The organism is Pseudomonas turukhanskensis, from assembly GCF_027922365.1.
Taxonomy (GTDB): Bacteria; Pseudomonadota; Gammaproteobacteria; order Pseudomonadales; family Pseudomonadaceae; genus Aquipseudomonas; species Aquipseudomonas turukhanskensis.
Genome location: NZ_BSFN01000009.1, coordinates 1 through 113,664 on the forward strand (window position 1 = coordinate 1; position 113,664 = coordinate 113,664).

The window sequence follows — 113,664 nt, forward strand, 5'->3', positions numbered from 1 at the left end:
CTCACAAGCACCCACACGAATTGCTTGATTCAGTTGTTAAAGAACAGTTGGTTAAGTCTTTCGTCTCAACCGAGGCGCGCATTCTACAGCAGCCTCTTATTCCGTCAAGCGATTTCGAAAATTTCTTTTCAAACTCAACCGCTTGCGCTTCAGATCAACTTCAGTCTCTCGTCAGCGGGAGGCGAATTCTACAGCGTTTAAAACCGCTGTCAACACCCTCTTTACACCGCTTTCGATCAACTCAACCGATCGACCAACAAGACCAAAAATCAACCTTGTCAGCCCGGCGCATTCTACGCAGATCGCTCTGCTTTGCAACCCCTAATTTTCAGCTAACCCATTGATTAACTTGAAGTTTTCGGAGCCTTCCGCGCCGGAAGTGGTGCGCATTATAAGCACCCATGAAATACCGTCAAGGCTTTATTGAAATGATCACGCATTGAGGCACGAGCGCTCCAAAAAACGGCCGTAACAGCCAGGCCACGCTCCAAAGATGGGTGACCTATTTGGCAGACCCTCCTCTCTTCTATCTATAAGCTACCGCTGCGATATCAGCACTGATACAAAACGCAAAACTACGCACCATATAAAGGAAGGAACATGCAAGGATTCAATAGCAAAGCAATAGGGGCCGCCGGCGCCGTACTCGTACTGCTCGGCATATTTTTCAGTTCGTGGTACACGGTAGATGAAACAGAGCGCGGTGTACTTTTACGCAATGGAGCGCTAGTTGGCATCGTCGAACCAGGGCTATCATTCAAAACACCATTCATTGAGACGGTGAAATTTATCTCCGTCCAAAGCCAGGCCACCTCCTACAGAGAGCTGCAGGCATACAGCAAGGACCAACAAACCGCGACACTTCAGGTATCGGTGTCCTGGCACGTAGTTCCTGGCGAAGTTTCGAAGGTCTATACCCAGTACCAGGATCTCGAAGGCTTGGTCAGTCGCCTGATCAGTCGCCAGGTCCCCACCCAAGTTGAAAATGTCTTCGGACAATACAATGCTGTCACCGCCGTGCAGCAACGCGGGAAATTCGTGGCCGACGTCGCGCGAGCCATCAAAGAGTCCATCAATGGGCCTGTAGTAATCGACGGAGTGCAAGTCGAAAACATCGACTTCAGTGATGATTACGAACGCTCGATCGCCTTGCGCATGAAAGCCGAAGTCGAAGTGAAAACTCGCGAACAGATGCTGGCGACCGAGCAAGTTCAAGCGCAGATTCGAGTCACGCAGGCTCAAGCAGAAGCCGACTCGAAACTTGCAGAAGCAAAAGCCGATGCCGAAGCCACGCGCTTGCGAGGCGAAGCAGAAGCCGACGCGATCAAGGCACGCGCCCAGGCACTGGCAAGCAATCAGAATCTGGTTGAGCTGACAAAAGCCGAACGTTGGGACGGTACGCTTCCGACCACCATGTTGCCGAACAGCGCCCTACCCTTCATTGACGCGGCCAAGAAAAGCGAATGAAGCACTAAAACGCTCGACACAAACAAAAAAGACCAACGTCATAAACGTTGGCCTTTTTTGTTGAGGAATATGGTCGGGACGGAGTGATTCGAACACTCGACCCCTAGCACCCCATGCTAGTGCGCTACCGGACTGCGCTACGCCCCGACTGTACATCTAATCCGCTTCCAAACAACCCGAAAGCGGATCGGACTATACATTAAGCTTTTGAAAAGTGGAAGTTTTTCGAAAGCGACTTGTTACTTGCGCAATACCAACAAAACCTCTTCCAGCTCAGCAATCGTTTGCCGAATGAGCTGCTTGTATTGCGTGGTGTCATCTTTAGCTTCATCACCGGAGAGACGCTGACGCGCACCACCGATAGTGAAGCCTTGCTCGTAGAGAAGAGCTCGGATCTGCCGAATCATCAGCACATCCTGGCGCTGGTAGTACCGCCGGTTACCGCGCCGCTTTATCGGGTTGAGCTGAGTAAACTCCTGCTCCCAATAACGCAATACATGCGGCTTCACCGCACACAGCTCGCTCACTTCACCGATGGTGAAGTACCGCTTACCGGGTATGGGCGGTAACTCGTCGTTATGACTTGGTTCCAGCATAAGCCTCAACTCTGGCTTTTAATTTTTGCCCTGGGCGGAAGGTCACCACGCGTCTAGCCGTGATAGGAATTTCTTCCCCTGTCTTGGGATTCCGACCAGGACGCTGACGCTTGTCGCGCAAATCAAAATTGCCGAAACCGGACAACTTCACCTGCTCGTTAAGCTCCAGCGCCTGACGGATTTCCTCAAAGAACAGCTCCACCAATTCCTTGGCTTCCCGTTTATTCAGGCCTAGCTCTTCGTACAGACGTTCGGCCATTTCAGCTTTCGTCAGAGCCCCCATACGCTACTTCCTTAACGTGGCGTTGAACCTTTCTTCAAGCGAGGCAAGGATATTCTGCGTTGTAGTGCTCACCTCTTCGTCATTAAGAGTGCGCGATGGATGTTGCCAGGTCAAGCCAACGGCCAAGCTTTTTCTATGCGGATCAATACCTTTACCGTGATACACATCAAATAGCTTGAGGTCCGTCAGATACTCGCCTGCCGCTTCGCGAATAGCTCCTAACACCGAATCAGCGGCAACTGCCTGATCCACGAGCAAAGCCAGGTCACGACGCACTTCCGGGAAGCGCGAAAGCTCGTGAAACTTCGGCAGACGACCTTGAGCAACTTCAGACAGCACCAACTCGAAAAGGAAGAGCGGCTGATCAATCCCCAGTTTTCTCGCCAACTCCGGATGGATTGCACCCACGTAACCAACCAACTGACCGTTACGCTCAATCCGAGCGGTCTGACCAGGATGCAGCGCAGGATGCTCACCCGGCACGAAGCTGAACGCTTGCTGGTCGCCGGAGAAACCCAACAGTGCTTCAACGTCCGCTTTGATATCAAAGAAGTCGACGGATTCACGAGCATGGGCCCAGCCCTCAGCCATGCGCGACCCACAGATCACACCCGCCAGCATCGCCTCTTGCTTCAAGCCCTCAAGCTGGCCAACAAAACGCAGACCACTTTCAAACAGTCGCACACGCGTTTGCTGACGGTTCAAGTTGTGCTGAACTGCTTTTACCAAGCCGGGCCACAGCGAGGAACGCATGGCCGCCATATCCGAAGAAATTGGGTTGGCCAACATAAGCGGCTCGACGCCGGGAGTGAACAGGGCAAACAGGTCAGGATCGATGAAGCTGTAAGTGATGGCTTCCTGGTAACCACGAGCCACCAGAAGACGGCGTAAAGCCGGCAATTCGGCACGAGCTTCTGCCTTCGCTTGAGGCGCGAGGCGCGCTTGCGGATAACGAACCGGCAACCGGTTGTATCCGTAAAGACGACCTAGCTCTTCGATCAGGTCGACTTCAAGACTGATGTCAAAGCGATGACTTGGCACCACCACCTGCCATTGACCCGAAGCGGCAGCGCTCACCTGCAAGCCGAGAGCGGTAAGCAAGCGCTCAATCTCGCTCGGCTCCATTTCCATGCCGAGCATTTGATTGATGCGATCGGCGCGCAAAGTGACAGTAGGTGTCGTTGGTAACTCAGCGGTACTGGCAACTTCGATAATCGGACCAGCCTCACCACCAACTATTTCCAGCAACAGACCTGTTGCGCGTTCCATGGCTTCACGAGCCAGATTCCAATCCACACCGCGCTCGAAACGGTGGGAAGCATCGGTATGAAGACCATAAGAGCGCGCTTTACCGGCGACGGCGATGGTGTCGAAAAATGCGCTTTCCAGAAACAGGTCCCGCGTACCAGCGGCAACGCCGCTGTGCTCGCCCCCCATCACCCCGGCGATGGCTAAAGCGCGCTGATGGTCTGCGATGACCAAGGTGTCCGCGCGCAGCGATACTTCCTGGCCATCCAGCAGAACAAGCTTCTCGCCCTCTTCCGCCATACGCACACGGATACCACCGTTGATCTCATTGAGATCAAACGCATGCATCGGTTGACCGAGCTCCAGCATCACGTAGTTCGTGATATCCACTGCGGCGTCAATGCTACGCACGTCTGAACGGCGCAGACGCTCGACCATCCAGAGAGGAGTCGGCTTACTCAGGTCGACATTACGAATCACCCGGCCCAGGTAACGAGGACAGGCCTTCGAAGCAGGCACTTCGACCGAAATAACCTGATCATGTACCGCAGGGACCACCGCCACAGAAGGACGGCTGACCGGCGCCGCGTACAAAGCACCAACTTCACGAGCCAGCCCCGCCAGAGACAAGCAATCACCGCGGTTAGGTGTGAGATCCACTTCGATGCTTGCATCGTCCAGGCCCAGATAGACCCGCAGATCCTGACCTACCGGCGCATCGCCAGCCAACTCCATCAAACCACTGCTCTCGTCACTGATCTGCAGCTCGGACGCCGAGCACAGCATGCCATTGGACTCGACGCCGCGAAGCTTGGCTTTCTTGATTTTGAAATCGTCCGACAGCTCGGCACCAATCATGGCGAACGGCACTTTCAGGCCAGGACGCACGTTTGGCGCACCACATACGACCTGAAACGTTTCCGCGCCATTGCTGACCTGGCACACGCGCAGCTTGTCAGCATCAGGATGCTGCTCGGTACTCAAGACCTCGCCAACCACGACGCCGCTGAACACGCCGGCGACCAACGCAACACTGTCGACCTCAAGACCGGCCATGGACAAACGAGCTACCAATTCATCACGGGAAACCTGCGGGTTTACCCAACTACGCAGCCACTGTTCGCTGAATTTCATTCTGTTCTTCTCCTGGAAAACGTTAACGGGGCGAGCGACCTAGCGAAATTGCGCAAGGAATCGCAGGTCGTTGTCGAAGAACAGACGCAAGTCGTTAACGCCGTAACGCAACATAGCCAGACGCTCCACCCCCATACCGAAGGCAAAGCCCTGATACTTCTCCGGATCGATGCCAGACATTTTCAGAACGCTCGGATGCACCATGCCGCAGCCCATAACCTCTAGCCAGCCGGTTTGCTTGCAAACGCGGCAGCCTTTCCCACTGCACATCACACATTGCATATCGACTTCAGCCGACGGCTCGGTGAATGGGAAGAAAGAAGGACGGAAACGCACTCCCAAATCTTTCTCGAAGAACACACGCAAGAACTCTTCGATAGTGCCTTTCAGGTCGGCAAAGCTGATGTCCTGATCAATCAGCAGGCCTTCGACCTGATGGAACATCGGCGAGTGTGTGATATCCGAGTCACAACGGTAGACCCGGCCCGGGCAGACGATACGAATCGGCGGCTGGTGGGATTCCATGGTGCGGACCTGTACCGGCGAGGTATGGGTGCGCAGCAACATGTTGGCATTAAAGTAGAAGGTGTCATGCATTGCCCGAGCCGGGTGATGGCCAGGAATGTTGAGCGCTTCGAAGTTGTGGTAGTCGTCTTCAACTTCCGGACCTTCGGCGATACCGAAGCCGATGTGGGTGAAGAACTGTTCAATTCGTTCCAACGTGCGGGTAACCGGGTGCAGGCCGCCGGAAGATTGGCCGCGGCCTGGCAGCGTGACATCGATGAATTCGGCAGCGAGCTTAGCGCTCAAAGCTGCTTGTTCAAGCAATTCCTTACGACTATTGAGCGAGTCTTGCACACGGTCCTTGGCGGCGTTGATCAGCGCACCGACCTTTGGGCGATCTTCGGCAGACATGTTGCCCAGGCTCTTCATTACCTGAGTCAGCTCGCCTTTCTTGCCAAGATACAGAACCCGGATTTGCTCCAGGGTATTGACGTCTTCTGCGCGCTGAACGGCCTCTAGTGCTTGAGAGACCAGCGCATCCAGGTTTTCCATTTACAGACTCCAGATACGAAATAGGGGAAGAGCTCGAAGGCTCTTCCCCTATTGGTGACGTTTAGCACCGGGCAAGCCCGGTGATTGTCGGGGACTTAAGCCAGAACGGCTTTCGCTTTCTCGACAATCGCAGCAAACGCCGCTTTTTCGTTCACTGCCAGATCAGCCAGAACCTTACGGTCGATCTCGATCGATGCCTTTTTCAAGCCAGCGATGAAACGGCTGTAGGACAAACCGTTGATGCGGGCGCCAGCATTGATACGGGCGATCCACAGAGCACGGAATTGACGTTTTTTCTGACGACGGTCGCGGTAGGCGTATTGGCCTGCCTTGATTACCGCTTGTTTGGCAACGCGGAACACGCGCGAGCGTGCACCATAGTAGCCTTTAGCGAGTTTCAGAATTTTTTTGTGACGACGGCGAGCAACAACGCCACGCTTAACACGAGCCATGAGTAACTTCCTCTAATTCTTGACCGAAATTAACGAACGCGCAGCATGCGCGCGACCTTTGCCACGTCAGACGGATGCACCATGGTGCTGCCGCGCAGATGACGCTTACGCTTGGTCGACATTTTGGTCAGGATGTGGCTCTTGAAAGCGTGCTTGTGCTTGAAACCAGTAGCGGTTTTCAAGAAACGTTTAGCTGCACCGCTTTTGGTTTTCATTTTTGGCATGTTCGGATACTCCGCATTCAGTTGATAAACATAACCGCAAGGCCTGCCGTGCCCTGGTGGTTATTTCTTCTTTTTGGGGGCGATGACCATGATAAGTTGGCGTCCTTCCATCTTCGGGTGCTGTTCAACGGTGCCGTATTCAGCAAGGTCACCTTCAACCCGCTTCAACAACTCCATGCCCAGCTCCTGATGCGCCATCTCACGGCCGCGGAATCGCAAGGAAACCTTGGCCCTGTCCCCATCACTAAGGAAACGTACCAGGTTGCGTAGTTTTACCTGGTAATCCCCTTCTTCCGTCCCTGGACGAAACTTGATTTCTTTAACCTGAACCTGTTTCTGGTTCTTTTTCGCTGCAGCAATCTGCTTCTTCTTTTCGAAGATAGACTTGCCGTAATCCATTACGCGGCAGACCGGTGGAACCGCATCAGCGGAAATTTCTACCAGGTCCAGCTTGGATTCTTCAGCGATTCTAAGCGCTTCATCAATCGAGACGATGCCAATTTGCTCGCCGTCAGCGCCAATTAACCGAACCTCGCGTGCCGAGATATTCTCGTTGATCGGGGCTTTCGGTGCAGCTCGTTTATCTTGTCTCATTTCACGCTTAATAATAATTACTCCGAATCTTGGCGACCACGCCGGGAAACCGCTTGCGTGAGAAACTCTGCGAATTCGGCGACTGGCATGGAGCCAAGGTCAGCACCTTCTCGCGTACGCACAGCGACAGTTTGCGTTTCAACTTCCCGATCCCCGATAACCAGGAGATACGGAACCTTGAGCAAAGTATGCTCGCGGATTTTAAAGCCGATTTTTTCGTTTCTCAAGTCAGACTTGGCACGGAACCCGCTTTGATTGAGGCTTTTTTCAACTTCAAGCGCAAAATCAGCCTGTTTATCGGTGATATTCAAAATCACCGCTTGGGTTGGCGACAACCAAGCTGGGAATGCACCTTCGTAATGCTCGATCAGCATGCCGATAAAGCGTTCGAACGACCCGAGGATCGCGCGATGCAGCATTACGGGGTGTTTACGACTGTTATCTTCGCTGACGAATTCCGCCCCCAGACGAACTGGCAGGTTGAAATCGAGCTGCAGAGTACCACACTGCCATACGCGCCCCAGGCAATCCTTCAGCGAGAATTCGATCTTAGGACCGTAAAATGCGCCTTCGCCCGGCTGCAGATCGTACGGTAGGCCAGCACTATCCAGCGCAGATGCCAGAGCCGCCTCGGCGCGATCCCACAATTCATCGGAGCCCACACGTTTTTCCGGACGAGTCGACAGCTTGAGCTGAATATCGGTAAAGCCGAAGTCTGCGTACACATCCAGCGTCAACTTGATAAACGCCGCCGACTCTGCCTGCATTTGCTCTTCGGTGCAGAAAATGTGGGCATCGTCCTGAGTGAACGCGCGGACCCGCATGATGCCGTGCAGCGCACCCGACGGCTCGTTACGGTGGCAAGCCCCGAACTCGGCCAGACGCATCGGCAGCTCGCGGTAGCTTTTCAGGCCCTGATTGAACACCTGCACGTGGCATGGGCAGTTCATAGGCTTGATCGCGTAATCGCGGCTTTCCGACTCAGTGGTAAACATGTTTTCGGCGTAGTTAGCCCAGTGCCCGGATTTTTCCCATAGGCTACGATCGACCACTTGCGGCGTCTTGATTTCGAGATAGCCGTTTTCACGCTGAACCTGGCGCATGTACTGCTCAAGCACCTGATACAGAGTCCAACCGTTGGGATGCCAGAACACCATGCCAGGCGCTTCTTCCTGGGTGTGGAACAGATTCAGACGCTTACCGATTTTACGGTGATCGCGCTTCTCGGCCTCCTCGATGCGCTGCACATAGGCGGCCAATTGCTTTTTATCTGCCCAGGCGGTGCCGTAGACGCGCTGCAATTGCTCGTTCTTGGCATCGCCACGCCAGTAGGCACCGGACAACTTGGTGAGCTTGAAGGCTTTGAGGAAGCGAGTATTCGGCACGTGCGGACCGCGGCACATGTCGAGGTATTCCTGGTGATAGTAGAGGCCCATTTCCTGGGTATCAGGCATGTCCTCAACCAGACGCAGTTTGTACTCCTCGCCACGAGCGGAAAATTCAGCGATGACTTCGGCACGCGGAGTCATCTTCTTGACCACGTCGTACTCGGTCTCGATCAGTTGGTGCATACGCGCTTCAATCGCCGACAGGTCGTCCAGCGTGAAGGGGCGCTCGTAGGCGATGTCGTAATAGAAGCCTTCTTCGATGACCGGACCGATCACCATCCGCGCAGTCGGATACAGCTGTTTGACCGCATGCCCCACCAAGTGCGCGCAAGAGTGACGGATAATCTCCAGCCCCTCTTGATCCTTAGGCGTAATGATCTGCAAGGTGGCGTCGCTGCTGATGAGATCGCAGGCATCTACTAGGGTACCGTTGACCTTGCCGGCCACAGTGGCCTTGGCCAGACCGGCGCCAATGGATTGAGCCACCTCGGCTACGGAAACCGGATGATCGAACGAACGCTGACTGCCGTCGGGAAGAGTAATAACAGGCATGGCGCTTCCTCTCCTAGTGGTGACCCCTACCAAAGGTCACATGGGTTGGGATGAGCCAGTACGCGATCCGGCGGTGTACCCGCCTCACAGTGGCAGGAGCCCAAAGGCCAACCTGAACCGAACCGCAGTCACTGGGGATTTTTTTGGACCATGGATGCTTTCAGAAAGCCGTAGCCCTGACAAGCGCCCAATAAAAAAGGGCCACCGAAGTGACCCTTTAAATTTGGTAGGCACGATTGGACTCGAACCAACGACCCCCACCATGTCAAGGTGGTGCTCTAACCAACTGAGCTACGTGCCTGCAATGGAGGCGCATTCTACGGAGGCAGTTAAAAGAGTCAACTCTTTTCTCGCTAACTACCTGAATAAACGTATTTTTTACTGTTCAATGCGGCGTTTTATATTTTGCACGGAGGCTAGCCGGGCATTTTTAACTCAGGTAGCATCGGCCAATTCGTAAAAAATATAAAACAGAGGTTGCAAGATGGCACACACTCCTTATCCGCAGTCTTACTACGCCGCGTCGGCTAATGCCGTTCCCGCCAGACCCGAATTGGTCGGCGACGTAGAAACCGATGTCTGTGTTGTGGGTGCTGGTTACACCGGCCTTTCCACCGCTCTCTTCCTGCTGGAAAACGGCTTCAAGGTCACCATCGTCGAAGCAGCCAAGGTCGGCTTCGGCGCATCCGGCCGTAACGGCGGCCAGATCGTAAATAGCTATAGCCGCGATATCGACGTCATCGAGCGCACCGTTGGCCCGAAGCAAGCACAGCTGCTTGGCCAAATGGCATTTGAGGGCGGTCGCATCATTCGCGAGCGCATCGCCACCTACAATATTCAGTGCGACCTGAAGGATGGCGGCGTATTCGCCGCCATCACCAAAAAGCAGATGGGCCACCTGGAGTCGCAAAAGAAGCTCTGGGAGCGCTATGGCCATACCCAACTTGAGTTGATGGACAGCAAGCGCATCCGCGAAGTGGTCAACACCGAGAACTACATCGGCGGCATGCTCGACATGAGTGGCGGCCATATTCATCCATTGAACCTTGCACTGGGCGAAGCCGCAGCTGTCGAGTCCATGGGTGGCATTATCTACGAACAAACTCCCGCTACTCGCATCGAGCGCGGCGCCAATCCTGTAGTACACACGCCGCAAGGCCGGGTGAAAGCCAAGTTTGTGGTCGTCGCGGGCAATGCTTATCTGGGCAATCTGATTCCAGAGCTGGCGGCCAAGTCGATGCCATGCGGCACTCAGGTGATCACTACCGAACCGCTGAGCGATGAAGTCGCCGCCAGCCTGCTGCCACAAGACTACTGCGTGGAAGACTGCAACTATCTGCTCGACTACTACCGCCTCAGTGGCGACAAGCGCCTGATTTTCGGCGGCGGCGTTGTATACGGCGCCCGGGACCCGGCCAACATCGAAGCCATTATTCGTCCAAAGCTGGTGAAAACCTTCCCGCAGCTGAAAAACGTGAAGATCGACTACGCGTGGACCGGTAACTTCCTTCTGACCCTGTCTCGCCTCCCTCAGGTTGGCCGGCTTGGCGACAACATCTACTACTCGCAAGGGTGCAGCGGCCACGGCGTTACCTACACCCACTTGGCGGGTAAGATTCTGGCCGAATCCCTGCGTGGCCAAGCTGAACGTTTCGATGCATTTGCTGGCTTGCCGCACTACCCGTTCCCTGGCGGCCACCTGATGCGCGTGCCCTTCACCGCCATGGGCGCCTGGTATTACAGCCTGCGCGACAAGCTAGGCTTCTAACGCCCAACGCAAACATGAAAACGGCGCCTCCAGGGCGCCGTTTTTATTTGCAGCTAATAATGTGTGCCGCGCTCAAGCGCTTCTCTAGCATTGCTGGCAGCCAGTGTCTGGCCAGCCTGCTCGAGCTGCGCAACAGCGCTTAACCAGCGTTGCCGATCAACGTTCGACGGCAGTTGCGCTGGCGCCTGAATCAGAACGGCCCAATTGCCTAGCGCGTCCCACGCCGACTGGAAATCCTTGAAGGTCATAATCAGACGGCGATTCATCCCCGATCGCAGCAGCAAACGCTGCTTCACCCGGTCGTAACCCACGACGACTGCGTAGTGGGGCGACGATACAAGGCTGCCATCATCCAGCCGGACCAACACGGGGTAACCCGCCGAGACCTGCTCTAACACATCCGCCAATCGCGAAGGTAGCGGATAAACCAGCAGACCATGTTCGTTAACCAGACGAGTGAGGTTCTTCTCGATCAGCGCCTCCTGACCTGGCAGACGCATTTTTTTGGCAACCAGGCCCGGCGTAGTCACCACATCCTGCTGGGACAACATCACCGCCACCGCCCCCGGCGCCCCCTCGAAGGCTGTCTCTGCAAAAAACGGCACGCCGTTCAACTCGACACGCTCCGGCAAGGCGCGCACTTCGGGCGCGACTACAACCTGCGAAGAACAACCAGCTACGAGCAGCAACATACCGCCAGCCAGCAGTAACGATCGAATTCTCGACACCTGCAAATGCTCCCGATTAATTCAAGACAGGCCCGAATCATACATGGGCGACTTCAGACAAAACTTTATTCCAGGCAAAGAAAAGCCCGACCTAAGCCGGGCTTTTCTGAAACACCGCGCTAATTACTTAGCTTGGGCTTCTACTTCAGCTTCTACGCGACGGTTTACAGCGCGGCCAGCTTCGGTAGCGTTATCCGCAACCGGCTTGGACTCGCCGTAGCCAACAGCGTTAACACGCTCGCCACCTACACCGTACTGGTTAACCAGAACTTCACGAACGGCGTTAGCACGACGCTCGGACAGTTTTTGGTTGTAAGCGTCAGTACCAACGGAGTCGGTGTGACCTTCAACAGTGGTGGAAGTCGCTGGGTACTGCTTCATGAAGTCAGCCAGGTTTTTGATATCGCCATAGCTTTCTTCTTTGACTTTCGATTTGTCGAAGTCGAATTTCACGTCCAGTTCAACGCGAACTACTTCAGCAACAGCTGGGCAGCCGTCAGCGTCAACAGTTACGTTGGCAGCGGTGCCTGGGCACTTGTCGACGTTATCGCAAACGCCGTCGTTGTCGCTGTCGGAGCAAACTTCTGGAGCAGCAGCTGCAGCTACAGGCTCAGCAGCTTTTTTGCCGCCGCCGAAGTTAACGCCGATACCAACGCTTGGCGCCCACTCGGTGTCGCCTTGGTCGATGTTGTATTGGGCTTCAACACCAGCACGGGCGTAGAAGTTTTCGGTGAAGTAAACCTTGGCACCGCCGCCAACGTTGGCGAAAGTGGAGCCGTTACGGCCGCCGCTGCCGTTCTGACCAATGCTCTGGTCCGAGAAACCGGCGGAAACGTACGGACGAACTACGTCGCCTGGAGCGTTGAAGTGGTACAGCGCGTCCAGAGCGGTGTTCGAGCCTTTGATGTTACGGCCGTCATCGCTACGAGCGTTGTGGACTTCGTCGTAACCCAGACGCAGTTCAACGTCGTCGGTCAGGAAGTAGCCAACCGAACCGCCGAACAGGTTGCCGTTGTTTTTGAAATCACGAGCGCTGTCGAACATTTCTTTCTTGGCGAAGCCTTCGACTTCTACTGCACCTTGGCCTTGGGCCAACGCCTGAAGAGAGGAAGCAGCGATCAGCGAGCCGATAACAACGCCTAAGGTGTTTTTAAATTTCATCCGTAAATCCCTATCTTGGTGGTCAGTAAGTTGTCTGACAAACGCAAGACAACTCAAGCGGTGATTCTATCAGGAATCACCTGGTCGGTTAGAGGTATTTCACCCAACTAAGTTTCGGCAACTCCCGAAAATTTTTCCCGCAAACGATCAAGCGCCCGTTTATATCGCATCTTGGTTGCACTCAGCCCCATGTGCATGATGTCGGCGATCTCCTGAAACTCCAGTTCTGCGACAAATCGCAGCACCAGAATCTCCCGATCAATCGGGTTCACATGCACCAGCCACCGATCAAGACCGCCAGGTTCCTGGGCTACAGGGGTCTTTTCTTCGGAAGCCTCCTCCAAAGGATCCAAACTAAGCGCATCCAACAGACGTCTTTTCCGACGTTCTTTGCGGTATTGGGTAATGCATTCGTTGTAGGTAATGCTGTAAAGCCAAGTCTTGAACTTTGACTTGCCTTCGAAATTCTTCAAGCCATATAAAACTTTTAACATTACTTCTTGACAGACGTCGTCGGCGTCTCGGTCGTTTCCAAGATAACGCGCACATACGTTAAACAAGGTTCGCTGGTAACGCCGCATTAGCTCCTCATATGCCCGCGTTATGTGGAACAACTCCACATGCGCACGCGCCACCAGCTCTTCATCCGAGAGCTCGCGGGGGTCATAACGGGAAGATAACGATTGAGCTTTATTCAAAACGAGTCGGGCCGGCAGTCTGGTGAATAGCCGCCAAAACCCTGAACCTCAGGCAGTCCAAGATGGCGGCATACATTAGCAGGGATTGGCGTGTTAGCGGCTGCTCACCCGTTGCTCGAGAATCTCGCGGTTGGACAGCGAAACCAGCTCGCCCTCATCGGTCAGCAGGGTCGTTTTCACGGTGCCGATTTCTTCGATCTGCCCTTCGACGTCGCCCACTTTCAGTTGCTGCCCAACTTCATACAGCTCGCGCACATAGATTCCGGCAAGAATCTGGGCGGCAATGTCGCGACTGCCAAGGCCCAGCGCCAACGCTACCGCCAGGCCAACGGAGATCAGCACAATGGCAATCACGTTGTTGAGCAGGTCGGTTTTGACTTCCAGTTGGCCGATGGCAACCGAGATACTGAGAATGATCACCAGGCCCTGTGCGATGCGGCCCAAGCCGTTGGCGTAATCCAGACCAACGCCGTCGGCTGCGCTGCGCACCAGGCCGCTGACCAGTTGGGCCAGCAGCACGCCAATCACCAGCACCATGGCGGCACCGAATACTTTCGGCAGGTACAGTGCCAGCACATCAAGGGTGGCAGAAACGCGCTGCAGGCCCAGCGATTCGGCCGCTGATACCAGAAATACCAGCAGCACAAACCAATAGACGATCTTGCCAATCAGCGCCGAGACCGGCACCTGAATACCCGCACGGGCGATCAATTTGGTCAGGCCCGTGCCCGCCATCAGACGATCCAGGCCAACCTTGCCGAGCAACTTCGACAACAGGGTATCGAGCAGCTTGGCTACGACAAAACCCAGCAGAACCAGAATCAGCGCCACAAACAGGTTAGGGATGAACACTGCAACCTTGGTCCACAGCGCAGCCATTGCCTCTTTCAGGCTTTGGGTCCAGAGATCGAGTTCCATGTTCAGTCAGCCTTATTGGTCGTACGAGCGGAAGAGGTGCGGCGAGATACCGGCGTTACGTGGTCGGAGCCGTTATTGATGGCGATCATCAGCGCTTCGACGCAGCGCCCCATCAAGCCGAAGAGATCGCCGGCGCCCACCTGCCGGTTGGCGGTTTTCAGTACGCGGCCCAGGGTGGCGTCATCGTCGTGGCTGGTGGCCGACGACTTGAGCAAGTCTCGCAGGGATTGTTCGAATGGATCGTGCATGCGCACCTCAGGATTTCTCAGGGCTAGACGCGGCGTATTTTTGCCAAGTCACATCAAACCCAACGCAATCGACGAAAAAGCCACCATTGTCCCAGCGCGACGCCTGCCATAAGCAGACACGCCACCATGAACCCGTAGGGGCTTTCAGAGCCCGGAATACCGCCGACATTGATGCCCAGCAGCCCGGTCAGAAAGCTCATCGGCAGAAAAATACCGGTAACGATGCCGAAGCGATACATGGTGCGGTTCATTCGCTCGCTCATGCGCCGGCTTTCGGTTTCCAGCACCAGCCCGACCCGCTCGCGAATCAGCTCAAGCTCTTCCAGGTAACGGGTCAGGCGGTTATTCAGCTCATTCCAGTAGTCGGCATCGTCATCGGCAAACCACGAGAGCTTACTTCGTGTGAGCAGCCCGAAAATATCGCGCTGTGGCGCCAGAAACCGCCGCAAGCCGGCAGCGCGACGGCGGATATGCAGCATCTGCCCATGCTCGGGCGTAAAGCGCTCATCGGCATCGGCCTGCTCTTCCTGTGCATCGACCAGATCAGACAAGTCGCTCACCAATGCATCCACCTTGCCGGTCATATGCTGAGCCAGATACAGCATCAGTTCAGACGCAGTTTTCGGCCCCTTCCCTGCTTCCAGCTCGGCGATCAGGTCTTCGGTGGCGTGAAGCGGCCGCAGGCGCAGCGAAATCACCCGCTGGGCAGCGGCAAAGATACGCACCGACACCATGTCTTCCGGCTCGGCGCCCGGATTAAGGTTCACGCCACGAAGAAACAACAGCAGCTCTTCATTGGGCAGCGGCAACAAACGCGGGCGGGTGTTCTCTTCCAGCAGCAGGTCGCAGCTGAATTCGTTCAAGCCGCTGCCATCACGCAGCCAGGCATGGGTTTGCGGATGACCACGGTCCCAGTGAAGCCACAGGCTTTCCTGCGGTTGCAGCGCACACTCATCGATTTGCTGACGGGTAACCGAGCGCGCACCGCCCTCGCCGTCCAACACATAGGCGTGGACCAGGCCCCACTGCGCGTTGTCTTCTTCGTGCATTCCCTATCCCTTAACAAAAAACCCGGCTTTCACCGGGTTTCGAGCCTTAAGCCGGCATCTTCAAGGCTTGCGGCGAAATGATGATGCCGTTGTTGTCGGCATACACGAACTCGCCCGGGCGGAAGGTTACGCCACCGAAGGTCACCGCTACGTTAAGGTCGCCGATACCGCGCTTTTCGGTTTTCATCGGGTGGCTGGCCAGGGCCTGTACGCCCAACTCGGTTTGCGCAATAACGTCCACGTCACGGATGCAACCGTAGATCACCAACCCTTCCCAGCCATTTTTGGCGGCTTTCTCGGCCAGCATGTCGCCAAGCACCGCACGGCGTAGCGAGCCGCCCGCGTCCACCACCAGCACCTTGCCTTTGCCGGGCAGGTCAACCTGCTCTTTGACCAGCGAGTTGTCCTCGAAGCATTTGATGGTGACGATCTCACCGCCAAACGAATCGCGGCCGCCAAAGTTGCTGAACATTGGTTCGACTACCTGCACCAGTTCAGGGTAGGCGTCGCACAAATCGGGAGTGACGTATTGCATGGCAAAACTCCTTGAAAGGTTATGAAAACCGCTCGATCAACGTTCAATACGGCGACATCTTAGCCGTGTCACTGTGCTGATGAAACGTCCGGCACGGTCTGCGCTGCCGGTTCCAACGCCGCCGGCAGGCTCAGGTGGCGCAACCAGTGCTCGGTCAGCGGCCAGACTTCCTCTTGCGCGGGCTTGCTGACCAGCATCTCGACATGGCCGAAGTCGTCGCTAAACCCCTGCTTCTTGCCCAGGCAAAGAAAGCGCCGGCGCTCGGAGCCGAACTGCTCCAGCAATTTGCGGCAGCCCCAGGCGGGGTCCTGAAGGTCGCCATCGGCGCCCACGGCGAGAACGGGTACGTTCACCTCGGCCAGCCCTTTCCACCAATCGTTTTTCTTGCCTTCGCCGAAACGACCGAACAGGCCATGCCAGCGCAGGCTCTCGCGGATCAAACCAATCGGTTCGTCTTCGGGGCCGCGCTTGAGGCGTGAGCCGGAAATCACCGAAACGCCCTTGAGCAACAGGCGTGCGCCCCACTCCACCGGCGGCACTTTCAGCGGCCAGTACACGCGGCTGATCTGACTGCCGAACAACGCCACCGAGGCCACATCGTCTTCGCGCAGGTAATGCCCGCCGAGCGCGCCGGCCAGGGTAATGCCGCCGAGCGAATGGCCAATCCAGTGCGGCGCCTGGCCGGTCTGCTCGCGCACAAAAGCGGCGATGGCCGGCAAGTCATAGCGGGCGTAATCAGCCACTGTGTTGTTGCGGTAGTCGAGGTTACGCGGCGACAAGCCGTGACCGCGCATTTCGGCGATCCACACGTCAAAACCGGCGCGCGCCAGGTACGGCCCCAGGCCGATGCATTTGGGCGAGTACCAGAAGCGCCGATTGGAAAAACTGCCGGGGATAAGGATCACCGGCACGCCGCGGTCTTCACCATGGTTGGCCATGCCCAGACGGGTCAGAGCCAGTTCCACGCTGAAATCGGGACTATTGGAGGGTTTGAGGCGATAGACGTCCTCGCTGAGGTCGCCGCGAAACTCGGCACTCATCAAGGCTACGGGAAACAGTTCACTGCTACTTTGCATGCGGATCGACTGACAGAAAAAACTTGCAGAAAAAAGGGCGGGAATCGACCCGCCCTTCTTTGGTGTTTTTGTCGGGCTTAACGAAGTAAGCCCAACGGACCTCAGGCTTGTTGGCCTTCAGCCAGGAACAGCCAGGTTTCCAGTACGGAGTCCGGGTTCAACGAGACGCTTTCGATGCCCTGTTCCATTAGCCACTTGGCCAGGTCCGGGTGGTCCGAAGGACCCTGACCGCAGATGCCGATGTACTTGCCAGCCTTGTTACAGGCCTGAATGGCATTGGACAACAGCTTCTTGACCGCCGGATTACGTTCATCGAACAGGTGCGCGATGATGCCGGAGTCGCGGTCCAGGCCCAAGGTCAGCTGAGTCAGGTCGTTGGAGCCGATGGAGAACCCGTCAAAGTACTCGAGGAACTCGTCCGCGAGAATGGCGTTGGAAGGCAGCTCGCACATCATGATGATGCGCAGGCCGTCTTTGCCACGGGACAGGCCGTTGGCCGCCAGCAGGTCGATAACCTGGCTCGCTTCGCCCAGGGTGCGCACGAACGGCACCATGATTTCGACGTTGGTCAGGCCCATCTCGTTGCGCACTTTCTTTAGTGCACGGCATTCCAGTTCGAAGCAATCACGGAACGACTCGCTGATGTAACGCGAGGCACCGCGGAAGCCCAGCATCGGGTTCTCTTCCTCCGGCTCGTACAGCTTGCCGCCGATAAGGTTGGCGTATTCGTTGGACTTGAAGTCCGACAGACGCACGATGACTTTCTTCGGCCAGAACGCGGCGGCCAGGGTGCTGATGCCCTCGACCAGCTTCTCGACATAAAAGCCGACCGGATCGTCGTAACCGGCGATGCGCTTGTCGACGCTGTCTTTGATCTCGGCCGGCAGCCCGGCGTAGTTCAGCAGCGCCTTGGGGTGCACGCCGATCATGCGGTTGATGATGAACTCCAGACGCGCCAGGCCGACACCGGCGTTGGGCAACTGGGCGAAGTCGAACGCGCGGTCGGGGTTGCCGACGTTCATCATGATCTTGAACGGCAGCTCGGGCATGGCATCAACGGAGTTGGTGCGTACATCAAAGCCCAGCTCGCCTTCGAAGATGAAACCGGTATCGCCTTCGGCACAGGAAACAGTCACGCCCTGGCCGTCGACCAGCACCTGAGTGGCGTCGCCGCAACCGACGACTGCCGGAATACCCAGTTCACGAGCGATGATCGCCGCGTGGCAAGTACGACCGCCGCGGTTGGTGACGATGGCGCTGGCGCGCTTCATTACCGGTTCCCAGTCCGGGTCGGTCATGTCGGATACCAACACATCGCCTGGCTGAACCTTGTCCATCTCGGACACGTCGTTGATCACGCGCACTTTACCGGCGCCGATCTTCTGGCCAATGGCACGACCTTCCACCAGCACCGTGCCGGTTTCCTTCAGCAAGTAGCGTTCCATGACGTTGGCGCTGACGCGGCTCTTAACGGTTTCCGGACGCGCCTGCACGATGTACAGCTGGCCGTCGTCACCGTCTTTGGCCCACTCGATGTCCATCGGGCGGCCGTAGTGTTTTTCAATGATCAGCGCTTGCTTGGCGAGTTCGGTCACTTCGGCATCGCTGAGGCAGAAACGGGCGCGGTCGGCACGGTCGACGTCGACGGTTTTCACCGACTTGCCGGCCTTGGCTTCGTCGCCGTAGATCATCTTGATGGCTTTGCTGCCCAGGTTACGACGCAGGATCGCCGGGCGGCCTTCTTCCAGGGTTTTCTTGTGAACGTAGAACTCGTCCGGGTTAACCGCGCCTTGCACCACGGTTTCGCCCAGGCCGTAAGCGCCGGTGATAAACACCACGTCACGGAAGCCCGATTCGGTATCCAGGGTGAACAACACGCCAGCGGTACCGGTTTCCGAACGCACCATGCGCTGCACACCGGCCGACAGGGCCACCAGCTTGTGGTCGAAACCCTGGTGCACGCGGTAGGAAATCGCGCGGTCGTTGAACAGCGAGGCGAATACTTCCTTGGCCGCACGAATAACGTTTTCCACGCCGCGGATGTTCAGGAAGGTTTCCTGCTGGCCAGCGAAGGAGGCGTCTGGAAGGTCTTCAGCGGTCGCCGAGGAACGGACGGCAACGGCCATGTTCTCGTTGCCATTGGCCATGGCGGCGAAGGCGGTGCGGATTTCGGTGTTGAGGCGCTCGGGGAACTCGGCTTCCATGATCCATTGACGGATCTGGGCACCGGTCTTGGCCAATGCGTTGACGTCATCGACATCCAGCGCGTCGAGCGCGGCGTGGATTTGCGCGTTGAGGCCGCTCAGTTCAAGAAAGTCACGGTAGGCTTGAGCGGTGGTAGCAAAACCACCGGGGACCGAGACGCCAGCGCCTGCGAGGTTACTGATCATTTCGCCGAGGGATGCGTTCTTGCCCCCTACGTGCTCCACATCATGGACGCCGAGCTTATCGAGGGAAACTACGTATTCAGCCAAGGTGATCTCTCCACTAACGGTGTTGGACTAGCTCAGACCCTATTTACTCTCACACGGTGCTGCTCAAGTGTGACGGTGGCCTGGCCCTGGAAAATAAGTAACAATGCCAACCGGCATGGCTTCGATCAAAAGGGGGCCTATGATAGCCAAGAATCATCCTTAGCTTAAGGCCCTCGGTGCAAATGAAACGAACCGCTTTCTTCATCTCCGACGGCACCGGCATCACGGCCGAAACGCTTGGCCAAAGCCTGCTGGCGCAGTTCGAGAACATCACATTCCACAAGCTCACGCGCCCCTACATCGACACCGTGGAAAAAGCGCGGGCGATGGTACAGCAAATCAACAATGCGGCTGAGAAAGACGGTGTGCGGCCGATCATTTTCGACACCATCGTCAACCAGGATATCCGTGACATTCTGGCCAAGTCCGATGGCTTCATGATCGACATCTTCTCGACCTTTCTTGCCCCGCTGGAACAGGAGCTGACCTCGCACTCTTCCTATTCCGTCGGCAAGTCCCATTCCATCAGTCACAACTCCAACTACATGGAGCGTATCGAGGCCGTTAACTTTGCCCTCGATAACGACGATGGCGCCCGCACGCATTACTACGACAAGGCCGATCTGATTCTGGTCGGCGTGTCGCGCTGCGGTAAAACCCCCACTTGCCTCTATATGGCACTGCAATATGGCATTCGTGCGGCCAACTATCCGTTGACCGAAGAAGACATGGAGCGCCTGCAACTACCCAATGCGCTCAAGCAGTACAAAGACAAACTCTTCGGCCTCACCATCGACCCCGACCGTTTGACCGCCATTCGCAACGAACGCAAGCCCAACAGCCGCTACGCCAGTTTTGCCCAGTGCGAGTTCGAAGTGCGTGAAGTCGAACAACTGCTGCGTCGGGAAAACATTCCGTACATCAACTCCACCCATTTCTCGGTGGAAGAAATCTCCGCCAAGATCCTCGTGGAAAAAGGCGTTGAGCGGCGCCTGAAATAACCCCGCCCCGTTAAAGGTACGCCTTCATGACCCTGATGGACTGCTTGTTGTTCGCGCCAATCGCCGTGTTTATCGCCCTGACGCCAGGGCCTAACAACTTTTGCGCGCTGAGCAACGGCATCCGTCATGGTGTCGGCACTGCGGTTGCCGCCACCGTGGGTCGGGCTGTTTCCTATGCCATCTTCCTGACCATTTCCGCCGTCGGCCTGGGGGCTATGTTGCTGGCCTCCGAAACCGCGTTTACCACCCTCAAGTGGATCGGCGCCGCCTACCTGCTCTATCTCGGCATCCGCACCTGGCGCAGCCGGGAATTCAGTGGCCTGGATCTGGCTGAAAGCAGCGTAGCAGACAGCGCGCCAGCGAACAGGAGTGTGACCAAACTGATGCTGCAAGAGTTCCTTGTAGGTATCAGCAATCCGAAAGCCATTTTGCTGTTTGCGGCCATCTTCCCGCAGTTCATCAAACCCGAGTTGCCCACCACCGAACAATTTGTGTACCTAGGCGGCACGTACCTGTTGGCAGAGTTCTTTGCCTCCATGGTGTACGGCCTGTTCGGCCGGCAGATTCGCCGGCTGATCAAGACCCCTACCGGCGCCCAGCGCCTGAACAAAACCACCGGTGCGTTTTTTATGGGCGCCAGTGGGGTGTTGCTGAGCACGACCCACCATTAACGTTTTAACCATTCGCCAGCAAGCTGGCTCCTACGTAGGAGCCAGCTTGCTGGCGAAGAACGTTGCACAATCTACCCGCTTTAAAAACTATCCCCAGGCACCCGCACCCAGCCTTCCATAAGAATGCGCGCACTGCGGCTCATAATCGCTTTCTTCACCACCCACTCGCCCTCCACCTGCACCGCCTCGGCGCCAACGCGCAGGGTGCCGGACGGGTGTCCGAACCGCACTGCCGTGCGCTCGCCGCCACCGGCAGCCAGGTTGACCAGCGTACCGGGAATCGCCGCTGCCGTACCAATGGCCACCGCTGCCGTGCCCATCATCGCGTGGTGCAACTTGCCCATCGACAGCGCGCGCACCAGCAAATCGACATCGCCTGCCTGCACAGTCTTGCCGCTGGACGCTGTGTAGTCTTGCGCCTTGGTCACAAACGCGACCTTCGGCGTGTGCTGACGGGTCAGCGCCTCTTCAGGCGATTTGATCAAGCCCATGCGCAACGCGCCGGCCACCCGAATCGCCTCGAAACGCGCCAAGGCTTTGGCATCGCTATTGATGTCTTCGCGAAGTTCAGTGCCTTTGTAGCCAATCTCCTCGGCATTGACGAACACAGTGGGAATACCCGCGGTAATCATCGTGGCCTTGAAGGTGCCCACGCCGGGTACTTCGAGGTCGTCGACAAGGTTGCCGGTAGGGAACATCGAGCCGCCCTCCTCGCCGTCATCCGAGGGGTCGAGAAACTCCAGCACGATCTCCGCTGCCGGGAAGGTCACCCCGTCCAACTCGAAATCGCCGGTTTCCTGCACCTGGCCATTGAAGACCGGCACGTGAGCGATGATGGTTTTCTGGATATTGGCTTGCCAGATACGCACCACGCACACGCCGTTCTCGGGAATCCGTGCCGGGTCGACCAACCCAGCGTGCAACGCAAAGGCACCCGCACCAGTAGACAGGTTGCCGCAGTTGCCGCTCCAGTCGACAAAGGCTTTGTCGATGGAGACCTGGCCATATAGATAGTCGACGTCGTGGTCGGGCTGGGTGCTTTTACTCAGGATCACGCATTTGCTGGTACTGGACGTCGCGCCGCCCATGCCATCGATTTGCGCCGAGTACGGATCCGGGCTGCCAATTACCCGCATAAACAGACGGTCACGGGCTGCGCCCGGCACCTGGCAGCTGTCGGGCAGGTCTTGCAGGCGGAAAAACACGCCTTTACTGGTACCGCCACGCAGGTAGGTGGCGGGGATTTTGATTTGCGGTGCGTTAGCCATAACGAGGTCCCGAAAAAATTCGCCGTTCCGTAGAGTGTGCTATGCGCACCGTAGCGATCACTGGGAGATCGCTTGGTGCGCGCAGCACACCCCTACGAGATCAAAAACGGTTCACACCGCCACTGTCGCTTCCAGGAAGTCCTTGGCAAAGCGCTGCAGCACACCGCCCGCCTCATACACCGACACTTCCTCGGCCGTGTCCAACCGGCACGTCATCGGCACTTCCAGGCGTTCACCGTTTTTACGGGTAATCACCAGCGTCAAGGTGGCACGCGGGGTGCGCTCGCCAATCACGTCGTACACCTCGGTGCCGTCCAGGCCCAGGGTCAAGCGGTTGGTGCCGGGTTTGAACTCCAACGGCAACACGCCCATGCCCACCAGGTTGGTACGGTGAATACGCTCGAAGCCTTCGGCGGCAATCGCTTCCACGCCGGCCAAACGAACGCCTTTGGCAGCCCAGTCGCGGGACGACCCCTGACCGTAGTCGGCGCCTGCCACGATAATCAGCGGCTGCTTGCGCTCCATATAGGTTTCGATGGCTTCCCACATGCGCGTCACCTTGCCTTCGGGCTCCAGGCGCGTGAGCGAACCTTTCTTCACCTGGCCATCGATCACGGCCATTTCGTTCACCAACTGCGGGTTGGCGAAGGTGGCGCGCTGCGCCGTCAGATGGTCACCCCTATGAGTGGCGTAGGAGTTGAAGTCCTCTTCCGGCAGGCCCATTTTCGCCAGGTACTCACCGGCGGCGCTGTCCAACAGAATGGCGTTGGAGGGCGACAGGTGATCGGTGGTGATGTTGTCCGGCAGCACCGCCAGCGGGCGCATGCCCGTCAGGGTGCGTTCACCGGCCAGTGCGCCTTCCCAGTATGGCGGGCGGCGAATATAGGTGGACTGCGGGCGCCAGTCGTACAGCGGGCTTTCCGCCTCGGCGAAAGTGCCCAGGTCAAACATCGGAATGTAGATCTGCTTGAACTGCTCGGGCTTTACCGACGAAGCCACTAAGGCGTCGATCTCTTCATCGCTTGGCCACAGGTCTTTGAGGGTGATGGGGTTGCCCGCCGGGTCATGGCCCAGCACGTCCTGCTCGATATCGAAGCGCACGGTGCCGGCGATGGCATAGGCGACCACCAGCGGCGGCGAGGCCAGAAAGGCCTGCTTGGCGTACGGGTGGATACGGCCGTCGAAGTTGCGGTTGCCCGACAATACGGCGGTGGCATACAGGTCGCGGTCGATGATTTCTTGCTGAATCACCGGGTCCAGCGCGCCGGACATGCCGTTACAGGTGGTGCACGCATACGCCACGATGCCAAAACCCAGCTGCTCCAGCTCGGTCAGCAGGCCGGCCTCTTCCAGATACAATTTGGCGACCTTCGAGCCCGGCGCAAAAGAGGTTTTCACCCAGGGTTTGCGCACCAGGCCCAACGCGTTGGCCTTCTTCGCCACCAAACCGGCAGCCACAACGTTGCGCGGGTTGGAGGTGTTGGTGCAGCTGGTGATGGCCGCGATGATCACCGCGCCATCGGGCAGCAGGCCATCGGCCTCTTCCACTTTACTCGCTGCCAGCATCGCTTCACCGGCAATCCCGCGCTCCTGCAACGCCGAGGTCGGCAAACGTTTGTGCGGGTTGCTCGGGCCGGCCATGTTGCGCACGACGGTGGACAAATCAAAGGTCAGCACCCGCTCGTATTCGGCCGTCACCAACGCATCGGCCCACAGGCCGGTGAGTTTGGCGTACTGCTCCACCAACGCCACTTGCTCGGGCTCGCGGCCAGTGAGCTTGAGGTAGTCGATAGTTTGCTGATCGATATAAAACATCGAGGCGGTGGCGCCGTATTCGGGGCACATGTTGGAGATGGTCGCGCGGTCGCCGATGGACAGGCTATCCGCACCCTCGCCGAAGAATTCGACGTAGGCACCCACCACCCGCTCCTTGCGCAGAAACTCGGTGATGGCCAACACGATATCGGTGGCAGTGATGCCGGGCTGACGCTTGCCGGTCAGTTGCACGCCGACGATATCCGGCAGACGCATCATCGAGGCGCGGCCGAGCATCACGGTTTCCGCTTCCAGACCGCCGACGCCGATGGCGATCACGCCCAGGGCATCCACGTGCGGGGTATGGCTGTCGGTGCCGACGCACGTATCGGGATAAGCCACGCCATCGCGCGCCTGGATCACCGGGCTCATTTTCTCCAGGTTGATCTGGTGCATGATGCCGTTGCCGGCCGGAATCACGTCGACGTTCTTGAACGCGGTCTTGGTCCACTCGATAAAGTGGAAACGGTCTTCGTTGCGACGGTCTTCGATGGCGCGGTTCTTCTCGAACGCATCCGGGTCGAAGCCGGCGAATTCCACCGCCAGCGAGTGGTCGACGATCAATTGCGTCGGCACCACCGGGTTGACCTTGGCCGGGTCGCCGCCCATATCGGCAATCGCATCTCGCAGGCCGGCAAGGTCCACCAGTGCGGTCTGCCCGAGAATGTCGTGGCACACCACCCGCGCGGGGTACCAGGGAAAGTCGAGGTCGCGCTTGCGTTCGATCAGTTGCTTGAGCGAATCGGTGAGCATCGCCGGGTCGCAGCGGCGCACCAACTGTTCGGCCAGTACACGCGAGGTGTATGGCAGCTTGGCGTAAGCGCCGGGTTCGATAGCATCGACCGCCTCGCGGGTATCGAAGTAGTCGAGCACGCTGCCCGGCAGGTTTTTACGGTATTGGCTATTCATCTGGATGCTCATGGTTATGGGCGATCCTTGAGCGGCACGAACTTCAGGTCTTCAGGGCCTGTGTAGTTGGCGCTCGGGCGAATGATCTTGCCGTCGATACGCTGCTCGATCACGTGGGACGACCAGCCCGAGGTACGAGCAATCACAAACAGCGGGGTGAACATGGCAGTCGGCACACCCATCATGTGGTAGCTGACGGCGCTGAACCAATCCAGGTTCGGGAACATTTTCTTGATGTCCCACATGATGGTTTCCAGGCGCTCGGCGATGTCGAACATCTTGGTGTTGCTCTGCTCGATGGACAGCTCGCGCGCCACTTCCTTGATCACCTTGTTGCGCGGGTCGGCCACGGTATACACCGGGTGACCGAAACCAATCACTACTTCTTTCTTCTCGACGCGGGCACGGATGTCGGCTTCGGCTTCGTCCGGGTTGTCGTAGCGTTTCTGAATCTCGAACGCCACCTCGTTGGCGCCGCCGTGTTTCGGGCCGCGCAGCGCGCCAATGGCGCCAGCGATGCACGAGTGCATATCGGAGCCGGTGCCGGCGATCACCCGCGAGGTAAAGGTAGAGGCGTTGAACTCGTGTTCGGCATACAGGTTAAGCGAGGTGTGCATGGCACGTACCCAAGACTCCCGGGGCTTTTCGCCGTGCAGCAGGTGCAGGAAATGGCCGCCGATGGAGTCATCGTCGGTTTCCACGTCGATGCGTTTGCCGTTGTGGCTGAAGTGGTACCAGTACAGCAAGGCCGAGCCCAGCGAGGCCATCAGTTTGTCGGCGATATCGCGGGCGCCGGGGTGGTTGTGGTCGTCTTTCTCAGGCGACACGCAGCCCAGTACCGACACCGCAGTACGCATCACATCCATCGGGTGTGCCGACGGCGGCAGTTGCTCCAGCGAGGTTTTCAGTGCCGCGGGAATGCCGCGCAGGGCTTTGAGCTTGGCCTTGTAGCCGGCCAGTTCGGCGACGTTAGGCAGCTTGCCGTGCACCAGCAGGTGGGCGATTTCTTCGAATTCGCAGCGGTTGGCGAAGTCGAGTACATCGTAGCCACGGTAATGCAGGTCGTTACCGGTGCGGCCGACGGTGCACAGGGCCGTGTTGCCAGCAGCGGTGCCGCTCAGGGCTACCGATTTCTTGGGTTTGAAGCCCGGCGTGGTCGTCTCTGGGGTTGCGCTCATCGCGGGTATCTCCTCATCTGATCCGGTTGGATTTCTTGTTCTGTTTCTACACGCCGCACCTTCAGTCATGCGGCGCGTGGCGAATCACTTCTTGGCAGCGAACAACGCGTCGAGCTTCTGCTCGAAAGCGTGGTAGTTGATGCGGTCATACAGTTCAGCACGGGTTTGCATCAGTTCGATGACGTCTTTCTGATGGCCGTTCTGACGAATCGAGGTGTAAACACTTTCCGCCGCCTTGTTGGAAGCGCGGAAGGCTGAGAGCGGATAGAGCTGAATGGCGACACCGACCGAAGCCAGCTCGTCGCGGGTAAACAGCGGCGTGGCGCCGAACTCGGTGATATTGGCCAGCACCGGCACACCCAGGGCATCGACAAAGCGCTTGTAGGTCGGCAGGTCGTAAGCGGCTTCGGCGAAAATGCCGTCGGCGCCGGCCTCCACGTAACGCAGGCAGCGCTCGATAGCTGCATCCACGCCTTCAGCCTGGATGGCGTCAGTGCGGGCGATGAGGAAGAAATCGGCGTCGGTTTTCGCATCTGCCGCTGCTTTCACCCGGTCGGCCATTTCTTCGGTGGAGACGATTTCCTTGCCCGGACGGTGACCACAACGTTTGGCGCCTACCTGGTCTTCGATATGGGCAGCAGCGGCGCCGGCCTTGATCAGGTTTTTGATGGTGCGCTCGATGTTGAACGCGCTCGGGCCAAAACCGGTGTCGATATCGACCAGCAGCGGCAGGTCGCAGACGTCGGTGATACGGCGCACATCGGTGAGCACGTCATCCAAAGTATTGATACCCAGATCCGGCAGGCCCAGGGACCCGGCAGCCACCCCGCCGCCCGAGAGGTAAATGGCTTGGAAGCCGGCACGCTTGGCCAACAGGGCGTGGTTGGCGTTAATGGCGCCGATAACCTGCAGCGGCGACTCGGCAGCAATGGCAGCGCGGAAACGTTGACCTGGGGTGTTCGAACTCATGCTTCACCTCTCGTTGGGGGATTTGGAAACCGCCTGCCCGGCCTGGCCGGTGTAATGGCGTTCGATATTGCGTTTGGAGGCAGCGATATGGCGGCGCATCAACAGCTCGGCCAGTTCGCCATCCCGTTCGGAAATTGCGTCAAGAATGCGGTGGTGTTCGGCGAAGGCATGGCGCGGGCGGTTGGGCGTGGCGGAGAACTGCAGGCGGTACATGCGCACCAACTGGTACAGCTCGCCGCAGAGCATCTGCGCCAGGGTTTTATTACCGCTGCCTTGAATGATGCGGTAGTGGAAGTCGAAATCGCCTTCTTGCTGGTAATAGCCGACGCCGGCCTGGAATGCGGCATCTCGCTCGTGCAGTTCGAGCACGCTGCGCAGCTCATCGATCTCGGTCTGGCTCATACGCTCGGCGGCCAGGCGGCAAGCCATGCCTTCGAGCGACTCGCGAATTTCGTAGAGTTCGATCAGCTCGGCATGGCTAAGCGAGACGACGCGGGCACCCACATGGGGAACCCGCACCAGCAGCTTCTGCCCTTCCAGACGATGAATCGCCTCGCGCAGCGGGCCACGGCTGATGCCGTAGGTACGGGCCAGTTCCGGCTCGGAGATCTTGCTGCCGGGGGCGATATCGCCCTGCACGATGGCCGCCTGAATGCGCCGGAATACGTGCTCGGACAGCGTCTCGGAATCGAGGGGCGCTTCAACCGGGGTTTCGAGGGCGTCCTGCATAGTGTCGACACATCACTAAATATTTCGAAGAAAACTAACCCTACCCCGTATTTAAGTCAAACATTGTCGACAGTCCGCAGGGCGGATATCGCCACCGGCGATATCCGTCGTTTAACCGCGCACCGAGAATCGGCGGATATCCGCGTTGCGGATATTCGCCCTACCCCGCGCTCGCCCAGGCCAATAGAAAGCCGGCCAACCGCCTGTCGCCGCAGAAAATCTGCATGTTAGAATGCGCGGCGCCTAGGCCCGGGAGCGCATCGCGCGGGCTGCTAGACTCACATGCCAGGCGTTAGGTGAAACTAAGCCCTTGCTGTTAACACTAAGTGACTTGATACGGGCACTCCTGCCACGAGCCCCGCTGCAATTACCACGATCCGTTTTAGGACTTATGACACTCAAGCCCTTAGCCCTGCTGTTATCGCTTCTGCTGTTGCCGGCCCTTGGCCAGGCGGCGGACAAGGGTGTGTACGGCCTGAATGAATACGCCCAGCTCACCGACATCGACCTGCAGGTAGCCGCCAAGCTCGACACCGGCGCCAAGACTGCCTCGCTGAGTGCCCGCGATATCAAACGCTTCAAGCGTGATGGCGAAACCTGGGTGCGCTTTTACCTGGCCATCGACGATGCCCACGCCCACCCCATCGAACGCCCGCTGGCACGTATCAGCAAAATCAAACGCCGCGCCGGTGACTACGACCCGGACGAAGAAAAAACCTATACCGCCCGCCCGGTGATCGAGCTCAAGGTCTGCATGGGCAAGGCCCTGCGCACCATCGAAGTGAACCTCACCGACCGTAGTGCCTTCCAATACCCACTATTGATTGGCTCCGAAGCCCTGAAACGCTTCGACGCCCTGGTCGACCCCAGCCTCAAATACGCCGCCGGCAAACCTGGTTGCGCCGTGGCCGATGACAGCAGCGAGAAACAACCTGTCAGCTAAGCGGCCTACCCGGCCGGCAACTCGCCGACAGACAGCTTCAAGAACGTGAGCTCCACCGCAATGCCATTACCTGCACCACACCCTGCCTGGGGACCTGTGGTACAGCGACACTGACAAGACTGATTAATGGACAGGTTCCCGACATGCGCTCTCTTACCCTGCATCTGAAAGTCCTGATCGCCATTCTGGTGACCCTGGGCATTCTGATTACGGCTTACCAGATTTTCGTCGTGGGCATCCCGATTACCGAGGATGAAACCGATGATCTGTGGAACATCGACGCCAAGGTCGAGTTCGTGGCCACGCCGAAAAACCCGGTGAAGGTGCAGATGTTCGTGCCGCCACTGAGCCAGGACTATGTGAGCCTCAACGAGAGCTTTATCTCCAATAACTACGGGGTGAGCATCAACCGGGTCGACGGCAACCGTAAGGTCACCTGGTCCGCCCGCCGCGTCAGTGGCAACCAGACCCTCTATTACCGCCTGGTACTGACCAAGCGTTACAGCGGCGAAAAACCCAAGGCCAAAGGCCCGATCTTCCGCGACAGCATTGCCGTCGAAGGCGCCGAAAAGATTGCCGCCGAGGCCCTGATGGCGCCGATTCGCCAGCACTCGGCAGATATCGAGACGTTTATCAGCGAGACCATCAAGCGGGTTAACAACGTTAACGACGACAACGTCAAACTGCTGCTGGCCGGCGATCCGTCGACTACCAACAAAGCCAAAACCATCGAGCTGCTGCTGTCCATCGCCCACGTGCCGATGGAACGCGTACACACCATTCGCCTGGTGGCTGATCAGCCGCAAACACCGGAGCTGTGGCTGCGCAGCTTCAATGGCACCGACTGGCTGTACTTCAGCCCGGAAACCGGCGAGCAAGGCCTTCCGGCTGACCGCCTGGTGTGGTGGACCGGTGATGAAAACCTGGTGAGCATCGAAGGCGGCAAGAAGCTGCAGGTGCGCTTCAGCCTCAACAACAGCCAGATGAACGCCATTCGCCTGGCCAAGCTGACCGACGAAAACACCGACGCCGACTTCCTGGAGTACTCGCTGTACGGCCTGCCGCTGCAAACCCAGCAGACCTTCATGATCATGGTGATGATCCCCATCGGCGTGCTGGTCATTCTGGTGCTGCGTAACCTGATCGGCTTGCAAACCCTGGGTACCTTTACCCCGGTGCTGATCGCCCTGGCGTTCCGTGAAATGCAGCTGGGCTACGGCATCGCGCTGTTTACCATCATTACCGCGCTGGGCCTGTCGTTACGCTCCTACCTTGAGCACCTGAAATTGCAGATGCTGCCCAGGTTGTCGGTGGTGCTGACCTTTGTGGTGGTGCTGATCGCTACCATCAGTCTGCTCAGCCACAAATTGGGCCTTGAGCGCGGCCTCTCGGTGGCGCTGTTCCCGATGGTGATTCTGACCATGACCATCGAACGCCTGTCCATCACCTGGGAAGAGCGCGGTGGCGGCCATGCCATGAAAGTGGCCATTGGCACCCTGTTCGCGGCCTCGTTGGCGCACCTGCTGATGACCGTGCCGGAACTCAACTACTTCGTCTTCACCTTCCCGGCTGTGCTGCTGATTCTGGTGGGCTTCATGTTGGCCATGGGTCGTTATCGCGGCTATCGCCTGACCGAGCTGTTCCGCTTCAAAGCCTTTCTGAAGGACTGAGCCATGTTCGGCATGATCAAAACGTGGAAGGCCCTGCAAGCCAAAGGCATCATGGGCATTAACCGGCGCAACGCGGACTACGTGCTCAAGTACAACAAACGGCACCTGTACCCGATTGTGGATGACAAGATCATCACCAAGGAGCGGGCGATTCTGGCCGGCATCCATGTGCCGGAAATGTACGGGATCATCGAAACCGAAAAGCAGATCGACAAGCTGCCGCAAATCATCGGCGACCGTCCGGACTTCGTGATCAAGCCGGCGCAAGGCGCCGGTGGCGACGGCATTCTGGTGATTGCCGACCGCTTTGAAGACCGCTACCGCACCGTGTCCGGCAAGATCGTCAGCCACGAAGAGCTGGAGCATCAGATCTCCAGCATCCTCACCGGCCTGTATTCGCTCGGCGGCCACCGCGACCGCGCGCTGATCGAATACCGGGTAACCCCCGACCAGATCTTCAAAAGCATCAGCTACGAAGGCGTGCCGGACATCCGCATCATCGTGCTGATGGGCTACCCGGTGATGGCCATGCTGCGCTTGCCCACCCGCCAATCCGGCGGCAAGGCCAACCTGCACCAGGGCGCTATTGGTGTGGGTGTCGACATGGCCACCGGCGTGACCTTGCGCGGCACCTGGCTGAACAACAAGATCAGCAAACACCCCGACACCACCAACGCCGTAGACGGCGTGCAACTGCCCAACTGGGACGGCTTTATGAAGCTGGCCGCCGGTTGCTACGAGTTATGCGGCCTGGGTTACATCGGCGTGGACATGGTGCTCGACCAGGAGAAAGGGCCGCTGATTCTCGAGCTGAATGCCCGGCCTGGTTTGAACATTCAGATCGCCAACGACTGCGGGCTGACGCACCGCGCGCACGCAGTGGAAGCGCGGATTGCCGAGCTGACGGCGCAGGGTGTGGTGGAAACGCCGGAGGAGCGGGTGAAGTTTGCGCAGAGCTTGTTTGGGAATGTGCGCAAGGCCGAAATCTGAGTTCTGTTTGGTGTGGAAAAGCCCGGCGAGAGTCGGGCTTTTTTGTGTCTGGGAAATGACGGTGACAGCGACCAAAACCTCCGTCGTCCCAGCGTAGGTTGGGACCCAGATTGCGCCAGGAAAACGCATATCCATCCCACATTCTGGATTCCAGCCTGCGCTGGAATGACGGTGATAGAGGCAAAAAACATCGGTCGTCCCAGCGCAGGCTGGGACCCAGAACGGTCCAGGAGAAGGCATATCCATCCGGCATTCTGGATTCCAGCCTTCGCTGGAATGACGGTGGCAGAGGCAAAAAGCTCGGTCGTCCCAGCGCAGACTGGGACCCATAATAGGCCAGGAGAACGCATATCCATCCAACACTCTGGATTCCAGCCTTCGCTGGAATGACGGTGATAGAGGGCAAAACTTTCGTCGTCCCAGCGCAGACTGGGACCCAGAGTGGGCCAGGAGAACGCATGTCCACCCGAAATACTGGATTCCAGCCTGCGCTGGAATGACGGTGGTAGAGGCAAAAACCGAGGTCGTCCCAGCGCAGGCTGGGACCCAGAATGGGCCAGGAGAACGCATATCGATCCCACATTCTGGATTCCAGCCTGCGCTGGAATGACGGTGGTAGAGGCAAAAACCGAGGTCGTCCCAGCGCAGGCTGGGACCCAGAATGGGCCCGGAGAACGCATGTCCATCCGGCATTCTGGATTCCAGCCTGCGTTGGAATGACGGTGGTAGGGGCAAAAAACTCGGTCGTCCCAGCGCAGGCTGGGACCCAGAATGGGCTAGGAGAACGCATATCCATCCGACGTTATGGATTCCAGCCTGCGCTGGAATGACGGTGGCAGAGGCAAAAATCTCTGTCGTCCCAGCGTAGGCTGGGACCCAGAATAGGCCAGGAGAACGCATATCCACCCGAAATACTGGATTCCAGCCTGCGCTGGAATGACGGTGGCAGGGGCAAAAAACTCGGTCGTGCCAGCGCAGGCTGGGACCCAGAATGGGCTAGGAGAACGCATATCCATCCGACGTTCTGGATTCCAGCCTTCGCTGGAATGACGGTGACACAGACGATACCTCCGTGATTCCCGCAAAGGCAGTGACTTATCTCACTATCGCCAACTCGAACCCACCCTCATCGGTATGCGCATGCCTCTGCATCCCCGCTTCATCCACTGCCAGGTCCTCCAGCGGCCGCTTGAAGGGTTTGTTGTCCAGCGTCTGCAAATGCTTGTCTTCTTCGGTGGTCAACAGCAGCACATAGCGCTCCCCTTCCGCGGCTTTAACCGGCACCGTGCCTTCGATAAACGCGTAGCGGTACCAGGTTTCGCCGTGCAGTTGGTACACGGCATCGCTCACCAACCGGGTCGGTCGCTTGGCTTCGTCGAGGAACAGCAGAGAGGGGTACACCACCTTCTTGTTGGCAAAACTGCGCACCCGTAACCCATAGGTGCGCCCCGCCGCCGGCAGTTTCATCGCCACGTAGTAGCTCTTGCCCATGGGGAAGTTGAAGCTCGGCGAGTAACGGTTTAGTTCTTCGTATCGCGGTTCCTCGCCCGACAGCTCGGTAAAGTCGCTATCGGCCAATTGCCCGCAGCATTGCTGCACTAGGTTCTCGTACAACGCTTCGCTGTCGCGGCCTTCGCTGCCAGCCAGCAGTGCCTGCATGGCGGCCGATGGCTGGCCGTCGAGCGCCGGCAGCACCGCGCCCTTGTTGCCGAATTCAATCTGCCGACCTTCGCTGTAGCGCACGTTGCTCGGCGCTTCGGGTGCCTGCGCCCTGCCCTGCCCCGGCACCGGCACCGGCGAGTTATGCATGCGGCCTTGTTCATCGGTCCAGGTGTAGTACGGGCTGCCGTTTTCCGGGCGGGCGAAGTTGCGGCCCTCCAGCACATCCGAGTCAATGTAGTCGCTGGAGCGTTGCCCGTTGGCCAACAGGTTATCGGCCTTGGTCCCGGCCAGCTGCGCGCCAGCATAGAAACTGTTCTGCAGGTTGCCGCTGGCATCGACCCAGGTGAAGTAGCGGCGTTTACTTTCGCCATTGTTCTTCTCGCTCGGCCAGGTGGGCGTCGTGTTCTGGTTCATGCGTTGCTGATCGCTCTGCACGATGCGTTTGGCGGCGTCGCGCTGCTGCTGGCTGTAGTGGCTGTCGACAAAGGTGTTGTGCACCCGCCCCTGGTCGTCGACCCACGTCAGGTATTTGCCCGGCGCCCCATGGGCGTTACCGGCGAGCACCAGCACTGTCAGCAGAAGTAAGCGCTGCATGGCCAAGCCTCAAAAGGTCGTGGTGTAGGAAAAGGCCATGATGTAGGCCTTCACCGTGGTTTTGATATCGAGGTCGGCGTACGGGTTGTACACCAGGTTATCGATGCCGGTGCAGTTGACGTTGCAGCTGGTGCCGGCCGGAATGCTTTGCTTGGACACGAAGTAGTTCACGCCGAAATCCACTGTGGTGTCCTTGTCCCAGCGGTAGCCAAACCCCAGGCCATACAGATTGGCGTCGCCAATGGGCACCAGCACGTCGGCTTTGTCCTTGGGAATGGCCGAGGGGCGATATTCGTAGCCAGCGCGCAGGGCCAGGCGGTCGGTGACGTCATACTGGGCGCCCACGGCAAAACTCCAGGTGTCCTGGTAGCCACGGTCCAGAATGATGGAGTGGTCGGTGGCATTGCCGTTGCCGAAGATCTTGGCGATGCGCAGCAGGTCCAGCTCGCGGTCGAACTCGATTTCAAACTTGTTCCAGTCGCTGTAATCGCTCCACTTGGCGTCGAAGTTGAACTGCCATTTTTCGAACGGACGCAGCTTGATGCCGGTGCTGAAGTTATCCGGCAGCACCATGTTCAGCGAGGCACTGCCGCTCTCTTCGCTGACGTTGCCATAGGGGAACAACGGGCTCAGTACCTGGCCGAACACCGAGCTTTGCAGGCCAGACCAGAAGCCCTGCCATTCCTTGGTGTAATTCATCCGGTACTTGCCCTGCAGGTGCATGCGCGCCTCGCTCTGGTAGGTGGCGCCCCAGGCGAACCAGTCGCTGGGCTCCCACAACACGCCCAGGTTGTAGGTCGGCGACAGACTTTGCTGCAGGTCCAGGTCCATATTGGCCAGGGTGTCGTATGGGCCAATCTTGGCGCCGCACACGTTGATCAGCGGGCCGAGAACGTCGCCGATGCCGTCCTGGCACAGGGCCTCGTTAAGCATGCGCACCACACCGGTGAGCATGCCGGGGTTACGAAAGTCTTGGTTCAGCGCCATGGCCTGGTGGGAGAACCCCACCGACAGCCCCAGCGCCAGCGTGTCGTTGGCCTGATAACCCACCGAGGGCGAGAAATAGGTGATGCGCTGCAACGCCACTTCACGCCCCTGATAACGGCCGGCGTCATCGTCGGAGTCACGCGAGTAGCCGAGCGCCATCGGCGCATAGATATTGGTGGCAAAGGTGAATTTGGAGCCCGGCGGGTTGATCGACACCCCTGCCAGCGGCGCCATCAATACCGGCAATTCGGTCATGCCGCCCATGCCGGGCAAGTACATCACCGGCGTCAGGGTGCGGGTACTGGTGTCTTTGACCGGGTCATCGTCGTAGCCCATGGCGTTGTCGCCGTAGTTGGGTGTGGACTTGAACTTGGCGCGAATATCCATCACCCCGCTCAGCAGTTTGATGGTGCTTTGCCGGCCTTTGAGTTTGGTCAGCGCCGCCGGGTTGTAATGCACGGCGTCAATGCCGGTTGAATCGGCAGTCACGGCATTGCCCATGGCCATGGCCTTGGGGTTGCCAATGGTCAGATCGTTGGCCAGCTGAGCCTGCGCCCCGCCTGCATAAAGCCCGGCAGCAAGCCAGCAGAACCCTGAAATCGCCCACACCTGCGGCGAATTACGTGTCGTCATGACGGCAGTCGCTCTTAGGTTATTGGGCCTTCAGGCCTTGAATATCCAATGGCATCGACACCCCTAACAGCACGTCGGGGGAGTCTTCCGTCATGCCGAACCCGGCATTGATGTTGACGATGTAATTGGGCGAGGTGCGCAGCCCCAGGGAGAAGTTCATCAGCGCACTGGTCTGCTCGTTGCCCTCCAGCGTGGCGTCGGAGAAGGTGTAAGTCGGCTTGAAGGTTTGCGACATCTGGTAGGAGGTCGAGAGCGACACGTCGTAAGACAGCGCATAGGCAAAGCCCATGCTCATGGACATGCTCGAACCCGGGTCGACTTTTTCCAGTTGCCGGCCGCCGCGCACCTGGTCGACATTGGCCGGCACGTTGTAGGTGTACCCAACCGAGCCGAACAGCACGACCGGGTCGATAACGTACGACACGTTGACCCCGCCGCCGATGCTGTAGAAGCCGTTGCCGGTGGACAAATCGTTCTGCGGGTTGATTTCGTAGGGGCTGGTACCGGTTGGCAAACCCAGGGTGCCGTACAAGGTGGTCACCGGTTTGCCACGGTGCGAAGCCCACGGCTGCCAACGCAGGCTGGCCGACAGATCGCCCAGGCTGTACACATTCAGGTCACGCTCGGTGTCGTACTTGGCCACCAGCGGAATGCGCATGCTGAAGGTCAGGTTGTCCCACACGCCGTAGTCAAAGGTGAACGAGTTGGTAAAGGTGTGTTGCGCTTCACTCTCGCCAATCACGCTGTAGACATTGTTGCCGGTGCGGTAGGTGGTGATCTGGGTGTCGCGCAGCAGCGAATAGTCGAAGCCGTAGGTCAACGTGCGCTCGCCCTGCTTGAGCAAGGTGTAACTTTTTTCGGCGGCCTGAAAGACTTCGGCCAGGGCCTTGGAGCTGTCGGCATCGTCGTCTTTTTTGCTCAAGGCCTCACGGGCGTCGTCTACCGAAGGTTCTTCGCTCCAGGCAGGCACGCTCACCGCTAGCGTCAGCATGGCCACGCAGGCCAGTCCCTTAATCCCCATGACGCCAATCCCCAGTTATTTTCTTGTTATGCCGGGCAGGTCTTGCCGTACGTGTTGGTTTTTTCTGTGTGTTTACTTGCGGCGGATGTACTTGATGTCGCCGCCCGAACCGAGCTCGTCGGCCTGGTTCGTGGTGAATTTGGTGATCTGGGAAAACTCGCGAAACGCCAGCATGCTTACGGTGCGGTCGTCCACCAGACGCAGGTCTTTCTCGGTCAGGGCCATGGCGTTTTTCGGTTCCTGGCCACTTGGGTAAATCACGAACAGCACGTTCTGGTCCCAGATCTCTTCAAAGCGCGCGCGGGTAAAACTGATATTGCCCAGTGCCGGATCGGCGACGAACACGTGCTCGTTGTACACATCGCGCACCACCACAAAGTGCTTGAAGCCGGCGTACTCGATGGGCACCAGCGCCGGGTGTTCCAACTCATCGAGATCGGAAAACGCCGCCCGAAAGCCGCCACTCTTGTAGCCGAGCGCGGCCACAAAACGCTTCATATCCAGCAGGGAAAAGCCCCGCCGCTCGACAATCTTGTCGGCCTCGCCATAGCGCAGCAGCCCTTCCATCACCTGCCTCTCCTGCAGGTCGCGCCCCAGGAAATAGTCGAGCATGGTGGTCAGCGCCGCCGAACCACAGCTGTAGTCGTAGGCCTGACGGATCACGTTGCGAAATTGCAGTTGGCTCATCGGCTCAAGCGTCACCGACTCACGCATCGGCATGCCGGGCGTCAGTTGTTGGGTCAGGTTGACGGTGCCTTGGGCCGGCGGTTTGGTGTCCACCGCCTCGGTGAAACCGAATACGCCAAGCAGGCTGCCGATAAGAATTTCGATCATCTCAGGTCCTGACTCAGACTCTTGTTAGGTAGGTGTCGCGTAACGCTGACTGAGAAAAAGCCTTACCGGCACGAACCGATAAGGCTTCGGGTTAGCAAGGGGTGTTGCTAACTCAGTGTCCCCATACCTTGACGGTGGTGCCCGCCATGTTGATATCGGAGATGGCCAGCGAGCCGATGCTGGCAGCGCCAGTGGTGGCGCCGTTGGCGTAGGTGCCGCCGACGTAGATGCCGCCAACCGACACGGTACCGGTCATGTTGGGCAGGCTGATGGCCAGTTGCTGAGTATCGGTACCACCGATGGAGGTGGTGACCACATCGATTTTCAGCGGGTTGGCATCGGAAATGGTGAAGCCGGTGAAGCCAACGTTGGTGATGTTCAAGCTACCGCCGCCGGTGTCGTTGTCGGAGTACTTAACGTTACCGACGCTGCCGCCGAAGTTACCGGAGATGCTGATCCCGTCCTGACCGGTGACGCTCGACAGCGCGGAATCATCCATTGCACGCAGATCGGCCTGAGCCATGAACGGTGCAGCCAGTACGGCTGCGGCAAGAGCGAGTTGTTTGAAGCTTTTCATTGTTTTTATCTCCAAGATCACAGGTGGGTATCCCCGGGTGTTGCCAGCCACTCCTGTTACTGGCAACTGGATCGACTTGCGCCGATCCCCATGCCTGTCGCGCCCGTCCTGGTGACGACAGACCTGGATTCGTGAAGCGTGATGCTCCGCGCCCTGTGATAAAGCTACTGACCAACGAAGCGGCTGCCAGCCCATCCAAGGGATGGAGGATGGCGATGCGCCAGAGTGCGGTAGCACATTGCCCCACACGCTCTGGCTCAAGCCTCGCTGAGTAGCCCCATGCTCTTACCCTTCAGAACAGCCTGGGTGCGGCTGCGCACCCCCAACTTATTGAACAGGTTATGCAGGTGCCACTTGATGGTGGCCTCCGACAAATGCACCGCCTGGGCAATGTCACGGTTGGAAAGGCCGGCCGCCACGAAGCGCAGAATTTCTCGCTCGCGGTGGCTAACGTCCTGATTCTCATTGAAACTTTCCGGGTCTACCGACAAGCGCCGGCACTGCTCGCGCAGCACTTCGGCCAGCCCTTGCCAGGGCGCTGCGCGTTTCGGCTCGGCCGCGCGCCAGGCGTCGTAGAGCGGCAGCAGCCAAAATGCGTCGTCCAGAAACATGCGCCGGTAGCCGCTGTTCCACGCGTCTTCCAGCGTGGGCTGCAGAAGAGCGAACGCTTTTTCGCTGTTACCTTTGCGCCAGTACGCCACAGAAAGTAACAGCGACAAGCGCAGACGCCGGTCGCGCTGGTGCTCGGCGGTCTGTTTGGCCAGGCAGCTTTCCAGAGCGGCCTGGGCCTTGTCGGCGCGGCGCTCGCACAGGGCCAGCCGGCCTTCGGACAAGGCCAGCGCCGTTTCCGCATCCAGGTAACGGCCGGCCGGCAACACGGCCAGGTGTTGCTGCATTTGCAGGCAGATGCGTTCGGCCTCATTGGGCCGTTGCAGCCACAGCAGAAACTGCACCTTGCAGCTCATGCCCAAGGCAAATACGCGCTCATAGCCGGCGCCGTGCAACTCACCCAGCCATTCATCCAGTTGGGCCAACCCTTGCTCGGTTTCGCCGGCGAAGAAACGCGCACGGGCCATGACCAACTTGCCGCGGCTGATCAATTCGGTAGGTGTGGCCACATCGCGCCAAGTGGTGGCCAGCGGCAGTTCGGCGAGAATCGCCGCATGGCGATCCTGCTCGTACAGCAAGTCGGCGTAGGCCAGGGCCAGCGGGCCACCGACGCGACTGCGACGGCCAAACACCCGTTCAACCCGGGTACGTGCCGCTTCAGCCAACGCTCGCCCGCGCTCCAGCTCGCCGCTTTCCTTGCAGATCAAGGACTCGATCAGGCTGGTCATGGCGTGCAGGTATTCGCTCTCGGTCTGGCGCAGGTTGTCGCGGGCCAGGGCAATGGATTTGGCCGCCTCGCCAAACTCGCCGAGCAAGGCATAGGCCGCCGCCTGCACGCAGGACAGGCTCACGCGAAACACCGGCTGGTTATCCGGCGCCATGCCCAGCCAATGCTTGGCCACTTTGAGGCAGGCTTCGAGCTTGTCTTGATACAGCAACACCAGCGCCTTGAGCACCTGAGCGGCGGCCAGCAACTCCACCAGCGCGAAGTGCAGCGTCTGCCCGCGCCCTTGCAGCAAGCGGCTGCTGACCTCTTCGATCAGCGCTTCGGCATCGGCAAACTTCTGCTCGAAGGCCAACTGCCAGGCATAGAAAATCTGGAACACCGGGTACTCGCGAATCACATCGGTGGGCACGCTTTTCAGAATCGCCAGAATGCCGTACACGCGGTTGCTGGCGATCAGTTTGGCGCCCTGGCGCTCCAGCAGCTCGGCGGCAAATGCATAGTCGCGAGCCCGCAGGGCGTACTTGATGGAGCGGTCCGGCAGGTCGTGGCTTTCGCACCAACGTGCGGCCGAATGCAGCAGTGTGGTGGGGTCGCCATGCTTGGCCAGACGGCCCTGGAGAAATTCGGCAAACAGGTGGTGGTAGCGGAACCACTCGCCCTGCTCGTCCAGCGGGATGATAAACAGCTGCTCAGTCTGCAAGCGCGCGAGCATTTCCAGGCCATCACTGCGGCCGGTCAGGGCGTTGCACAGATCGGCGTTGAACTCGTCGAGCACCGAGGTCTGGTCGAGGAACAACTGCAGGCTATCCGGCAGGCTGGCCACCACGTCTTCGGCCAGGTAATCGGCAATATTGCGCTCGGTGCCCGACAAGCCGGCGAGAAACGCCGCGCGGTCCGGGTGGCGAGCCAGCGCCAGGGCGGCCAGGTGCAGCGCGGTAATCCAGCCTTCGGTGCGGTTTTGCAGCAGGGTGAGCTCGTCGCGGCTGAGCACCAGTTGTTTCACTTCGCGGAAATAGGCGGCGGTCTCGTCGAAACTCAGGCGCAGGTCTTCGGCTTTGAGCCACAGCGTCCAGGGTTTGAGCGACGGCTCGTCCACCAGCAATTGCGACTGGTAGCGGGTGCTGGCCAGCAGGTGCACTGTGGTGGGCAGGTGCTCGATCAGGTAACGCACCGCCGGCCCCATGGCCGCGTGGCGAATGCGATGGAAGTCGTCGAGCATGATGTACACGTCGCCTTCCAGGCGTTTGAGGTCCGACAAGAAAGCATCGATCAACGCCTCCTGCGGCCAGCTCACATCGCCCTGCAACAGGCCGGCGGTGCTGCTGCCAAACCCCGGCGCGGCGGCGTTGATGGCCGCTACCAGGTACTGCAGCAGGCGTTGCGGCTCGCTGTCGGCCTCGTCGCACGACAGCCAGGCCACCCGCGCGTTGGTCGCCAACAACCGCTGACGGTATTGCGCCAGCACCGTACTTTTGCCGAAACCGGCCGGCGCGCTGAGGATGACCAGGCGCTGCGAGCGCGAGGCATACAGGCGCTCGATCAGCGCTTCGCGCAGCAGTTGCGGGCGGCCGGAGGTCGAGGCGGGAAACAGCTTGGTGCGCAGCAGCGGCAAGGTGGGCAGGTGTGCCAAGGAGCTGGAGACAAGCGTGGTCATTGCAGTAACCCCAACTCGCGGGCGCGGCGGATGGCTTGGGTCCGGTTGCGCACCTTGAGCTTCTCGTAAATGTTGTGCAGGTGCCATTTCACCGTGCCCAATGCCAGGGCCAGTTGCTGGCCGATCTCTTCGTTGGACATGCCCTTGGCCGCCAACAGCACGACGTCGCGCTCGCGGTCGGTCAGGCCTTCTTCCAGCACCTCGAGCGACTTGCGCGCATCCTGCCCTGGCCATACCGCCAGCAAGCCACGGATAAAACTCTGCAAGGCCGGCTGACGCTCTGCCGCTTCGAGGTTTTGCAGCAGCAGGCGAATGCCCTCGCCTTCCTCGATAAACAGGCTGCGCACGCCTTCGCGCTCTGCGCTGATCAGGCACTGCACCAACAAGGTCTGCGCCCGCTCCTGATAACCCAGGCGCTGGTAACTGAGGGCCGACAGCAAGTCCAGGCGCAGGCGCTGCGAGCCATGCCAACCGGCTTGCAACTGGCCACGCAACTGGGTGATTTCATGCAGCGCTTCACTGAAGTGCGCGCGTGACTGTTGCAAGCGAATACGGGTCAGGCCCTGTACCCAGAGCACCGGGTTAAAGCTCATGCCTTTGTAATGGCTGGCCAGCTTGGCCCAATCGACGCTTTGAAAACGCGCCTCGGCGCGCTTGATCCGGTCGGTGGCCGGCTCCTGCAATATCAGCGAAATTTCATCGCCGGCGGCCTGGGCATAAAAGCGCCAGGAATGGTTGCGCGCCGCCAGGTTCTGCATCAGCACCAAGGTGGCCAGGGCGTCCTTGGGTTTTTCCTGAATACGTTGGGTACGCGCCAGGCTGAGCATGCCCTGGGCATAGAGGTCGATGGGGTTGATGACATCGACGGTGGCCATGGCCCAGCCGAGGTTTTCTTCCAGTGCGGCAAAACGCCCTTGCTGGTAGGCAATCAGCGACTCGGTAATGGTCGGCAACGCCAGCGCCCGAGACTTTTCCCCAAACCAGGGAATAAGCCGCGCGCGCAGTTGATCGAACAGCAGCTGCGCCTGCTTGACCTGGCCTTGCTCCAGGCACAGCAGAATTTCCACGTTGGCCAGCTGCATATCCAGGTAGCGGCCTTCGAGGAAATGTTTGCGCTGTTGTGCCAATGCCAGCAGCCGGCGGGCCTGCTCGGGTTGGGCCAGCATCACCAGCGCCAGGGCGCCGATGATCAGCATCGCCACCTCCAGAAATGCCGTGTGCTGGCCCAGTTGCGCTTCCACCTTGCGGGCCAGGGCCACGCAGGTGTCGAGATCGTCTTTCTGCAAGGCCAGCACGGCCTTGATCGCCAGAATGGCCAGCACCTTATCGCTCAGCGGGCCTTCGGACTTGTTCTTGCCCCAGCGCGCCAGCAACTCGTCGAGCATGCCGTTGGCTTCGGGCAACGACAGCTCGGCCGCGCGGCTCCAGACATCGGCCAGCACCAATACGGGAAAACGCTCGGCGATGTCGTTGGGTACGCGCTGGCGCCAGCGGTAAATCAGGTTGAGCTGGCCGCGGTTGATCAGCTCCAGGCCGCAGCCGTCCACCAGCGCGGCGAGCATTTGCGGGTCATCGGCCAGGCACGCGTGTTCGATGGCCAGGTTCTGCATATGGTGGTTGGTAAACCACAGGCTGGCATTGAAGTGCAGCTGGCTTAAGCGCTCGGGGTCGCGCTCTTTCAGGCGCGAACGGAGGAATTCGGCAAACAGGTTGTGGAAGCGGTACCACTGGCGTTCACGGTCCAGCGGAAGCAAAAACAGCTGCATGGCTTCGAGTTTTTCCAGCAATTGCTGGCCGTCCTGGCGGCCGGTCAGGGCATTGGCCAAATCGCCACTCAACTGGGTGGCAACGCCTAAGGCCAGCAGCGCTTCCTGCATCTCGGGGGAAAGTTGTTCGAACACGCTGCGCAGTAGGTAATCGCCCACGGCCACCTGGTCACCGCCCATTTCAGCCATCTGCTCGGAGGCCTGGGGCTGATGGCGTAGCCACAGGCTGGCCAGGTGTACACCCACCACCCAGCCTTCGGTGTGGCCATGCAGGGCATTGAGTGCCACTTCATCCAAGTGCAGGCCGCTGCGGTCGAGGTACTCGCGGGTTTCGTCCTTGCTCATGCGCAATTCCGGCGCGCCCAGCTCCAGCAGCACTTCCTTGGCTCGCCAGGTAGCCAGGTTCAGTGTGGGCGTGGAGCGGCTGCCGATGGCCAGCACAAAGCCGGGCGGGGCCAGTTTGATCAAGCGATTGAGGCTGGCCAGCAACTCGGCGTCTTGCACCAGATGCAGGTCATCGAGCACCAGCAGCAGCGGCTGTTCGCGCTGGGCAAGGTCAGCCAGCAGGCTCTCCATCAGGGCGGCTGCCGGCACGCGCATGGTGTTTTGCAGGTAGCCGAGGGCGTCCTCGCCGATGCCTGGCAGGGGCATGCGCAAGGCTTCGATAAGTTGTTGGAAAAACCGCGAGGGGTCGTCGTCTTCCGGGCTCAGGGAAAACCACGCCACCGCGCTGTCAGCGGCGGCATACGCTTGCGCCATGGCGGCCAAGGCGGTGGATTTACCAAAGCCGGCGGGCGCCGACAGCACGATCAGCCGGGCATGGGGGTTGGCAGCCAGAGCAGCTTGCACATGCGGGCGCGGCATATAGTCGGCGGGTACTTGCCGGGGCCGCAGCTTGGAACGCAGCAGGCTACCGGCGGCTGGATCTCTACCTTCATCCATGACCTGGATCCCTTGAAAATTATTATTCTGATAAGAAATTTCGTACCCTTGGGATCTATCCATACTAATCAGCTCGCTATCTCCGAGTAAACCCACTCACTCGCTCTAGGATGAATGCTGGCGGCGCTCTACAATCGGCGCCCGCGCCCGCTCGACCCTGCCCATGCCTACTTGTTTGCTCCACCCATTGCCGTACCGGGACGACCCCGCCGAGTACTTTTCGTACATTCGAAATGCGCCGGGGGCGGTGCTGCTCGACGGCGGTCGGCCTATGTCCCAGCGTGCACGCTATGACGTTATGAGCGCGTGGCCATTGGCAGCGCTGGCGCCGGGCGATGACGAATCGGCCAACGACTTTATCCAGCGCCTGCGCGCGGCGTTGGCGCAGTTAGGCCCCGCCGAGGTGCCAGACGGTTGCGAACTGCCGTTTGCCGGCGGCCTGATGGGGTACCTGAGCTACGATTTCGGCCGCCGTTTGGAGCGCATGCCAATTCAGGCCGTGAATGACCTGCACTTGCCGCACGCGCAGTTGGGTTTGTATGCCTGGGCGCTGATCAGCGATCACCAGGTGAACACCAGCCAACTGCTATTTCACCCGGCTATCAGCGAGGCCGAGCGCCAGCGCCTGATCAAGGTCTTTGAGCAAGGCGCAACGGTTGCCGACGCACCCTTCAGCCTGCAACAGGACTTTACCGCCGACCTTAGCGAAGCCCAGTACCACAGCGCTTTCAAGCGGATACAGGGTTACATCCAGGCTGGCGACTGCTACCAGGTGAACTTCGCCCAACGCTTTCGCGCGCCCTGCCAGGGAGATCCCTGGACCGCCTATAAGGCTTTGCGCCAAGCGTGCCCGACGCCGTTCGCCGGCTATCAGGCGCTGGGTGACGGTGAAGCGGTGCTGAGCCTGTCGCCAGAGCGTTTTGTACGCGTACACCAAGGCCAGGTGGAAACACGCCCCATCAAAGGCACTCGAGCGCGCGGGCAAACGCCGGTGGAAGACCGCTCGCAGGCCAACGAACTGCTGACCAGCGAAAAAGACCGCGCGGAAAATCTGATGATCGTCGACCTGCTGCGCAACGACCTCGGCCGCAGCTGCGCCACAGGCACGGTGCGGGTACCGGAACTGTTCGTGCTGGAAAGCTACCCCAACGTGCATCACCTCGTCAGCAGCGTCACCGGCACGCTGGCGCCCGGCAAAGACGCGCTGGACGTGTTGGCCAGCAGCTTTCCCGGCGGCTCCATCACCGGCGCGCCGAAGATTCGCGCCATGCAGATCATCGACGAGCTGGAGCCAAGCCAACGGGCGCTCTACTGCGGCTCGCTGCTGTATGTGGACGTGCGCGGGGAAATGGACAGCTCGATCGCCATTCGCAGCCTGCTGATAAAAGATGGGCAGGTGAGTTGCTGGGGCGGCGGCGGGATTGTGGCGGACTCCCAATGGCGTTCGGAGTACAACGAGTCGATCACCAAGGTGCGGGTGCTGCTTGCGACCTTGGAGTCGTTAGCACCGTAGGGCGAATATCCGCTTGCGGATATCCACCGCTTCATGGGAATCAACGGCGGATACCGCCTAGGCGGTATTCGCCCTACGTTTGTTTACAGGCTTAGTTCGCGGTTGGACGCTTTGAGGAACTCTTTCTTGAGGTCTTCATAGGTGTGCACGGCCGGGAACTGCGGGAATTCGCGAATCACGTTCTCCGGGGCATGGAACAGGATGCCGGCGTGGGCTTCGCTGAGCATGGTGGTGTCGTTGTAGGAGTCACCGGCGGCAATCACCCGGTAATACAAGCTCTTAAATGCCAGCACCGACTGACGCTTGGGGTCTTTCTGGCGCAGTTGGTAGCTCACCACGCGGTCGGTTTCGTCAGTGATCAGCTTGTGGCACAGCAGTGTCGGAAAGCCCAGTTGGCGCATCAGCGGCTGGGAGAATTCATAGAAAGTGTCGGAGAGAATCACCACCTGGAAACGCTCGCGCAGCCAGTCGACGAATTCAACGGCGCCATCGAGCGGCTTGAGGGTGGCGATCACGTCTTGGATATCGGCCAACTTCAGGCCATGCTCGTCCAGAATGCGCAGGCGCTGCTTCATCAGCACGTCGTAGTCCGGAATGTCCCGGGTGGTGGCTTTGAGCGCTTCGATACCGGTTTTTTCGGCGAAGGCGATCCAGATTTCCGGAACCAACACACCTTCCAGGTCGAGACAGGCGATTTCCACAGGGCACTCCTAAACGGGATTCAGAAAGAAGGCGGCACTCTAGCGGCTTGCCTGCGCCCACGCAACGCGACGCCCTGATACGTTCATCGGCGCTTTCATCGGCTTTTTCATTAGCACTGATAGTGCCTATCACCACGGCGCGCTGCCGGCTCCCGGAGGTTTTTGCTACCATCGCCCTCCCCCGCCCTTATGAACCTGGAGCCTCGCAATGGACCTCGATCTGGACAAGCTGAATGCCGAATTCGCCAACCAGCCGCAAAAGCTGGTGGAGTGGGCGCTCGGCCTGGGCAAGACCGCTATTTGCACCACCAACTTCCGCCCCTTCGAGGCGGTGATTTTGCATATGGTCAGCCAGGTGAAACCGGACATCCCGATCATCTGGATGGACAACGGTTACAACACCGAGGCCACCTACAAGTTCGCCGATGAAGTAACCCGCGCGCTGAACCTCAACCTGATCACCTACCTGCCCAAACGCAGCCGCGCCCACCGCGAAGCGCTGGAAGGCCCGGTGCCAGGCCTGGACGATCCGCGCCACGAAGCCTTTACCGAAGAAGTGAAACTCGAACCCTTTACCCGCGCTCTGCGGGAGACAGCACCGGGTGTGTGGTTCACCGCCTTGCGCGCCACCGACACCGCAGTGCGCGCCACCATGGACCCGATCAGCATCAACCCCGATGGCTTGATCAAGGTGGCACCGCTGCTGCACTGGTCTTCCAAAGATCTGTACCAGTACCTGACGCAGCATGGGTTGCCGAATAACTTCGATTACTTCGACCCTACAAAGGGTGAAGACAATCGCGAGTGCGGTCTTCATATTAGTCACTAAGCGATCGGCTGCGCGTCGGCGGGGCTGCGTTAAAAAAAAGGGTTTTGAATGCTCATGGGCTACAGCCCACTGCGCTTGAAAACCCTTTTTTGCCTTGCCCCGCTCTAGCTCGCTCGATCTGGAATTGTAGTGGCGCATTAAAGAAGCAAATCAAAAGCTCGAGGCTGAAGCCTCTGCTACGGGGATTGATGTTCTTGTAGCAGAGGCTCCAGCCTCGATGCTTTTCAGAGGCCTTGATTGGGTATGTGATCGAGCAAATCGGTCGACCCCACATCCACGCCCGCCTGAAACAGCAAGGTGGTGGCCTGCCCGCGGTGGTGGGTCTGGTGGTTGAAAAAGTGCGCGGTCAGCGCGCCGAAGGGTTTCTGTTGGGTGCCCTCGGAGTTCTGATAGCGCAGTAAATGCGTCAGGTCCGGCTCACGTACTTGAGCAGCCCACGCGCTGATAATCCCGTCCAGGCGCAAACGCCTTTCCAGCAACTCATCCAACGTCGTGCAGAGCAAGTCACGCAGGCTGCCGGGCTTGGCGATCAGTGTCATCTCGCGCAAGGCGGGAAAATCTGCCGGGTGCTCGCTAAAGCGTTTCAGCCAGACGATATCGCCCGCTACCACATGATTGAGCGTACCGAACAGCGAGGTGAAAAACGCGTGGCGGTCGGCCATCAATTCGCTTGTGGGCAATGTGGCGGCAGCGGCGTAGAGGGTGTGGTTCATGGCCGCGTTGTAGGCGGCCATCAAGACCAGATGATTACAGTCGGACATTGATGCATTCCTGAAAAGCGCTTCGCGAGCAAGCTCGCTCCTACGGGTATAAGGCATGTAGGAGCGAGCTTGCTCGCGAAGCCCTTGATCTTAAGCCATCAATGCACCGGTAATTCGACACCATGGAAGAGCTCTTCCAGCTCAACCTTGTTATGGCACTGAACGGCTTTGGCCATCACTTCGCGGGTGAGGTGCGGAGCGAACTTCTCGATAAAGTCGCACATAAAGCCACGCAGGAAGGTGCCACGACGGAAGCCGATCTTGGTAACGCTCGGTTCGAACAGTTCGCTGGCATCCAGCACCACCAGATCCGGGTCGAGTTTCGCGTCCACTGCCATCTTGGCGACGATGCCAACGCCCAGCCCTAAGCGCACGTAGGTTTTGATGACGTCGGCGTCGGCGGCGGTAAACACCACTTTGGGCGTCAGGCCGCGGTGGCTGAAGGCTTCGTCAAGTTTCGAACGGCCGGTAAAACCGAATACGTACGTCACGATCGGGTACTCGGCCAGCGCTTCGAGGGTGAGCTTGGGCAGCTTGGTGAGCGCGTGGCCCTGGGGCACCACCACACAGCGGTTCCAGGTGTAGCAAGGCATCATGATCAGGTCGTTGAACAGCTCCAGGCCTTCGGTGGCGATGGCGAAGTCCACCGTGCCGTCGGCGGCCATTTCGGCGATTTGCGTCGGCGAGCCCTGGTGCATGTGCAGCGCGACATCCGGGTATTGCTTGATGAAATTGCTGATGACACCCGGCAGCGCGTAACGGGCCTGGGTGTGGGTGGTGGCAATGGACAGCGTGCCTTTTTTCTCGTTGGAGAACTCCTGGGCGATCTGCTTGATGCTCTCGACCTTGCGCAGAATTTCGCCCGCGGTGGTGATGATGCGTTCGCCAGCGGGGGTCACACGGGTCAGGTGCTTGCCGCTGCGGGCAAATACCTCGACACCCAACTCGTCCTCCAGCAGCCGGATCTGCTTGCTGATGCCCGGCTGCGAGGTGTACAGGCTCTGCGCCGTGGCGGACACGTTGAGATCGTGGTGCGCGACTTCCCAGATGTAGCGCAGTTGCTGGAGCTTCATAAATATCCCTCAAAGCGAAAAGGCGACGCTGCTGACGCCAACGGCGTTATATAACCATAGTAGAGGTTAGAAGACTAAATCTAGACCATTTCTTTGTTTATGCCGCCTTTCACATATCCACCACTCAGATCTCTGCCCGCGTGCGGTGTTGCAGCATCGGTACCAGGTAAACGGGCACCTCTGCCAGTTGCACCAGGCGCGCGGCCGTACGCCCCAAGGGGATATCCAGCGCGGCGTTATGGCTGCTGTGACTGCCGACCACCAGCAGGTCAACGTCGTAGCGCTGCGCCTCGGCCAGGATCACTTGCGGCGGGTCGCCCTGCACCACGCGTACGGCGCGCACCAGTTCCATGTCGTGCTGGGCGTCCCCCATCTCATCGCGAAAGCCCTCGAACACCCGCTGTTCGATGCTGGCCAGTACCCCGCTCAAGCCATTGGTGCGAATTTCCGTCAGTACCGCTTCATCCAGATAGGTTTTAAGTACCGATTCAGCGAACAGGCCCAGGGGTTCCACCGCATGCACCACGTACAGATCGGCCTTGAAGGCGCGGGTCATGGCCAGGGCATGCTGCAACACGTAAGGGGCGTACAGACCTAAATCGGTGGCGTAAAGAATCGAGCGAATCATGCGGCCTCCTAACTGCATTTTTAACGGCCTGGGTTTGAGCTTAGCAGCGATGGCTATAAATCCAGCGGCTGTTAGCAGTCCAAGACGAACGGGCAGTTACAAGCGCCGGGGGACTAGAGCTGCGGCTCGTTACTGATGCCGTGGGGGACATGGCCGGTGGCGACCACTTCACGACTTTTTTCGCAGTGTCCGGCCTGGTCATCAAAGAACACGTCGGCACCGAAGGTTTCCAGAATGGCGGTTTTCTCCAGGCCACCGAGGAAGTAGCTCTCGTCCAGACGGATATTCCACTCGCGCAAGGTGCGAATCACTCGCTCGTGGGCGGGCGCTGAACGGGCAGTCACCAGAGCGGTACGAATAGGGCAGCTTTCTTGCGGAAATTCCTGTTGCAGGCTATGCAGCGCCGCCAAAAACGGCTTGAACGGCCCGCCACCCAGCAGCTCGCGCGCAGACTCACGCTCATGGGTCTGGAACGCCACCAGGCCGCCAGCCTGATACACCCGCTCCGACTCATCGGAAAACAGCACAGCGTCGCCGTCGAAGGCGATGCGCAGTTCGTTGCTGGCTGCGCGGCGGGCGCCACCAGAAAGAATGGTCGCCGCGCCAAAACCTGAACGCAGGGCACTGCGCACGTCTTCGGCGTGGGTGGATAAAAACAGGTGGCAACCGAAGGCCGCCAGGTACGGATCCGGGCTGCGGCCGCCGACGAAGGCGGCGCGGGAAATACCCAGGCCGTAGTGCTGAATCGAGTTGAAGGCGCGCAGGCCGGTGTCGGCGCTATTGCGTGACACCAGAATCACCTCGACCCGTTGCTGGCCGAGGGTGGTGTTCAGGGCCAGCAGCTTTTCGACCAGGGGGAAGGCATCGCCGGGCGCAAGAATTTCTTCCTCATGCTCGATCTGGTATTGGCGATAGGCCTCCACGCCTTCGCTTTCATAGATGCGATGGCTTTCGCGCAGGTCAAACAGCGCCCGCGAGGAAATCGCCAATACCAGTTTGTCCGCCAGCCCCTTGCTCATAAGTACCTCACCCCAGATTGTGTGTATCGATAAAGGCCAGCTGTTGCGCCAAGGCGCGAATGCGCGGCAACTCGATGCCGGCGCGCTCGGCGGCGGCCAATGGCTCGGCATAGATGTACCGCAGCTCCAGCGGGCGTTTTTCAACAAAGTCGTGGTACATGCTCGGCAAGTAATCGGGCATGCGATCGGTGTTTGCCAACAGCTTGTCGGCAAACACCTCGGGAATAGCATGCCCGCAGGCCACGGCGCCCTGGATCACTTCTTTCATGATGGCCAGGATTAGCGCACGGGTTTCGCCATGGCCCATCAAGGCCGTAGTGCCAGCATTCAGTACCACCGACAAACCGTTATACGGCACGTTCCACACCAGCTTTTGCCAGCGCGCCTGGGCCAGGTTCGGCATGGCGGTGGAATCCAGGCCTGCCTCTTTAAAGAGTGCAGCCCCTGCTTCGGCAATCGCCAGCTGTGCCTCAGCATCGCTGGCCGGGCCGCTGTGGTAAGCCAGGTTCACGCTGCCCAGCGACTGGTGCTCGATAATACCGGGGCCTGCGCGGTGTACGCAGATGTAGCAAAGGCCGCCCAGCAGATGCAGGGAATCCGGCAACAACGGGCGCAAGCCCTCTTCCACCGCCAGGCCGTTTTGCAACAGCACCACCTTGGCGTCGGGCGCCGCGGCCTGGGCAATCAGCGGGGCCAGTTCGGCATTACTGGTACTTTTGGCGCCAACCAGCAGCCAGTCGCAGGGCGGCATGTCGGCGGCATTGCAATATGCCTGAACGTTTGCCAGCGTCAGTGCACCATGCACGGCGCTGTTGAGTCGCAGACCGCGCTCGGCCACGGCGACATATTCGCTGCGCAGCAGAAAATGCACGTCGAAACCGGCACGCGCCAGCATCAGCCCGTAAAAGCCGCCGATGGCACCGGTACCAATGATGCCGATACGGGGGGAAGGTGTTGCAGACATCAGGGAAGCTCCTCAGGTATACGGGCCAAAGCCTCGCCAATAGCGGCGCTCAGCTCGGGCAGACTCAAACGCGCGTGCACCGCGCCGAAAAATTGACCATCGCGCACGACAAACAGCGCTGGCAAGTGAAAAACCTCATAACGCTCGACCAGGCCGCCATTATTGGCCGCGTCGACCCAACCCAGGCGCGCCACCGGCAGCCCCATCGGCGGGAGCTCGCGGCGCGCCCAGCGACAACTGGCACAACCTATGCTGGTAAAAACCACAAGCGAAGTACCAGGCCAGTCGAGCAGCAAGCGATCGGCATCGAAATCCGTCAGCTCTGACTGCCTGGCTATACTGCTAGCAGTGATGTCCATAAGCCATCATCCGAAGTAGTGGAGTTTTGCCGTAATGCGACAGTTTTTGCGTCACCCCAGTGATATGCCAGTTGAGCTAATTCAGCGCAAGCACGCCTTCCTGCCCCGCCAGCGGTTGAACAATATCAGCCTGGGCGGTGTGGCCTGCAATTCTCCAAAAGGTTTTCGTCGCGGTACGGCCGTTGAGCTGCGTATTCCGTTGCTGGGCGAGCAAGCCCGTTACAGCGGTGTGGTGGCCTGGTGCAAAAAGCAGCCGGATGATTACCTGGTCGGCATTGCCTTTGTTGACGAAGAGACACTGTTTCGCGCCCGAATGGTCGAGCAGGTTTGCCAGATCGAACATTACCGCCACCTGCGCGAACAGGAACTGGGGCAACCCCTGCCCGTGGAAGCCATCGCCAAGGAATGGATTGCCGAACACGCAGCTGGCTTCTCCACCTTTAGTGGCCTGCAATAACCCCTGCCCCATACCGTCAGATTCGGCCCTATAAAGCACTAACGCCCCATTGTCGAGGCGGGCCGTACGCGCTAAGGTTCCCACCCCGTTACGCTCAACGCTGCGCTCCGTCGCTCGGAGATGGCTGGCGGCCAACACCCGTGACCTGACTGACGACTGACACTGACGAGTAGCACGATGGCTGATTTACCGATCGATGACCTTAACGTCGCCTCCAACGACACCCTGATCACCCCCGACCAGCTCAAGCGTGAAATCCCGCTGACCGATGCTGCGCTGCGCACCGTTGTGCAGGGCCGTGAGGTGATCCGCAATATTCTCGACGGCAAGGACCACCGCCTGTTCGTGGTAGTGGGCCCCTGCTCGATCCACGACATCAAGGCTGCCCACGAGTATGCCGAGCGCTTGAAAGTGCTGGCGGCCGAGGTGTCGGATACGCTCTATCTGGTCATGCGTGTGTATTTTGAAAAACCGCGTACCACGGTCGGCTGGAAAGGCTTGATCAACGATCCGTACCTGGACGACTCGTTCAAGATTCAGGACGGTCTGCATATTGGTCGCCAACTGCTGCTGGATCTGGCCGAAATGGGCCTGCCAACCGCCACCGAAGCGCTCGACCCCATCTCGCCGCAGTACCTGCAGGACCTGATCAGTTGGTCGGCCATCGGCGCGCGCACCACCGAATCGCAAACCCACCGGGAAATGGCTTCGGGCCTGTCCTCGGCAGTCGGCTTCAAGAACGGCACCGATGGCGGCCTTACGGTGGCCATCAATGCCCTGCAGTCGGTTTCCAGCCCGCACCGCTTCCTGGGTATCAACCAGGAAGGTGGCGTGTCCATCGTGACCACCAAGGGCAATGCCTACGGCCACGTGGTACTGCGCGGCGGCAACGGCAAGCCGAACTACGATTCGGTGAGTGTGGCTGTCTGTGAGCAGGAGCTGACCAAAGCCGGCATTCGCCCGAACATCATGGTCGACTGCAGCCACGCCAACTCCAACAAAGACCCGGCGTTGCAACCGCTGGTGATGGAGAACGTGGCCAACCAGATTCTCGAAGGTAACCAGTCCATCGTCGGCCTGATGGTGGAGAGCCATCTCGGCTGGGGCAACCAGTCGATCCCTAAAGACCTCAATGCGCTGAAGTACGGCGTATCGGTTACCGATGCCTGCATCGACTGGGACACTACAGAGAAAACCCTGCTGGGTATGCACAGCAAGCTCAAAAACGTGTTGCCCAAGCGCCAACGCGGCTGAGTGTGTAACCCATACAAAAACGCCGGGCTTAGCCCGGCGTTTTTGTATGGGTTCGATCAGTGCCGATCGCGGCGTTCCATGTAGCGCTCGACGTAGGAGCACGACGGAATCACGGTGTAGCCCATGCGTTCGGCGTATTCCAGCGCCCGTTCGGTCAGCGCCGCGGCAATGCCGCGCCCACGCAGGGAATTGGGCACAAACGTGCGGTAGATATCGAGCGTCTGCTTACCCAGGTCCATATAGGCAAGGTAAGCACGGTCACCGTCCACAGTGGTCTCGAATTGATGACCTGCCTGGTCATGGTTGATAGACAGCGCCTCGCTCATCACAACTCCTCTACGGGCCTTAGAACATGACCCTTACCTTATCGATCTTATCCAAGCGCAGAAACATCTCCGCCGACCCAACGCCAAATTGGACACTCAGGAAGACTTTGCCGTTCTCCACCTTGTGCAGCACACCCTGATAATAAGTACCGTCATGGGTAATGAACTGCAAACGCTTGCCAGCGTATTTGGGCAGGCTGGCGACATCAACGAAGTCATATTGCGGCGTTGGCGCATTTGACTCAACTCTTTCTGCAACAACCCGATCATTGTCCAGTGTTTGCTTCAATGCATTGGGATCGAACCAGGCAAAACCCAGCGGCGTCACCGCCTCGCCATTGATCAAAAGCGCCGGGTGCAACATACCCAGCACGTCCTTGGGCTCGAAAAATTGTAGCCCTTCCCAACTGATGCCCTCGTTAGGGCTCAGTTCCAGGCGCAGCGATTGCGGGTCTTTGAGGTAACGGCCATAGGCTTCAAGCACAGAGGCATCCAAGGCCACGCGCTGGCTACGCATCGCCTTGTCGAACTGCTCGACCGCCGCTTGCTGATAGGCCTCGGTGGTCATGCTCAACTTGCCGGCACAGTATTCCTGCACCTTGCGTTGGTACTGGTTGTCGTTGACCTCCACGGTAACCAGTGACAACTGCGGCGGATGGGCGCGCAGATCTCCGGGTTTATCGGACATGTTGGCCAATGCCAGGCTGACCTTGAGTTCGGCCATGTCACGGGTATCGGAGGTCATGGAAAGCTGCAGGGTTTTTTGCCCTGGTGAAAACAGATAGGAGATTTCAGCATCCGTTTCGAAGGTGCGGTAATCCATATCCAGCAGTTCGGTCGTGCCAATAAAGCGCACCTTGCCACAGTTCACTTCGCTCCAGGCAGTAAAGAGACTGCGCTCGGCAGGTGCGTCGTAGAGCTGTTGCATAAACGGACCGTGGACATCCAGCGCGAGGCCTTTCAAGTTCAGCGCCAATTGTTCGGGAAACTTGCCTTCGGCCAGGCTTTCCTTGAACCGCAGCAACTCGCCCAGGCCATTGAACTTCAACTGCGCATGCTCGACCCGCACGCTGTCACGCATCGCAGGTACGCGCACAGTGAGTTTTTCCAGGCCCACGCGGCCATCGAACGAGGACGTTATGCCGCCGTAGCTGATATCCATAATGGGCGATAACTGGGCGATGGCATCGTTCATGATTGAACGAACCGATAACCACAGCGACAGCTTGATTAACACGGCAATGGCAAGTGCCGAGAGCAAACCCCACTTTAAAATCTTGGCCACGACGACATCCTTGTATTCCAACGACACGCACTACGCGCTAGGTTTCGATGGCGCAGCTTAGCAGGCCGGCAAAGTGCCAGCTACCAGGCATATCAGGGGTTTGCCAACCGGTTTGAGCCAGTGTGAAGAGCAACTCGAAATCGACTACTTGCCCCAGTAAGTTGCTCAACAAATAGCCGGATAAATCCCCCAAGTTCGAACTGGGCAAACTACCGGCACAGTGGGCAAAGCATTGCGGCTGAATGTCGTAAATGCACAAGCGCTGTCCGCAATTGGATATTTTTCATCCAGCGTTATTACCACTTCCTTACATAACGCTCATTTTCATCAAAAAAACATGGAACGCTGGCGCCTGGTCCGTTTACTTACTACAAGTAATGAGTAGTATGTAGACCGGCAAATACCTCGAGCTCGGGGCAGTTGCTTTATGGAAAAAATGCACCTTAAGGGGAACACGATGAACAACGTTCTGAAACTCTCTGCTCTGGCTCTGGCCGCCGTTCTGGCTACCGGTTGCAGCAGCACCACCAAAGAAACTGAAGCTCGCCTGACTGCTACTGAAGACGCAGCAGCTCGCGCTCAAGCTCGTGCTGACGAAGCTTACCGCAAAGCTGACGAGGCTCTGGCCGCTGCTCAGAAGGCTCAGCAAACTGCTGACGAAGCCAACGAGCGCGCTGCTCGTATGCTGGAAAAAGCCAGCCGCAAGTAATTCGTTACTCGCAGCCATAAAAAAAGCCGACCCTAGGGGTCGGCTTTTTTTATGGCTGCTTATCGATCGGCTGCGCGTCGGCGATGCGGCGTTAAAAATGCTTTTCAAATGCTCATGGGCGTAGGGCAAATATCGCCAGCGGCGAAATCCGCCGGTCTACCGTTGAGAATCGGCGGATATCCGCTGCGCGGATATTCGCCCTACGCCGCCGATGCGTTTAGCATCGCCCACAAAAAAGCCCGCTGCGGGGTTAACCGGCAGCGGGCTTTTTGTTGCCTGCAAGGCTTACTGCACAACCGGCACCGTGTTGGCCATTACGGAACCCGGCTCAGCGATCTCCACCGGCAGACCGTCTTCGGCCGCGACCACGTCACGCACCACTTCCCAATCCAGGCTCACGCTGTTGGTCAGGTCTTCACGCTTAAGCAGTGCGTTGATCACAGCGGTGTGCTTGTCGACCACGGACGGGTTGCCGCTGTCGTCCAGCGGGGTGTGGGCTTCGAGGTAGACCTTGCCGCCACTCACACCGAACTTGTACGGCTCGTTGAGGATGCGCACTTTGGTACCCACCGGCACCAGCTTGGACAATTCCAGCACGTTGTTATTGAGCATGCGGAAGCAGCCGTGGCTGACTCGCATGCCAATACCGTACTTCTTGTTCGAGCCGTGGATCAGGTAGCCCGGCACGCCTAGGCTGAATTTGAACGGGCCTAGCGGGTTGTTCGGGCCAGCCGGTACGACGGCGGGCAGGATATCGCCATCGGCGGCATGCTCGGCGCGGATCGAGGCGGGCGGAGTCCAGGTCGGGTTCGGGGTTTTTGCGGTGATGGTGGTAGAGGATACCGGCGAACCCCAGCCTTCACGGCCAATCCCCAACGGGTAGGTGTAAACCACGTTCTCGCCTTTGGGGAAGTAATACAGGCGGTATTCGGCGAGATTGATCACGATACCTTCGCGCGGGCCCGGCGGCAGGATAAAGCGTGTGGGCAGAATCACTTGCGTACCGGCGCCAGGCAGCCAGGCATCGACGCCGGGGTTGGCGGCGACCATCTCGGACTGACCGAGGTCGTTGGCCACGCCAAGGTCAGCGAAGGTGTCTTCGTACTTGGCGGTGATGACCTGAACCTGGCCAATGATGTCTTCGCCCGGTGGCGGCAGCGGGAATTGCAGTGCTGCGGCAGGGCCGACCGCGAACAAGGCGGCGAGTGACAGGGAACGGGCGACTGCAGGAGCGCGCGACAACATCCGGTGATCCTTGGCTGATTTAGCGAGTAGAGAAAAGAGAGCGATTGTACACGCGCCCGCGCCACGCCGGGAGGGGCCTAGACGCCCTGCCACTGCGGCCGGTCGCCCTCGCGTTGCGCCTGCAAGGTGGCGTAACAGGCCGGGCACAGGCGCTTGTCACGCAATTGCGGTTTGTCGAAATTCACCCACTTGGGCTGCGCCGGCAGCAACCCGCCGCATAGCGTGCGGTCGGCATAACCGCTTAATTCCAGTTGCCGGGCCACCAGGTGCACGCGTACTTCACGGCAGGCGAACAGATCGAGCTGCTCGTCTGGTTCGATCAGTTGGTAAGCGTGTAAGGACCAAGCGGGGCGCGGCATTGAAGGCTCCTGGAGACGGCGCCACCTTAGCCGAAAGATGGCGCATAAAAAAGATCCCTCAGAGCAATGGTTTTATCGAAGGCCACGCGTTATCGAGCAGCCTGGTTTGCGCACCGGCAGCCGGGTGGATTCCGTCTGCCTGCATCAGCTCCGGCACCCCGCCCACCCCTTCGAGAAAGAACGGTACCAGTGGCACCTGCTTTTCGGTCGCAAGGTTGCTGAACGCCGCCGCAAACGCCTTGTTGTAGCGCTCGCCGTAATTGGGCGGCAGCCGCATGCCCAACAGAAGCACCTTGGCCCCGGACTTTTGTGACTGCTCTACCATCGACGCAAGGTTTTGTTGCAATTGCGCGGGCGCCTGACCGCGCAGGCCATCGTTGCCGCCCAGTTCGATAATCACCAGGCTCGGCTTATGCTCTGCAAGCAGCGCAGGCAGGCGCGCTAGGCCTCCGGCACTGGTGTCGCCGCTGATGGACGCATTCACCACTTTCTGCTCAAAACCGCCCTCCTGCAGGCGCTTTTGCATCAGGTTGACCCAGCCTTGGCTGGTTTCCAGGCCCAAACCGGCGCTGATACTATCGCCGACGACCAGCACCGTGCTTGCCACCGCCCCTTGTGCCCAAAGCATTACGACCAGGGCACTGGTTACCCACCATGTACGCATTGGAATCTCCATGACTGCGAGCATTCTTACTGCGCGGAACCTTAGCAAAGTGGTTCCCAGCGCGGAAGGCGATTTGACCATCCTTCACGACCTCTCCCTGGACCTTGCGCGCGGCGACAGCCTGGCCATCGTCGGCACCTCCGGTTCGGGAAAATCCACCTTACTCGGTTTACTGGCCGGGCTCGATCTGCCCAGCCACGGCGAAATCACCCTCGCCGGTCACCGGCTCAACACTCTCGATGAAGACCAGCGCGCCCGTGTGCGGGCCGAGCATGTGGGCTTTGTGTTCCAGTCATTCCAACTGCTCGACAGCCTCAACGCCCTGGAAAACGTGATGCTGCCGCTGGAACTGGAAGGCCACCGCGATGCCCGCGAACGTGCCCGTGCCTTGCTCGAACGCGTGGGCCTGGGCAAACGCCTCACCCACACGCCACGCCAGCTCTCCGGCGGCGAACAACAACGGGTGGCCATCGCCCGCGCCTTTGCCGCCGAACCAGCCGTGCTGTTTGCTGACGAGCCCACCGGCAACCTGGACACCCACACCGGCGAGCACATCAGCGACCTGCTGTTTGAAATCAACCAGGAACGCGGCGCCACGCTGGTGCTGGTTACGCACGATGAGCGCCTGGCGCAACGCTGCCATCGGCGCATACGTCTGGAAGCCGGGCACATCGTGCAAGGCGAACCCGCCTGATGACGCGCCTGCCGTTTACCCGTCTGCTTAATCTGGCCGCCCGCCAACTGCGCCGTGATACCCGCGCCGGCGAACTGCGGGTGCTGTTCTTTGCCTTGCTGATCGCGGTGGCGGCCAGCACCGCCATCGGCTTTTTCAGCGCGCGGCTGAACGCGGCCATGCAGCTGCGCGCCACCGAGTTTCTCGGTGCCGACATGCTGCTGACCGGCAGCTCGCCCGCCACCACAGCGCAACTGGATGCCGGCAGGCAACGGCAGTTGCAGCATGCGCAACTGGTGGAGTTCTCCAGCGTGATAGCCGGCGATGAAGGCATCCAGTTGGCCAGCGTAAAAGCCGTGAGCAGCGCCTATCCGCTGCGCGGCCAGCTGAAAAGCGCCCCCGCGCCCTACGGCCAGGAAACCGTCGGCGGCGGTCCACAACCGGGCGAGGCCTGGGTGGAAGCACGGCTGCTGGTGGCCCTGAATGTGAAGGTGGGTGACAGCGTGGATGTGGGCGCCAAAAGCCTGCGCCTGAGCCGCGTACTGACCTACGAGCCCGACCGCGCCGGCGACTTTTACAGCCTGACACCGCGCCTGCTGATGAACCTTGCCGACCTGCCCGCCACTGGCGTGGTCCAGCCCGGCAGCCGAGTGCGCTACGCAGAGTTGTGGACCGGCAGCGCCGAGAACCTGGAAAGCTATCGCCAGGCGCTCAAACCCATGCTCGCGCCAAACCAGAAAATCGAAGGCGCGCGCGATGGCAATCGCCAGGTGGGCGGAGCGCTTGGTCGCGCCGAGCGTTACCTCAATCTCTCCAGCCTGGCCGCCGTATTGCTCGCCGGCGTAGCGGTTGCCCTGTGCGCCGCACGCTTCGCGGCCAAGCGTTTCGACGCCAGTGCCTTGCTGCGCTGCCTGGGCCTGTCGCGCCGCGAGGCGCTCACCGTCTTTACCTTGCAGTTGGCCATGCTCGGCATCGTCGCCAGTGGCCTGGGTGCCCTGCTCGGCTGGCTGGGCCAGTTAGGGTTGTTCTACCTGCTGGGCGGCCTGCTGCCGGCCACCGTGCCCAGCGGCGGCTTCATGCCCGCCGTGGCCGGGATTGCCACCGGCCTGGTCGCCCTCGCCGGCTTTGCCCTGCCGCCCCTGGCCGCGCTCGGCCGCGTGCCGCCCCTGCGGGTTTTGCGCCGCGACCTGATGCCCGTGCCCCCCAGTTCCTGGCTGGTATACGGCGCTGCGCTCGGCGCGCTGACCTTGATCATGTGGCGCCTGAGCCTCGACCTGCCGCTCACTCTCGCCCTGCTCGGCGGCGGCCTGGTGGCAGCGTTGGTATTGGGTGGCGCGTTGGTGCTCAGCCTGCAAGGCCTGCGTCGCCTGCTGGCCGGCTCACCGCTGCCCATGCGCCTGGGTCTTGGCCAACTGCTGCGTCATCCGCTGGCAGCCGCCGGGCAATCGTTGGCGTTCGGCTTGATTCTGCTGTCCATGGCACTGATCGCACTGCTGCGCGGCGAGCTTCTGGACAACTGGCAACAGCAACTGCCCAAAGACGCACCCAACTATTTCGCCTTGAACGTACTGCCAGCCGACAAAGACGCCTTTGCCGCCCAGTTGAGCAAACTCTCGCCTCACCCCGCCCCGCTTTACCCGGTGGTGCCGGGGCGCCTCGTGGCCATCAACGGTCAGGGGGTAAAAGAAGTGGTGAGCAAAGACTCCACCGGCGACCGTGCCGTGCGCCGCGACCTGAGCCTGACCTGGGCCGCCGAGTTGCCGGTGAGCAACAAGCTGGTGGCGGGTACCTGGTGGAATGCTGAGAAAACCGAACTGCCGGGCGTTTCGATCGAAAGCAAACTGGCCGAAAGCCTCAAGGTAAAACTGGGCGACCGGCTGAAATTCAACGTGGGCGGCCTCGACCGCGAGGCCCAGGTCACCAGCCTGCGCGAAGTGGACTGGGACACCTTCCAGCCCAACTTCTACATGATCTTCGAGCCCGGCACCCTGCAGGACTTGCCCGTCACCTACCTCACCAGTTTTTACCTGCCAGCGCAGCAAGAGCAGCAACTGGTGGAACTGTCGCGCGCCTTCCCGGCGGTAACGCTGCTGCAGATCGAAGCCATTCTGGCGCAGTTGCGCAGCATCCTCGCGCAGGTGACGCTGGCGGTGGAGTACGTGCTGCTGTTCGTGCTGGCGGCCGGGCTGACCGTGCTGTTTGCTGGCCTGCAGGCCACCCTTGACGAACGCATCCGCCAAGGCGCGTTGCTGCGCGCACTCGGCGCCGAGCGCAAGGTGCTGCAACGGGCACGGCTGGCCGAGTTTGGCGTACTGGGGGTGGCCAGCGGCCTGCTGGCGGCACTGGGCAGTGAGCTGGTGAGCTTTCTGCTGTACCGCTACGCCTTTGACATGGCGTGGGCGCCGCATTGGTGGTTGCTGGTGTTGCCGCTAATCGGCGCGCTGCTGGTGGGCAGTGCCGGGGTGATCGGCACCCGCCGCGCGTTGAATGCCAGCCCGCTCACCGTGCTGCGCGAAGGTTAGCGCCTGTCCCGTGGGCCCGCGTAAATGCTGGCCCTCACCCCTAGCCCCTCTCCCGCAAGCGGGAGAGGGGAACTGATCAGGGCTCGCTGGAAAACTCGATCTAGCTCCCTCTCCCGCTTGCGGGAGAGGGTTGGGGTGAGGGGCTTTATACCGGTTTGACGTACTCGATCACGTTCACCCACCACCACTTCTCGCCCTCCGGCGTCTCCACCATAAACTCATCGCCTACTTCTTTTTTCAACAACGCCCGCGCCATCGGCGAGTCGATGGAGATGTAGTCGTTGCGGCCGTGAATTTCGTCGTAGCCGACAATGCGAAACCGCTTGGTGACGCCCTCGTCGTTTTCGATTTCCACCCAGGCGCCGAAGTACACACGGCCTTCCTGCTCGGGCGAATAGGCCACCACGCGCATATCTTCCAGACGCTTGCGCAAATAGCGCACGCGGCGGTCGATTTCGCGCAGCAGTTTCTTGTTGTACTGGTAGTCGGCATTTTCGCTGCGGTCGCCCAGGGACGCGGCCCAGGTGACTTTCTGCGTGGTGTCCGGACGCTTCACCCGCCACAGGTAATCGAGCTCCTGCTTCAGTGCCTCATGGCCTTCGACAGTGATGATCTGCGTACTCAAACCGTGGCCTCCCCTGCAGCAAAACGCTCCAACGAAAAGGCGCTCAAATCCAGCTCGCTATGGCCATCGACCACTTGCTGCGCCAGCGCTTCACCAATCGCGGCCGAGTGCTTGAAACCATGCCCGGAACAGGCGCTGACCACGGTGATGTTCGGCCGCGTCGGGTGCTGGTCGATGATGAAATGAAAGTCCGGCGTCACGGTGTAGGTGCACACCGCCGTCTTGACCGCGCGGGGCAACACGCCCGCGATTTTGCCGACCAACTGGGTGCGGAACATCTCGGCGCATTCCTCGGCACTGACCTCCCGCTCCAGCGCCTGCGGCGTGGTGGCGCTCGAATAATGCTCAGTGGCGATCTTCATGCAGTTCTCCCCGGGCAGCGGTGGAAAGCCGTAGCACAGATCTTCATCCGTGGGCCCGTGGGCAAGGATAAAGGTCGGCGACTTCTCGGGAAAAATGCTCGGCTGAGCCAGTTCAAACCAATACAGCTTCTGCCGGCACACGCGCAGCAGGCGGTCGAACGGCGCGCCCAGCAGTTCGGCATTCCACATGCCGGCGCTGACGATCACCCGTTTGGCGCGCAGCGTGGTACCGCTGTTTTGAATGTCGACGTAATCAGCATGGGCATCCAGGCCGGTCACGGTTACGCCAGTGAGCACCTCGGCGCCATGCTGATGGGCCAACTGCAACTGGGTGGCGATGCAGCGCTCGGGCCGCACGTAACCGCCGCCGGCTTCGAAGTAACCGGTGGCGCTGTCGAGCACCGGGGCGAACTGGGGAAACCGCGCGCGGATCTGTTCGGCGTTCAACGCTTCATGGTCGATGCCATAGCGGCGTGCCTGCGACAGGGTGCGCTCGGTGAAATCGGCGGTGCCGTGGTGGGAGGTGGCGGTTTCACTGGAGGTCATCACCAGCACCCCGCATTGCTCGAATAGCTCGGCGCCGGTCTCGGCTTCCAGCTCCCGCCAGATCTGCTGGGCGCGGCGCACCAGTGGCGCGTAGGCATCGCCCTCGCCCACCGCCTGGCGGGTAATGCGCGTGTCGCCGTGGCTGGAACCCTGGTCATGGGGCGGCGTGAAGCGGTCGATGCCGACCACCTTTACGCCGCGCTTGGCCAGTTGATACAGGGTGGCCGCGCCCATGGCGCCCAGGCCGATCACGGCCACGTCGTAATTCAAATCAGACAAACCATTCGCCTCGCATTGCCGCCGGGGTAAAAAACGTAGGGCGAATATACGCGAAGCGGATATCCGCCGTGACGCAACGCAGAATGGTTACATGAGCTCGCGCAGGTAAGCCCAGGGAAAGATCCCCCGCTCGTGCCCATCGCTGAACACCAGTTGCACGCCATAACCCTGCGGGTTGATGGCGGTCAGGCGCACCTGCTCGTCGACCACCGTGATGCGGCCACCCAAACGTGCCGCACGGCACTGCGAACAGGGGCACGCTGCGCGCAAACGGGCATGGCTTAGTTCGACCGTGGCGTCGCTCCACTGCACCTGCAACTGGCGCTGTTCCTTGCGATTGCGCAGGGCGACCGGGGCGTCCATTACGCCCCCTGCAATTGCGCGATGGCGATGCGCACGGCCTTGCGCACCTCCGGGTCACCGTCGTGCTCGGCGGCCTGCAGCGCCGGCAATGCCGACGCATCGGCCAGTTCGCCCAAGGCCAGGGCGGCTTCTTTGCGCAGGTTGCTGATGGCGTGGCCGAGCACCTCCACAAGCGCCGGCAAGGCGGGCGCAAAACGCAATTTGCCCAAGGCGCGGGCAGCGCGCAGGCGCACCTGCCAGTAGTCGTCTTGCAGTGCCGACAACACGATGGGGCCGGCGTCGGGCAGGCCGACCTTACCCAAGGTGGTCGCGGCCTCCTCGCGCACTTGCCAGGCCGGGTCCTGCAACGCCGCCTGCAGCGCTGGCAGCACGCTGGCATCGCGGGCCAGGCCCAGGGCACCAGTCGCGGCGCGGCGCACTTCGGCGTCCTGGTCGTCGCTGGCCAGCCGCGCCAATTGCCCCAGCGCAGCGGTTTGCTTAAGCCAGCCGAGAATGCCCACCGCTTCGCGGCGCACAAAGGCATCGCTGTCGGTCAACGCCTGCAAGGCCACCGGCGCGCTGTCCGCCAGGCGAAGTTCACGCAAGGCGCGCAAGGCACTGGCGCGAACGAAGGCATCGGCATGGGCAGCCCACGGCAGAATCACCCGCCCTGCCTCGGCAGTTTTCAACTCGCTCAGGCTCTGGGCGGCGGCGGCACGTACCGCGTCATCGGCATCGGCGAGGGCGGCGCATAGGGCGCCAACCACCTCCTCTTCTTCCCAGCCTTCGAGCAGGCGGGCGGCCTCGCTGCGCACGTCGGCGGCGTTGTCCTGGCCCAGCGCTCGAATCAGCCAGGGCAAGCCGTCTGGGTCTTCGAGGTCGGCCAGGTCGATCAGGGCAATGCGCCGTACACCGCCGTCACTGCTGTTCAGGCGCGGTTGCAGGGTTTGGATATCGGGGTTGTCGGTATAGAGGTCGGTCATAGGGCAATTCGCAATGGCGGGTGGTCGCTGGGCAAACCCAGCGGAGTCAGGCGTGGCAACTCGCGGCCTTCTTCGTGGCGCAGCAGTTCCAGGCAATGGCGTTTGAGGTGAGTGAAAGCCGGGCTGGTAAGCAGCTCGGCGCGGCGCGGGCGGGCAAAGTCCAGGCGCAGGTCTTCGATAAAACGACCAGGGCGCGGGCTCATCACCAGAATGCGGTCGGCGAGAAACAGCGCCTCGTCGATGTCGTGGGTGACAAACACCACAGTGGTGCGAATGCGGCCCCAAATTTCGAGCAGCAACTCCTGCATGCGCCCACGGGTTTGCGCATCGAGGGCGCCGAAGGGTTCGTCCATCAGCAGCAGGCGCGGGCGATTGATCAGCACACGGGCAATTTCGGCGCGCTGTTGCATGCCGCCGGACAGTTGGTTGGGCCAGCGCGTGGCGAAATCCTGCAGACCAACGAGGCCGAGAAAGTCGCGTGCCTGTTGCTGGCGCGCCGCCTTGTTGAGGCCCTGCATTTTCAAGCCAAAGGCGACATTGTCGAGCACGCTGCGCCAGGGCAGTAGCGTGTGGTGCTGAAACACCATGCCGCGTGCCGGCGACGGCCCGGCGACTGCTTCGCCATCGACCCGCAACACGCCGGCACTGGGTTGCAGATGGCCGGCCAGGGCGCCGAGCAACGTCGACTTGCCGCAGCCCGAAGGCCCGAGAATGCACACGAACTCGCCGGCGGCGACGGAGAAATCCAATGCCTGCACGGCTTCGAACGCCTGCGCGCCCTCGCCCAGGCGAATGGTCAGGCGCTCGACGTCGATGCGCCCGGCCGACAGAAAATGTTCCTGGCTGGTCATCGACTGGCTCCCCGATACCAGGGCGTCAGCAGGCCGCCAAGGTGTTTGACCAGGGCACTGCTGCCCATGCCCAGCACGCCGATCAGCAGCATGCCGACGATGATGTCCGGGTAGTTCTGAATGGTGTACGACTCCCAGGTGTAGTAACCGATGCCGAACTGCCCGGAGATCATCTCCGCCGTCACCAGGCAAAACCACGAGGTGCCCATGCCAATGGCCAGGCCGGTGACAATGCTCGGCGCCGCGCCCGGCAATACCACCTCACGCAGAATCGCCCAGCGCCCAGCACCCAGGCTGCGGGCCGAAGCGATCAGGCGCGGGTCCACGCCCTCCACGCCATGCACGGTGTTCAGCAGCACAGGGAACAGCGCGCCGGTGAACGTGATAAACACCATCGACAGCTCGGACGACGGGAACATCAGAATCGCCAGGGGAATCCAGGCCACGGCCGGAATCGGGCGCAGCACTTCCAGCGGCGGCAACAGGGTGTCTTCGGCCCACTTCCAGCGGCCGATGGCCACACCCAGCACTACGCCAAACAGCGCCGCCGTGATGTAACCGGCGAACACCCGCAACAGGCTGCTGGACAGATGCGCCCAGAGCTTGCTGCTTTCCACCAACGCGACGGCGGCTTGGGCTACCGAGCTTGGAGTGGGCACGTAGGTGAAGGTGAGCAGGCCGAAGTCCAGGCGCTGGCTGGCTGCTACCTGCCAGAAGAGCAGGCAGAGGGCGAGCGAGGTCAGGCGAATGGGCCAGCGGTAAAAACGGGTCATTGCGTACTCCTGCACGATTCTGGATCCCCGCCTTCGCGGGGATGACGGAGGTTTTGGGCAAGAACTCCGTCGCCCCAGCGCAGGCTGGGGCCCAGATTCTTTAAAGCGCTACAACTGCCTGTTGATTAACACTGGCGAAATCCAGCGCCGTACCGCCATTGGCCGAAGCAAATCGCTGCGCCTGGTCTTTGAGCAGGAAGGCGTTCAACTCGCCCTTGGCATTGCGCACAAACCACGCCTGACTGGCCAGCAGCTTGATGCCGCTGTCGGCCGCCTGGGCGTAGATGGCGCGGATGTCTTTGCCTTCTTTTTCCAGATCCGCCAGGGCCTTCAAGGCTTCTTCCGGCGAGCTGTAGTGGCGAACTTTGTCTTCACCGCGCACCCAGATCTGCGCCAGGCGCTTGAAGTCGGTGATCGGTTTGCCGGTGATCGCATCATTTGCTTTGAGCGGCGCCGGCGCGTAGTTGGCCAGGGCTTTGTCGTAGTCCAGACCGGCTTGTTTGAAGGCGGCGCGGATGTACTGGTCGTCGACGAACTGCTCAACGTCCAAGCCTTTGTCGGTCTTCTTCAGCAGCTTGAGGGTGTCGATGGCAGTGGCCACGGCTTTGCGGTATTCCGGCTTCCAGGTGAGGTCGCGGGTTTGCAGCCCGAGCGGGCCGTGGAACAGGTAGTTCACCTCGGCCTCCACGCCGGTGACCTTTTCGATCAGCTCGCTGTATTTCTCAGGTTCTGCGGCAATCAGCTGGTCGGCTTCGAGGCTGGCGCGCAGGTAGGCGGTGACAATTTCCGGGTATTTTTTCGCGTAGTCGCCTGCCACCAGGGCGCCGTGGAAGGTTGGCGCGTTGGCCTGCGAGCCGTCGTAGATTTTGCGGGCGAAGCCGCGGTTGGGGAACAGCTCGGCAAAGGGCACGAAGTCGGCGTGGGCGTCGATGCGGTTGCTGCGCAGCGCCGAGCCGGCGATTTCCGGCGCCTGGGCAATGATTTTCACGTCTTTCTCCGGGTCCCAGCCTTGCGCGGCAACGGCGCGCAGCAGCATGCCGTGGGCGGTGGACGCGAACGGCACGGAGATGGTCTTGCCCTTTAGTTGCGCCAGGGACTGCACCGCTGAAGACGCCGGCACCACGATGCCGTTGCCGCTACCGGTGGTGCTGCCCGACAGCACACTGATAAACAGGCTCTGCTTGCCGGCATCGCGGAACGCCACGCCGTTGAACGAGCCCGGGAAGTCGGCCATGGCGCCGAAGTCCAGTTTGCCGGCGACCATTTCGTTGGTCAGCGGCGCGCCACTGGTGAAGTTCTTCCACTGCACTTCGTATTTGGCGTCTTTGTACTTGCCGTCGTGCGGCAGGTATTTGTCCAGCAGCCCGAGTTCACGAATCAACAGGCCGCCGGTGGCGCAGTTGATGGTGGTGTCCTGGGTGCCGATGGCGATACGGATGGTTTCAGCCGATGCCTGGGTTGAAGCCAGGCCGATGGCCAGCGCGAGGCCGGCGAGTGTGCTACGCAGGTGCATGGGTGTTTCCCCTCGAATCATGGTTTTTTAATCGTCTCCGCCGCCTTTTCGGCTGGTGGGAAACGAGGGGGTGTTGCAGACAAGGCGTCCGTGGTTGGCGGATGGCGGTTATTTTTCGAATTCCACCGTCATCCCCGCGCAGGCGGGGATCCAGAATCTAGCGTCGTACGTCGCTCTGCGTAACATCCGAAATTCTGGGTCCCCGCCTTCGCGAGGACGACGGGTGTTTTTATTTAGGTGGTGCGTTAACGCAGCAGATACGGGATCTCGACCTTCACCGCCCCGGTCGGGCAGTCCTTTTCACAGGGCATGCAGTACCAGCATTCGTCGAACGCCATATAGGCTTTCTGCGTGGCCGGGTTGATGGCCAGAAGGTCCATGGGGCAGACCTCGACGCAGACGGTGCAGCCTTTTTCGGCGATGCATTTGTCTTCGTCGATGGTTACCGGCGCATTGCTGCGAAAGAAGATTTCCTGGGGCTGATAGGCCATGACACGGTGTCCTCGGAGCCTCTGGCTCTCTCGTTTTCTGTTCTGAAAATCAGGCGGCCGCTTCGGCCTTTACCCGCAGGCGGTTGTAGGCCTGCTGTTCTTCGTCATCCAGGGCGATCAGGTACGGTTCCACCGGCTTCTTGAAGCTGGTCATACGCCCGTCTGCACCTTTGTGCAGGTGGCAGTGGAAGAACCACTCGGCATCATTGCGCAGCGGATAGTCGACACGGTGGTGGTAAAGGCCCCAGCGGCTTTCGGTGCGGAACAGCGAGGCGCGCGCGGCCATCTCGGCGCAGTCGCGAATCACGCTGACTTCCAGGGCGCGCATCAACTCGTGGGGGTTGCTGGCCTTGAGCTGCTCGAGGTCGTGCTCGATGGCGGCGAAGCGGTCCAGGCCCAGCTGCATTTTCTTGGTCACTTTCGGCGGCTGCAGATAGTCGTTCACAAAGCGGCGCAGCTTGTACTCCACCTGGGCGGGCGGCAGGCCGTGTTCGCGCAGCAGCGGTGCGTACACGCGGGCGCGTTCGCGTTCGATCTGCTCGGCATCTAGGGCAGTGAAATCACGCTCGGCCACGTAGTCGGCAGAGTTGGTGCCGGCGAACCAGCCATAGGTGAAGGCGCCGAGCATGTAGTTATGCGGCACGGCAGCCATGTCGCCGGCCGAGTACAGGCCTTTAACCGAGGTCTCGGCCTTTTCGTTTACCCACACGCCCGAGGCGCTATGCCCGGAGCAGAAGCCGATTTCGGAGATATGCATCTCCACCATGCTCTGGCGGTAATCGGTGCCCCGGTTGGCGTGGAACTGGCCACGGCTGGGGCGCTCGTTACTGTGCAGAATTTCTTCGATGTTCTGGATGGTCTCTTCGGCCAGGTGGTCGAGCTTGAGGAACACCGGGCCGTTGCCGCTTTCGAGCTCCTGATGGAACTCCCACATCATCTGGCCGCTCCAGTAGTCGCATTCGATAAAACGCTCGCCCTTGTTATTGGCGGTGTAGCCGCCGAGCGGGCCGGTGACGTAGGCGCAGGCCGGGCCGTTGTAATCCTTTATCAGCGGGTTGATCTGGAAGCACTCCAGGTTCGCCAGCTCGGCGCCGGCGTGATAGGCCATGGCGTAACCGTCGCCGGCGTTGGTCGGGTTCTCGTAAGTGCCCATCAGGTAACCGGAGGCCGGCAAGCCCAGCCGGCCGGCGGCGCCGCAGCAGAGAATCACGGCCTTGGCCTTGATCACATGGAAGTCGGCGGTGCGGCTGTCAAAGCCCATCACGCCGTTCACCGTGCCCTCGGCATCGGTAAGCAGGCGGGTAGCGATCACCCGGTTGGTGATTTCCACCCGGGCGCGCTTGAGCTGGCGGTACAGCACTTTCTTGATGTCGTGCCCTTCGGGCATCGGCAGCACATAGGCGCCCATGTGGTGAACCTTTTTCACCGCGTAGTCGCCGGTTTCGTCTTTTTCGAACTTCACGCCCCAACGGTCGAGCTGTTCGATGGTTTCAAAGCTGTGGGTGGCGTAGGCGTACACGGCAGCCTGATTGACGATGCCGTCGTTAGCCACGGTGATTTCCTTGGTGTACTGCTCGGGCGTGGCGTGGCCGGGAATGATGGCGTTGTTAAGGCCGTCCATGCCCATGCTGATGGCGCCGCTGCGTTTGACGTTGGCTTTGTCCAGGAGCAACACGCGCAGGTTCTTGTTGCGCTCCTTGGCTTTGATCGCAGCCATGGGGCCGGCCGTGCCGCCGCCGATGATGACGATGTCGTACTCGCGTTCGATGGTGGGGTACTGGCTCATACGTGGCGGCCCTTGTGACGGTCACTGCGCAGGCGGTACTGGAAGGCATCGCCGCGGTAGTAGAGGTATTCGAAATCCAGCGGTGTGCCGGCGTCGTCGTGGGTCAGGCGTTCGATGCGCATGATCGGCGCGCCCTCTTCCACCTGCAGCGCGCGGGTGAGGTCGGCGTCGGCCAGAATCGCGTCGATGGCCAGGTCCGCGTGGCCCAGGGCAATGCCGCAGTCGTTTTCCAGAATCAGGAAAATGTCGCGGGTGACCAGGTCGGCTTTTTCCAGGCGCTGACCGAGGTGCTCAGGTACGTAAGTCACTTCCAGGGAAATAGGCTCGCGGTTCACCAGGCGCACGCGCTTGATTTCGGTGACCGGCGCGCCCTCCTCCAACTGCAAGGTTTCGGCGACGCGGGGCGAGGCTGGGATGTGCTTTACGCTGAGCAAGCGGTTGATCACCTCGTAGCCCATCTGCCGCATCGACTCGGCGAGCCCCTGCAGAGTGCTGACGTTTTGGAACGCCTTGGGCTTGGCCACGAAGGTGCCCTTGCCGTGAATCTTGAAAATCAGCCCTTCCTTCTGCAGGTCACCCAGCGCCTGGCGCACGGTGATGCGGCTGACGGCAAAGGCGCTGCCCAGCTCGCTTTCCGACGGCATGCGGCTCAAGGCCGGGTAGGTGCCGTCGAGGATGCGTGCGCGCAGCACGTCCTTGAGTTGGGTGTAGAGCGGAACGGGTGACAGGGGAATCAATTCAGCCATTTTCATTTCTCGCAAAGCGTTACTTGTTATAACAAGTTGTGACGAGAAGATATGAGCATAAGCGCGAGGCAGCAAGGATTTTTATGGCATATGCATATGAAGGAAAACCGACTGTGCCCCGGCCCTCACCCCAGCCCGGCTGGCCTAACGGGAAAGGGGGGGGCCTCACCGCGTATTACAGGAGCGCCTCGATTGGATTCCCCTCTCCCGCTTGCAGGAGAGGGGCTAGGGGGGGGGTGAGGGGTAAGTGGCTTCGGCTTTTGCGCCCAACAAAAAAAGCCCGCACTGGGCGGGCTGAGAAGCTTCCCCTCTCGTGAAGGGGCAGTAAAACGGTACTAGGGATTAGCCGTGGGCAGGTTTGCTCTCGCCTTCTACAACTACATCCGTCGTGGCGCCCTGGTTCAACTCACGCTGCAGCGTGGCGTTGTCCAGCTGGCCACACCATTTGCCAACCACGATGGTTGCCACGCCGTTACCCACCAGGTTGGTCAACGCACGGGCTTCGGACATAAAGCGGTCGATACCCAGAATCAGCGCCAGACCGGCAACCGGCAGGTGGCCGACGGCGGACAACGTGGCAGCCAGTACGATAAAGCCGCTACCGGTTACGCCCGCTGCGCCCTTGGAGGCAATCAGCAGTACCAGGATCAGGGCGATCTGGTGAGAGATGTCCATGTGGGTGTCGGTCGCCTGCGCGATAAACACGGCGGCCATGGTCAGGTAGATCGAGGTGCCGTCGAGGTTGAACGAGTAGCCAGTCGGGATAACCAGGCCGACAACAGACTTGTTCACACCCAGCTTCTGCATCTTGTCGATCATGCGCGGCAGCGCGGTTTCCGAACTCGAGGTGCCGAGCACAATCAGCAGTTCTTCACGGATGTAGCGCACGAACTTGAGGATGCTGAAACCGTGGAAACGGGCAATGCCGCCGAGCACGACCAACACGAACAGCAGGCAGGTGACGTAGAAGCAGGCCATCAGGTAGCCCAGTTGCACCAGCGAACCCACACCGTATTTACCGATGGTGAAGGCCATGGCACCCAGAGCACCCAACGGCGCGACTTTCATGATCACGCCGATGATGCCGAAGAACACCTGGGAAATACGCTCGATGAATTCGAACACCGGACGACCGTAGTCACCGGCACGGTGCAGGGCGTAGCCGAACAGTACCGAGAAGAACAGCACCTGCAGAATGTCACCGCCAGCGAAGGCACCGACCACGGTGGCCGGAATGACGTTCATGATGAACTCGATGGTGCTCTGCTTTTCACCGGCTGCGGCGTACGCGGCGATACCCGAGGTATCCAGCGAAGCCGGATCGATGTGCATGCCAACACCCGGTTGCACGATGTTTACAACAAAGAGGCCGATTAGCAGGGCAATGGTGGAAACGATTTCGAAGTAGAGCAGCGCGTAACCGCCGGTTTTACCAACGGCCTTCATGCTCTGCATGCCGGCAATACCGGTTACTACGGTGCAGAAGATGATGGGGGCGATGATCATTTTGATCAGTTTGACGAACCCGTCGCCGAGGGGCTTGAGGGCGACAGCGGTGTCTGGGTAGAAATGCCCAAGCAATACGCCGATGGCGATGGCTATCAGCACTTGAACATACAGAATCTTATAGAACGGTTTGCGGGTCATGGCATGTTCCTCAACGACCGCACGGCATCATTTCCGGATGCGCGCGCTGCCTGTGCGCTAACCCTCCTTCACCGGAGGGATTTGTTGTTGGCCAGCCTGCGTGTAATGCAGGCCTGCAGCGCCTATTGCAGGGGGCATGCCATCCTTCGATCTATCGATAATTCCCTTTAAATACAGCATCTTATAAACACAACCCAAGCAAAGTGACGCTTTATTTGGCGGATTCCCGCCAAGCAGTGGCGGATATCCCCCGCGCCGTTCCCTTACCGCGCTAAGCACTCGCCTAGAAAAAGCATAGTCGGCGCATTGCAGCCGTGTGCTTCGTCCCAGCCATCGCTTACCATCGACCGGCCTTTTCTGCCCGAGCCTGCCTTATGCGTGAACGCACCATCGCCAGCCATTTCGTGCGCGCTGCCTTGCGCGGCGCCGAGCGCCAGGGCGTGGACTGCTCAGCCATCTTGCGTGAGGTGAATATTCAGCCGGCCCTGCTGGACGAACCCCGTGCACGGGTGGCGCCCGAACAGTTCGCCCGACTGATGCAATTGCTCTGGGAAAAACTGGCCGACGAGTACATGGGTTTTGGCCGCACCCGCAGCAAACCCGGCACCTTTGCGATGATGTGTTACGCCCTGATCCACTGCCACACCCTGGAAAAGGCCCTGCTGCGCGGCACGCTGTTTTACAGCCTGTTTGAGGAGGCGCCGAAAATCACCCTGACCCGCGAAGGCGACTGGGCGCGGCTGACGGTCGATGATTCGACCATGATCGACCCCGACCATTTTCTGGTGGAGAGCCTGCTGGTGATCTGGCACCGCCTGGCCAGTTGGTTGATCGGCCAGCGCATCCGCCTGCAGGAGGCCACCTTTCGTTATGCGGAGCCTGCACACAGCGCCGAATACGATTTGCTGTTTCCCAACCCTCGACGCTTTGGCGCTGGCAGCACCAGTCTGCTGTTTCAGGCGCGATATCTGGCCATGCCGCTGCTGCAAGACGAACGTACCCTCAAGCACTTTCTGGAACACTCCCCCGCCGACCTGCTGGCCCGCCCGGACGGCGGCGACAGCCTGATCAGCCAGATCCGCCGCTTGCTCGGTCGCGACTGCGCCGACTGGCCCGACCTCGAAGCGGTGGCGCAGCAACTGCACATGAGCCCGCAAACCTTGCGGCGGCATTTGCGCGAAGAAGGCTCGAGCTTTCAGGAACTCAAAGACCACCTGCGTCGCGACCTGGCGATTTACCACCTGGGCCGCGATAACCTGGCGATTCAGGATATCGCCGAGCAGTTGGGGTTCTCAGAGCCGTCGGCGTTTCACCGCGCGTTCAAGAAGTGGACGGGGCTGACGCCTGGCGCGTATCGCGCGCAGGAGAATTGATCGGCGTTTGCAGCATTCGCGAGCAAGCTGGCTCCTACGGGATGGTGTAGGAGCGAGCTTGCTTGCGAACCTGGCAAAAGGCATTGCTTAACCAAACGCAGGTAGAATCGCTTCCTCTTTTCCCGGTTCGTTAATATGCCCCTGCCCACCCGCCGCAGCACCCTCTACCTCCCCGCTGGCCCATGGCCCACGGTGTTGGACTGCCTGTGCGCGCATTTCTCGGCTATCAGCCGCGAGACTTGGGTGGCGCGCATCGCTGGCGGCAAGGTGCTGGATGAACATGAGCAGCCCATCGGCCCCGAGCACCCGTATAAACAAGGCTTGCGCATTCACTACTTCCGCGAAGTGCCGAACGAGACGCCGGTACCGTTCGAGGAAACCGTGCTGTATGCCGACGAGCACCTGATCGTCGCCGACAAACCGCATTTCCTCTCGGTGACGCCGGCCGGCGAATACGTTGAGCAAACCTTGCTGGCGCGTTTGAGCAAACGCTTTAACAGCCACGACCTGGTGCCGCTGCACCGCATCGACCGCCTGACTGCCGGCCTGGTGTTGTTCTCCGTGCAACCGCAAACCCGCGCCGCATATCAACGTATGTTCGCAGAACGCACCATGCATAAAACCTACGAAGCCATCGCCCCGGCGCTGCCGAACGTAGCGTTTCCCCATCTGCATAAAAGCCGCATGGTGGCCGGCGAGCCGTTCTTTTTGATGAAGGAAGGCGACGGCACGCCCAACAGCGAAACCCTGATGGACGTACGCGAGCGCAACGGCGAGTTGTGGCGGTACGGGCTGTTTCCGGTGACCGGCAAGAAGCATCAACTGCGCCTGCATATGGCGGCCCTCGGCGCGGGGATCTGCAACGACCCGTTTTATCCGCACCTGGAAAAAGACGCCGTAGACGACTACACCAAACCGCTCAAGCTGCTGGCGCAAAGCCTGCGGTTTACCGACCCGCTCAGTGGGGTTGAGCGGGAGTTTCAGAGTCAGCTGAAACTGGACTGGTAGCCGTCCGTTCCATCGCTGCGCCTGGATTCCTGCCTGCGCGGGGATGACGCAGATAAAAACAAAGACCTACGTCATCCCTGCGCAGGCAGGGATCCAGAATCTCCCGGCAAATTGGCGATCGCCGGGAGACCGCTCGGTGCGCACAGCACACGATGCGTCAGTGCTGAAGATGGCCGTAGAGCTTGGCGTACAACCCACCCTCGGCAATCAACTCCTGATGCCCGCCGTCTTCGGCAATCTTGCCGCCATCGAACACCAGCACCCGATCCGCCTGCTTAACGGCTGAAAGCCGGTGGGCGACGATCAGCGTGGTGCGGCCTTGCAGGAATTGCCCTAAGGCCTGGTGCAACGCGTACTCGGTGGCGGCATCGAGCGCCGACGTGGCTTCATCGAGAATCACCACGCTCGGCTCGGCCAGCACCATCCGTGCAATCGCCAGCCGCTGTCGCTGGCCGCCGGAAAGGCGCACGCCGGAGCGGCCGACAATACTGTCCAGCCCTTTGGGCAACGCGGAAATGGTGTGGGCTAATTGGGCGATTTCCAGCGCGCGCCAGCAGGCATCGTCACTGCGCTCGCGGCCCATGGTCAGGTTGGCGCGCACGGTGTCGTTGAACAGCGCCGGGTGTTGCAGCACCACGGCCACATGCTCGCGCACGGTTTCCAGACCGATCTCTTGCAGGCTGCTGCCGCCATAGCGAATGGTGCCCGCCTGAGCGGTGTAGAGGCCCAATAGCAGTTGCACCAGGGTACTTTTGCCACCGCCGCTGGCGCCGACAATGGCGACTTTTTCGCCGGGGGAAATGCTCAGGTTAAGGCCATCGAGCACCGGCTCGTCGTTGTAGGCAAAGCTCAGGCCGTGCACTTCAACCCCAACCGTGGGCTGGCCGACAAAGGGATTGGCGCCACCGGTGTACTGCGGTTCATCGGCACGTGCCAGCAACTGGTTGATGCGGGTGAGCGCTCCACCGGCAGCGTAGTAGGCGTATTGCAGATTCAGCAACTGCTCGACCGGGCCGATCATAAACCACAGATAGCTGAACACCGCGAGCATCTGGCCGATCGACAGGTCGGAAAACAGCACGGTGAGCATGGCGGCGGCGCGGAAGATATCAATGCCAAACTGAAACAACAGGCCACTGGCACGGCTTGAGGCATCGCTTTTCCATTGCGAGGCCACGGCGTAGTCGCGCACCTCCTGGGCACGCATACCCAGGCGGCCGAGAAAATAACCCTGACGATTGCCAGCACGCACTTCCTGAATGGCTTCCAGGGTTTCGGTCAGCGCCTGGGTAAAACGCGAGGTGCTGTCGTTTTCCAGCTTCTTGAGGTTTTTAACCCGTTTGCCGAGCTGCACCGTGGCGTACACCACCACCGGGTTGAACAGCAAAATCAGCAGCGCCAGCTTCCAGTGCATCCACAGAAGAATGCCGGCGGTGCCGGTCAGGGTGAGCATGGCCACCAGAAAGCGGCTGAGGGTTTCGCCGACGAATTTGTCCAGGGTGTCGAGGTCGGTCACCAGGTGCGTGGTAACGGTGCCGCTGCCCAGGCTTTCGTATTCACCGAGTGAAATGCGCTTGAGGCGTTCGATCAGCCGCACGCGAATGCGGTACACGATGTCCTTCGACAGCCGCGCAAACAGGCGCGCCTGCAATACGTTGAACACCAGCGCAGAGGCACGCAGCATCAGGGTCAAGGCCACCATCAGGCCAATGTAGCCGACAGCTGTTTGCCACCCCGCCGGCAGGAAGTTGTTCATCACCTTGAGCGCCGCATCGCCCTGTTTGAGCAGCACTTCGTCCACGAGCAACGGCAGCAACAAGGGAATGGGCACGCTGCACAAGGTCGCCAGCACGGCGACCAGGTTGGCGAGCAACAACGACTTTTTGTGGCGCAGGGCCAGACGGCGAATTTCTTTCCAGCTCAAACGGTCAAGCATTGGCACTGTGCTCCAGCCAGCGCGCGAGCAGCGGGGCCAGTTTTTCCAGCGGTTGGTAGCCATTGGTGAGCAGGGCCAGTTGGCCGTTGTGCTCAGCCAACACGGTGGGAAACCCAGCGATACCCAGGTTCTGTACCCATTCGAAATCGGCAGCGGTGGCGGCGAGCTCGGCGGCGCTGTCAAACGCAGCGGCAAATTCGATGCGCGGCAGGCCGGCCTGCTCAGCCAACTCCACCAGCACGCTGGCTTGGGTCACGTCGCGCCCCCCCACATAAAATGCTTGCTGAATCAGCTTTACCAGTGGCCACGCGCTCTCGCCATCCAGGCTGCGCGCGGCTACCAGCGCACGGCAGGCAGGCTCGGTGTCGTAAACAAAGCCATCGGCCAACGCGCCGTCAAAGGTAAATGCCTGGCCGGTGCTGTCGTGCACGGCCTGCCAGTGTTCGAGAATGTAGCGTTTGGTGGTCGGCTCCAGGGCCGCCGCAGTGCCGGCGCGCAAGCCACCGGCCACCAAATGGCTACTGACGCCTGCCGCCTGCGCTTGCTGCGCCAGGGCGTCGAACACCGGAGCAAAGCCCCAGCACCAGGAACACATCGGGTCCATCACGTAGATCAGACGCGCTTGCATGCTTAGGCTCCATGGCCGGGACTGAGAGAGTAAAAGGTGGAAGCCGCGGGTTTAGCCGCGGTCTTTGTCTCGCGGGTTATAGCCCAGAGGATGGGGTTGGTTGCGGGCTTTGGCCAGTTCGATCTGCTTTTGCCGCTCACGTGCACCGGCGCGGGTCTTCTCGCTGAGGTTGTCCCAGCAGTGTGGGCAGCTCACGCCAGGCACGTAGTGCGGCGATTCGCGGTCGGCAATGGAGATCGGAATGCGGCAGGCGTGGCACTGGTCGTATTCGCCTTCGCTCAAGTCGTGGCGCACGGTGACGCGGTTGTCGAAGACAAAGCAGTCGCCTTTCCACAGGGTTTCTTCCTGCGGCACTTCTTCCAGGTACTTGAGGATGCCGCCCTTGAGGTGGAAGACCTCGTCAAAGCCCTGGCCGAGCATGTAGCTGGACGCCTTTTCGCAGCGGATGCCGCCGGTGCAGAACATCGCCACTTTCTTGTGTTTGGCCGGGTCGAAGTTGGCTTCGATATAGGCGGGAAAATCGCGGAAGCTTTTGGTCTTGGGGTCTTGCGCACCTTCGAAGGTGCCGATGGCCACTTCGTAATCGTTGCGGGTATCGATCAGCAGCACTTCGGGGTCAGAGATCAGCGCGTTCCAGTCTTGCGGCTCTACGTAGGTGCCCACTTTCAGGTTGGGGTCGACGCCCGGCACGCCGAGGGTGACGATCTCTTTTTTCAGCTTGACCTTGGTGCGGTAGAACGGCTGCTCGTCGCAGAACGATTCTTTGTGGTCGATATCATTGAAGCGCGGGTCGCGCTTGAGCCAGGCGAGCAGGCCGTCGATGCCTTCGCGGCTACCGGAAACGGTGCCGTTGATGCCTTCGATGGCGATGAGCAAGGTGCCTTTGATGCCGTTGTCGAGCATGGCTTGCAACAGCGGTTCGCGCAGCGCTTCGTAGTCGGTCAGGGTGACGAACTTGTACAGCGCCGCCACGACGATGGATTGGGTCATGGGGTATTTCTCCTGGTGGTCGCCCGCGTAAAGGGCGGACCGGGGGCTTTGGTAAAAAATGGCGCCGGCTGGCGCGGCGCGCATTTTATGCGAGTTTGGGATAGATCAAAAGCATTGAGGCTGAAGCCTCTTCTACAGTACGTAGGGCGGCTATCGCCTTGGCGATATCCGCCGCAACGATCGCAATGACGGAAATCACCTTCGGCCACATTCGCCCTACACCGGAAATCAAAAAAAAGCCGCTTGATCTCTCAAGCGGCGGCTTTTTTATACAGGCAGCCAGCGCAGCGGCTTAATGCCCGCCTGCGCACGTCGGCGAGGCCGGGGCGGCGCCGGTGGCGGCCCACTCTTGCGGGGTGTAAGTGTGTAGCGCCAGCGCATGCATTTGCCCCATCAGGTCGCCGAGAGTGGCGTACACCTTCTGATGACGCTTGACCGCATTCAGGCCGGCAAACATTGGTGTGACGACCACGGCCTTGAAGTGGGTTTCCAGACCACGGCTGTGCATATGGCTTTCGTCCTGCACATCGATGAACTCGGGCTCCAAGGCCGCCAGGGTGGTTTGAATGCGTTCACGCATGCTCATGGGGCGCTCCGGTTACGGCTTTTTAGCAGGGGCTGGTGCGGCTTTGGCATCGGCCGGAACCAGTTCTTTGGTCATGTCTTCGAGCAGCTTGTTGACCTCAGGCACGGCAGTTTCCAGCTTGGCCTGAGCCATCTGGGCCGACTGAGCGGTTACGCGCGGCATGGTTTCCTGCACTTTCTTGCCCAGTGGCGACTGGTAGAAGGCGATCAGGTCTTTGAGCTCTTTCTCGCTGAAGCTGCTGGTGTAGAGCTTGACCATATCGGGCTTGAGTTTGTCCCAGCCCACCGCTTTGTCCAGGGAAGCCTTGGCTTTGGCCTGGTAGGTTTCCATCAGCGCTTTTTTCGACTCGGGCGCCTGGGCCTGGGCGAAACGCTGGGAGAACAGTTGCTCAACCTGGCCATAAATAGGTGCGGTGAGCTTGTCGGCGTGAGCCAGTTTCAGAAAGGTTTCGGCGTTGGCAGCATGGCTGGCAGCGTCTGCAAAGACTTGGCCGCTGAGGCAGATCATGAAGGCGGCAGTGCAAAGGGTACGAATCGGGGTCATGGTGTTTCCTTGGTATGAGTAAGAGTACTAGCAGTACATAAAGGCAAATCCCAGAGGCTGGGCATTCTGCGCGTTGGTTGGACTCGGCTCAAGCGCAGCGGTTGCAGCATCGGACCGATTAGAGAAATCCCTTACACGCGTTGGCGCCTTTCCGTTGGTCTGTCATCCAAATGCCAGCACTTGCAGTGCGGGCCCGCGCAAGTGCATTCTTCGCGCCAACATTTTGGCAACGTAACGGAAATACGTCACAACGCGCTGTAAACCCAGCACCTGGCGCGGTTGCGAACGTTATTGTGCGGCAAGCTTTGTATGAAGCACCCCGCCTTCCTGCCAGACTTTCCTTCTGCAACACATGGACGTGTTCGATGAGCAACCTCAAGCCCGCCTTCGCCACCGACCCCTGGCTGCCCCTTTGCGATGCCAAGGGCAACTTGCTGCCACAGGCAGTGGGCTGGTCGACCCGCCCCCATATCCATTGCGCCATGCCCGGCAACCTTGGCCGTCGCAAGCGCTGGAACCATTGGTGCATCACCACGCCAGACTGGATGCTCTCGCTCACCGTCGCCGATCTCGACTATCTGGGCTACGGCGCCGCCTACTTTCTCGACCTGCACACCGGCCATTCCGTCGCCTACACCCAGCTGCGGCCATTTGCCCGCGGGTGCACGCTGGCAGACACGCCCCTGCAAGGCCATCGCTTTCAGCACCCGCGCCTGCAAATCCGCGTGGACGAATACCCCGGCCGGGCGCGCCTGGTCGCCACCGTTCCGGATATTGGCGGCCAGGCGTTGCAACTGGCGCTTGATGTACAGCGCCCTTCTCACCTCGACTCGGTCAACCTGGTGGTGCCATTCAGCCAGAACGGCTTCCATGCCACTTCCCGGCATATGGGCTTGCCGGTTTCCGGCGACGTGCAATTGGGCGCCACCCACTACCGCTGCGAACCTGGCCAGAGTTTCGCCGCGCTGGATTTCGGCCGCGGTGTGTGGCCGATGAACACCCACTGGACCCGCGCCGCCTTCGCCGCCCCCGGTGGCATTGCCGGCAACTTCGGCTCCGGGTGGACCGACAACAGCGGCTTGTCTGAAAACGCCCTGTGGTTTGGCGGCGAACTGCTGCATGTCAACAGCCCCGTGGTCATCACCGGCAACCCGCAAACCCCGTCCGCCCCGTGGCAACTGAGCTGCGAAGATGAGCGCCTGGCATTGGTGTTCACCCCGCGCCAGGAACATGTCGCCCGGCCCAAACTAGGCCCCTTCTACGCCGAAACCCGTCAGCGGTTCGGCCAGTTCGACGGCGTGCTGCGGGGCCCCAAAGGCGAGCGCGTGCCGGTCGACGGCGCACTTGGCTGGCTGGGCACCACCCACGCCCGCTGGTAAAGCTCGCCAGAGAATGGCGGTAACGATTTACCCCTCAACATGGAACCAGCCCGCCGGCATAGCGCCTAAACTGCCGGAACAGTCCGCGGAGAAGAACCATGAATCGCATCGAAACCGACAGCATCGGCGCCATCGACGTTCCTGAGCAGGCCTATTGGGGCGCGCAGACGCAACGGTCGCTGATCAACTTCGCCATTGGCCAGGAACGCATGCCGCTGGCCGTATTGCATGCCCTGGCGCTGATTAAAAAGGCGGCCGCCCGGGTCAACGACCGCATTGGCGATCTGCCGCCCGATATCGCCCGCCTTATCGAGCAGGCCGCCGACGAGGTACTGGCAGGCAAGCACGACGACCAGTTCCCCCTGGTGGTGTGGCAAACCGGCAGCGGCACGCAAAGCAATATGAACGTCAACGAAGTGATCGCCGGCCGCGCCAACGAACTGGCTGGCAAGGGCCGCGGGGGCAAGGCACCCGTGCACCCCAACGATCATGTCAATCGCTCGCAGAGTTCCAACGACGCCTTCCCCACCGCCATGCATATCGCCACGGCCCAGGCCGTGCTGCACGACCTGCTGCCGGCGATTGCCGAATTGTCTGGCGGCCTGGCCGAACAAGCGGCGCGGCATATGGACCTGGTGAAAACCGGGCGCACCCACATGATGGACGCCACCCCGGTGACGTTCGGCCAGGAGTTGTCGGCCTTTGTCGCGCAACTTGGCTATGCCGAACGGGCCTTGCGCGCCGCCCTCCCCGCCGTTTGCGAACTGGCACAAGGCGGCACCGCCGTGGGCACAGGGCTCAATTCACCGCACGGTTTTGCCGAAGCGATTGCGGCAGAACTGACTGCGCTGTCCGGTCTGCCGCTGGTATCAGCGCCGAACAAGTTTGCCGCCCTGGCCGGCCATGAGCCGCTGGTTACCCTCGCCGGCGCCCTGAAAACCCTGGCCGTGGCCTTGATGAAAATCGCCAACGACCTGCGCCTGCTCGGCTCAGGCCCCCGCGCGGGCCTGGCCGAAGTGCGCCTGCCGGCGAACGAGCCCGGCAGCTCGATCATGCCCGGCAAGGTCAACCCGACGCAGTGCGAAGCGCTGTCGATGCTCGCCTGCCAGGTGATGGGCAACGACACCACCATCACCTTTGCCGCCAGCCAGGGTCACTTGCAGCTCAACGTGTTCAAACCCGTGATCATTCACAACCTGTTGCAGTCCATTCGCCTGCTGGCCGACGGCTGCCGCAACTTCCAAAAACACTGCGTCGAAGGCATGGAGCCGGACGCCGCGCAAATGGCGGCGCACCTGGAGCGCGGCCTGATGCTGGTGACCGCACTCAACCCCCATATCGGCTACGACAAATCCGCGCAAATCGCCAAGAAAGCCTACAGCGAGGGCACTACCCTGCGCGAAGCCGCCCTGGAACTGGGTTTTGTCAGCAACCAGGAATTCGACGAGTGGGTGCGCCCGCAAAGCATGCTTGAGGCCGGTAGCCATGAGTGACGAGGCAAAGAGTGGGGCCACGCCACTGGAAGGCGACGGCAAACGCATTCTGCTGGTGTTGGGCACGCCCAAGGCCGGCAGCTTTTGCAGCGCCCTGGCCGAGGCCTACACCGTTGGCGCGCGGGGCCAAGGCCATGTGGTGCGGCAACTGAAACTGAGCGAGATGCAGTTCGACCCGATCCTGCGCGACGGCTACGACCAGAGCCAGAACCTGGAGCCCGACCTGCTAGAGGCCCAGCGGCAAATCCACTGGGCCGAGCACTTGGTGTTCGTGTATCCGGTGTGGTGGGGCGGCATTCCGGCTCTGCTTAAAGGCTTTTTCGACCGCACCTTTTTGCCCGGCTTCGCCTTCAAATACCGCAACCGCTCGCAACTGTGGGACAAACTGCTGACCGGCCGCACTGCCGATCTGCTAGTGACCATGGATACCCCGGCCTGGTATTTCCGCTGGATCTACGGCGCACCGGCACACCGGCAAATGACGCGCACCATTCTCGGTTTTTGCGGCATCAAGACGCGGCGCCTGGCGCAGTTTTCGCCGATAAGACCGTCCAATGAAACCCAGCGGCAGGCGTGGTTGCGCAAGGCTGAGCTGCTGGGCGCCGGCGTCTGAACGGTTAGATGTTTCAGCGTTTAGCCGCGATGCCTTCTAAAAAGCTAGAGCATCGCGGCTGAAGCCGCTCCCACAGAGGACTATTCTCCGGTTGCCCGCCGGGCACGCAGATTGGCCATCAACGACGGGCCAATCGCTGTCACTGCCGAGCCCAATACCACCAACACCGCACCGACATAAGCCAACCCGTTGATCTGCTCGGGGTGCACGTGCTCGGGCCACAACTGCGCGGCCAGCGCCACCGAACCAAAGGTCACCAATGGGGTAATTGCCAAGGTGGCGCTCACGCGCGAGCCTTCCCAATGCGCCAGTGCTTCGGCAAAGGCACCATAGGCCACCAGCGTGTTCAGGCAGCACGCCACCAACAGCCAGAACTGCAACGTGCTCAGCTGCAGCACCTGCGCGGGGTGCGCCCACGGGGTAAGCAAAGCGGCGCAGGCCAGGTAAATCACCATCATCACCTGCATGGAATTCCACCGCGTCAGCAGTTGCTTCTGCGCCAGCCCGTAGAAGGTCCACACAAAGGCGGCGAGCAACACCGTCAGCACTCCCACGGTGTAGGTGCCCAGGGAGGTCAGCAGTTCATGCAAACGCTGGTTGAAGAACAGACCGAAGCCAACGATCAGCACCGCCAGCCCCATTGCCTGCCCGACGCTGAAGCGCTCGTGGAACAGCCAGACGCTGCCGAGCAAAAATAGAATCGGCGCCACCTGAATCACTAACTGCGTGGTGCCGGGGCTCAGCACTTTCAGCCCCAGCAGATACAGCACGTAGTTGCCAATCAACCCCAGCACGGCCACCCCCAGCAGCACCCGACCATTGCCGCCCAACAGGCGGAAGTCGGGCAAGCGGCGGGTGGACGCCAGGTACACCAATAGCAGCGAGCCGGAAACAATCAGGCGATACCAGGTGACAGTAATAGGGTCCATCACCTCCAGCACTTCCTTCAGTTGAATGGGCAGCACGCCCCATAACACGGCAGTGAGCAAAGCGAGCATCAGGCCGTAAACCCAACGGCCGGAAGAGATGTGCATGGCAGCCTCAATCAAGCAATACGCGCAGCAAATGCTGGCAAAGTCCGCATTCTAGGCAGCAGGCAGCGTACAAACACAGCAACAGTTGGGTTGCGCAACTGTACGGCCGATGTCAGCCGTCAGGTGCTTGACGTCAAATAAGGGTAAATTCTGCCAACTGGAGGGCATCTACTGCGAATTGACGACCATCTATCGAAAACAGCGGCAATATTGGCTGCGGTGTTTAGACTCAAAACAGTCTATTCACCTATGGAGCCACACCCATGTTCAGCCAACGCTCGCAGGATGCAGCCGCCGCCACTCACTACCGTAGCGAACGAGTGAGTGCGGTAAATGGCCAATATTTTTTCGCCACCCGTGAAGGCACGCTTGAGGGCCCGTATTTCACCCGCGTGGATGCGGAACGGGAAATTGCCATGTACGTACGCCGGCAATTGCAGGGGGACGACATTATCGAGAGCCGCACCTTTGCCGATCATCATGGGTTGGTGGGGCACTGATTGAGCGTGTAAGGGGCGTTCTCCGATTGCTCGCTAAGCTCTTGGCACCGAAGTTTCCAGCGTTCGCGAGCAAGCTCGCTCCTACGGGCACTCCTCCCCCACGATAAGGGACAAAAAAACCGCGCCTAGGCGCGGTTTTTTATTGCAGCGAAACGCTTATTTGTAGACTTCAAACAGGCCTGTAGCACCCATACCGCCACCTACGCACATGGTCACGATGCCGTAACGCTTGCCTTGGCGACGCAGTTCGCGCACCAGATGGCCGACCTGGCGCGAGCCGGTCATGCCGAACGGGTGGCCGATGGAGATCGAGCCGCCGTTGACGTTGTATTTCTCGTTGTCGATCTTGAGAAAATCACGGGCGTACAGGCACTGGGAAGCGAAGGCTTCGTTCAGTTCCCACAGGTCGATGTCGTCCACTTCCAGACCACGGGCTTTCAGCAGTTTTGGCACCGAGTACACCGGGCCGATGCCCATTTCGTCTGGCTCGCAACCGGCCACGGTGAAACCGCGGAAATACGCCAATGGCTCCAGGCCCAGTTCCTTGGCTTTATCCAGGCTCATCACCAAGGTCATGGAGGCGCCGTCGGACAGCTGCGAAGCATTGCCGGCGGTGACCGAACCGTCTTCGGCAAATACCGGCTTCAGGCCTTGCAGGCTGGCCAGGGTGGTGTCGGCACGGTTGCAGTCGTCACGGTCCACTACGCCTTCAACGATGCTTTTCTCGCCAGTGGCTTTGTCTTCCACCTGGTATTTGACGGCCATCGGCACGATTTCGTCGTCGAACAGGCCTTCGGCTTGAGCACGGGCGGTGCGCTGCTGGCTTTGCAGGGCGTAGGCGTCTTGCTGCTCGCGGGTGACGTTGTAGCGGCGAGCAACGATTTCAGCAGTCTGGCCCATCGGGTAGTAGATGCCCGGCACGTTTTCTTTCAGCACTGGGTTGATCAGGTTGTCGGTGTTGACGCTTTTCATCGTCAGGGTGATCGACTCAACGCCGCCGGCCACGATGATATCGCTGCAGCCAGACGCGATCTGGTTGGCGGCGATGGCGATGGCTTGCAGGCCCGAGGAGCAGAAACGGTTGAGGGTCATGCCCGCTACTTGCGTGCCCAGGCCCGACAGCACGGCCACGTTACGGCCGATGTTGTAGCCTTGGGCGCCTTCGTTGGAGCCAGCACCGACAATGCAGTCCTCTACCGAGGCCGGGTCGATCTTGTTGCGTTCCAGCAGGGCATTGACGCAATGCGCAGCCATGTCGTCTGGACGGGTCATGTTGAACTTGCCGCGGAAGGATTTGGCCAGGCCAGTCCGCACGCTGTCGACGATCACTACTTCACGCATCACGCACCTCATATTGTTGTTCGGAAAAGATCAGGGCTGTATTGCAGCTGGCCGCTAGGATAAAACTGCCCCCGGTGGCAGGGCGATGATTATTCATCCCGTGTATGCGCAGCGATCCTGCCCTTTTCGCCTCTAGTCCCGGTTCAGGGCACGCTCGAGAGCATCGTTGATGGTGCGCAGCACTTTTACCCGGGCAAAGCGCTTGTCGTTGGCTTCTACCAGCGTCCAGGGCGCGAGCTGAGTGCTGGTGCGGTCCACCATGTCTTCCACGGCATCGGCGTATTGCGGCCATTTTTCGCGGTTGCGCCAGTCCTCTTCGGTGATTTTGAAGCGCTTGAAGGCAATCTCTTCGCGTTCCTGGAAACGCGCCAGCTGGGTCTCGGAATCAATCGACAGCCAGAATTTCACCACCACCACGCCGGCGCGGCTGAGTTGTTCTTCAAAGTCGTTTATCTCGCCATAGGCGCGCAGCCAATCGGCTGGTGTGCAGAAACCCTCCACCCGTTCCACCAGCACGCGGCCGTACCAGGAACGATCGAATACCGTGAATTTGCCGCGCGCCGGAATATGCCGCCAGAAGCGCCACAGGTATGGTTGTGCGCGCTCCTCTTCGGTTGGCGCTGCAATCGGCACAATCCGGTATTGGCGCGGGTCGAGCGCGGCAGCCACACGGCGAATGGCACCGCCCTTGCCAGCAGCGTCGTTGCCTTCGAAAACGGTCACCAGCGAATGCTTGCGAAAGCGTTTGTCGCGCACCAGCCCTGCCAGGCGAGCCTGCTCGCTGGCCAGCTGCTTCTGGTAACTCTCTTTGTCCAGTCGCTGGCTGAGATCGAGGCTGCCGAGCAGGCTACGGTTATCGATGCTGACCGACGCAGGGCCGGCATGGGGGTGACGCTTTTCAGCGTTCTGCGTTGTCAGTGCAGTTTGCAGGCCTTCGAGCAGAATCTTGGCCACGGTAAGGTTGCGGTAGTTTTCATCGGCGCCCTCTACCACGTACCACGGCGCGTAGTCGCGGCTGGTGCGGTGCAGCACGCGTTCGCCAAAGCGCACAAAGCGGTCGTAGGTTTCGGTCTGTTCCCAGTCCAGCGGGCTGAGGCGCCAGCTGCGCTCGGGGTCATCCTTGAGGTTTTTCAGGCGCGCTTTCATCTGTTTCTTGGACAGGTGAAACCAGAACTTGAAGATCAGCGCACCCTCGTCGCACAGCATGCGTTCGAGGTTTTCGGCGCCGATGATGGCCTGGTCCAGCACCGCATCCTTGAAGTGACCATCCACCCGCCCCTGGATCATCTGGCTGTACCAATTGCCGAAGAAAATGCCCATGCGCCCCTTCGGAGGCAGTTGCCGCCAGTAGCGCCAGGCGGGAGGGTGCGCCAGCTCTTCGTCGGTCTGTTGGTCGAAGGTGCTCACCTGAATCAGCCGAGGGTCCATCCACTCATTGAGCAGTTTGACCGTCTCTCCCTTGCCGGCGCCTTCAATGCCATTGATCAGCACAATGACCGGAAAGCGCGCCTGCTGCTGCAGCTCAAACTGTGCCTCCAACAATGCTTCGCGCAAGGCAGGAATTGCTGCCTCGTAGTCGTCCTTGTCAATGGCGTGACCAATTTCGGCGGACTCAAACATAAAACCTCGCTCCATTCCCAAAGGTGATTGGCACAGCCTAGCGGATTGCGCCGCGCTAGCCATGCGCAAGGTCAGGATCGGCTAGAATGCGCGCCTTGCCGCGCCAGAACTGATCATGTCCGAACCCTTCACCACAGCCTCGCAAACTGCCCAACTGGATTGGGACGAACTCGGCCAGCCGCACTCGCGCGCCTATGGCGATGTGTACTTTTCCAACAGCCTGGGGCTGAGCGAGCCGCGCTACGTATTTCTCGACAACAACGACCTGCCGGCCCGCTTCGCCGCCCTGCCCGCAGGCGGCAAACTGGTGATCGGAGAAACCGGCTTTGGCACAGGTCTGAATTTTCTTTGCGCGTGGGAGCTGTTTGCCCGCACGGCCGTGGCCGGGGCGCAGCTGCATTTTGTCAGCGTGGAAAAATACCCGTTAAGCCACGCCGATCTGCACCGGGCATTGGCGCTATGGCCGCAGTTGCAGCCGTTTGCCGAGCCCTTGCTCGATCAATACGTGGCACTGCATCCAGGGTTTCAGCGCTTGCTGTTCGATGGCGGGCGTGTGGTGCTCACCCTGCTCATCGGCGATGTGATGGACATGCTGCCGCAACTGGACGCCGAAATAGACGCCTGGTTTCTAGACGGTTTTGCACCGGCAAAAAACCCGGAGATGTGGTCGCCGGAACTGTTCAATGAACTGGCTCGTCTCTCCACGCCGCGCACCACGCTGGGTACGTTCACCACTGCCGGCGTAGTGCGCCGCGCGTTGAAAGCGGTGGGTTTCAAACTCAAGCGGGTGCCAGGCCTGGGGCACAAGTGGGAAGTGCTCAAAGGTCATTTCATTGGCTTGCCTGAGGCCCCCGAGCCGCTGCGCAGCAAAGCCTGGTACGCCCGCCCGCCCGCTATCGAAGGGCCGCGTACTGCGCTGGTGGTTGGCGCCGGCCTGGCCGGTTGCGCCACCGCTGCCAGCCTGGCCGCGCGCGGCTGGCAGGTGACGCTGCTGGAACGCCACGGCGATATCGCCCAGGAAGGCTCCGGCAACCCGCAAGGGGTGCTTTACCTCAAACTCTCGGCCCATGGCACCAGCCTGTCGCGACTGATAGTGGCCGGCTTCGGCCATACCCGCCGGCAGATTCAACGCCTGCAACGCGGCCAGGACTGGGACGCCTGCGGCGTGCTGCAATTGGCCTTCGACGACAAGGAAGCGGCGCGTCAGGCGCAATTGGCTGCCGCCTTTCCCGCCGACCTGCTGCATTCGCTGAATCAAACGGAGGCCGAACAGCAGGCCGGCATCGCCCTGGCCAGCGGCGGTTTGTTCTACCCGCAAGGTGGCTGGGTACACCCGCCCACGCTGTGCCGGGTGCTCAGCGAACACCCCAACGTGCACCTGCAACTGCACCAGCACGCCGTGCAACTGCGCCAGGAAAATGGCCAGTGGCAAGCGTGGGACGGTGAGCAGCAGTTGGCCCAGGCCAGCGTTGTGGTGTTGGCCGGCGCCGCCGACGTGCGCCACTTCGGCCCCACCGCCCAATTGCCGCTCAAACGCATTCGCGGACAAATCACCCGCCTGCCGCAAACGGCGGCCAGTACGTCACTAAGCACCGTGGTTTGCGCCGACGGCTACGTGGCCCCTGCCCGTAACGGCGAGCACACCCTGGGCGCCAGCTTTGACTTTCACAGCGACGACCTGAGCCTGAAAACCGCCGAACACGTCAGCAACCTGCAGCTGCTCAACGAGATTTCCACCGACCTGGCCCAGCGTTTGAACGCCGATGCATTACCGGTGACCGAGCTGCAAGGCCGCGCCGCCTTTCGCTGTACCAGCCCCGACTACCTGCCCATTGTCGGCCCGGTGGCCGACCACGACGCCTTCGCCGAGGCCTACGGCGTACTGCGCAAAGATGCCCGGCAAAGCCCCGACACGCCCTGCCCTTGGCTGCCTGGCCTGTACGTCAACAGCGGGCATGGCTCACGAGGCCTGATCACCGCGCCATTGGCCGGCGAACTGCTGGCTGCCTGGCTGAACAACGAACCGCTGCCACTGCCGCGCGAGGTGGCTGAAGCGTGCCATCCCAATCGATTTGCGCTGCGTAAATTGGTTCGCAACCAGTAGCTTATCCGCCGTCGTCCCCACGCAGACGGGGGCCCAGGATGCAGCAGGAAATCACCTTTCTTTCCAAGAATCTGGATTCCCGCCTGCGCGGGAATGACGGGGTCCGCTGTAGCAGAACCAAGAAACCCTCGTCATGGTGAACTACGCTAAACCCACCTAGCCCCTTGAACAGGCGAATACGTGCCATGGATCGCACGCAGACACTGCACATCGACCGGCTACGCAACCTGACTTACGGCCTGGTGTGTTTTGGCTTGATCGTGGTGCTGGCCTTGGAAGGCTGGCAGTTGTATCAGTCCTACCGCCAAGCGTTTTTTCAGGCCCGGCAAGCCGCCACCAACCTCACCCGCGCTACCGAAGCCCATGTGCGTGATGCCATCCGCCAGGCCGACACCTTGTTGGTGGGGGTGGTCGAACGCAGCGAATGGGAAGGTCTGGAGCGCCTTAATAGCAGCCGTATGCAGACGTTTCTCAAACGTCAGGTTGGCGTATTGCCGCAACTGCATGGCCTGTTTATCTACGACCGTAACGGGCGCTGGTTGGTAACCGACAGCGGGCAGATTCCAGCCAACGCTAATAATGCCGACCGCGAATACTTTATGTACCACCGCGAGCACGACGACCCTGGCGTGCATATCGGCCGCGTCATCACCAGCCGCTCCACCGGAGAGTTGGTAATCCCCGTTTCGCGGCGGATCAATGCCGCCGACGGCAGCTTTGCTGGCGTGGCACTGGCCACCCTCAAGGTCGCTTACTTCAACGACTTCTATGCGCAGTTCCGGGTCAGCAAGGAAGATGCTTTCACCCTCACCTACTACGACGGCACCATCCTCGTTCGCCGCCCCTTTGTGCCAGACGTGATCGGCACCAGCATTGCCCAAGGCCAGATCTTCAAGGACCTGCTGCCGTTGCAAGACGCCGGCACAGCGCTGATCGAGTCTTCAATAGATGGCAAAGAACGGATGTACAGCTTCCAGCGCTTCGGCGATTTTCCGCTGGTGGCCATTTCCGGCATTTCCGCCGAGGCCATTCGCCTGCCGTGGTGGCGCCAACTGATCGTGGCTGTGGTAGTGCTGATTCTGATCGGCCTGAGCACGGCGGCCTTTGCCCGCGTATTGCTGCAGCAGATTAGTCGCAGCGAGTTGGCCGACCGTGAACTGCGCAATGCGCACAAAGCCCTGCGGAAATTTTCGCTGGAAGACGCCCTGACCGGCCTGGCCAATCGCCGCCGCCTGGACGACGTGCTGCCGCAAGAGCTAGGCCGCGTGCGCCGCACCCGCGCGCCGCTGGGGGTGATCATGCTCGATATCGACTACTTCAAGCTCTACAACGATCGCTACGGCCATGTGGCTGGCGATGCCGCCATCCAGGCGGTGGCTGGCGTACTGGCCTCCTACGCACGTCGCGCTGAGGACCTGCCCGCCCGTTACGGCGGCGAAGAAATGATGCTGCTGTTGCCCGGCGCCAACGAGGCCAACAGCCTGGAGATTGCCCAAGGGGTGCGCCAGGCCGTGTTCGACCTCGCTCGCGAGCATCAGGGCAGCCCGCTGGGTATCGTGACCGTCAGCCTTGGCGTGGCGGTTGCCTATCCCCATCAAGCAGAAAACAACGATGTCGCAGCGTTGATCAAACAGGCGGATACGGCGCTATATCAAGCCAAAAGCCAAGGTCGCAATCAGGCCTGTGCGTACCAGGCGCCGGACGTAACAGGGGCCCGGCGCAGCACCTGAACCATCGCACTGTAACTATTCTTATAGATTACTGGGCTTTATCGACAGAATACTTACATAAAATCAGCTTTAATTATCCACTTAATGTAACTATTCTGACCTGAAATAGGTGTAAAAAAGCAGAATACTTACATTATGGCCAATAAATCCTCGCCCCTGTTACCTGCTACCCGCGAGCTTCTGACCGCGTTCGGTGCACGCCTGCGCCTGGCCCGCGAGCGCCGCAAACTCACTTCAGCCCAGGTAGCCGCCCGCGCCGGCATGGCTCCCCTGACCCTGCGCAACGTAGAGCGGGGCGCCGACGGCGTCACCATAGGCGCCTACCTCGCGGTCATGCAGGTGCTTGGGCTGGAGGCCGATTTATCGCTTATGGCGGCCGCCGACGATGTGGGCCGCCAGCTCCAGGATGCCGCATTGGTCAACCGCCGAAAAACCGCAGGCGGCAGCCGTAAACCGTCGAAAAAAGGCACGCCCGGCAACAATGAAACAATCACGACCTATGCAACGCACCAACCGCAGCCCTCTTTCGGGGTACGGGAAAGCAGCAGCAGCCTTGACCTTATTGATGAATATCGCGCGCAAATGGACGCCTTGTTCAACGCCGAGGACGATGCGACATGAGCCGCGCCATCCATGTGCATGCCGATTGGGAAGGCTTGGGACAGCCTCTGCTGCTGGGCACGTTGCATGCCCGCCAAAGTGGGCGAGACGAGCTGTTCGAGTTCGAATTCACGGCCGATGCAATTGCTCACCCAGCCCTGCAAGGCGTTAGCCTCGACCCGCGCCTGGGCATTTGGCCAGGCCCGCAATATCCGCCTAAAGGCCGCGCCTCGTTCGGTATGGTTGCCGACTCGTCTCCCGATCGCTGGGGGCAACTGTTGCTGAGGCGCCGCGCCGAGCGCAATTGGCGCGCCAGCGGCAATCCGGGCCAACTGCCGCGTCTGCATGCCTCTGACTACCTGATGGGCGTACATGACCAATACCGCGTCGGTGCCTTGCGTTACAGCCTGGCCCCCGACGGACCGTTTCTCGACAACCAACGCCGCGATGGCGCACCGCCGTTGGTCATGCTGCGCGAGCTGGAAGCGGCGTCACTGGCCTTCGAGGAGTCCGAGCAGGATCCGGCGGCCATCAACGACGACCAACTGCGCCTGCTTATCGCCCCGGGTGGCTCGCTCGGCGGCGCGCGCCCCAAAGCCAGTGTCGTGGATGAACGTGGCCAGCTCTATATCGCCAAATTTCCCAGTACCCGCGACCGCTACAACGTCGGCGCGTGGGAAGGCGTGGTCAACTACCTGGCGGATAAATGTGGAATTGCCCCGGCGCGTGGCGGCGTCGCCCGGTTTGCCAGCGCCCATCACACCTTTATCGTCCAGCGCTTCGACCGAACCGAAAAGGGCCGCCGCCTGCACTTCGCCTCGGCCATGACCCTTACCAACAAGCAGGACGGCGACGACGCCAGTACCGGCGCCTCCTATCTGGATATTGCTACGGTACTGATCACCCAGGGCGCACGACCAAACGAGGACCTGCGGCTGCTTTGGTCACGGATGGTGTTCGACATGCTGGTGTCCAATAGCGACGGGCACCTGCGCAACACCGGCTTTATCCTGCAGCCAGGCAAAGGCTGGCAACTGTCGCACGCCTACGACATCAACCCGGACCCGGGCGCTCGTGAATTAAAGCTCAATGTCAGTGAGACCGACAACGCCATGGATCTTGACCTGGCGTTATCAGTCGCACCGATTTTTCGCGTAGCGCATGCCGACGCCAAGGCCATTATCGACCAACAGATCAGCGTGGTGCGGCATTGGCGTGCGCTGGCCAGTAGCCCTATGCACGGCCTCTCCGCACGCGAACTGGAGCGAATGGCCCCGGCGTTTCGCTTGGCAGGCTAGCTCAAACCAAGCCTTCAGCCTTCAACGCTTCAACCACCTTCGGACGCGCCGCCACGCGGGCCGAAAACGCCTGCACCACTGGCCATGGCGCCATGGAGAAACCAACAAAATTGGCCCAGTTGAGCACGGTGAACAGGTACGCATCCGCCACGCTGAACTGGTTGTTTAGCAGATAGTCCTTGCCATCGAGTTGGGTGGTCAGCCAATCCAGGCGCTTGGTCAGGGTCGCCGTTACGCCAGCCTTCCAGTCCGCCGACTGGGCGGGGTTGAACATCGAGCCCATCGGCTTGTGGATTTCCGAAGCAATAAAGGTGAGCCACTCCTGCAACTGATACCGCGCCATGGTGCCGGCAGCGGGTGCCAGGCCGGACTCGGGTTTCTGGTCGGCAATGTATTGCAGCACCGCTACGCCTTCGGTCAGCACCTGGCCGTTATCCAGCGCCAGCGCCGGCACATAGCCCTTGCTGTTGATGGCGGTGAAGTCGGCGCCGCTGGCCGTCAGCTTGGCCTTCAGGTCGACCTTCTCGGTCTCGAACGGCAAGCCGGCTTCCAGCAAGGCGATATGGGGAGCCAGGGAGCACGCGCCAGAGGAGAAATACAGTTTCATGTGCAGTCCTTAAAGAAAGAGGCAGGGGTGCGTGAAACACGCGAGCACTGAGCTTAGCGATTGCTTTCCAACACACAAGTACCTACCTTCTGGTAAGTATGCATTTGATATTCCTGAACAATTCGGAACCGTCCCCATGCTCGACCAGCACGACCACGCCGCCTGCCGCGCCGGCAATGTATTCAGCGTTACCTGCCCGGCACGCTATGTCCTCGACGTATTGGCCGATAAATGGGCCCTGCTGCTGATTCACACCCTGGCCCACGGCACCCACCGCACCGCCGAACTGCGGCGTCAGGTGGGCGGCATTTCGGAAAAGATGCTGATCCAGACCCTACGCCGCCTGGAACGCTTTGGCCTGGTGAGCCGCCGGGCCTACGCCGAAGTGCCGCCACGGGTCGAGTACTCCTTAACCCCCTTGGGCCAATCACTGAGCGAACCGATTCGCGCCCTCGACCATTGGGTGGAGCGCAATATCGACGAACTGAATCAGGCGCAACGGACCTTTGAAGACAAGGCCGTAGAGGCCTAGGCAAGGAGCCGCCATGACCGCCACCCACCTTTGCTCCCAACGCTGGGAAACCTTGTGGCACGCGCTCGGCGCACCAGCGCCGGCTGGCAGTTTTACCGCGCTGGCCCAGCACTACAGCGAGCCTCACCGCCACTACCACAACGGCGCGCATATCAACGCCTGCCTGCACCACCTGGACCGTTTCCAGCACTTGGCCCGTGACCTGCCCGCCGTGGAGTTGGCTCTGTGGACACACGACGCCATATACGACACCCGCGGCCAGGACAACGAAGCGCTCAGTGCCGACCTGGCGGTGCACTTGCTCGTCGGTGCCGGCATCCCCGCGCGCGCTGAAGAGGTGCGTCGGCATATTCTGGCTACGGCTCATACCACGCCTGCCGCTGGCGATGATGCCGGCCTGGTGGTCGATATCGATTTAGCCGTGCTCGCGCTCCCGGCTGAGGCTTACCTGGCTTACACCCACGCTGTGCGCGCCGAGTATTCGTGGGTGCCCGAACCCTTGTTCAAGGCCGGGCGGGCCAAGGTGCTGAATGCGCTGCTACAGATGCCGCACCTGTATAGCCACGGAGAGATCCGCGCGCAGTGGGAAGCACCTGCGCGGGCCAACTTGAATGCAGAGCTGCGAGAACTGGTGAGTTGAACGCGAGGCAAAAAGCATCGAGGCTGGAGCCTCTCCTACAGTCCGTGGCAGTTCTCGGCGCGGGGCTGCCTGAGCGCACTGCACGCTACAAATCCCGCGCCATCAACGATTGCGGCTTGTCCCAGCGCTCAAATCGCTCCACCAGCTGCCAACCGCGTTTGGCGTAATAGTCCGCGCGGTCCTGGGTGTGCAGATAAAGACGCCCTACTCCCTCGCGCCGCGCCCGCTCACACACGCCTTCAACCAGTGCTTCGGCAATGCCCTGGCCGCGTGCCTGGGGCGTAACAAAAACGCAGGCCAGCCAGGGCCCGAGGTCTTCCCGGCCGGCCAGATCCGCTTTGGCCAGCGCTGCCCCGCCCAGCAGTTGGCCGTCACCAACCGCCACCAGGCTGGGCCAGTCGCTATTGGTTTGCCCGGCGGCAAACTCGGCTTGCCAGTCACTCAACGTCTGCTCGCTGTACTCGTAATGAAACTGCTCATACAGCCAACTGGCCATGGTGTTGCAGTACGCCATGTTGTCCTGCAGCCAATACATGTACGGCATGGGGAATCCTTGTGTCAAAGCGAAGCGATACGCCGCAGCCTACAAACTGAAGCGGTTCACCAACCGGTTGAGGTCTGCGGCCAGGCGCGCCAGCTCGTGGCTGGAGGCGCTGGTCTGGTGAGCGCCGGTAGCCGACTGCACCGACAGGTCGCGAATGTTAACCAGATTACGGTCCACTTCGCGCGCCACCTGCGCCTGCTCTTCAGCGGCACTGGCGATAACCAGGTTGCGCTCGTACATCTCGCCAATGGCCGTGGTGATCTCCCCCAACGCTGACCCGGCGCTCTGCGCCAGTTCACGGGTGGACTGCGCCCGCGAGCTGCTGCTTTGCATGGCGCTCAATGCCTCACTGGCACCCGTGCGCATGGTAGAGACCATCTGTTCAATTTCCTGGGTGGAGTTTTGCGTGCGGTGTGCCAGGGCGCGCACCTCATCGGCTACCACGGCAAAACCACGACCAGACTCACCGGCCCGCGCGGCCTCGATGGCGGCGTTAAGCGCCAGCAGATTGGTCTGCTCGGCAATGCCTCGAATAACATCCAGCACCTTGCCAATATCCTGGGATTGGGCGGCAACCTGCTGTACGAGGCTGGCGGTGGACTCCATTTCCCCCGTCAGACGGGTGATGGCACCAATGGTATCGCTGACGCGTTCCTGCCCCACCTGCGCGGCCTGGTTCGACACCTTGGAGGCTTCCGAGGTGGACACCGCATTGCGCGCCACTTCATCCACCGCCACGCTCATTTCGTTTACCGCCGTCGCGGCCTGTTCAATTTCATCGTTCTGCTGCACCAGGCCTCGGCTCGCTTCTTCGGTAACCGCGTTGAGTTCTTCGGCAGCGGCCGCCAGTTGGGTGGAAGAACCGGAGATTTGCGCGAGGGTGTCGCGCAACTTTTGCTGCATGCGGCCCAGCGCCTCCTGCAGCTGACTGACCTCATCACGGCCCTCGACCGCAATAGGCTTGGTCAAATCGCCGTCGGCCACATGCTGAGCCGCCTGCACTGCTACGCGCAGCGGGCGCACGATACTTTGCGTGAGCAGCCAGGCCAGCAGCACGGTCGCCAAGGCGGCGAGCACAATCACCAGCAGCACGATCGAACGCGAGGAGCCATATTGCTGGGCCGATGCCTGGCCTTCGCGTTCGATGCCTTTACCGTAAATATCACCCAATTCAGCCAACTGAGCGCCGGTGCCGTCGACCACCGGTTTCATGTCCACCAGCAGCAGCTTGTTCAGCGCATCGCGTTCGCCGCTACGGGCCAATTTGAAAGAGTCGGCCATACCCTGTTGGTACGTGGCGAAGTCTTTCTTGAACTGGGTGTAAAGGCGCTGCTCATCTGACGAGTCGATAAAGCGCTCGTAGTCGTTGATGTTCTGCGTCAGCACTTTATTGCGCGCTTCGTACTGGCCCACATAGGTGTCGATGTTTTTGCTCTCCGGGTCCAACGCCATCCGCAGGGAAATGGTGCGAATGCGCAGCATGTTTTCGCGAATGCCATCGACGATACGAATACTCGGCACCCAGTCGCTTTCAATGGCACTGGCACGGTCACGAATGCCCGACATCTGGTAAAGCGAAAACGCGCCCAGAAAGGCCACCATCAATGCGATCAGGGCGAAGCCAAAGGCGGCTCTCCGGGCAATATTCAGGTTACGAAGCGACATGGCAGTCCTCGCGAAGCAGGCAGATTTTATTGTGCAGTTATCGTATGACTTGTCGGCGCGCGGCTCGCCAACTTGAGCCAGCCTGGAAAATGACCGAACAGCCAGAGTCTGACCAGCTTTTTTTGTGCGCGGTTGAGTGAGGCGTCTGGCTCAAGAACAGTCGATTGGGCTAGCAGCCTAACTAAGGCCGTTCAGTCGCCAGCCGAAGAGGCGCTGGGGTGAATGTTGCTGACTGAGTCGAACAAGTCATATGATGACTGACGACAACTACAACAACAGGAAAACCACCATGCCCCCATCGCGAATTCTGGTCGCCGCACTCGCTTGCTCGCTGTCCTTCCCCACCGTTGCCGCGACCTATGCGTATATCTCCAGCCCCAACGACGGGTTGATCTCCCAATACGAACTGGACGAAGCCACCGGCGCGCCGAAACTGGTCGAGCAAGTGCAGGCGGGAAGTAAGGTCAACCCGATGGCCATCACCCCGGACGGCAAGGTGTTGTACGCCGCCTTGCGTGTGGCGCCGTTTACCGTGGTGGGCTACAGCATCGACGCCACGACCGGCCACCTGAAAAAAATTACTCAGGCACCGTTGGCCGACAGCCTGGCTTACTTGTCTACCGACCGCAGCGGCAAGTTTTTGATGGGGGCGTCCTACGGCGCCAGCCTGCTCAGCGTGCAAGCGATTGATGCCGAACACCGGGTTTCCGACAAGATCGAGGTGTACAAGACCGGCCCAATCGCCCACTCCATACGCAGCGACCTGAGTGACCGCTTTGTCTACGTAGGCAACCTGGGCACCGACAGCCTGTTGCAGTTCAGCCAGAACAAACAGACCGGCGCCCTGACGCCCATTGGCTCCGGCGCCGCCGCCACGCCCGCCAAAATGGGCCCGCGCCATATCGTGTTTTCACCCAACGGCAAGTTTATCTACACCGTGGGTGAGCTGAGCGGCACCGTAGTGGGCTATGCCATCGATAAAGACACTGGCGCCTTGCAGCAGGTGACCAAGGCCGAGGGCGTGCCTGCCACACTCAAGCTGGAACAGGGGCTGATTCGCAACGCCGCCAACAACGACCTTAAAGACGACCCCACGCCGCGCATCTGGGCCGCCGACATTCGCCTCTCGCCGGACGGCACCCTGCTGTACACCACCGAGCGCACCACCAGTAGCGTGTCCGCGTTCAAGGTTGCACCCGACAGCGGCGCACTGACCTACCTCGGCAACTTCAAGGTGGCCGAACAGCAACCGCGCAATATCGCGTTCTTCCCCAGCGGAAAATGGCTGCTGGTTAGCGGTGAAAAAAGCAAAACCATCGGCAGCTACGCCGTGAACAAAGACGGCAGCCTGAAGCGTGTTGGCCAAGCGCCTGCCGGTGACGGCGCGCTGTGGATCGAGATGTGGACGCCGCGCACCTGATACTCGCCATGCCAACGCAGCCGGACTAACACAACCAAAACCCGCACACGCGCAATGCCTGTGCGCGGTGGGTGTATCGGTGACGCAAAAATGTGCAGCGCCCCGCTCCAGCAATGGGCGCGCGCACCAAATCACGCCAAAAACCCATCAAACACCCGTCCATCCGCTGCCAAGACGGCCTGAATACGCACCGGTCCGGAACTTGCTTGAAAAATGGCTCATTGCCACCACCGGCAGCCACAACAGCGTTCTGTACAACGGAGCGCTGGCAAGATCCTTTGAGGAGTCGTGTTTATGCAGTCCGTGTTGTCCCCAGGGATCCGTCTTCTGAGCCGCTTCGGCTTTGCCCGCAAGTTTCAGTTTCTCTTTCTGCTCTTCGCCCTGCCCCTGGCCGGCAGCCTGTGGATGGTGGGTCAAACCTTCCAGGCGAAAATGGCGGTAATCGCCAAGGAACACAGTGGCGTGCGTCAGCTGCTTGCCCTGGACGCCGTCGACACCCAGTTGGCCACCCAGCGCAACCTGGCCGCGCGCTGGAAAGCCCTCGACACCGCGCGCACCCCAGGCCCCGAGGCCCAGCAAGCGATTGCCCAACTCGATGCCGCTATGCCGGTGCTGCGCACCGCCTTCGAAAACCTCACCAGCGTGCTGGCCACCGAAGGCGCCAGTGACGACATCCAGAAACGCCTGCAAGAACTGCAAGCCAGCGTGGCGCAACTGGAGTCTGCCAGCCTGCGCACCGTAGGCTGGTGGCCCGATGCGCTGGACCGTTTCACTGCGCTGAAAGCCAACCTGCAAGGCCTGCGCGACCAGATCGCGATGGCCAGCGGCCTGACGCTCGACCCCTCCGTGGAAGGCTACCTGCTGATGCAGATCGCTACCCAGCAGGCGCCCGATATGCTCGAACGCGTGGGCCGCCTGGCCAGCATGGGCGAAGCGTCAGTGGCAGCGGGTCAATTCAGCCTGCAAAGCCGCCTGCAACTGCGCGACCTGCGCGGCCGCATCAACGACGCCCGTACCCAATTGGACAAGACCGGCGCCGCCTTGCAAGCCAAACTGCCTGCCGAGCTCAGCGCCTGGGCCAACCAGTACGCCGCCACCCAACAGCAACTCAACAGCGAGCTCAAAGCCCTGGATGACGGCCTGTTCGGCGACACCATCAGTCTGAAAGCGCCAGCCTTCCAGCGCACCATGGACAGCCTGCTGCAAACCCTGACCGACCTGCGCACGCAATCGCTCCAGGCCCTGGACGCGCGTCTGGACTTCTACCACGACCGCGCCATCGCCCAGGCCATTCCAGTGATTGCCGGCTTTGGCATTCTGTTGCTCGCCGCGGTGTATCTGTTTATCTGCCTGCAAAGCTCAATTCGCCGCAGCGCCAGCGGCATCACCACCCTCGCCCAATCCCTGCGTGACGGCGACCTGTGCGTGGAAGTGGCCGTGCACGGGCGTGACGAACTGGCTGCCATCAGCACCGCGCTGAACGTGGCGGTGGTGCAACTGCGTACCAGCCTTTTGGGCGTAAACCACGAAACCTACCAACTCAGTGACGCTGTTATCACCCTTAACGCGCAGTCCACCGACACCCTGGGCGAGGTGGAAGCGCAGCAACACCAGATCAGCCAAATCGCCACCGCTGCTACGCAACTGGCGGCCACCTCGCAAGGCGTGTCCAAAAGCTGTGAGATGGCCTCGGCCAGCGTGCAGCAAACCCGCGCCATCGCCGAAGCCAGCAACCGCGACAGCGAACGCACCACCGCCAGCATTCAACAGCTCAACCAACGCCTGGGTGAAACTGCCGAAGCGCTGGGCCGGGTCAGCGACCAGGGGCAGCAAATTCAATCGGTGGTCGACAGCATTCGCGGCATTGCCGAGCAGACCAACCTATTGGCCCTGAACGCCGCCATCGAAGCCGCCCGCGCTGGCGAACAAGGCCGTGGCTTTGCCGTGGTGGCCGATGAAGTACGCAGCCTCTCGCAACGCACCCAGGCCTCCACCCTGCAAATCGCCACCACCGTGGAAAGCCTGCGCAACACCGTGCGCCAGGCAGTGGAGCTGATGGAAGCCGCCTGCGGCCAGGCACAAAGCGATGCCAGCGCCGTTACCGGCCTGGGCGTAAGCCTGGGCGAAATTGCCAGCGCCGTGCAGGGCGTAAGCGACACCCTCGCGCAAATCGCCACCGCCGTGGATGAACAAGCCACCACCGCCGACCAGGTCAGCGGCAGCATTCAGCAAGTGGACCAGGCAGCGATTCGGTTGCTCGATGGCGCGCGCGCAGTGAATCAGGCGGCGGATCGGCTGAGCCAGGGAAGCCGTGCGCTTAATGACAACACCGCGCGTTTTAGTTTGGGATGAGGAGCGGCCCTAATAACGTCATACACACATCAGGCGATCACGATTGCCGCGGGTGTGCCGTGCGCATTGCTGCGATGATCCGAGGGGGGCTATCGCACATAAAGTGGCAAGACTCACCGTCCTCAATGCCCTGAGAGTCGCCATGCCATTCAGCGAATACGGAAGTTCAACCGGCAAACCCGTGGTCTATTTCCATGGCGTACCAGGGGCCCCGAGCGAAGCGGCCGTACTGCACGATTACGCGCGGCTTGCCGGTTTGCGCGTGCTGAGCTTCAACCGCCTCACCCTTCCCGTCTGTGCAACGCCAGAGGCGTACTACCTGCAAATCGCCACGGCCATCCGGAAGGAAATTGGCAATATGCCCGTCGCAATGATCGGCTTTTCCATTGGCAGCCACGTCGCCTTGGCTACCGCCGCTCACTTGCGCGAACAGGTGACTAGCCTCCATCTGGTCTCTGCCGTTGCGCCGCTGCAGGCAGGCGATTTTCCTAATGCCATGGCCGGCAAAGCGGTGTTCCAGCTCGCCCACAAGCAACCTTGGCTGTTCAAACTGCTGGCACGCTGGCAGGCGTTTCTGGCACCACGCTTTCCCACTGCTTTGTTCCGTATGCTGTTTGCCAGTGCTCAAGGGCAGGACCAACAGCTCGCTAGCCAAGCGGATTTCCAGCAGTTCATCGCCGGCGTATTCATCGATTGCTTTGGCCAGGGTGTCGACGGCTATTGCCGGGATATTCAGCGTTACCTCGCCCCTTGGTCGCCGCCAGCGTTTACTCATTCCCCGCAGATCCACCTCTGGCATGGCAGCGAAGACAACTGGTCACCTTTGGGTATGGCCGAGTATCTGGCCGGTGCGCTGCCAGGTGCGGTGCTTCATCGGGGCGAGGGGCTATCGCACTACTCCTGTTTGTATGACGCTGTGCCGAAAATTGTCCGCCACGTGGGCTAGCGCCAGCTCTACGAAGGGCCTACAAGCCGGACGCAGATAGACAAACACACCGCGCTTACGTAGCGTCCGCCCCCAAGCGCGCGGCCGCCGGTTGCGACGCCGCACAATTGAAAAGGATTTCTCATGAACGGCCCACTGCCTACCCAACCGCTAAGCGTCTCTGCCGCTCACGCCTTCCAGCTGCGGTGAAGCGATGAGCATAAAACCGGCCACCTCCGCGCGCCCGTCGCCCCTGAACACGTTGGCTCACTTGCTGCTGCGGTTGTCGCAAGGCGCGCTCGGGCTCGGCGGTTTACTCCTCGCAGGGATCTTTCTGGGCGCCGCCTCCCATCGTGGAGGGTTTGGGCCTCTGCCAACCATCTTCACGCTATTTGCACTTGGTTTTCTGGCTACCGTCGTGCACGAATGCGGCCATTGGCTCGGCGCGCGGTGGGGCCGCATGACAGTACTGTACGTGCGGGTGTTTGCGCTGGAGTTGCAGCTGTTGCAAAACGGCAGTCGGTTGCGCTGGTCACGTCGCCCCAAAGGCCAAGGCATCGGCGGTTATGTCATTGCCGTGCACACGCCAAACCAGCCTTGGCGCGGCGCGCAGTTGCGCCTTGTCGCCATGGGGCCGCTAACGAATCTGTTGGTTGCGGCCGTGTGCGCAGTGCTGGCAATGCCTTTTTACCCAACGGCCACCTCGCTCACCGTATTCCTGCTGGCATTTGCCGCCATCAACCTAGGCATGGGCCTGGCGAATCTGGTGCCGACTGCTCGCCACTACCATAGCGACGGCGCCCAGTTGCTGACTTGGTGGCGCAAACCTGACGAAGCAGGCCCCGAATACGCCTACCCACGGCTGCTGGCGCTCAGCACGGCGGGGGTTGCTGCCGCCGAGCTGCCGGCGGCCGACCTGCAACGATTAGACCGACTGCCCATGCCGTCCCCGTTGATTTCCCTGTTCTACCGCCTCTATGCCTGCCAGGCCGCCGGAGACTGGGCAGGCGCCGTCGCCTTGGGCGCGCACATGGAGACGTTGATCGCGGCGAGCCTAACGACAAAAGCCACCTTTGCCTCCAGCATTGCGATCATGCGGGCCGAGCTGGCGTTCTGCCGGGCCATGCACACCCGCGACGCCAGTGGGTTGGCGGCGCCGGTGCACAACCCAGACATTGATTGGTACGTGCCGACCTTGGCCCCGCGCTGCCGAGCGTTGAGCGCGGCGTTGGCGGGTGAACCAGACACCCTCGAACGCGAGTTGGAGGTGGCTGCGCAATTTGCCAGCAACTCGCGCGACCAATCCCTCTACCCGCTGCACGTCGCAACGGCCGGTCATATTCGGGCCCTGCTTAATCTTGCCGGCGTTACAGAGTCCGCGGCTGGCGCGTAAACACCCGCACAATGCCGCGCCCCAACTCGCGCAACAGCCGCCCGCCAAAACTGAAATCGAGCACGCCGGTTTCATCCACATAGCGCTGCCAGTGTTCGATCAACCCGCGCAGCCGTTCGGGCTCAGCCTCGGCGAGGTTGTGAATTTCTCCGGGGTCGCGCGCCAGGTTGTACAGCTGCCAGCGGCCAGGGCCATCGGGCTTGGGGATGTACAACGCCTTCCACTCCCCCTGACGCATCGCACGGGCGCGGAACAGCTCCCAGCCGGTGGTTTCGTCTTGCGTGTGCGGTCGTGCCTGCTCGCCTTGCAGATACTGCAATAGCGAACGGCCACGAATCGGCAGCACATCGCGCCCCTGGTAACGGGTGCCGGGGTGAGTGGCGCCCGCCAGTTCCAGCAAGGTCGGCACAATATCCATCACAGTAGAAAACTCATGACTGATGCCGCCTTGGCGCTGCAAGCCCTGCCAGGTGATAAACGCCGGCACCCGAATGCCGCCCTGGCTGGTGAACAGCTTGAACTGACGCGACGGCGCCGTGGCCGCCTGCGCCCAGCGCGGGCCGTACCAGACGTAGGAATTGGCGCGACCGACGTTTTCAAGGCTGTTGTCGTAGTGCTTGCCGATAAAGCGCTGCGCGCGTTTGCCGACGATGGGCAGGGCTTCCAATGCCGCACCTTCGGCGCCGTTGTCGGAGAGAAAAATCACCACGGTGTTTTCCAGCTCGCCGCTGGCGCGTAGGTGCTCGACCACCCGGCCAACGTTCCAGTCCAGACGGTCGACCATGGCGGCGTACACCTCCATGGCGCGGGCCGATTGTTGCCGGCCCGCCTCGTCCAGTTCGTGCCAGTTCGGCGTATCGGCCACCACGGGGTGAGCTTCGACATCGGCACCAATCAGCCCCAGTTCCTTGAGCCGCACCAGGCGCTGTTCACGCAATACATCCGGGCCGCCGTCGTAGCGGCCTTTGTATTTGGCGATCAGTTCATCCGGGGCCTGCAAAGGAAAATGCGGCGCGGAGAATGGCAGGTACGCGAAAAACGGACGGTCATCCTCGGCCGGGCGCTCGCCCAGGTAATCAAGCAGGCGAGTGGTGAAAGCATCGGACGAATAGAAATCTTTCGGCAGCTCGGTCAGCGGTTCCAGGCCGTCGCGGTAGGTGCCTTCAACGGCATGCAGCAGACGCGGCATTTTGTGCGGCGCAACGTCGGGCGCCCAGCCGTAATGGTTATGCGCGGCGCCTTCGAGAATAAACGCGCGCTCAAAACCTCGGGCCGCTGCAGACGTTTCAGCCGTGCGCCCCAGGTGCCATTTGCCAGAAATCAGCGTGCGGTAACCGGCGTCACGCAACAGCTCGGCAATGCTCACCACGCGTTGGTTCAGGTGGCCTTCGTAACCGGGGTTGCGGCGGATGGTTTCGTCGCTGAACTCGGCCATGGCACCGATGCCGGCGAGGTGGTGGTCAGTACCGGTCAGCAGCATGGCGCGGGTAGGTGAACAGGCTGAGGCAGCGTGAAAATCGGTCAGGCGCAAACCGGCGGTAGCCAGCGCATCGAGGTTCGGCGTCTGGATCTCGCCACCGAAGGCGCCTAGGTCAGAGAACCCCAGATCATCGGCAACAATCAGCAGAAAGTTCGGACGTTTACTCATATTAAATTCAAGACCCATGCTTTTTAGCGATAAGAGCCGCTATTAAAGAGAGGGGTCCGGACTGCTGACCAGTTCCTTTCCTAAATATTTTCGATGCCTTTTGGGCATGTCCAAGAGCAGCCTCGAAACATCACTTTTCGACTAAGTTGCTGCGAACGTTTTCGGATGATTCGATCATTTTTACATCGATGCCTGGCTGCCGTTTTTACCTACGCTGGAATACTTGCCGGTTCTTTCTAACGACGAGGAACCAGGCCCATGTTTTATCCAATCGCAATGCACCCCGGTGATGACCAACACGCCTGGGGTGTGGAGGTTCCAGATGTGCCAGGGTGTTTTTCTGCTGGTACAAACGCTGACCACGCGTTGACCATGGCACGCGAAGCCATCGAAGCTCATCTGCAACTTTTAGCCGAAGCCGGCAAACCCATCCCACCTGCCAGCGAGGTGAGTAAATACGCGGCCAACCCGGAGTTTGACGGCTGTATATGGGCGCGAGTGGAGGTTGCCCTTCCCCACCAACCACCGGGGCCGCAAAGCTGAGCAAAACAACAAGGGCGCCAATCGGCGCCCTTGATACGTTCCAAATCCCACACGCCTACTGATGATGCATAAACACCGCCTCGCCAGCCGCTCGGCCTGACAGATGTCGCCCGGCCGGGGCCTTAGGCTCGGCTTCAGTCGATCGCTCCCTGGCCAACTGCAGCCATTCGTTTTCGCTGACCAAGCCATAAGAGAACTCCACAAGCCCCACGCGAATATGCCCCTCGGGTAGGCCCTCGCCGTTGGCCACACTTTGTGCGAAGAAGGCTTCAACGCGCTCGGTCAGTGACCGTGCGCCCCCCGCGCCGGCTTGCAGCAGCAGCACGAAAAACTCCCCGGCGTTTGGCGAGCACACCAAGTCGGTGCTGCGTATTTCGCCCTTGATCAGTTGCCCCAGCCGGGCACTCAGCGCATCCATCAACAGCCCGCCATGCTGGTTGCGCAGCGCCTGGAACTTATCAATGCGCACCACCGCCACTGTGGCTGTACTGGAGCCGCAGCGGCAGCGTAGAAGTACCTGCGCCAGGCGGTACAGCCAGTGATCCAGGGGCGTAAACATGCGCTCATCGAAGCCAGTGACAATCGCCAGTGCCTTTTTCTGGCGTAGCAGTTGCGCAGCCAGGTCGTAGCTCGACCAGCCGATGGTGAACGGATAAAGCACCAGCATGGGTAAGCAGGCCCAGATGACTTGGGGCGGTGTTTCCAGGGTGACGGTGAAACCCATCACGGCTCCGACAAGCAGTACGCCCACGGCATTGGCCACCAGGCCCCGCAAGAGAAAGCTGATGCCTTTGGTGGTGACGCTGTTCATGCCTACCATCGACAGCAGCAGCACCGAAGGCAGCAGGCTGAATTGCATCGCCACCAGCCAACCACCGGCATACACACAATCGAGTTGAAGATTTCGCTGTTCCGCCCGATAAGGGTCTGAAGAATGGACAGCGAGTTGAAAGGCAATATGCGGCCACACAAAACCATTGAGCACCATCAGCGCCCACAGCATGCCGCCACCGGGATAGGTGGTGGTCGCGACAAACACCAGGCTTAACGCACAGCCAACAATCCGTGATTGGTAGACCCGTTTAGCAAAGCTGACGCCCGCTGCCCTACTACGATCAATAGCCATAAACCTCTGCGGATTGATGCTGAAACAGCAAAGAAGAGTTCGCCACCCTGCAGCGAAAAAACGATACGAATTACTCAAGGAAAAACGGTTTGTATCGCGCCGGATACACCGTGAGCTGCGTCACAAAATGCCAATGCGGTCGTATCCTAATTTAGGAAGTCGAGTGAGTAAACGCCGCGTTTTTTTGCCGAGGCGCCGGGCTTTTCGGCCGGTGTGCGCTGCGCACCTAGGCGATATTGCGTGATACCGCCTGGTGCGCTGCGCCCCTCTCCCTACACGGGGCTTAGAACTGCCACCCCGCACCAGCCAACGCCTGCGCCAACGCCTCGATATCCGCCTCACTACGCCCGGCAAACGCCGGCATATATGCCAACGGATCAGGCAGGCTCGAGGCCTGGCCAATAAACCCTTGCGTGGCCGCATGCAGGCAGTAGGCGCTGTAGGCCGGGTTGTAACCGCCCTCCTGCACCACCAGCAAGCGCCCTTCGCAGAGCTCATCGGCCAGCACCCGCGCCCGCTGTGCCAGGTGATTAAAGCCTTTCATGGTCAGCAGTTGGCGGCCGTTGGGGTCAAACTGCGAGGCGTCCAGGCCATTGGCGATGATCAGCAACTGCGGCGCAAATGCGCGGATCGCAGGCTCCACGAAGCGCTCGAAGGCCATTGCATAGGTCAGGTCATCGGCACCAAAAGGCAGCGGAATATTTAGGTTGCTGCCCTCGCCCGCGCCTTCACCGCGCTCATCCACGCCGCCGGTTTGCGGGTGGCTGGGGCCCCAAGCGCCGTGGTCCATATGCAGCGAAATGGTCAGCACGCTTGGGTCGGCATAGAAGCCGGCCTGGGTGCCGTTGCCGTGGTGCACGTCCCAGTCGACGATGGCCACCCGTTCAAGCCCGGCGGCGCGGGCAGCCTGAGCCGCCACGCCGACGTTATTGAAAAAGCAGTAACCGTCGGCCATCGCCGGCGCCGCATGGTGCCCTGGCGGGCGCACCAGGGCCATCGCCGGGCGTCGGCTTTGCAGGGTTTGCTCCAGAGCGGCCAGGCTGGTGCCGGCGGCAGCCAGCAAGCCAGACAAACTCCCAGGGTTCATCAACGTGGTGCTGCTGAACCGCCGGCCGCTGCCGTCGGCACTTTCGATACTGCGCAGGTAATCCGCGGTATGAAAGCGCACCAGCTCGGCCTCGGTGGCGTGCCGCCCGGCGTGCCAGGCGAGCTGGTCGGCCACCGGGCCATTGCGCAGCAACGCGCGCATATTCATCAGGCGCGGGCTGCTCTCCGGGTGCTGGGTTTGGTGGTCCAGCAGGTCACTGGGTGGCGCTTCGAACACGCCGAACCCGGTGTCGTGACGCAGCACATCGTCGTGCCAGAACACATCCATTGCTTTGCTCATGCCACGTTCCTCAGTCGATCACGTGCAGCTCAGGTGGAATCTCGGAGAGGCTTTGCGAGCCGTCTTTGCCGCAGAGCACCGTATCACCCAATTTCAGGCCGAAGCCTTCCTTGTACAACGACAGATTGGGCTCGATGGAGAACGACATATTCGGCTGGAACACATGGTCGTCGGCCTCATCGACCATCATCGCTTCCAGCCAGGTGGGCGGGTATGCCAGGCCCAGGCTGTAACCGATGCGGTGCACGCGGGTGCGCGACAGATCAATGCGGTCGAGAATTTCATTGCACACGCGGTTGGCCTCGCCCACTGGCGTACCGGGCTTGGCGATATCCACAGCAGCATTGAAGGCTTCGGTCAGCAGCGTCGACACTTCGCGCACCCGCGCGGTCGGCTTACCAATCACCGCGCTGCGCATCAGAATGGCGTGGTAGCGGTTACACACGCCGGCGTGTTCCAGAATCACCACGTCGCCGGGGCTGATGGTCAGGCGGTGCGGCATGGCGTGGGTCATGGTGCTGCGCCGGCCAGTGGCGCACATCGGGCTGATGGCGGCGTATTCGCTGCCCGCATCGCCCAGCGCCTTGGCGACGATGCCGGAGATTTGCACTTCCGACATCCCCGGGCGCAGCGCTTCAAAGGCGGCGCGCATACCCGCATCGGCCATACGAGCGGCGGTGCGCTGGTACTCGATTTCTTCGGCGGTCTTGATCAGTCGCTCTTCGGCCACCACCACCGAAGCATCTTCAAACTGGGCGTGGGGCATATGCCGCAGCAGCGTGGTGTATTGCAGCGCGCTGAAGGTGGAGGCCTGCATTTCCAGGCCGATGCGGCCCTGGCTCAGGCCCAGGCCTTCCAGCGAGTCGGCGACGATACGCAGCGGGTCCTGCTTGGCGATGTCGTAGAAAATCCCCTCTTCCAGGCACGACAGCTCGTAGGTGCACGGCTCTTCACTGGTGCGCGTCAGAAAAATCGGGTCGGCCAGCTTGGGCGAAATAATCAGCGCCTGGTACCAGAGAAAACCCAGGCTATCGAAGCCGGTGAGGTAGTTGATGTTGTCTGGGTAATTGATCACCAGGGCATCCAGGCCGCGCTCGGTCATCCGGCGTTTTACCGCTTCAATTCGTTGACGGTACGTACGCAGTGGGAAAGCAGTCATCATGAGGAATCCCTCCTTAGGGAAAAGGTGCTCGGGTTGTTCTTGGTTTTGGGTGGTACGTGAAAGCGGGGCCGGCTAGCGGCCCGGTGAAGACGTGTGGTCGTGTCGGTACAGACGCACCAGCAACACCACCAGGGTGAGAAACACCATCAGGGTGGACATGGCCGCAATGGCCGGGTCGAGGTTGTAGCGCAGGCCGTCCCAGATGCGCTTGGGCAAGGTGATCACATGCAAGCCGCTGGTAAACAGGGTTACCACCACCTCCTCCCACGACATGATAAAGGCCATGAAAAAGCTTCCGGCCAAGCCGCCACGCACGTTGGGCATGAGCACCTGCACGATGGTCATGCCCAGGCCCGCTCCGAGTGAGCGCGAGGCTTTGTACAGGCTGGTGTCCAGCCGGCTATAAGCCACCAGCATGGCAATCAGTGAATACGGCAGCGCCATCATGAGGTGGCCAAAACCCACGCCAATCAAGGAGTCCAGCTGCTGCACCCGCGCGCCGAGGTAGTAGATGGACATGGCCGACACCACCTGCGGCACGATCATCGGCAACAGCACCAGCGCGGTCAGCAGCACGCGGTAACGCGGCTCCAGCCAGATGCCGGTGGCGAACAGAAACGACAACGCAGTACTCACCAGCCCCACCACGATGGCGAGGCCCAGGCTTTGCAGAATCGAGCTGAGCCAGGCGGTGTCGAGCAGCGTCAGGTAATGGCGCAGCGACCAGGCGCCGTCGGGGAACGACAGGTAACGCTGATCACCAAACGACAACGGCACAATCACCAGAATCGGCAGCAGTAGAAAAAGCGCCGCCAACAACATCGCTGCAATCGACAGCCACTTGGCGATATTCAGCCGTGGCCGGTAGCCAGTGGGTGCAGCCACCACGGCGGCCGGGTTACTCACAACAGTACTCATGCCTGCCTCCCGGTAAAACGCCCAAAGCCCACGAGCTTGCCGAACACCACAGCGCACACCGCAACCATGGCCATCAACACAATGCTCAGGGCCGCGCCCAGGCCCCAGTTGGAGAGTTGGAACATCTGGATATAGATACTTTCAGCCAGCATCGCCGCCTTGCCGCCGCCCAGCAGCGCCGGGGTAACAAAACAGCCGAGGCTGAATACAAATACTGTGGCCGAAGCCGCCGCGACGCCGGGCAGGGTCAGTGGCAAAAACACCTCGCGCAAGGTTTGCCAACGACCGGCACCCAGGCTGCTACTGGCCCTGAGCAAACTGTCGTCCACTTGGCGCATCGACGACAGCAACGGCAGCACCGCGTACGGCACCATAAAGTGCACCATGCCTATCAGCGCCCCCAGCTCGTTGCGCACCAGCGCCAGTGGCTCGTCCACCAACCCCAAGCCCATCAGGCTCTGGTTGACCAGGCCGTCGTTACGCAGCAGCACCAGCCAGGCGAACGCCCGAATCAGCATCGACAGCCAGAACGGCAGCAGCACGAACAGCTCGATCAGCAGTCGCCCGCGCGCCGAAGCAAAGCGCCAGCGGAAGGCGATCAGGTAGGCAATGGCCACGCTGATCACGGTGGTGAGCAGGCAGATGCGCAAGGTGCGCCAGATCACCGTCTGAATCGCTGCGCTGTCGAGGATGGTGGCGTAGTTCTGCAGGCCCACCTTGGGCAGGCTGAGGCTCCAGCCCAGCACGCCCAGAGTGGGCAGCAGGTAGCCCACCACAATCAGCAACGGCAACGGCAGAATCAGCAGCGCGTAAATGCGCAAAGTGCCCTGCCCGCCTCGTCCTTTGGCCAACGTCATATCAACCACCAATCAACGCCAGGTAACGGTCGAGGGTTTCGCTGTAATGGTCGGCGTACCACAGGTTGTTCATCGACACCTGCTTGCCGAGGTTTTCCGGCGAGGTCGGGTTGATGCGCTGCAGCTCTGGCGACAGCAGGCTGTTCGCCTTGGAATCCACCGGGCCCATGTTGTACACCTCCATCAGCTTGGCCTGCACTTCCGGGCGCAGGGCATAGGCGATGAACTTCATGGCATTGGCGGCACCGGCCGGGTTGTTCTTCGGCACAAACCACACCGACGGCGCAACGATGGCATTGTCGAAGGTCCAGTCGATGGCACCGCCGGTATCCTGCTTCACCAGCTCGGCGCGGGTGTGCCACATCTGGCCCATGCTCACCTCACCGTCACGCAGCAGTTGCTGCGACTCAGCGCCGGTGGACCAATGGGTGACTACGTGTGGCATCAGCTCTTCGATCTTGCGCAGGGCGCGGTCGACATCCAGCGGGTACAACTGATCGGCCGGCACACCGTCGGCGAGCAGGGCGCACTCGAGGTTGGCACTCATCCATTTGTACAGCGTGCGTTTGCCCGGGTACTTCTTCACGTCCCAGAAATCGGCCCAGCTTTTGGGTGGGTTCTTGCCAAATTTCTTCGCGTCAAAACCGATCACGTAGCTGTAGGTGTAGTTGGCCAGCCCAAAGTCATGAATGTCGCCGTAACCGATCAGCGACTTGTCCACCACGCTGTAATCGATGGGCGTCAGCACGCCTTCCTTGCCCAGGCGGTATGAGGAATACATTTCGCCATCGCACACATCCCAGCGCACGGCGCCGCTATTCACCTGGGTTTTGACGGCCCCCTCGGTTGGGCCGCTGCCATCGATCAGCAACTTCAAACCGCTCGCGGCGTTAAAGCCGGCAAAGCTCTTTTCAAAGGCCGGCACGGCGTCGCCGCCCCAGTTGGCCACCACCACCGAAGCGCTGTCGGCAAAGGCATGACGCAGCGGGCCCATGCCAGCGGCGGCCGCCATTACCATCAACAGCTGGTTGAAGCTGCGACGGCTCAGGGTGCCGGCCTCTACCCGCTGTTGAGCAATTTCTACGGCGTCATCGATAAAGCGCTGTTTGTCTTTCATCCCAGGTTCCCCTTCAAAAGTGGCGGCAAAAGTAGCGGCAGGTGATCGAGCGGTGTTGTTATTAGTGAGTCAGCAGATGGCCATGCTCTTTCGACCAGGAGCACCAATACGGCTGCCCCGGTTCCAGGCTGTTCAACAACGGGTGGCTGACCGGAATGCGCAGCGCAATCGGCTGCGCATCAGGTGTGCGCAAATCCACGTTCACATGGGTGCCGAGGTAGGTCAGGTGCTGCATCTGCGCCACCACGCCATTGCCGTTGCCGGCTTGGGCGAGGGGCTGCAGGTCGACATGTTCAGGGCGAATCGCCAGCCAGCTTTGGCCGTCAGCTGCCGGCAATGGCTGTTGCACGCCTTGGGTAATCCACAGCGGACGGCTCTGGTAGCTGCACACCAATGCGTCGTCGCGACGGCTGATATCGCCCACGCTGAGCAGGTTGGTGTCGCCGAGAAAGTTGGCAACAAACCGGCTGCCCGGGCGCTCGTACACCTCCTGCGGTGTGCCCAGTTGTTCCAGGCGACCGTGGTTGAACACCGCCACGCGGTCGGACAGCGCCAGGGCTTCTTCCTGGTCGTGGGTGACGAACACGAAGGTGGTGCCGAACTCCTTGTGCATGCGCGCCAGTTCAACCTGCATTTCCTGCCGCAGACGGCGGTCTAGGGCCGACAGTGGCTCGTCGAGCAGCAGCAACGGTGGCTCGAAAATCAGCGCCCGGGCCAGGGCCACGCGCTGCTGCTGGCCACCGGAAAGCTGCTTGATATTGCGCCCGCCTTTGCCGGCCAAACCTACGCGCTCGAGCATGCGGCCGACGCGCTCGTTGATGTCGGCCTGAGCCACTTTGCGCACCTTGAGCGGGTAGGCAATGTTCTGCGCCACGGTCATGTGCGGAAACAACGCGTAGCCCTGAAACACCACGCCGAAATTGCGCTGGTCAGCGGGCAGGCCGGTGATGTCCTGGCCGTTGCACAGAATGCGGCCTTCGCTCGGTTGCTCGAAACCGGCGAGCATCATCAGCGTGGTGCTTTTGCCCGAGCCCGAGGGGCCGAGCAAGGTGAGAAATTCGCCGCGTTTGATATGCAGCGTGAGGTCGCTCAAGGCACGGGTTTCACCGTAGCTTTTGCCCAACTGCAACAGGTCGACGAAATGTTCTGGGGATACCGACATGGGACTGACCTCGTAATCAAAGCGCGCTTGGCGTCTTGTTGTGACCCTATCGTCACGGCAAATTAAATTGACATCAAATGATTTGTTTTCTAGCTTTAATGTGAATTCAATTCACCTAAAAGTCAGCAAAAATGCACCTGAAAGCAACACGCCGCCTGCCGTCGCTTATCGCGCTGCGCGCTTTTGAGGCACTCGTCAGGCAAGGCAGCACGGGGGCTGCAGCCCTTGAGCTGCACGTTACCCACAGCGCCATCAGCCACCAGATCAAGAAGCTGGAAGAGGAATTGGAAGTGGCACTGGTGGAACGCCACGGCAAAGGCGTGCACCTGACCTCGGCCGGGCGCAAGCTCAGCCAGTTGGTCAACGGTGCCTTCGAGCAATTGCGCGATATTCAAACCGCACTGCCCACCGCCACCCCGGCCGGCAATTTGCGCATTGCCTGCGCACCGGCCCTGCTCGCGCGTATCTCCGGAATGCTCGAGCGCTTTCTGCGCGACTACCCCGATGTAGCGCTGCATCTGCTCTCCATCGAACACGCCAACCAGGGCGTGGACATGGTGATTTCCTTTGGCGACAGCGAAGTCGAAGGTCAGCGCATTGCAGCGCTCGGCGACATTCTTTACTTCCCTGTGTGCAGCCCGCGTTTGCTCAACGGCAGCGAGCCCTTGCGCAAACCTCGCGACCTGGCGCGCCAGGTGCTGCTGCACGAAGACGATGGCTACGACTGGAGCCGCTACTTTCTCGCCGCCGGCATTCCCAGCCTGCAAGGCCGGCAAAATATCTACCTGCCCGACGCCTCGCTGACCA

At 60.4% G+C, this 113,664-nt stretch carries 102 protein-coding genes, 2 tRNA genes and 3 pseudogenes (1 of these 107 only partly in view); 33 read left to right on the top strand and 74 right to left on the bottom strand.

Translation table 11 applies throughout. From position 1 onward, the window contains the following. Nucleotides 1-344, top strand: a pseudogene (locus PKE98_RS15715) (hypothetical protein); the annotation flags it as partial. Between the two features lie 256 nt (nucleotides 345-600). Beyond that, the gene (locus PKE98_RS15720) at nucleotides 601-1,467 is read left to right on the top strand and encodes an SPFH domain-containing protein (RefSeq protein ID WP_271196255.1); all 867 of its coding nucleotides are present in this window, start codon (nucleotides 601-603) and stop codon (nucleotides 1,465-1,467) included. Between the two features lie 70 nt (nucleotides 1,468-1,537). Here PKE98_RS15720 and PKE98_RS15725 read toward each other — a convergent pair. The 10 genes from PKE98_RS15725 to PKE98_RS15770 form a co-directional block, all read right to left on the bottom strand. After that, nucleotides 1,538-1,614: transfer RNA gene (locus tag PKE98_RS15725), tRNA-Pro, on the bottom strand. A gap of 92 nt (nucleotides 1,615-1,706) precedes the next feature. Then, on the bottom strand, nucleotides 1,707-2,063 hold the full coding sequence (locus PKE98_RS15730) for a MerR family transcriptional regulator (RefSeq protein ID WP_271196256.1): 357 nt from the start codon (nucleotides 2,061-2,063) through the stop codon (nucleotides 1,707-1,709). Continuing rightward, entirely contained in the window at nucleotides 2,044-2,346 is a 303-nt protein-coding gene (gene ihfA / locus PKE98_RS15735; RefSeq protein ID WP_003243414.1) for an integration host factor subunit alpha, read from the bottom strand. The genes PKE98_RS15730 and ihfA overlap by 20 nt, the downstream gene beginning before the upstream one ends. A 3-nt stretch (nucleotides 2,347-2,349) precedes the next feature. Then, nucleotides 2,350-4,728 carry a phenylalanine--tRNA ligase subunit beta gene (gene pheT / locus PKE98_RS15740; RefSeq protein ID WP_271196258.1) on the bottom strand — a complete coding sequence of 793 codons (2,379 nt, stop codon included), beginning with the start codon at nucleotides 4,726-4,728 and terminating at the stop codon, nucleotides 2,350-2,352. Between the two features lie 39 nt (nucleotides 4,729-4,767). Continuing rightward, nucleotides 4,768-5,784 carry a phenylalanine--tRNA ligase subunit alpha gene (pheS, locus tag PKE98_RS15745; protein ID WP_271196259.1) on the bottom strand — a complete coding sequence of 339 codons (1,017 nt, stop codon included), beginning with the start codon at nucleotides 5,782-5,784 and terminating at the stop codon, nucleotides 4,768-4,770. A 95-nt stretch (nucleotides 5,785-5,879) separates the two neighbouring features. After that, nucleotides 5,880-6,236, bottom strand: coding sequence for a 50S ribosomal protein L20 (gene rplT, locus PKE98_RS15750; RefSeq protein WP_271196260.1), 357 nt, complete (start codon nucleotides 6,234-6,236; stop codon nucleotides 5,880-5,882). A gap of 29 nt (nucleotides 6,237-6,265) precedes the next feature. Continuing rightward, the gene (gene rpmI / locus PKE98_RS15755; protein ID WP_042552869.1) at nucleotides 6,266-6,460 is read right to left on the bottom strand and encodes a 50S ribosomal protein L35; all 195 of its coding nucleotides are present in this window, start codon (nucleotides 6,458-6,460) and stop codon (nucleotides 6,266-6,268) included. Between the two features lie 60 nt (nucleotides 6,461-6,520). After that, complete coding sequence (gene infC, locus PKE98_RS15760) at nucleotides 6,521-7,072, bottom strand: translation initiation factor IF-3 (RefSeq protein WP_178086454.1); 552 nt, start codon at nucleotides 7,070-7,072, stop codon at nucleotides 6,521-6,523. Beyond that, nucleotides 7,072-8,994: a threonine--tRNA ligase gene (gene thrS, locus PKE98_RS15765; RefSeq protein ID WP_271196263.1), complete on the bottom strand. Its 1,923-nt coding sequence runs from the start codon at nucleotides 8,992-8,994 to the stop codon at nucleotides 7,072-7,074. Before thrS ends, infC begins: the two co-directional genes overlap by 1 nt. A gap of 224 nt (nucleotides 8,995-9,218) precedes the next feature. Beyond that, nucleotides 9,219-9,295: transfer RNA gene (locus tag PKE98_RS15770), tRNA-Val, on the bottom strand. Nucleotides 9,296-9,478: 183 nt separating this feature from the next. Between PKE98_RS15770 and PKE98_RS15775 the strand changes: the two genes are divergently transcribed. Then, nucleotides 9,479-10,762 carry an NAD(P)/FAD-dependent oxidoreductase gene (locus PKE98_RS15775; protein ID WP_271196265.1) on the top strand — a complete coding sequence of 428 codons (1,284 nt, stop codon included), beginning with the start codon at nucleotides 9,479-9,481 and terminating at the stop codon, nucleotides 10,760-10,762. Nucleotides 10,763-10,815: 53 nt separating this feature from the next. On the opposite strand, the gene PKE98_RS15780 is transcribed toward PKE98_RS15775, so the two are convergent. The 9 genes from PKE98_RS15780 to ppsA all read right to left on the bottom strand — a co-directional run bounded on the left by PKE98_RS15780 (nucleotide 10,816) and on the right by ppsA (nucleotide 19,649). Beyond that, nucleotides 10,816-11,454 (bottom strand): C39 family peptidase, encoded by a 639-nt coding sequence (locus PKE98_RS15780; protein ID WP_271196266.1) that lies wholly within the window; start codon nucleotides 11,452-11,454, stop codon nucleotides 10,816-10,818. Between the two features lie 159 nt (nucleotides 11,455-11,613). Beyond that, nucleotides 11,614-12,651 carry an OmpA family protein gene (locus PKE98_RS15785; RefSeq protein WP_271196267.1) on the bottom strand — a complete coding sequence of 346 codons (1,038 nt, stop codon included), beginning with the start codon at nucleotides 12,649-12,651 and terminating at the stop codon, nucleotides 11,614-11,616. 107 nt (nucleotides 12,652-12,758) lie between these two features. Then, the gene (gene sigX, locus PKE98_RS15790) at nucleotides 12,759-13,349 is read right to left on the bottom strand and encodes an RNA polymerase sigma factor SigX (protein WP_271196268.1); all 591 of its coding nucleotides are present in this window, start codon (nucleotides 13,347-13,349) and stop codon (nucleotides 12,759-12,761) included. Nucleotides 13,350-13,442: 93 nt separating this feature from the next. After that, nucleotides 13,443-14,267, bottom strand: a complete 825-nt coding sequence (locus tag PKE98_RS15795; protein WP_271196269.1) for a mechanosensitive ion channel family protein — start codon at nucleotides 14,265-14,267, stop codon at nucleotides 13,443-13,445. Between the two features lie 2 nt (nucleotides 14,268-14,269). Further along, on the bottom strand, nucleotides 14,270-14,515 hold the full coding sequence (locus tag PKE98_RS15800; protein WP_271196270.1) for a CrfX protein: 246 nt from the start codon (nucleotides 14,513-14,515) through the stop codon (nucleotides 14,270-14,272). 53 nt (nucleotides 14,516-14,568) lie between these two features. Further along, nucleotides 14,569-15,564 carry a divalent cation transporter CmaX gene (cmaX, locus tag PKE98_RS15805; protein ID WP_271196271.1) on the bottom strand — a complete coding sequence of 332 codons (996 nt, stop codon included), beginning with the start codon at nucleotides 15,562-15,564 and terminating at the stop codon, nucleotides 14,569-14,571. A 46-nt stretch (nucleotides 15,565-15,610) separates the two neighbouring features. Next, nucleotides 15,611-16,099, bottom strand: a complete 489-nt coding sequence (gene rraA, locus PKE98_RS15810; protein ID WP_271196272.1) for a ribonuclease E activity regulator RraA — start codon at nucleotides 16,097-16,099, stop codon at nucleotides 15,611-15,613. A gap of 68 nt (nucleotides 16,100-16,167) precedes the next feature. Further along, nucleotides 16,168-17,175 (bottom strand): alpha/beta fold hydrolase, encoded by a 1,008-nt coding sequence (locus PKE98_RS15815; protein ID WP_271196273.1) that lies wholly within the window; start codon nucleotides 17,173-17,175, stop codon nucleotides 16,168-16,170. A 101-nt stretch (nucleotides 17,176-17,276) separates the two neighbouring features. Then, nucleotides 17,277-19,649: a phosphoenolpyruvate synthase gene (gene ppsA / locus PKE98_RS15820; protein ID WP_271196274.1), complete on the bottom strand. Its 2,373-nt coding sequence runs from the start codon at nucleotides 19,647-19,649 to the stop codon at nucleotides 17,277-17,279. Between the two features lie 182 nt (nucleotides 19,650-19,831). Here ppsA and ppsR point away from each other — a divergent pair, with 182 nt between their 5' ends. Together ppsR and PKE98_RS15830 are read left to right on the top strand one after the other, a co-directional pair. Next, entirely contained in the window at nucleotides 19,832-20,650 is an 819-nt protein-coding gene (gene ppsR, locus PKE98_RS15825) for a posphoenolpyruvate synthetase regulatory kinase/phosphorylase PpsR (protein ID WP_271196275.1), read from the top strand. Nucleotides 20,651-20,676: 26 nt separating this feature from the next. Next, complete coding sequence (locus tag PKE98_RS15830; RefSeq protein WP_271196276.1) at nucleotides 20,677-21,321, top strand: LysE family translocator; 645 nt, start codon at nucleotides 20,677-20,679, stop codon at nucleotides 21,319-21,321. An 80-nt stretch (nucleotides 21,322-21,401) separates the two neighbouring features. On the opposite strand, the gene prpF is transcribed toward PKE98_RS15830, so the two are convergent. From prpF to PKE98_RS15855, 5 genes are all read right to left on the bottom strand, one after another. Beyond that, complete coding sequence (gene prpF / locus PKE98_RS15835) at nucleotides 21,402-22,589, bottom strand: 2-methylaconitate cis-trans isomerase PrpF (RefSeq protein ID WP_271196277.1); 1,188 nt, start codon at nucleotides 22,587-22,589, stop codon at nucleotides 21,402-21,404. Between the two features lie 111 nt (nucleotides 22,590-22,700). Beyond that, complete coding sequence (gene acnD / locus PKE98_RS15840) at nucleotides 22,701-25,313, bottom strand: Fe/S-dependent 2-methylisocitrate dehydratase AcnD (protein ID WP_271196450.1); 2,613 nt, start codon at nucleotides 25,311-25,313, stop codon at nucleotides 22,701-22,703. Between the two features lie 14 nt (nucleotides 25,314-25,327). After that, nucleotides 25,328-26,491, bottom strand: a complete 1,164-nt coding sequence (gene prpC, locus PKE98_RS15845; RefSeq protein WP_271196278.1) for a bifunctional 2-methylcitrate synthase/citrate synthase — start codon at nucleotides 26,489-26,491, stop codon at nucleotides 25,328-25,330. A gap of 84 nt (nucleotides 26,492-26,575) precedes the next feature. Next, nucleotides 26,576-27,460, bottom strand: coding sequence for a methylisocitrate lyase (gene prpB / locus PKE98_RS15850; RefSeq protein WP_271196279.1), 885 nt, complete (start codon nucleotides 27,458-27,460; stop codon nucleotides 26,576-26,578). Between the two features lie 3 nt (nucleotides 27,461-27,463). Beyond that, nucleotides 27,464-28,189, bottom strand: coding sequence for a GntR family transcriptional regulator (locus PKE98_RS15855; RefSeq protein WP_271196280.1), 726 nt, complete (start codon nucleotides 28,187-28,189; stop codon nucleotides 27,464-27,466). A gap of 391 nt (nucleotides 28,190-28,580) precedes the next feature. Between PKE98_RS15855 and rloA the strand changes: the two genes are divergently transcribed. The 3 genes from rloA (at nucleotide 28,581) to PKE98_RS15870 (ending at nucleotide 31,792) form a co-directional block, all read left to right on the top strand. Then, nucleotides 28,581-29,132: a retropepsin-like aspartic peptidase RloA gene (gene rloA, locus PKE98_RS15860; protein ID WP_271196281.1), complete on the top strand. Its 552-nt coding sequence runs from the start codon at nucleotides 28,581-28,583 to the stop codon at nucleotides 29,130-29,132. A gap of 143 nt (nucleotides 29,133-29,275) precedes the next feature. Next, a complete protein-coding gene (gene rloB, locus PKE98_RS15865) occupies nucleotides 29,276-30,802 on the top strand; it encodes an osmotic stress tolerance membrane protein RloB (protein WP_271196282.1) in 1,527 nt (508 codons plus the stop codon). A gap of 3 nt (nucleotides 30,803-30,805) precedes the next feature. Further along, entirely contained in the window at nucleotides 30,806-31,792 is a 987-nt protein-coding gene (locus PKE98_RS15870; protein WP_271196283.1) for an alpha-L-glutamate ligase-like protein, read from the top strand. Nucleotides 31,793-32,887: 1,095 nt separating this feature from the next. Here the strand turns inward: PKE98_RS15870 and PKE98_RS15875 are convergent. The 7 genes from PKE98_RS15875 to PKE98_RS15905 all read right to left on the bottom strand — a co-directional run bounded on the left by PKE98_RS15875 (nucleotide 32,888) and on the right by PKE98_RS15905 (nucleotide 43,798). Continuing rightward, nucleotides 32,888-34,048: a MalM family protein gene (locus PKE98_RS15875; RefSeq protein WP_271196284.1), complete on the bottom strand. Its 1,161-nt coding sequence runs from the start codon at nucleotides 34,046-34,048 to the stop codon at nucleotides 32,888-32,890. Between the two features lie 9 nt (nucleotides 34,049-34,057). Beyond that, the gene (locus PKE98_RS15880; protein WP_271196285.1) at nucleotides 34,058-35,668 is read right to left on the bottom strand and encodes an outer membrane protein transport protein; all 1,611 of its coding nucleotides are present in this window, start codon (nucleotides 35,666-35,668) and stop codon (nucleotides 34,058-34,060) included. A 19-nt stretch (nucleotides 35,669-35,687) separates the two neighbouring features. Then, complete coding sequence (locus PKE98_RS15885) at nucleotides 35,688-36,689, bottom strand: transporter family protein (RefSeq protein WP_271196286.1); 1,002 nt, start codon at nucleotides 36,687-36,689, stop codon at nucleotides 35,688-35,690. Between the two features lie 72 nt (nucleotides 36,690-36,761). Next, a complete protein-coding gene (locus tag PKE98_RS15890; RefSeq protein ID WP_271196287.1) occupies nucleotides 36,762-37,523 on the bottom strand; it encodes a C39 family peptidase in 762 nt (253 codons plus the stop codon). Nucleotides 37,524-37,635: 112 nt separating this feature from the next. Then, nucleotides 37,636-38,100: a DUF6160 family protein gene (locus PKE98_RS15895; RefSeq protein ID WP_271196288.1), complete on the bottom strand. Its 465-nt coding sequence runs from the start codon at nucleotides 38,098-38,100 to the stop codon at nucleotides 37,636-37,638. A 257-nt stretch (nucleotides 38,101-38,357) separates the two neighbouring features. Next, nucleotides 38,358-41,090, bottom strand: a complete 2,733-nt coding sequence (locus PKE98_RS15900; RefSeq protein ID WP_271196289.1) for a helix-turn-helix transcriptional regulator — start codon at nucleotides 41,088-41,090, stop codon at nucleotides 38,358-38,360. Beyond that, nucleotides 41,087-43,798, bottom strand: a complete 2,712-nt coding sequence (locus PKE98_RS15905) for a winged helix-turn-helix domain-containing protein (protein WP_271196290.1) — start codon at nucleotides 43,796-43,798, stop codon at nucleotides 41,087-41,089. The genes PKE98_RS15900 and PKE98_RS15905 overlap by 4 nt, the downstream gene beginning before the upstream one ends. A gap of 163 nt (nucleotides 43,799-43,961) precedes the next feature. On the opposite strand from PKE98_RS15905, the gene pabB reads away from it, so the two are divergent. Beyond that, nucleotides 43,962-45,311 carry an aminodeoxychorismate synthase component I gene (gene pabB / locus PKE98_RS15910; RefSeq protein ID WP_271196291.1) on the top strand — a complete coding sequence of 450 codons (1,350 nt, stop codon included), beginning with the start codon at nucleotides 43,962-43,964 and terminating at the stop codon, nucleotides 45,309-45,311. An 83-nt stretch (nucleotides 45,312-45,394) separates the two neighbouring features. Here pabB and thrH read toward each other — a convergent pair whose 3' ends face one another. Further along, nucleotides 45,395-46,012: a bifunctional phosphoserine phosphatase/homoserine phosphotransferase ThrH gene (gene thrH, locus PKE98_RS15915; RefSeq protein ID WP_271196292.1), complete on the bottom strand. Its 618-nt coding sequence runs from the start codon at nucleotides 46,010-46,012 to the stop codon at nucleotides 45,395-45,397. A 208-nt stretch (nucleotides 46,013-46,220) separates the two neighbouring features. Here thrH and PKE98_RS15920 point away from each other — a divergent pair, with 208 nt between their 5' ends. Continuing rightward, nucleotides 46,221-46,841, top strand: coding sequence for a phosphoadenosine phosphosulfate reductase domain-containing protein (locus tag PKE98_RS15920; protein ID WP_271196293.1), 621 nt, complete (start codon nucleotides 46,221-46,223; stop codon nucleotides 46,839-46,841). Between the two features lie 224 nt (nucleotides 46,842-47,065). Here PKE98_RS15920 and PKE98_RS15925 read toward each other — a convergent pair whose 3' ends face one another. The 6 genes from PKE98_RS15925 to PKE98_RS15950 form a co-directional block, all read right to left on the bottom strand. Further along, nucleotides 47,066-47,602: a DinB family protein gene (locus PKE98_RS15925; protein ID WP_271196294.1), complete on the bottom strand. Its 537-nt coding sequence runs from the start codon at nucleotides 47,600-47,602 to the stop codon at nucleotides 47,066-47,068. A 98-nt stretch (nucleotides 47,603-47,700) separates the two neighbouring features. Continuing rightward, nucleotides 47,701-48,675, bottom strand: a complete 975-nt coding sequence (gene cysB, locus PKE98_RS15930) for an HTH-type transcriptional regulator CysB (protein WP_271196296.1) — start codon at nucleotides 48,673-48,675, stop codon at nucleotides 47,701-47,703. A 124-nt stretch (nucleotides 48,676-48,799) separates the two neighbouring features. Next, nucleotides 48,800-49,303, bottom strand: coding sequence for a universal stress protein (locus PKE98_RS15935; protein ID WP_271196297.1), 504 nt, complete (start codon nucleotides 49,301-49,303; stop codon nucleotides 48,800-48,802). A gap of 113 nt (nucleotides 49,304-49,416) precedes the next feature. After that, a complete protein-coding gene (locus PKE98_RS15940) occupies nucleotides 49,417-50,322 on the bottom strand; it encodes a 5'-nucleotidase (protein ID WP_271196298.1) in 906 nt (301 codons plus the stop codon). 7 nt (nucleotides 50,323-50,329) lie between these two features. Further along, nucleotides 50,330-51,286 (bottom strand): putative 2-dehydropantoate 2-reductase, encoded by a 957-nt coding sequence (locus PKE98_RS15945; RefSeq protein ID WP_271196299.1) that lies wholly within the window; start codon nucleotides 51,284-51,286, stop codon nucleotides 50,330-50,332. After that, nucleotides 51,286-51,645, bottom strand: a complete 360-nt coding sequence (locus tag PKE98_RS15950) for a YbbN family protein (protein ID WP_271196300.1) — start codon at nucleotides 51,643-51,645, stop codon at nucleotides 51,286-51,288. Before PKE98_RS15950 ends, PKE98_RS15945 begins: the two co-directional genes overlap by 1 nt. Before the next feature lie 34 nt (nucleotides 51,646-51,679). Between PKE98_RS15950 and PKE98_RS15955 the strand changes: the two genes are divergently transcribed. Further along, nucleotides 51,680-52,102: a PilZ domain-containing protein gene (locus PKE98_RS15955; RefSeq protein ID WP_271196301.1), complete on the top strand. Its 423-nt coding sequence runs from the start codon at nucleotides 51,680-51,682 to the stop codon at nucleotides 52,100-52,102. Between the two features lie 177 nt (nucleotides 52,103-52,279). Then, on the top strand, nucleotides 52,280-53,356 hold the full coding sequence (locus PKE98_RS15960; RefSeq protein ID WP_271196302.1) for a 3-deoxy-7-phosphoheptulonate synthase: 1,077 nt from the start codon (nucleotides 52,280-52,282) through the stop codon (nucleotides 53,354-53,356). Nucleotides 53,357-53,412: 56 nt separating this feature from the next. On the opposite strand, the gene PKE98_RS15965 is transcribed toward PKE98_RS15960, so the two are convergent. Beyond that, complete coding sequence (locus PKE98_RS15965) at nucleotides 53,413-53,682, bottom strand: GNAT family N-acetyltransferase (RefSeq protein ID WP_108096718.1); 270 nt, start codon at nucleotides 53,680-53,682, stop codon at nucleotides 53,413-53,415. A 19-nt stretch (nucleotides 53,683-53,701) separates the two neighbouring features. Beyond that, nucleotides 53,702-54,967, bottom strand: coding sequence for an aq_1923 C-terminal domain (locus PKE98_RS15970; RefSeq protein ID WP_271196303.1), 1,266 nt, complete (start codon nucleotides 54,965-54,967; stop codon nucleotides 53,702-53,704). A 457-nt stretch (nucleotides 54,968-55,424) separates the two neighbouring features. Here PKE98_RS15970 and PKE98_RS15975 point away from each other — a divergent pair, with 457 nt between their 5' ends. Then, a complete protein-coding gene (locus PKE98_RS15975) occupies nucleotides 55,425-55,676 on the top strand; it encodes an Lpp/OprI family alanine-zipper lipoprotein (RefSeq protein ID WP_122450457.1) in 252 nt (83 codons plus the stop codon). Between the two features lie 285 nt (nucleotides 55,677-55,961). Here the strand turns inward: PKE98_RS15975 and PKE98_RS15980 are convergent, their stop codons facing one another. From PKE98_RS15980 to PKE98_RS15990, 3 genes are all read right to left on the bottom strand, one after another. Next, nucleotides 55,962-56,921 (bottom strand): L,D-transpeptidase family protein, encoded by a 960-nt coding sequence (locus PKE98_RS15980; protein ID WP_271196304.1) that lies wholly within the window; start codon nucleotides 56,919-56,921, stop codon nucleotides 55,962-55,964. Between the two features lie 77 nt (nucleotides 56,922-56,998). Further along, a complete protein-coding gene (locus PKE98_RS15985; protein WP_271196305.1) occupies nucleotides 56,999-57,280 on the bottom strand; it encodes a hypothetical protein in 282 nt (93 codons plus the stop codon). Nucleotides 57,281-57,338: 58 nt separating this feature from the next. Next, nucleotides 57,339-57,944, bottom strand: coding sequence for an arylesterase (locus PKE98_RS15990; protein ID WP_271196306.1), 606 nt, complete (start codon nucleotides 57,942-57,944; stop codon nucleotides 57,339-57,341). A 10-nt stretch (nucleotides 57,945-57,954) separates the two neighbouring features. On the opposite strand from PKE98_RS15990, the gene PKE98_RS15995 reads away from it, so the two are divergent. Next, a complete protein-coding gene (locus PKE98_RS15995) occupies nucleotides 57,955-58,638 on the top strand; it encodes an ABC transporter ATP-binding protein (RefSeq protein WP_271196307.1) in 684 nt (227 codons plus the stop codon). After that, the gene (locus PKE98_RS16000) at nucleotides 58,638-61,139 is read left to right on the top strand and encodes an ABC transporter permease (protein WP_271196308.1); all 2,502 of its coding nucleotides are present in this window, start codon (nucleotides 58,638-58,640) and stop codon (nucleotides 61,137-61,139) included. Before PKE98_RS15995 ends, PKE98_RS16000 begins: the two co-directional genes overlap by 1 nt. 145 nt (nucleotides 61,140-61,284) lie before the next feature. On the opposite strand, the gene greB is transcribed toward PKE98_RS16000, so the two are convergent. From greB to PKE98_RS16055, 11 genes are all read right to left on the bottom strand, one after another. Then, the gene (gene greB, locus PKE98_RS16005; protein WP_271196309.1) at nucleotides 61,285-61,764 is read right to left on the bottom strand and encodes a transcription elongation factor GreB; all 480 of its coding nucleotides are present in this window, start codon (nucleotides 61,762-61,764) and stop codon (nucleotides 61,285-61,287) included. Further along, on the bottom strand, nucleotides 61,761-62,906 hold the full coding sequence (gene solA, locus PKE98_RS16010) for an N-methyl-L-tryptophan oxidase (protein ID WP_373877874.1): 1,146 nt from the start codon (nucleotides 62,904-62,906) through the stop codon (nucleotides 61,761-61,763). The genes greB and solA overlap by 4 nt, the downstream gene beginning before the upstream one ends. A gap of 132 nt (nucleotides 62,907-63,038) precedes the next feature. Beyond that, on the bottom strand, nucleotides 63,039-63,314 hold the full coding sequence (locus tag PKE98_RS16015; RefSeq protein ID WP_271196311.1) for a DUF971 domain-containing protein: 276 nt from the start codon (nucleotides 63,312-63,314) through the stop codon (nucleotides 63,039-63,041). Continuing rightward, nucleotides 63,314-64,276 carry a HEAT repeat domain-containing protein gene (locus tag PKE98_RS16020; protein ID WP_271196312.1) on the bottom strand — a complete coding sequence of 321 codons (963 nt, stop codon included), beginning with the start codon at nucleotides 64,274-64,276 and terminating at the stop codon, nucleotides 63,314-63,316. Before PKE98_RS16020 ends, PKE98_RS16015 begins: the two co-directional genes overlap by 1 nt. Then, nucleotides 64,273-65,127: an ABC transporter ATP-binding protein gene (locus PKE98_RS16025; RefSeq protein WP_271196313.1), complete on the bottom strand. Its 855-nt coding sequence runs from the start codon at nucleotides 65,125-65,127 to the stop codon at nucleotides 64,273-64,275. Before PKE98_RS16025 ends, PKE98_RS16020 begins: the two co-directional genes overlap by 4 nt. Continuing rightward, nucleotides 65,124-65,900: an ABC transporter permease gene (locus PKE98_RS16030; protein ID WP_271196314.1), complete on the bottom strand. Its 777-nt coding sequence runs from the start codon at nucleotides 65,898-65,900 to the stop codon at nucleotides 65,124-65,126. The genes PKE98_RS16025 and PKE98_RS16030 overlap by 4 nt, the downstream gene beginning before the upstream one ends. A 100-nt stretch (nucleotides 65,901-66,000) precedes the next feature. Next, entirely contained in the window at nucleotides 66,001-67,413 is a 1,413-nt protein-coding gene (locus tag PKE98_RS16035) for an ABC transporter substrate-binding protein (RefSeq protein ID WP_271196315.1), read from the bottom strand. Between the two features lie 245 nt (nucleotides 67,414-67,658). Further along, entirely contained in the window at nucleotides 67,659-67,904 is a 246-nt protein-coding gene (locus PKE98_RS16040; RefSeq protein ID WP_108096737.1) for a 4Fe-4S dicluster domain-containing protein, read from the bottom strand. A 49-nt stretch (nucleotides 67,905-67,953) separates the two neighbouring features. Beyond that, nucleotides 67,954-69,690: a fumarate reductase/succinate dehydrogenase flavoprotein subunit gene (locus tag PKE98_RS16045; protein ID WP_271196317.1), complete on the bottom strand. Its 1,737-nt coding sequence runs from the start codon at nucleotides 69,688-69,690 to the stop codon at nucleotides 67,954-67,956. Next, a complete protein-coding gene (locus tag PKE98_RS16050; RefSeq protein ID WP_271196318.1) occupies nucleotides 69,687-70,436 on the bottom strand; it encodes a GntR family transcriptional regulator in 750 nt (249 codons plus the stop codon). Before PKE98_RS16050 ends, PKE98_RS16045 begins: the two co-directional genes overlap by 4 nt. Nucleotides 70,437-70,778: 342 nt before the next feature. Continuing rightward, on the bottom strand, nucleotides 70,779-72,083 hold the full coding sequence (locus PKE98_RS16055) for a dicarboxylate/amino acid:cation symporter (RefSeq protein ID WP_271196319.1): 1,305 nt from the start codon (nucleotides 72,081-72,083) through the stop codon (nucleotides 70,779-70,781). Between the two features lie 374 nt (nucleotides 72,084-72,457). Here PKE98_RS16055 and PKE98_RS16060 point away from each other — a divergent pair, with 374 nt between their 5' ends. Both PKE98_RS16060 and PKE98_RS16065 read left to right on the top strand, forming a co-directional pair. Further along, entirely contained in the window at nucleotides 72,458-73,456 is a 999-nt protein-coding gene (locus PKE98_RS16060; RefSeq protein WP_271196320.1) for an AraC family transcriptional regulator, read from the top strand. 135 nt (nucleotides 73,457-73,591) lie between these two features. Beyond that, nucleotides 73,592-74,464, top strand: a complete 873-nt coding sequence (locus tag PKE98_RS16065) for a pseudouridine synthase (RefSeq protein WP_271196321.1) — start codon at nucleotides 73,592-73,594, stop codon at nucleotides 74,462-74,464. Between the two features lie 157 nt (nucleotides 74,465-74,621). Here the strand turns inward: PKE98_RS16065 and PKE98_RS16070 are convergent, their stop codons facing one another. From PKE98_RS16070 to PKE98_RS16090, 5 genes are all read right to left on the bottom strand, one after another. After that, nucleotides 74,622-76,400 (bottom strand): ABC transporter ATP-binding protein, encoded by a 1,779-nt coding sequence (locus tag PKE98_RS16070; protein WP_271196322.1) that lies wholly within the window; start codon nucleotides 76,398-76,400, stop codon nucleotides 74,622-74,624. Further along, a complete protein-coding gene (locus PKE98_RS16075; RefSeq protein ID WP_271196323.1) occupies nucleotides 76,393-77,028 on the bottom strand; it encodes a DsbA family protein in 636 nt (211 codons plus the stop codon). The genes PKE98_RS16070 and PKE98_RS16075 overlap by 8 nt, the downstream gene beginning before the upstream one ends. 51 nt (nucleotides 77,029-77,079) lie before the next feature. Continuing rightward, nucleotides 77,080-78,018: an oxygen-dependent tRNA uridine(34) hydroxylase TrhO gene (gene trhO / locus PKE98_RS16080; RefSeq protein ID WP_271196324.1), complete on the bottom strand. Its 939-nt coding sequence runs from the start codon at nucleotides 78,016-78,018 to the stop codon at nucleotides 77,080-77,082. Between the two features lie 292 nt (nucleotides 78,019-78,310). Then, a complete protein-coding gene (locus PKE98_RS16085) occupies nucleotides 78,311-78,604 on the bottom strand; it encodes a BolA family protein (RefSeq protein WP_271196325.1) in 294 nt (97 codons plus the stop codon). Nucleotides 78,605-78,616: 12 nt separating this feature from the next. Continuing rightward, nucleotides 78,617-79,147, bottom strand: a complete 531-nt coding sequence (locus PKE98_RS16090; RefSeq protein WP_271196326.1) for a DUF2059 domain-containing protein — start codon at nucleotides 79,145-79,147, stop codon at nucleotides 78,617-78,619. A 365-nt stretch (nucleotides 79,148-79,512) separates the two neighbouring features. On the opposite strand from PKE98_RS16090, the gene PKE98_RS16095 reads away from it, so the two are divergent. The 3 genes from PKE98_RS16095 (at nucleotide 79,513) to PKE98_RS16105 (ending at nucleotide 82,632) form a co-directional block, all read left to right on the top strand. After that, nucleotides 79,513-80,526 carry a DUF2804 domain-containing protein gene (locus PKE98_RS16095; protein WP_271196327.1) on the top strand — a complete coding sequence of 338 codons (1,014 nt, stop codon included), beginning with the start codon at nucleotides 79,513-79,515 and terminating at the stop codon, nucleotides 80,524-80,526. A gap of 98 nt (nucleotides 80,527-80,624) precedes the next feature. Then, a complete protein-coding gene (locus PKE98_RS16100) occupies nucleotides 80,625-82,019 on the top strand; it encodes a class II fumarate hydratase (RefSeq protein ID WP_271196328.1) in 1,395 nt (464 codons plus the stop codon). Continuing rightward, on the top strand, nucleotides 82,012-82,632 hold the full coding sequence (locus tag PKE98_RS16105; RefSeq protein ID WP_271196329.1) for an NAD(P)H-dependent oxidoreductase: 621 nt from the start codon (nucleotides 82,012-82,014) through the stop codon (nucleotides 82,630-82,632). The genes PKE98_RS16100 and PKE98_RS16105 overlap by 8 nt, the downstream gene beginning before the upstream one ends. Nucleotides 82,633-82,712: 80 nt before the next feature. Here PKE98_RS16105 and PKE98_RS16110 read toward each other — a convergent pair whose 3' ends face one another. Continuing rightward, nucleotides 82,713-83,666 (bottom strand): DMT family transporter, encoded by a 954-nt coding sequence (locus tag PKE98_RS16110; RefSeq protein WP_271196330.1) that lies wholly within the window; start codon nucleotides 83,664-83,666, stop codon nucleotides 82,713-82,715. A gap of 263 nt (nucleotides 83,667-83,929) precedes the next feature. Between PKE98_RS16110 and PKE98_RS16115 the strand changes: the two genes are divergently transcribed. Then, the gene (locus tag PKE98_RS16115; RefSeq protein ID WP_271196331.1) at nucleotides 83,930-84,166 is read left to right on the top strand and encodes a DUF6316 family protein; all 237 of its coding nucleotides are present in this window, start codon (nucleotides 83,930-83,932) and stop codon (nucleotides 84,164-84,166) included. 156 nt (nucleotides 84,167-84,322) lie between these two features. Here PKE98_RS16115 and PKE98_RS16120 read toward each other — a convergent pair whose 3' ends face one another. Continuing rightward, nucleotides 84,323-85,507, bottom strand: coding sequence for a thiolase family protein (locus PKE98_RS16120; RefSeq protein WP_271196332.1), 1,185 nt, complete (start codon nucleotides 85,505-85,507; stop codon nucleotides 84,323-84,325). Nucleotides 85,508-85,639: 132 nt separating this feature from the next. Further along, on the bottom strand, nucleotides 85,640-87,127 hold the full coding sequence (gene pap / locus PKE98_RS16125) for a polyphosphate:AMP phosphotransferase (protein WP_271196333.1): 1,488 nt from the start codon (nucleotides 87,125-87,127) through the stop codon (nucleotides 85,640-85,642). Between the two features lie 115 nt (nucleotides 87,128-87,242). Here pap and mnmC point away from each other — a divergent pair, with 115 nt between their 5' ends. The 4 genes from mnmC to PKE98_RS16145 all read left to right on the top strand — a co-directional run bounded on the left by mnmC (nucleotide 87,243) and on the right by PKE98_RS16145 (nucleotide 92,859). Beyond that, nucleotides 87,243-89,231 carry a bifunctional tRNA (5-methylaminomethyl-2-thiouridine)(34)-methyltransferase MnmC2/FAD-dependent 5-carboxymethylaminomethyl-2-thiouridine(34) oxidoreductase MnmC1 gene (gene mnmC, locus PKE98_RS16130; RefSeq protein ID WP_271196334.1) on the top strand — a complete coding sequence of 663 codons (1,989 nt, stop codon included), beginning with the start codon at nucleotides 87,243-87,245 and terminating at the stop codon, nucleotides 89,229-89,231. Nucleotides 89,232-89,416: 185 nt separating this feature from the next. Then, the gene (locus PKE98_RS16135; protein ID WP_271196335.1) at nucleotides 89,417-90,961 is read left to right on the top strand and encodes a sensor domain-containing diguanylate cyclase; all 1,545 of its coding nucleotides are present in this window, start codon (nucleotides 89,417-89,419) and stop codon (nucleotides 90,959-90,961) included. Nucleotides 90,962-91,096: 135 nt separating this feature from the next. Next, the gene (locus PKE98_RS16140; protein ID WP_271196336.1) at nucleotides 91,097-91,582 is read left to right on the top strand and encodes a helix-turn-helix domain-containing protein; all 486 of its coding nucleotides are present in this window, start codon (nucleotides 91,097-91,099) and stop codon (nucleotides 91,580-91,582) included. Then, the gene (locus PKE98_RS16145) at nucleotides 91,579-92,859 is read left to right on the top strand and encodes a type II toxin-antitoxin system HipA family toxin (RefSeq protein ID WP_271196337.1); all 1,281 of its coding nucleotides are present in this window, start codon (nucleotides 91,579-91,581) and stop codon (nucleotides 92,857-92,859) included. The genes PKE98_RS16140 and PKE98_RS16145 overlap by 4 nt, the downstream gene beginning before the upstream one ends. Before the next feature lies 1 nt (nucleotide 92,860). Here PKE98_RS16145 and gstA read toward each other — a convergent pair whose 3' ends face one another. After that, nucleotides 92,861-93,466, bottom strand: a complete 606-nt coding sequence (gstA, locus tag PKE98_RS16150; protein ID WP_271196338.1) for a glutathione transferase GstA — start codon at nucleotides 93,464-93,466, stop codon at nucleotides 92,861-92,863. A 136-nt stretch (nucleotides 93,467-93,602) separates the two neighbouring features. On the opposite strand from gstA, the gene PKE98_RS16155 reads away from it, so the two are divergent. Both PKE98_RS16155 and PKE98_RS16160 read left to right on the top strand, forming a co-directional pair. After that, the gene (locus PKE98_RS16155; protein ID WP_271196339.1) at nucleotides 93,603-93,998 is read left to right on the top strand and encodes a winged helix-turn-helix transcriptional regulator; all 396 of its coding nucleotides are present in this window, start codon (nucleotides 93,603-93,605) and stop codon (nucleotides 93,996-93,998) included. 13 nt (nucleotides 93,999-94,011) lie between these two features. Continuing rightward, complete coding sequence (locus tag PKE98_RS16160; protein WP_271196340.1) at nucleotides 94,012-94,638, top strand: HD domain-containing protein; 627 nt, start codon at nucleotides 94,012-94,014, stop codon at nucleotides 94,636-94,638. A gap of 85 nt (nucleotides 94,639-94,723) precedes the next feature. On the opposite strand, the gene PKE98_RS16165 is transcribed toward PKE98_RS16160, so the two are convergent. The 3 genes and pseudogenes from PKE98_RS16165 to PKE98_RS27175 form a co-directional block, all read right to left on the bottom strand. Further along, complete coding sequence (locus PKE98_RS16165; RefSeq protein ID WP_271196341.1) at nucleotides 94,724-95,182, bottom strand: GNAT family N-acetyltransferase; 459 nt, start codon at nucleotides 95,180-95,182, stop codon at nucleotides 94,724-94,726. Nucleotides 95,183-95,221: 39 nt separating this feature from the next. Then, the gene (locus PKE98_RS27170; RefSeq protein WP_373877875.1) at nucleotides 95,222-96,085 is read right to left on the bottom strand and encodes a methyl-accepting chemotaxis protein; all 864 of its coding nucleotides are present in this window, start codon (nucleotides 96,083-96,085) and stop codon (nucleotides 95,222-95,224) included. Further along, a pseudogene (locus tag PKE98_RS27175) lies at nucleotides 96,077-96,847 on the bottom strand (MCP four helix bundle domain-containing protein); the annotation flags it as partial. The pseudogene PKE98_RS27175 and the gene PKE98_RS27170, both read right to left, overlap by 9 nt. 289 nt (nucleotides 96,848-97,136) lie before the next feature. Here PKE98_RS27175 and PKE98_RS16175 point away from each other — a divergent pair. From PKE98_RS16175 to PKE98_RS16190, 4 genes are all read left to right on the top strand, one after another. After that, entirely contained in the window at nucleotides 97,137-98,267 is a 1,131-nt protein-coding gene (locus tag PKE98_RS16175; RefSeq protein ID WP_271196343.1) for a lactonase family protein, read from the top strand. Between the two features lie 894 nt (nucleotides 98,268-99,161). Beyond that, a complete protein-coding gene (locus PKE98_RS27355) occupies nucleotides 99,162-100,619 on the top strand; it encodes a methyl-accepting chemotaxis protein (protein ID WP_507763569.1) in 1,458 nt (485 codons plus the stop codon). Nucleotides 100,620-100,671: 52 nt separating this feature from the next. Further along, nucleotides 100,672-101,565, top strand: coding sequence for an alpha/beta hydrolase family protein (locus PKE98_RS16185; protein WP_271196345.1), 894 nt, complete (start codon nucleotides 100,672-100,674; stop codon nucleotides 101,563-101,565). Nucleotides 101,566-101,758: 193 nt separating this feature from the next. Beyond that, nucleotides 101,759-102,937 carry a M50 family metallopeptidase gene (locus PKE98_RS16190; RefSeq protein ID WP_373877873.1) on the top strand — a complete coding sequence of 393 codons (1,179 nt, stop codon included), beginning with the start codon at nucleotides 101,759-101,761 and terminating at the stop codon, nucleotides 102,935-102,937. On the opposite strand, the gene PKE98_RS16195 is transcribed toward PKE98_RS16190, so the two are convergent. Beyond that, on the bottom strand, nucleotides 102,912-104,585 hold the full coding sequence (locus PKE98_RS16195) for an arylsulfatase (protein ID WP_271196347.1): 1,674 nt from the start codon (nucleotides 104,583-104,585) through the stop codon (nucleotides 102,912-102,914). The two genes, PKE98_RS16190 and PKE98_RS16195, sit on opposite strands and share 26 nt — an antisense overlap. A 258-nt stretch (nucleotides 104,586-104,843) precedes the next feature. On the opposite strand from PKE98_RS16195, the pseudogene PKE98_RS16200 reads away from it, so the two are divergent. Then, a pseudogene (locus PKE98_RS16200) lies at nucleotides 104,844-105,092 on the top strand (type II toxin-antitoxin system HicB family antitoxin); the annotation flags it as partial. A 91-nt stretch (nucleotides 105,093-105,183) separates the two neighbouring features. Here PKE98_RS16200 and PKE98_RS16205 read toward each other — a convergent pair. The 7 genes from PKE98_RS16205 to PKE98_RS16235 form a co-directional block, all read right to left on the bottom strand. After that, nucleotides 105,184-106,254: an MASE2 domain-containing protein gene (locus PKE98_RS16205; protein WP_271196348.1), complete on the bottom strand. Its 1,071-nt coding sequence runs from the start codon at nucleotides 106,252-106,254 to the stop codon at nucleotides 105,184-105,186. A gap of 283 nt (nucleotides 106,255-106,537) precedes the next feature. After that, nucleotides 106,538-107,641, bottom strand: a complete 1,104-nt coding sequence (locus PKE98_RS16210; protein ID WP_271196349.1) for an arginase family protein — start codon at nucleotides 107,639-107,641, stop codon at nucleotides 106,538-106,540. A 10-nt stretch (nucleotides 107,642-107,651) separates the two neighbouring features. Next, nucleotides 107,652-108,803: a M24 family metallopeptidase gene (locus PKE98_RS16215; RefSeq protein WP_271196350.1), complete on the bottom strand. Its 1,152-nt coding sequence runs from the start codon at nucleotides 108,801-108,803 to the stop codon at nucleotides 107,652-107,654. Nucleotides 108,804-108,875: 72 nt separating this feature from the next. Beyond that, the gene (locus PKE98_RS16220) at nucleotides 108,876-109,721 is read right to left on the bottom strand and encodes an ABC transporter permease (protein ID WP_271196351.1); all 846 of its coding nucleotides are present in this window, start codon (nucleotides 109,719-109,721) and stop codon (nucleotides 108,876-108,878) included. Further along, complete coding sequence (locus tag PKE98_RS16225) at nucleotides 109,718-110,578, bottom strand: ABC transporter permease (RefSeq protein ID WP_271196352.1); 861 nt, start codon at nucleotides 110,576-110,578, stop codon at nucleotides 109,718-109,720. The genes PKE98_RS16220 and PKE98_RS16225 overlap by 4 nt, the downstream gene beginning before the upstream one ends. A gap of 1 nt (nucleotide 110,579) precedes the next feature. After that, entirely contained in the window at nucleotides 110,580-111,695 is a 1,116-nt protein-coding gene (locus PKE98_RS16230; RefSeq protein ID WP_271196353.1) for an ABC transporter substrate-binding protein, read from the bottom strand. A gap of 61 nt (nucleotides 111,696-111,756) precedes the next feature. Beyond that, a complete protein-coding gene (locus PKE98_RS16235) occupies nucleotides 111,757-112,857 on the bottom strand; it encodes an ABC transporter ATP-binding protein (protein ID WP_271196354.1) in 1,101 nt (366 codons plus the stop codon). A 131-nt stretch (nucleotides 112,858-112,988) separates the two neighbouring features. Between PKE98_RS16235 and PKE98_RS16240 the strand changes: the two genes are divergently transcribed. Beyond that, nucleotides 112,989-113,664, top strand: partial view of a LysR substrate-binding domain-containing protein gene (locus PKE98_RS16240; protein ID WP_271196355.1) — the 5' portion only. It continues 218 nt past the right edge of the window; only the first 676 of its 894 coding nucleotides appear in the window; its start codon is at nucleotides 112,989-112,991; the stop codon falls past the right edge of the window.

Bases quoted from the DNA above. Each gene is read 5' to 3' on its own strand.
- pap (WP_271196333.1), bottom strand. From the start codon at position 87,127: ATGTTTGAGTCCGCCGAAATTGGTCACGCCATTGACAAGGACGACTAC.
- pheT (WP_271196258.1), bottom strand. From the start codon at position 4,728: ATGAAATTCAGCGAACAGTGGCTGCGTAGTTGGGTAAACCCGCAGGTT.
- PKE98_RS15945 (WP_271196299.1), bottom strand. From the start codon at position 51,286: ATGTCTGCAACACCTTCCCCCCGTATCGGCATCATTGGTACCGGTGCC.
- rloA (WP_271196281.1), top strand. From the start codon at position 28,581: ATGACACTCAAGCCCTTAGCCCTGCTGTTATCGCTTCTGCTGTTGCCG.
- PKE98_RS16025 (WP_271196313.1), bottom strand. From the start codon at position 65,127: ATGACCAGCCAGGAACATTTTCTGTCGGCCGGGCGCATCGACGTCGAG.
- PKE98_RS16140 (WP_271196336.1), top strand. From the start codon at position 91,097: ATGGCCAATAAATCCTCGCCCCTGTTACCTGCTACCCGCGAGCTTCTG.
- cysB (WP_271196296.1), bottom strand. From the start codon at position 48,675: ATGAAGCTCCAGCAACTGCGCTACATCTGGGAAGTCGCGCACCACGAT.
- PKE98_RS15730 (WP_271196256.1), bottom strand. From the start codon at position 2,063: ATGCTGGAACCAAGTCATAACGACGAGTTACCGCCCATACCCGGTAAG.
- PKE98_RS15990 (WP_271196306.1), bottom strand. From the start codon at position 57,944: ATGCGTACATGGTGGGTAACCAGTGCCCTGGTCGTAATGCTTTGGGCA.
- PKE98_RS16050 (WP_271196318.1), bottom strand. From the start codon at position 70,436: ATGGCTGAATTGATTCCCCTGTCACCCGTTCCGCTCTACACCCAACTC.
- PKE98_RS16000 (WP_271196308.1), top strand. From the start codon at position 58,638: ATGACGCGCCTGCCGTTTACCCGTCTGCTTAATCTGGCCGCCCGCCAA.
- PKE98_RS15785 (WP_271196267.1), bottom strand. From the start codon at position 12,651: ATGAAATTTAAAAACACCTTAGGCGTTGTTATCGGCTCGCTGATCGCT.
- PKE98_RS16110 (WP_271196330.1), bottom strand. From the start codon at position 83,666: ATGCACATCTCTTCCGGCCGTTGGGTTTACGGCCTGATGCTCGCTTTG.
- trhO (WP_271196324.1), bottom strand. From the start codon at position 78,018: ATGACCCAATCCATCGTCGTGGCGGCGCTGTACAAGTTCGTCACCCTG.
- PKE98_RS15995 (WP_271196307.1), top strand. From the start codon at position 57,955: ATGACTGCGAGCATTCTTACTGCGCGGAACCTTAGCAAAGTGGTTCCC.
- PKE98_RS16195 (WP_271196347.1), bottom strand. From the start codon at position 104,585: ATGAGTAAACGTCCGAACTTTCTGCTGATTGTTGCCGATGATCTGGGG.
- cmaX (WP_271196271.1), bottom strand. From the start codon at position 15,564: ATGCACGAAGAAGACAACGCGCAGTGGGGCCTGGTCCACGCCTATGTG.
- PKE98_RS16235 (WP_271196354.1), bottom strand. From the start codon at position 112,857: ATGTCGGTATCCCCAGAACATTTCGTCGACCTGTTGCAGTTGGGCAAA.
- rloB (WP_271196282.1), top strand. From the start codon at position 29,276: ATGCGCTCTCTTACCCTGCATCTGAAAGTCCTGATCGCCATTCTGGTG.
- PKE98_RS15830 (WP_271196276.1), top strand. From the start codon at position 20,677: ATGACCCTGATGGACTGCTTGTTGTTCGCGCCAATCGCCGTGTTTATC.
- PKE98_RS15935 (WP_271196297.1), bottom strand. From the start codon at position 49,303: ATGATTCGCTCGATTCTTTACGCCACCGATTTAGGTCTGTACGCCCCT.
- PKE98_RS16045 (WP_271196317.1), bottom strand. From the start codon at position 69,690: ATGAGCCAGTACCCCACCATCGAACGCGAGTACGACATCGTCATCATC.
- PKE98_RS16120 (WP_271196332.1), bottom strand. From the start codon at position 85,507: ATGCGTGAAGTAGTGATCGTCGACAGCGTGCGGACTGGCCTGGCCAAA.
- PKE98_RS15720 (WP_271196255.1), top strand. From the start codon at position 601: ATGCAAGGATTCAATAGCAAAGCAATAGGGGCCGCCGGCGCCGTACTC.
- PKE98_RS15800 (WP_271196270.1), bottom strand. From the start codon at position 14,515: ATGCACGATCCATTCGAACAATCCCTGCGAGACTTGCTCAAGTCGTCG.
- PKE98_RS15775 (WP_271196265.1), top strand. From the start codon at position 9,479: ATGGCACACACTCCTTATCCGCAGTCTTACTACGCCGCGTCGGCTAAT.
- PKE98_RS16105 (WP_271196329.1), top strand. From the start codon at position 82,012: ATGAGTGACGAGGCAAAGAGTGGGGCCACGCCACTGGAAGGCGACGGC.
- PKE98_RS15780 (WP_271196266.1), bottom strand. From the start codon at position 11,454: ATGTTGCTGCTCGTAGCTGGTTGTTCTTCGCAGGTTGTAGTCGCGCCC.
- PKE98_RS15950 (WP_271196300.1), bottom strand. From the start codon at position 51,645: ATGGACATCACTGCTAGCAGTATAGCCAGGCAGTCAGAGCTGACGGAT.
- rplT (WP_271196260.1), bottom strand. From the start codon at position 6,236: ATGGCTCGTGTTAAGCGTGGCGTTGTTGCTCGCCGTCGTCACAAAAAA.
- PKE98_RS15980 (WP_271196304.1), bottom strand. From the start codon at position 56,921: ATGTTGTCGCGCGCTCCTGCAGTCGCCCGTTCCCTGTCACTCGCCGCC.
- PKE98_RS15875 (WP_271196284.1), bottom strand. From the start codon at position 34,048: ATGCAGCGCTTACTTCTGCTGACAGTGCTGGTGCTCGCCGGTAACGCC.
- PKE98_RS15900 (WP_271196289.1), bottom strand. From the start codon at position 41,090: ATGACCACGCTTGTCTCCAGCTCCTTGGCACACCTGCCCACCTTGCCG.
- prpF (WP_271196277.1), bottom strand. From the start codon at position 22,589: ATGGCTAACGCACCGCAAATCAAAATCCCCGCCACCTACCTGCGTGGC.
- pabB (WP_271196291.1), top strand. From the start codon at position 43,962: ATGCCTACTTGTTTGCTCCACCCATTGCCGTACCGGGACGACCCCGCC.
- PKE98_RS16020 (WP_271196312.1), bottom strand. From the start codon at position 64,276: ATGACCGACCTCTATACCGACAACCCCGATATCCAAACCCTGCAACCG.
- PKE98_RS16070 (WP_271196322.1), bottom strand. From the start codon at position 76,400: ATGCTTGACCGTTTGAGCTGGAAAGAAATTCGCCGTCTGGCCCTGCGC.
- thrS (WP_271196263.1), bottom strand. From the start codon at position 8,994: ATGCCTGTTATTACTCTTCCCGACGGCAGTCAGCGTTCGTTCGATCAT.
- PKE98_RS16090 (WP_271196326.1), bottom strand. From the start codon at position 79,147: ATGACCCCGATTCGTACCCTTTGCACTGCCGCCTTCATGATCTGCCTC.
- PKE98_RS16085 (WP_271196325.1), bottom strand. From the start codon at position 78,604: ATGAGCATGCGTGAACGCATTCAAACCACCCTGGCGGCCTTGGAGCCC.
- ihfA (WP_003243414.1), bottom strand. From the start codon at position 2,346: ATGGGGGCTCTGACGAAAGCTGAAATGGCCGAACGTCTGTACGAAGAG.
- PKE98_RS16215 (WP_271196350.1), bottom strand. From the start codon at position 108,803: ATGATGACTGCTTTCCCACTGCGTACGTACCGTCAACGAATTGAAGCG.
- PKE98_RS16040 (WP_108096737.1), bottom strand. From the start codon at position 67,904: ATGGCCTATCAGCCCCAGGAAATCTTCTTTCGCAGCAATGCGCCGGTA.
- PKE98_RS27355 (WP_507763569.1), top strand. From the start codon at position 99,162: ATGCTCGAACGCGTGGGCCGCCTGGCCAGCATGGGCGAAGCGTCAGTG.
- PKE98_RS16075 (WP_271196323.1), bottom strand. From the start codon at position 77,028: ATGCAAGCGCGTCTGATCTACGTGATGGACCCGATGTGTTCCTGGTGC.
- PKE98_RS16100 (WP_271196328.1), top strand. From the start codon at position 80,625: ATGAATCGCATCGAAACCGACAGCATCGGCGCCATCGACGTTCCTGAG.
- PKE98_RS16190 (WP_373877873.1), top strand. From the start codon at position 101,759: ATGAGCATAAAACCGGCCACCTCCGCGCGCCCGTCGCCCCTGAACACG.
- pheS (WP_271196259.1), bottom strand. From the start codon at position 5,784: ATGGAAAACCTGGATGCGCTGGTCTCTCAAGCACTAGAGGCCGTTCAG.
- acnD (WP_271196450.1), bottom strand. From the start codon at position 25,313: ATGAATAGCCAATACCGTAAAAACCTGCCGGGCAGCGTGCTCGACTAC.
- PKE98_RS16055 (WP_271196319.1), bottom strand. From the start codon at position 72,083: ATGACCCGCAAACCGTTCTATAAGATTCTGTATGTTCAAGTGCTGATA.
- PKE98_RS16115 (WP_271196331.1), top strand. From the start codon at position 83,930: ATGTTCAGCCAACGCTCGCAGGATGCAGCCGCCGCCACTCACTACCGT.
- PKE98_RS15960 (WP_271196302.1), top strand. From the start codon at position 52,280: ATGGCTGATTTACCGATCGATGACCTTAACGTCGCCTCCAACGACACC.
- PKE98_RS15985 (WP_271196305.1), bottom strand. From the start codon at position 57,280: ATGCCGCGCCCCGCTTGGTCCTTACACGCTTACCAACTGATCGAACCA.
- PKE98_RS15975 (WP_122450457.1), top strand. From the start codon at position 55,425: ATGAACAACGTTCTGAAACTCTCTGCTCTGGCTCTGGCCGCCGTTCTG.
- PKE98_RS15905 (WP_271196290.1), bottom strand. From the start codon at position 43,798: ATGGATGAAGGTAGAGATCCAGCCGCCGGTAGCCTGCTGCGTTCCAAG.
- PKE98_RS15895 (WP_271196288.1), bottom strand. From the start codon at position 38,100: ATGAAAAGCTTCAAACAACTCGCTCTTGCCGCAGCCGTACTGGCTGCA.
- mnmC (WP_271196334.1), top strand. From the start codon at position 87,243: ATGTCCGAACCCTTCACCACAGCCTCGCAAACTGCCCAACTGGATTGG.
- PKE98_RS27170 (WP_373877875.1), bottom strand. From the start codon at position 96,085: ATGCAGCAAAAGTTGCGCGACACCCTCGCGCAAATCTCCGGTTCTTCC.
- PKE98_RS15890 (WP_271196287.1), bottom strand. From the start codon at position 37,523: ATGATCGAAATTCTTATCGGCAGCCTGCTTGGCGTATTCGGTTTCACC.
- PKE98_RS15885 (WP_271196286.1), bottom strand. From the start codon at position 36,689: ATGGGGATTAAGGGACTGGCCTGCGTGGCCATGCTGACGCTAGCGGTG.
- PKE98_RS16095 (WP_271196327.1), top strand. From the start codon at position 79,513: ATGAGCAACCTCAAGCCCGCCTTCGCCACCGACCCCTGGCTGCCCCTT.
- PKE98_RS16225 (WP_271196352.1), bottom strand. From the start codon at position 110,578: ATGACGTTGGCCAAAGGACGAGGCGGGCAGGGCACTTTGCGCATTTAC.
- PKE98_RS16210 (WP_271196349.1), bottom strand. From the start codon at position 107,641: ATGAGCAAAGCAATGGATGTGTTCTGGCACGACGATGTGCTGCGTCAC.
- PKE98_RS16030 (WP_271196314.1), bottom strand. From the start codon at position 65,900: ATGACCCGTTTTTACCGCTGGCCCATTCGCCTGACCTCGCTCGCCCTC.
- PKE98_RS16205 (WP_271196348.1), bottom strand. From the start codon at position 106,254: ATGGCTATTGATCGTAGTAGGGCAGCGGGCGTCAGCTTTGCTAAACGG.
- PKE98_RS15880 (WP_271196285.1), bottom strand. From the start codon at position 35,668: ATGACGACACGTAATTCGCCGCAGGTGTGGGCGATTTCAGGGTTCTGC.
- PKE98_RS15920 (WP_271196293.1), top strand. From the start codon at position 46,221: ATGGACCTCGATCTGGACAAGCTGAATGCCGAATTCGCCAACCAGCCG.
- PKE98_RS16165 (WP_271196341.1), bottom strand. From the start codon at position 95,182: ATGCCGTACATGTATTGGCTGCAGGACAACATGGCGTACTGCAACACC.
- PKE98_RS16035 (WP_271196315.1), bottom strand. From the start codon at position 67,413: ATGCACCTGCGTAGCACACTCGCCGGCCTCGCGCTGGCCATCGGCCTG.
- PKE98_RS15815 (WP_271196273.1), bottom strand. From the start codon at position 17,175: ATGCAAAGTAGCAGTGAACTGTTTCCCGTAGCCTTGATGAGTGCCGAG.
- PKE98_RS15870 (WP_271196283.1), top strand. From the start codon at position 30,806: ATGTTCGGCATGATCAAAACGTGGAAGGCCCTGCAAGCCAAAGGCATC.
- PKE98_RS15955 (WP_271196301.1), top strand. From the start codon at position 51,680: ATGCGACAGTTTTTGCGTCACCCCAGTGATATGCCAGTTGAGCTAATT.
- PKE98_RS16220 (WP_271196351.1), bottom strand. From the start codon at position 109,721: ATGAGTACTGTTGTGAGTAACCCGGCCGCCGTGGTGGCTGCACCCACT.
- PKE98_RS16160 (WP_271196340.1), top strand. From the start codon at position 94,012: ATGACCGCCACCCACCTTTGCTCCCAACGCTGGGAAACCTTGTGGCAC.
- PKE98_RS15795 (WP_271196269.1), bottom strand. From the start codon at position 14,267: ATGGAACTCGATCTCTGGACCCAAAGCCTGAAAGAGGCAATGGCTGCG.
- PKE98_RS16175 (WP_271196343.1), top strand. From the start codon at position 97,137: ATGCCCCCATCGCGAATTCTGGTCGCCGCACTCGCTTGCTCGCTGTCC.
- ppsR (WP_271196275.1), top strand. From the start codon at position 19,832: ATGAAACGAACCGCTTTCTTCATCTCCGACGGCACCGGCATCACGGCC.
- prpC (WP_271196278.1), bottom strand. From the start codon at position 26,491: ATGAGCGCAACCCCAGAGACGACCACGCCGGGCTTCAAACCCAAGAAA.
- PKE98_RS15940 (WP_271196298.1), bottom strand. From the start codon at position 50,322: ATGAGCAAGGGGCTGGCGGACAAACTGGTATTGGCGATTTCCTCGCGG.
- PKE98_RS16155 (WP_271196339.1), top strand. From the start codon at position 93,603: ATGCTCGACCAGCACGACCACGCCGCCTGCCGCGCCGGCAATGTATTC.
- PKE98_RS15965 (WP_108096718.1), bottom strand. From the start codon at position 53,682: ATGAGCGAGGCGCTGTCTATCAACCATGACCAGGCAGGTCATCAATTC.
- PKE98_RS16015 (WP_271196311.1), bottom strand. From the start codon at position 63,314: ATGGACGCCCCGGTCGCCCTGCGCAATCGCAAGGAACAGCGCCAGTTG.
- rraA (WP_271196272.1), bottom strand. From the start codon at position 16,099: ATGCAATACGTCACTCCCGATTTGTGCGACGCCTACCCTGAACTGGTG.
- PKE98_RS16060 (WP_271196320.1), top strand. From the start codon at position 72,458: ATGCGTGAACGCACCATCGCCAGCCATTTCGTGCGCGCTGCCTTGCGC.
- prpB (WP_271196279.1), bottom strand. From the start codon at position 27,460: ATGAGTTCGAACACCCCAGGTCAACGTTTCCGCGCTGCCATTGCTGCC.
- PKE98_RS15855 (WP_271196280.1), bottom strand. From the start codon at position 28,189: ATGCAGGACGCCCTCGAAACCCCGGTTGAAGCGCCCCTCGATTCCGAG.
- PKE98_RS16135 (WP_271196335.1), top strand. From the start codon at position 89,417: ATGGATCGCACGCAGACACTGCACATCGACCGGCTACGCAACCTGACT.
- rpmI (WP_042552869.1), bottom strand. From the start codon at position 6,460: ATGCCAAAAATGAAAACCAAAAGCGGTGCAGCTAAACGTTTCTTGAAA.
- PKE98_RS16065 (WP_271196321.1), top strand. From the start codon at position 73,592: ATGCCCCTGCCCACCCGCCGCAGCACCCTCTACCTCCCCGCTGGCCCA.
- PKE98_RS15925 (WP_271196294.1), bottom strand. From the start codon at position 47,602: ATGTCCGACTGTAATCATCTGGTCTTGATGGCCGCCTACAACGCGGCC.
- solA (WP_373877874.1), bottom strand. From the start codon at position 62,906: ATGGGCGCGGCCACCCTGTATCAACTGGCCAAGCGCGGCGTAAAGGTG.
- PKE98_RS16230 (WP_271196353.1), bottom strand. From the start codon at position 111,695: ATGAAAGACAAACAGCGCTTTATCGATGACGCCGTAGAAATTGCTCAA.
- gstA (WP_271196338.1), bottom strand. From the start codon at position 93,466: ATGAAACTGTATTTCTCCTCTGGCGCGTGCTCCCTGGCTCCCCATATC.
- PKE98_RS16145 (WP_271196337.1), top strand. From the start codon at position 91,579: ATGAGCCGCGCCATCCATGTGCATGCCGATTGGGAAGGCTTGGGACAG.